The organism is Bifidobacterium asteroides (assembly GCF_048001765.1).
Classification (GTDB): domain Bacteria; phylum Actinomycetota; class Actinomycetes; order Actinomycetales; family Bifidobacteriaceae; genus Bombiscardovia; species Bombiscardovia asteroides_K.
The window spans coordinates 403,701-519,043 of record NZ_CP181447.1; the positions used below are offsets into that span (position 1 = coordinate 403,701).

The window sequence follows — 115,343 nt, forward strand, 5'->3', positions numbered from 1 at the left end:
GGCCATGAGTCCAGCATGTCCTCCATGACGGCCAGCATGTCAGTATCCAGGTCGTTGCCTGGCTCGTCCATGATCAGCACGTTGGGTTCGTCCAGCAGGATGAGCAGGAGCTGCATGCGGCGCTTCTGTCCGCCAGACAGGTCGCTGATCCTGGTCATCAGCTGGGAGCTTTCAAAGCCCAAGCGCTCCATCAATTGGCTCGGGGACACCTCTTTGCCCTCCACCAGATAGGTGGGCCTGTAACGGCTTAGGACCTCCTTGATCCGATAGCGGCCCAGTTTCTCCAGTTCATCCAGACGCTGGGTCAGCACCGCAAAGCGGACCGTCTTGCCGACCTTGACGTGGCCTGCCGTGGGAGCCACGCTGCCGTCAATCAGACCCAGCAGAGTGGACTTGCCCGCTCCGTTGGCGCCTACGATGCCGAACCGGTCGCCAGGGCCGATCAGCCAGGTCACGTCGTCCAGGACTTTATGTCCGCTGATGGTAAGGGTGCCGGCCGCCGCAGTGCCTGGACGCTCCTTGTCGGGATCAGCGGCCACGGTCACCGAGCCCATCAGGGGGCGTTCGGCATGAGGGGAGGGGACCCGGTCGTTCTTGTTTTCATCGTCATCGGAGTCGGCCCCTGGATAGATCTTGGTCACGTCGACCAGGTCCACCACCTGTTTGCCCAGGCGTGAGGTGGCCATCCGCTTGAGTTCCAGGCTGTTGCGCATGGGTGGCACGTCCGCGATCAGCTCCTGGGCGGCCTTGACATGGAACTTCTGCTTGGTCGAGCGGGCCCGGGCGCCTCGGGTCAGCCAGGCCAGTTCCTTGCGGGCCAGGTTGCGGCGCTTGGTCTCGGCCAGATCCGCCTGGCGCTCGCGCTCCACCCGCTGGAGCATATAGGCGCTGTAGCCGCCCTCGAAGGGGTCGATGGTTCCGTCATGTACCTCCCACATGGAGGTGCAGACCTCGTCCAGGAACCAGCGGTCGTGGGTGACCAGCAGGAGGGCTCCGGAGTTTTTGGCCCAGCGGTTCTTCAGATGCTCGGCCAGCCAGTGAATGGTGAGCAGATCCAGATGATTGGTCGGCTCATCCAGGGCCAGGATGTCCCAATCACGGAGCAGCAGCCGGGCCAGGTCCACCCTGCGGCGCTGGCCGCCGGACAGGGTGCCCACCTTGGCCTCCAGCTCCATGCCGCCCAGAAGGGATTCAACGATTTCACGCGATCTGGGGTCGGCAGCCCACTCGTAGTCTTGTCGATTCTCCAAGGCTGCCTTACGGACCGTGTCCTCGTCCTTCAGGGGATCACGTTGGTCCAGCATGCCGAAGGTGAGTCCATTGCGCATGGTCACCCGGCCCTGATCGGGTTCCTGGGTGCCTTTCAGCAGATGCAGCAGTGTGGACTTGCCGTCGCCGTTTCGGCCAACGATGCCGATCCGGTCACCCTCGAAGATGCCCTGCGTCACATCCGTAAAGATGGTTTTGGTGGCGAAGGATAGAGCGACGTGTTCCAGACCGAGATCATAGATGGGCATGATTCCCCAATCTACCGCCAGCCTTGGATGGAATGAGCTGTGGGCTTTTCAGAGGGAGGGGGATTATTGGTCCTGGTCGTTCTCCTGGTCACGCTGATGAATTCTGTCCAGGTAACCGGTTTTGTCCGCATCGGTGATAGGCCGCAGGACAGTGCAGGGGTTGCCGACCGCAATTACCTGATCCGGTATGTCATGGGTGACGACAGACCCCGCTCCGATGACGGCTCCACGGCCAATCCGTACACGGCCCAGGACAACCACGTGACCGCCCAGCCAGGCACCCTGGCAGATTTCGATGGGTCGGGCCTGGCAGGCGCCAGCCTTCCGTTCCTCATAGTCCAAGGCATGGTTGGTGCAGAAGAGCCCTGCGTCGGGGCCTATCCACACATTCCTGCCTATGGTGATCGGAGCGTTGTCCAACATTACGGCCCCGTAATTGATCAGCGTCTGACTGCCGATCCGTATGTTGCAGCCCACCTCGCATCTGAAGTCCGGATTGATGACGACATCCTGTCCCACCTGACCGAGCAGGTCTTCCAGAATCCTTCGTCGTTCCTGCTTCTGCCCAGGACCGGTCCGGTTGTATTCCAGGAAGAGGGTCTCGGCCCGCTCCCTTTGGCGATCGATGTCGGGGTGGGTGTCCTGATAGACCTGACCGGATACCATCCGCTCCCATTCGATTCGGCCCGTCCAGCTCATTCCTGCAGTCACATCGTCAGTCATGGGCACCACCTTCCAGGATTACAGGACCAGTTAGCGGCCGGTGATCTGGGAACCCAGCACCTTCTCGCTTAGGGCCCGGGGACCTCGGGTAACGGCTACAGCGCCCGAACGAACCAGCTCGATGATGCCGAAGGGCCGCAACAGCCGCAGCAGGGCCTCCAGTTTGCCTTCGGCTCCGGTGGCTTCGATGGTCAGGGACTCGGGGTGGACGTCGACCACGCGCACACGGAAGAGTTTGACGATTTCCAGCACGTCGGAGCGGTTGCGCTCGTTGGCCTTGACCTTGATCATGACCAGCTCGCGTTCCACGGCCTCGTCGCCCTTGAGCTCGACGATCTTGAGCACGTGAAGGAGCTTGTTGAGCTGCTTGATGATCTGCTCCAGGGGGACGGCCTCCACGTCTGCCGTGACCGTAATCCGGGAAATATCGTCCCGCTCCGTGGATGAGACCGACAGGGAGTTGATGTTGAAGGCGCGCCGGGCGAACAAACCGGCCACCCTGGCCAGGACGCCGGGACGGTTCTCGACCAGGACGGAAAGGGTGTGCCGTTCGGAACCGGGCTTGGATGCTGGATAATTGGCCATGTGGTGCCCCTCTCCTACTTGTTCATGCGACCGGCGGCGTCGCTGGCCATGGCTGCCCGGTCGGCTCCGGTCTGCTCGCGTGGTTCGGCCTGCTCCTGCTCCGGACGGATACCGGCCAGGGGCTGCACGCCCGGCTTGTAGATGATGGTGTCATTGGAGGCGCCTGCCGGGACCATGGGCCAGACCATGGCATCCTTCCAGACGCGGAAGTCAATGAGGACCGGCCGGTCGGTCACCGCGTTGGCCTTATCAATGGCCTCCAGGGCCTGTTCCTGGGTAAAGGCCCGCAGTCCCAGGCAGCCATAGGCCTCGGCCAGCTTGACGAAGTCGGGGATGCCGTTGCCGTCTGTGGGCTTGGCGCCGCCGTCCTCCAGATTGGTCTGGGAGTAGTGGCTGCCGTAGAAGAGGGTCTGCCACTGGCGGACCATGCCGTAGACCGAGTTGTTGAGTATGGCGATGCGGATGGGCAGTCCCGCCTGCCCGGCTGTGGCCAGTTCCTCGGAGGTCATCTGGAAGGAGCCGTCCCCGTCGATCAGCCAGACGGGCCTCGGATCATCCTCTTCTCGGGTACCGATTGCCGTGCCTATTGCGGCGGGCAGACCGTAGCCCATGGTCCCCAGTCCGCAGGAGGAGACCCAGGAGCGGGTGCGCTCGAAGTCGATGAACTGGCTGGCCCACATCTGGTGCTGACCTACACCGGATACCCAGATGGTATTGGGATCGGCCTTGTTGCTCAGGGTCTGGACCACCCACTGAGGGGCCAGGGTGCCATCCGGGCTGGGTTCAAAGGTTGTGGGGTAGTCGTGCCGCCATCCGTCGATAAGCCGCCACCAGGGCTTGAGGTCGGGCTTGCCCCAGGTGCGCTGGGCGGCCTTGAGCGCCGGGATCAGGTCGTCCAGCACCTGACCCACGTCTCCAACGATGGGTACGTCCGCCTGCCTGTTCTTGCCGATCTCGGCTGGGTCGATGTCGATGTGGATGACCCGGGCCACCGGGGCGAAGTCCTCCAGGCTGCCGGTCACCCGGTCGTCGAAGCGTGTGCCCACAGCCACCAGCAGGTCGGAATGCTGGATGGCCCCGTTGGCCGCCACCGTGCCGTGCATGCCGGGCATCCCCAGAACTGCTGGATCAGAGTCGGGCACGATGCCTCGCGCAGGCAGGGTGGTGACCATGGGGGCACCGGTGGCTCGTACAAGTTCCTGGACCTGCCGACGGGCGTCTGACCGGACTGCGCCGCCGCCCACATAGAGAACCGGTCTGTGCGACTGGACCAGGAGCCGGGCGGCATCGTCCAGGACGTGTCCGTGGGCACGCGTCACCGGGTTATAGCCGGGCAGAATCATCTCCTGGGGCCAGGAGTAGAGCATTTTGCCGTTCTGAGCCGTCTTGCTCAGATCCACCACTACCGGGCCCGGCCTTCCAGAACGGGCGATGTGGTAGGCCTCGGTCATGACCCGGGGGATGTCCTGGGCCTTGGTCACCAGATAGGAGTGTTTGGCCACCGGGTAGGTGATACCCACGATGTCAGCCTCCTGGAAGGCGTCGGTGCCGATGGAGTCCACGCCCACCTGGCCGGTCACCACCACCAGGGGAACCGAATCCATCATGGCATCGGCTATGGGGGTGACCATGTTGGTGGCTCCGGGTCCGGAGGTCACCAGGCAGACCCCCACCTTGCCCGTGGAGACGGCGTAGCCCTCGGCTGCGTGGCCGGCTGCCTGCTCATGGCGGGTCAGTGTGAAGTTGAAGCGCACCTGATCGTCGATGGCGTCATAGGCGGGCAGAATGGCACCTCCTGGAACGCCGAAGACCTGGGTGACCCCCAGATCCTCCAGGGACCGAATCAGTGCCTGGGCTCCCGTCATGGGCTCGCCCTGGGCAGGGACATCCTTGTCGTCATGGTCCCAGTTCTTGGGTACCGAGCTGAACGCTTGCAGAGGTGTCGGCAGACTCATGTTTCCTCTCGACCTCCAGACTGCGCGCCGACCTGCGGCCGTGCATGTCGAAATACGAACCTGTCGGAGCGTCGGCGGGGTGGGCGGACGAATCCCGATCAGGAGGAGGTACCTGTGCCGTTCGTGACGGCGTGCCTCCGGGGTTATGCCCATAGTCTAAACAGGGGTCTGGTCGGGGCGTGGCGGCAGTACCGCATGCCGGAATTCCGACAGGAACTTCAGGCTGATTGCTCGGTGCGTAGGGTTGCAAGCAGATTCTGATCGTCCAGCCGCTTCCACCCCTGGGCGGCCGCAGCCAGTTGGGCCTTCCGCTTGCTGCTGGCCCTGCCCTTGCCGATCACGGTCCCGCCGTCCTCCAGTCGCAGCTCGGCGGTGAAGACCTGGGCGTATTCCGGCCCGGAGACCGCCATGGTGTACCGGGGCTCGCCCAAGCCGAGCTTGTGGGCCTTGACGGTGACCGAGGTCTTCCAATCCAGTGCAGGCCCCTCGGTGGCCACCTCGGCCAGGGTGTCGTCAAGAAGGGTATGGACGGTGGTCCTGGCACCCTCGATGCCGTGCTCCACAAAGACCGACCCGATCAGCGATTCGACGGTGTCGCAGAGTATGGAGTCCTTGTCGGCCCCGCCGTTCTCGCTCTCGCCCCGGCCCAGAAGAATATACTGCCCCAGATGCAGCTTCTCCCGGGCGATGGCCGACAGGGCCTCCTCTGAGACCGCCTTGGCCCGCATCTTGGCCAGCTGGCCCTCGGTCATGTCCGGATGAACCTTGTATAGGGTCTCGGTGGCCACCAGTTCCAGAACCGCATCGCCCAGGAACTCCAGCCGTTCATTGTTGGGCATGCCTGGGTGCTCATGGGCGAAGGAGCGATGGGTCAGGGCGTGTACCAGCAGCTCCGGGCTGATCCTGCCGCCCAGGGCCTGGAAGAGTTCCTCAGCCGCCTGGTTGCCGGGATCCACCTGCTCCTGTTCCTCCTGCTGCATATGGTCTTCCTGATCCTTTCCGGAGTGCCCTTCCTGCATGGCCATTCTCGCTTTCTCGGCCCTTTCGCCTGATGATATGGAAAAACCCCTGCCACCCGTCGATGGCCGGGGTTCTCTCATTGCGTTCTGATCGCCAGTCGGCTCACTTGCTGAACTGCGAACGGATGGCGTCGCGGTAGACGCGCCCGCGGTACATGCCGCAGCTGGGGCATGCCATGTGCGGCAGCGTAGGAGCTCCGCAGTTGGGGCAGGTCACCGTAGCGGCGGCCTGGGTCTTCCAGTTGGCGCGCCGGGAATGGGTGTTGGCGCGCGAGGTCTTGTACTTTGGCAGTGCCATATTGTCCTCTATTTCGATCGAATACTTCGAGCTTAAGCGTAGAGCAGTTTACCGCAACCTCCGGTCATTCGCCAGCCTGGCCGGCGCTGCCGGGATTCTCCTCTTGCTCCAGACGCTGTTTGAGTCCCTCAAGGGCCGCCCAGCGGTCATCGATTATCTCGTGGTGGTGATCGGGATGATCATTCAAATCCATGCCGCACTGGGGGCACAGGCCCCGGCAGTCGGGCCGGCACAGGGGCTGCAGGGGGAGGGCCTCCACCAGAGTGTCGCGCAGCAGGGCCTCCAGATCCATGAAGGCGCCTCCGCTGACCAGAGGATAGGTCTGGCCGCCAGCCTCTTCCTCCTGCTCGGCCAGGATCTCCTCCTTGCCACGGGTCGGCTCCGGTTCGGGCTCCTTGTAGGGGAAGAAGACCACCGGGTCGTCCTTGATGCTGGTATTGACGGGCCTCAGGCAGCGGGTGCATTCAGTCTTCAGGGGCACGCTGATATGGGCCTGCAACAGGAGTCCGTCCACCAGGGAGTCGATGTCGCCCTCCACATGCACGGGCGTTCCTGCCGGGATGCCCACTACCTGGTCGCCGATGCCCTCCGGGGCTGGAAAATCACGGTCCACCCGGGTGCTCTGCCCTGCCCGCGTCGACACCTGGGCCACTGAAACCGCCCAGGGGGAATCCTCCGGTCTGCTCATCCCTGTGCCTCCTCTCCCTGGTCCGAGACTGACGCGTTCATGCTACGCGCCGCCTCCTGCTCACGCTGATGGAGAACCTCCAGGCCGGCACGCACATCCTGGCTCATCTTGCCCAGCTGGGTGTCAAGCTCGCCCATGACCTGGGCGGCATACCCATCAGCTCCCTGGACCAGACGGTCTGCCTGGGACTGGGCCGTGTCGATGATGGTCTGGGCCTTCTGCCGGGCTATGGCCACTACATTCTCTTGACCAGCCAGGAAGCGGGCCTGCTCGCCGGCCTCCTTGACGATGTCCGCAGCCCGACTCTGGGCATCGGATATGGTGGCGTTGGCCTGGGTCTGAGCCGTGTTCAGCCGACGCTCCGCCTCCCTCATGAGCGCCGAGGCCCGCTCCAGTTGCACTGGCAGCATTTTCTTGAGCTCGTTGAGGTCATCGGCCAGCTCGTCTCGGTCCACCTTGACCAGTCCCGGACTGAAAATTGGGGCCTTGGCCTCGTCCAGCATGGCCTGAATCCGGTCGATGATGTCATAGACGGTGGTGAATTCCGATCGGGGGTTCCCGCTCTTGCTCCGATCCTCCTGCAGGTCGGGCAGGTCCTTCATGTCGACTGCGGGCTTGGGAGCGCTCGCTCTGGTCGAGTCGTCGATAGGCTCGCCATCGTCCCTTTCCTGGGTCTGCTCGTTCATCATTGGCTCTTTTCCGTGTGCGGTGTGTCCCTGTGCAATGTGCCTATCAGCGCGTCCACGACGCTGTCGGGGACCATGCCGGTGATGTCCCCTCCATGCCTTGCCACGTCCTTGACGATGGTGCTGGAGATGTGCTCCCTCACCGGATCGGCTGGCAGGAAGAGCGTTTCCACCCCGGACAGCTTGCGATTGACCAGGGCCATGCCCAGCTCGGCCTCATAGTCCCCGTTCTGCCTCAGTCCTTTGACGATGACCGAGGCGCCCACCTTACGGCAGTAGTCGGTGATCAGGCCATCAGTAGAGGCTACGGTGATGTTCGGGTACCCGTCCTCGTCCAGGGCCCGGCGGATCATGGCCACCCGCTCCTGTTCGCTGAACATGGGGGTCTTGGCGGCGTTGACGGCCACAACCACGTGGACCGTCTCAAAGAAGCAGGCGCAGCGTTCGATCACGTCCATGTGGCCGGAGGTGACCGGATCGTATGAGCCAGGGCATACAGCGATAGTCATGATTCTCAGCGTAGCGCGTCATAGGGAGCGAACGTGTAGCTCGTCGCCGTACCATGGTGTCATGACTGCAAGCAAGAGCATTCGCATGGAAGATCCGGAGCGAGAGCAGAACCCCGACCAGGGTACTGGCACGGCCGTGCTGGACCGTCCGGACACCGAGACCGCCGAGAAAACCCGGCTGAACGACCAGGGCGATGCCGACAGGTTCGCCCACTACGTCTCCCGTGAGCGCATCGCCGAGTCCAAGCTGACCGGTCGGCCTGTCGTGGCACTCTGTGGCAAGGTCTGGGTGCCCAAGCATGACCCCTCCCAGTACCCGGTCTGCCCGGACTGCAAGCGCATCTATGAGCAGATGACCGGCGGCAGCCACTGAGCGCTGCTGAGCGGCCCAGATTGCCTCAGGACTATCTGCCCAAGGCGATTCGGTCGATTGTCTCCAGCTCCTCCTGGCTGAAGTCGGCCGACTGAACGGCCTTGAGATTGTCCAGGATCTGCTCGGGCTTGGAGGCGCCGATGAGCACCGAGGTGACAGCCGGGTCCCTGAGCAGCCAGGCCAGGGCCATCTCTGCCAGACTCTGGCCGCGTTGGCCGGCCAGCTCGTTCAGGTCCTGAATCTGCTTCAGCAGCTGTGGGGTCAGGGCGGACTCCTTGAGGAAGCGGCCGTCGGCCCGAATCCGGCTGTCTTCGGGAATCCCGTGCAGGTAGCGGTCGGTCAGCAGTCCCTGGGCCAGCGGGCTAAAGGTGATCAGTCCCTTTTTCTCTTTCATTACTGCCTGTTTGAGACCGTTGTCCTCTATGGTTCTGTCGAAGATCGAATAGCGGTTCTGATTGATGACGAAGGGGACGTGCATCTCGGTCAGGATGGCCGAGGCCCGTGCCATGGTCGGCCCGTCGTAGTTGGACAGTCCCAGGTAGAGGGCCTTGCCGCTGGTGACCGCCTGGGCCAGGGCGCCCATGGTTTCTTCAAGAGGCGTGTCCGGGTCAGGGCGGTGGTGGTAGAAGATGTCCACATAGTCAAGTCCCAGCCGTTTCAGACTCTGGTCCAGTCCGGACAGCAGATGCTTGCGTGAGCCGAAGTCCCCATAAGGGCCAGGCCACATTTCATAACCGGCCTTGGTGGAGATGACCAGCTCCTGTCGGTGGTGGCTGAAGCACCGCCGCAGGATGATTCCCATGTTGCGCTCGGCGGCGCCTGGTCCGGGTCCGTAGTTGTCGGCCAGATCGAAGTGGGTGATGCCGTGGTCGAAGGCCGTCGTGCACAGCTCCTGCATACGGTCCAGGGGCGTTGTGTCGCCGAAGTTGTGCCAGCAGCCCAGGCAGATGGGTGGCAGTTTCAGGCCGCTGTCACCGCAGCGCCGGTAGGCTGTGGAATCGTATCGGTTCGGGTCGGGCTGATAGGTTTCGGACTGCGGGCTCATCAGATGCTCCTGACCAAAGTAGGTAGGACCGGCTCGCCCTTCATCAGGCTCAGGGCGTTGATGGGCATCTCCTCAAGGGCCTTGGCCCGGTGCTCCCGGGCATCCAGGACGGCCTGCCCGCCCTGGAACTCCGGCCTGCTCTGGCCATGATCCACGTAGGTGACCAGCAGATCCCGCCAGTCCTGCTCAGGCGTATAGGCCGCCAGCGCCTGTTCGGCGCCCGAGATGACGTGCTCGGCATCGGCCACCCCGTTGTGGTAGGAGCGGTAGGCCAGCTTGCGTCCCGGTACCGAGGCCTTGCCCACCGACTTCTTGGCTACAGCCTCCATGTCCCCCTTGGAGTTCTCGCGCTCGGTCAGCTTGTAGACCATGGCGCAGGTAGGCGCCCCCGAACCGGTGACCAGCATGGTGCCCACCCCGTAGGAGTCCACCGGGGCATCCTGCAGGGAGGCGATGGCGTACTCGTCCAGATCGTTGGTGACGGTGATTGTGGCCTTGGTGGCTCCCAGGGAGTCCAGCTGGGCGCGGACCTGCTGTGCCAGCGATCCCAGGTCTCCGGAGTCGATACGAACCCCGCCCAGCTCGGGTCCGGCAACCTCGACGGCTGTCCTGACAGCCTCCTCGATGGAGTAGGTGTCGGTCAGCAGGGTGGTCCCCTTGCCTAGGGCCTGAATCTGTCCTTGGAAGGCCTCACGTTCATTGTCGTGAAGGAGGGTGAATGAGTGGGCTGCGGTTCCGATGGCCTTAAAGCCGTATCGCTTGGCTGCCAGCAGGTTTGATGTCCCCTGGAATCCGCCGACTATGGCCGCTCTGGCCGCTGCCACGGCTGCATATTCGTTGGCACGGCGCGCACCCATATCCATACAGGGCCGGCCCTTGGCTGCGGTGACCATGCGGGAGGCGGCCGAGGCCACAGCCGAGTCATAGTTGAGTATGGAAAGGATCAGGGTCTCCAGGAGGGTGCACTCGCCGAAACTGCCTTCGACCTGCAGAATGGGGGAGTCGGGGAAGAATATCTCGCCCTCCCGATAGCCGCGGATGGTTCCGGTGAAGTGGAAGTGCTCCAGCCAGTCGATGGTGGTCTGGCTAACGATGTGGCGGTCGGACAGGAAGCGCAGCTCCTCCTCGCTGGGGTGGAAATCCGCCAAGGTATCCAGAATCCGTCCGGTGCCTGCTACCACTCCGTAGCGGCGTCCTGTAGGCAGGTGTCGGGTGTAGACCTCGAAGACGGATTGGCGTCCGGCCGTACCGTCCTGCAGGGCGGCATCCAGCATGGTGTATTCGTACATATCGGTCATCAGAGCCGTAGAGGTTCCGGTGTCCTTACTATTGTTTTCAGCGTTCATATCTTCCCCTTTGTGGGTGGAAAAGCCCTTGGTTGGCACCCAGTCTAATCCTCTGACCACTTGGCTCGCCCTGCCCTCCCAAGGTCGGGCTAAGCTGGTCCGCATGAGATTCGTCGTGGGCATCTACCGATTGCTGATCGCCTTTTTCTGCCTGGGCGGCACCTACGAGGCCTGGCTGCTGGGGATCGGCAACAAGTGGGTCTATTTTACCTTCCAGACCAATATCGCCCTAGGCCTGGTCATGCTCTGGGCCGGAGCGGCCACCTTGCTCAAGGGCATCCAGCCTCCCGCCTGGCTCAAAGGCTGCCTGACGCTCTACATCGTCATCACCGGGCTGGTGGCCATCCTGGTTCTGGGGCTGAACAGCACGGACTACAAGCTGGTCCTGGGCATCCGGACCACATGGATGATCCACGTCATCAGCCCTATCCTGGCATCGGTGGACTTCCTCTTGTTCGACCCTCATCGTCGTTTCCACTGGCACAACGTGCTGACCTGGCTGATCTATTTCCCCCTCTACGTAGCTTTTGTACTGATCAGGGCTGCCATCTGGCCTCATTCTGGACCGCAGCCGGGCGGTAATCCCTACCCCTATGCCTTCTTGGACCTCGGACGCTTAGGATGGGCCCAGCTGATAGTCAACTTGGCTGAGTACCTGGTCGTCTTCTTCGCCTTGTCGCTGGTCATTTTCCTGATCGATCGCATCCTGCCGGCCAAGACACCGCTGACCATTGATCGGTAGACGGCAGACGGAATAATAATAATAGGGACCAGACCAGGGGAGCCTGGGCGGAACAGGAAAGGATCATCACTGATGGTTGCTATCAAGGACATGCTCCAGGAGGGTGCCGTGCTGCGGCCTGACGGCAGGGCGGCTGATGAGTTGCGGCCGGTCGTCATCACTAGGCATTGGACGGAGGCTCCCGAAGGATCGGTGCTGATCGAGTGCGGCAAGACCAGGGTCATGTGCACGGCTTCTTTCACGCCGACGCTGCCCCGTTGGCGTAAGGATTCCGGACTGGGCTGGGTCACGGCCGAGTACGCCATGCTTCCCAGGGCCACCAGCGACCGGACTGCACGTGAATCGGTCCGGGGAAAGGTCGGTGGCCGCACCCAGGAGATCAGCCGCCTGATAGGCCGTTGCCTGCGTGGTGTGGTGGATATGAAGGCCTTGGGTGAGAATCAGATCCAGCTTGACTGCGACGTGCTTCAGGCCGACGGCGGCACCCGTACAGCCTCAGTCACCGGCGCCTATGTGGCCATGGTCGATGCCCTCAGATGGGCCCAGGACCACCATCACATCCGTAGCGCCGACAAGGTGACCAAGGATTGCGTCTCGGCCGTCTCGGTGGGCATCATTGATGGCAAGCCCATGCTTGACCTTCCCTATCTGGAGGACAGTCGGGCCATGACCGATATGAACGTGTCAATGACCGGCTCCGGCGATTTCATCGAGATACAGGGAACGGCGGAGCATCGCCCCTTCAGCCGTCAGGAGCTTGGCCTCTTGCTGGACCTGGCGTCCAAGGGAAACAAGGAGCTTCAGGCTGCTCAGCGCAAGGCTCTGGCATCTGACTGACATCCGGGGTAGGCATTTCAGCGGGGAGGATCAGTATGGGGCAGGCCAGAAAAGTGGTTGTGGCCACGCACAACGAAGGCAAACTAGGTGAGCTTCGTCGCATACTCGACGGTTTTCTGGCCGATGAAGGGCAGAGAATAGAGCTGGTTTCGGCGGGGCAGCTGGGCCTGTCCGATCCGGTAGAGACCGGCACCACTTTTCAGGAGAACGCCCTTCTTAAGGCTGGGCAGGCTGCTCGTGAGTCCGGTCTACCTGCGTTGGCGGACGACTCGGGGCTGGTCGTTGATGTAATGGGTGCCGCCCCGGGGATTCTTTCAGCAAGGTGGAGTGGCCGCCATGGCGACGATCAAGCGAACTTGGAGCTCTTGCTGAACCAGTTGAAGGACATTCCCGACGATCACAGGGGAGGGCGGTTTGTCTGTGCTGCCGCCCTGGTCGTTCCTGATGTGCCGGGGTACGCCGTCCGGGAGTCTCAGGTGACCAGGATCGGCGAGATGCCCGGTAGCATTATCCGTCAAGCACGAGGAGAAAACGGGTTCGGCTACGATCCGATCTTCGTGCCACGCGATCAGCCTCGGCGCGCCAGCGACCTGCAGCCGTTGACCTCGGCGGAAATGACCTCGGATGAAAAGAATACCATTTCGCACAGGGGCAAGGCCCTGGCGGCCATCATGCCGATTCTCGTCAGCTGGGTGCTGGGCGACGGTCATATTAGAGGCTGATAAATCCTTATAGATTCCGTACGGTGAACGGTCGTGAAGCATCGACGATCATGCTCTGAGTACCGTTAGCACTTGAAGTATGCGAGGAAACGCGAAGGTGCGATTTTTTTATCTCTATGATACAGTCGGCGGTATTGGGGACAACTTAAAACAAAGCTGATCTGTTCTAGCAGATGATTCCATCGGGATTTGGGGGTTTCGTATTGAAGCGATTGCAAGAACGGAACAATAAGGGATCGCTGCGCATGAACCGTTCGATCATCGCCGTTTTGGTAACCCTTCTGGCGACTCTGGCCATGGTTGTCCCGCTAGGGCTGAGTGCTCTGTCGGCCAGTCAGGCCAATGCCGTTGATGGACAGGACGAGACGGCGAGCAGGAAGCCTCTGCTCTATAGAATGATGGCCTTCAACGACAGGATCGATACCTATCAGGATGAGCTGCGCATGGACTTCATCCTGCGCGTGAAACACAACGAGTTCAAGCCGGATTGCGTCGACCTTGGTAAGGCAGACACCGGTGGTAAGTCAAATTGCAATTTATCTTTTGTATATCAGTATGTTGGTTCTGATAACCCTGCAGATTATCATCGTGTAAAGTATATAAACACTATAACTCCAGATGATTATCTTGAAAATAACAAAACTGGGTATGCATATGATGGAGCTACAGCGTGGGCTGATAATCATCTGCAGCGCTTTACTGTTCATAAGGTAATCAATTCGGGTTTATACGACTACTTGACCATATCCATCGAAGGCGACATGAACATTGCGGATAAGTCTAAAGATCCCGCAAAGTTCGTGGCAGGTGGTCACCCTGAGCCCTTGAATGTCTTTGCTATCGTTGGTGATCAGAATACCGCCCTGTCTTGCGGTAGTTCTTCGTGGGCATGGGGTACCGAAACCTGCTCAACTTTCGATCCAGCCTCCATGAGTGATTTACAGGCTCAGGATAGATATTCAAATATCACCGCGAGTTTATCGAAGGATAAACAGATGAAAGTGTATATGGGTGACTGCTTGGGTAGCGGAGGAGACGACCTGCAATGCAGCGGCCCATATTCCTGGGTTGGGTGGGACAGCAACCCATATCTCTATCGAAACCATCAGGCTAATTGGGGTATGGTGACCGATTATGGTTTTCCGGCTTATAGCGATGGTACGGTTGGAAATATAAATGCCACAGCCCCGGGCACGGCTCCGGCACGGTCTTTCTTTGTGTATTGGATGAACTTGCGTGGTCCAGGCAACAAAACCAATGGCATATGTTCTGAGACCAGTTCCTATTACTATCAGTGGGTGGCTCTTAAGGACAGCCAGTGGGTGCCTGTTAAGGAACTGACTCCTGAGCCGGTCCTGGTGACAGGCCAGCAGCCGAGTCCCAACACTTTGACTACCACCTACGGACTGCAGGGCATGGTCAATACCAATGGCGCTTATAACGTCAATCCGACCGACCCAAAGTATGCGAATACCACCAACGTGCTTTTTGCGACTGATAAGGATGGCAATCCTATGCCTGCTCAGAAGGCTGATGGCGGGATTGATTTCAAGGAGGCCAAGGAGAAGCAGGATCTTGACGGCTATTTCAAGCTGGTGACCTGGCCTGACACCAGGAATTCTGATGGCACGGAATGTACAGCCGTCAGCCCTGAGGTGTACAGCCCCAAGAGCGCTGGTCTTGTGGGGATTGACGACAACATGTCCGCCGCGCAAAAGGATACGAATCTCTCTGCGGGTTGGACGATTGATACTGCTTTTTATAAGTATAATGTGCCGCGTCCCGATGATCCGACGATCACGAAGATCGAGAATGATGCGGATGCCGGCTTGGATGCTTCTGGGAGCGTGTATACGTCGAAGCTTGACCCGATAATCAGTGGTGAGTGCACGCCTTCCAAGGATGAGAAGCATCCTAATACGGTTGTTCTGTATGGCGAGGATCCCAACAATCCGATTGCGGACGGGCAGGGCACAAATGGCGATGACCTGTTGAAAAGCTCGGACACGTGGGGGTTCAGGTTGGGCGAGGCTACTTGTGAGGCCGACACTGGCAGTAAGCAGGGAGGGTCCTGGCGAATTCAGGACACCAATAAGCTGTATCCGTCGCCGGATCCGGGCAACAAGTACAACGGCTACAGGCGTTATCACGCCTGGGAGATCGAGTCCGCGTCAGGGTTCGGTCTGACCTCGTACTTCTCGAACATAGGAACAGCCTATTTCGTCTCGGGGGAGAATGTCCCGGATGCGACCAGGTTCTCGGTCACTGTGCCCCATACGGTCAATGGGAGCCTGCCGACGGGTTCGGTGGTCACGTTCAAGGGTGTGGCATCTCCTGTGTATACGGCCTGGTCGTCGGGGAAGCTGGGGATGACCGATTCCAGGATGGCTGTTTCCATGAAGCAGAATGCTGCCTCGGATTGGACGGCCTTGCTGACCACCCCGGCCAACACTTTCCAGCGGGATGCGGCGGTTGGCACTGCGTCTTCCGTCACGGATTCCGCGACGGGCCTTACGCTGGCCTTGACCAAGACGGGGGCTTCCACCTGGTCCTGGACGCTGAACATACCTGCTGATAGGTTCGCCGGTTATGACGGCAGCGACGAGACGCAGACCTATACCTTCCAGGTAGAGATGATCAACCCGATGAACGTCCGCTCGGGCCCAGCATCAATTGAGCGGAAGGTCGACATGACGCCCACGGCGTTGACTTTGGAGCGGTATGACGTCTTCCAAGTGGCGGGCAAAGCCTACAAATATGTGGACGGGGACAGGAAAGTTCCTGAGACCAAGGGGACTGTGGTGCATGTGACCTGGCCCGGCAATAGCGGCATGGATGTTGTTGTGGGGGATCAGGGTTCGTGGCAGGCGGTTCCTCCTGAGGGCATCAACCAGGGTGAGTTCTCTGCTCAGGTGCTTTCCGATGATGCTGAGGGTGCTGACGCGCAGGGCCGGTTCCAGGGCGGGAATCAGTCGGCTTCGGTGTCGCATGAGTTGGAGTTCCGTCCTTCCAATTCGGCTTTGCCTTTGACCGGCGGATGGCCGCTTTCGGTGCTCAGGATTCTGCTGTTGATGGCCCTTGGCCTGGTCGGCTTCGTGGCCTGCCTGAGGAACAAGCAGGAAAGCCGGCACTGACCCTCGCGGCATAAGACAGGATCCGCCCCCACCTCATGAAATTGAGAGGATGGGTGGGGAGGGGGTTCTGCCGTTGTCCAACCGACCCATCCCCAATGCAGACTGTGATTAGTCAAGACTCTGGACGGTCGCGAAACACCCTTGTCTGAATCCCAGATCACGCTTTCAGTCTCGGTACTCTTAAAGCATGTAAAGGGAAAAAGAAGATGCCATAAGTGAAGATGCAGTACTTGTGCTCTAGGGTTTCGTGGCCTGCACTGGGGTCAAATCAAGGGTGCAGTCCATCTGATTCTGGAGATGGTCGCATAGTGGTGTGGGGGGGTAGCGCGTTGAACCGATTGCATGAAAGGGGCAATAAGGGTCTACGGCATGTGGATCGCCCTATAGTCGCTGTTTTGATTACTCTTCTGGCGACCCTGGCCATGGTTGTTCCGCTAGGGCTGAGCGCTTTTTCGGCCAGTCAGGCCAATGCCATTGATGGGCAAGGCCAGACGGCTAGCAGGAAGCCTCTGCTCTATAAGATGTTGGCCTACAATGACAAGATTGATTCATACCAGGATGAGCTGCGGATGGATTTTATCCTGCGCGTGAGACATAACGATTTCAATCCGCAATGCGTACCGATGCGTGATACTTCTCCTTATGATTCAGTAAAGTGCAATTTGTCTTTCGCATATCAGTTTGAAGGAGCGCAAAATCCGTCTCACTATCGCAGGATACGGTATCTGAATACTATTTCGACAAACCCTAACGACCCTACTGGCGGTGCTGAGCAATGGGCGGAAAACGAGGCCGAGTTCTTTACGGTTCATAAAGTAATCAACTCTGGTTTATATGACTTCCTCGCTGTATCCATAGAGGGTGATTTGTCCTATATGGATACTTCCAAGGATCCGAAATATTATGTCACCGGCGGTTATCCGGAACCTTTGAACGTCTACGCAATTGTTGGTCAGCAAAACAATACGCTGTCGTGTGGAAGTTCTCCATGGACTTCTCCATGGGACTACACTACGAATGACTGCACCTTCGATCCCAGCACTATCAGCAGTAACGTCCAAGACAGGGTTGCAAATATCACTGCAGACCAGGGCAGGGGCATCAAGCTGTATATGGGCAACTGCCTAGGTGATAGTCCCCATCCTAAGTGCAGCGGACCCGGTTCTTGGGTTGGCTGGGACGGTAATCCCCCTCTTTATGGCAGTCACCAGGCCAATTGGGGCATGGTAACGGATTATGGATTCCCTATAGGAGATAAGCCGGTTCCAGGAGTGGCACCCCCCAAATCCTTCTTTGTATACTGGTTCAATTTGCGTGGAAATAACAGCGCTGGTGGAATATGTTCCACGACCAACTCCTATTACTACCAATGGGTGGCGCAGAAGAATAGCCAATGGGTGCCTGTAGATGCGCTGACGCCTAAACCGGTGCTAGTAACAGGTCAGAAGCCAGCCGTGAATGGCTTGACCAGTTCCTGGGGTCTTCAATATCAGGTCAATGACAACACTGCGTACAATCTGCAGACAAGTCCGGGCAATTCGAACGAATTGTATGCAACTGATAAGAATGGGAACCTCATGCCCGCCCAGTTGCGTGACGGTTCAATCGACTTCAAGAAAGCTCAAGAGTATCAGCAGCTCGATGGTTATTTCAAATTAGTTACTTGGCCAGTCACCACTAATAGCGATGGCACCCAGTGCAAGCCGACGGCAAGCACTCCTGAAGTCACCACTAAAATATACGACCCGCAACAGGATGGTCTTGTTGGGATAACAGACGACATGCCTGCAGCTCAGAAAAATACGAATTTGGACGCAGGATGGGTTATCGATACTGCATTCTATAAGTATGATGTGCCTCGTCCTGATGATCCGACGATCACCAACATCCAGAATGATACTGACGGTTCCTTGAATGCCTCAGGAAGCGTCTATACCGGCAAGCTTGATCCGGTGGTCAGCGGTGAGTGCACTCCCTCCAAAGACGATATGCATCCCAACACGGTTACTCTATTCGGAGAGGATACCGGCAATCCTTTCAAGGAGGAGCAGAGCAAGAGCAGCGACGATCTGGTCAAAAGCTCGGACTCTTGGGGGTTCAAGCTGGGGGATGCTGTCTGTAAGGTCGATCCCAAGAGCAAACAGGGAGGGTCCTGGCAGATACAGGACACAAATAAGCAATATCCGTCGCCGGACCCAGGCAACAAATACAACGGCTACAGGCGCTATCACGCCTGGGTGACTGAGTCCGCTTCCGGGTTCGGCTTAACCTCCTTCTTCTCGAACATAGGAACAGCCTATTTCGTCTCCAACGAGAATGCTCCGGATGGCAAGCTTTCTGTCACAGTGCCCCATACGAAAAACGGTATTCTACCGGCAAACTCGGTCGTCACCTTCAAAGGGACTGTTTCACCTATATATACAGCTTGGTCCTCGGGAGGGCTGGGAATGATTGATTCCAAGATGTCCATTTCCATGAAGCAGAACACCGCCTCGGATTGGACACCCTTGCTGACCACTCCGGTCAACACCTTCCAGAGGGATGCGGCGGTCGGCACCACGTCTTCCGCCACGGATTCCGCGACGGGTCTCACGCTGGCCTTGACCAAGACGGCGGCTTCCACCTGGTCCTGGTCGTTGAATATCCCTACCGGCAGGTTCGCCGGTTATGACGGCAGCGACGAGACGCAGACCTATACCTTCCAGGTCAGGATGGTCAACCCTCTGAATGTCACTTCGGATCCGGAGTCCATCGATCGGAAGGTCGATATGACGCCGACTACGTTGGCCTTGGAGCGGTATGACGTCTTCCAAGTGGCGGGCAAGGCTTATAAGTATGTCAATGGGAACATTAGGGTTCCTGAGACCAAGGGCACTCTGGTCCATATAACCTGGCCCGGCAATAGCGGCACGGATGTCGTTGTGGGGGACCAGGGTTCATGGCAGGTGGTTCCGCCTGAGGGCATCAATCAGGGAAAATTCACCGCTCAGGTTGCCTCCGATGATGCTGAAAGCAGTGATCCTCAAAGTGGCAACTTCCAGGGCGGGAACCAGTCGGCTTCGGTGTCTCACTCGCTGGAGTTCCGGCCATCAAATTCTGCCCTGCCTTTCGCTGGAGGATGGCCGCTTTCCGTGCTCAAAATCCTGTTGATGCTGACACTTGGTCTGGCTGGCTTTGTCGCCTGTCTAAGGAATAGGCAGGAGATTCGATACTGATTTTGGCGGCATAAGGCAGGGCCTGTGCTCACCCCCAGAAAATTTGGGAGATGAGGGCGGGCCCTGCTTGTGTTTCCTATACGCGAGACGGGATTTGAGCTCGGACGTCTGAAGGGTAGTTGATGGAAGAGCCGTTTGACAGGATCGAATTGTTAATGAGTGAGACGCTCTGCCAACTGAACTAAAGTGGCCTCCACCCCCAACGCAGATCAGCCGGATGAAGACTGTAAACGTTCACGAAATACCGGTCGCGAAATACCTGTCGTGAAACAGGCTATATAAACCCCAGATAATGCTTGCAATTTCAGTGTTCGTAAATCGTGTAAGGAAAAAGCGAAGATGCTATTTTTTTATCTCTATGATAGAGTCAAAACAGTTGGGGACAAATTAAAAGCAAAGTAGAGCTGCTCTAAAGGATAATTGTATCTTGATTTGGGGGTATTGTATTGAAGCGATTGCAAGAACGGGGCGTCAAGGGTCCGCAGCATGTCAGCCGTCAGATCATCGCCGTTCTGGTAACCCTTCTGGCGACGTTGGTCATGGTTGTTCCGCTTGGGCTCAGCGCCCTTTCGGCTAATCACGCCAATGCCATTGATGAACAGGACGAAACGGCCAGCAGGAAACCGAAGCTCTATAGGATGATGGCCTTCAACGACAGGATCGATGCCTACCAGGATGAGCTGCGCATGGACTTCATCCTGCGCGTAAAGCACAATGAATTTAAGCCGGATTGCGTCGGTGTTGGTGGGACTGACACCAAAAATCCGTCACAATGCAATCTATCCTTCATATATCAATTTGTTGGTTCTGACAATCCTGACTATTACAGACGGGTACGGTATATGAACACTAAACTCCAGATGATTACGTAGACAGCAATAAAAATGCTTACGCTTATGATGGGGCCTTAGCCTGGGCAAGGAATCAGGATGAGTTCTTCACCGTTCATAAGATAATCAATTCTGGTTTGTATGACTACCTGACTATATCCATTGAGGGTGACATGAATATTGCGGATTCCTCTTCTGATCCTGCAAAATTTGCGGTTGGTGGTCACCCTGAGCCCTTGAATGTCTTTGCCATCGTTGGTGACCAGAATAAGGCCCTGTCTTGCGGTAGTTCTTCGTGGTCCTGGACTACCAATAACTGCACAAATTTTGATCCGGCTTCCATGAGTGATTTACAGGCTCAAGATAGATATTCAAATATCACGGCAAGCCTGTCCAAGGACAAACAGATGAAAGTGTATATGGGTTACTGCTTGGACAGCAAAGCAGATATGAAGTGCAGCGGCCCGTATTCTTGGGTCGGTTGGGATGCCAACCCAAATCTCTATCAAAACAATCAGGCTAATTGGGGCATGGTGACGGATTATGGTTTTCCTGAATATAGGAACACTTCCACTACTGGGCTAATCAATGCCACTGCTCCGGGCACAGCCCCGGCACGGTCTTTCTCCGTGTACTGGCTGAATCCGCGTGGCAGTACAAATTGATAATCCTGATGGCATATGTTCTGAGACCAATTCGTATTATTACCAGTGGGTGGCTCTGAAGGATAGCGATTGGGTGCCTGTCAATGAGCTGACCCCTGAGCCGATCCTGGTGACAGGCCAGCAGCCGTCTCCCAATTCGGCAACTACCACGACTAGCAAGGCAGCCCAAGTCAGCAGGTATTCGGCTTTCAACGTGAGCCCAAAGGACCCGAGGTATCTTAACAACCCCAACGTGCTTTTTGCCACTGATAAGGATGGCAATCTCATGCCTGCTCAGAAGGCTGATGGCGGGATTGATTTCAAGGAGGCCAAGGAGAAGCAGGATCTTGATGGTTATTTCAAGATGGTCACCTGGCCTGTTACTACGAATCGGGACGGCAGCGCTTGTACCGTCAGCCCTGAAGTGTACAACCCCAAGAGCGCTGGTCTTGTGGGAATTGATGATAGCATGTCCGCCGTGCAGAGGGATACGAATCTCTCTGCGGGTTGGACAATCAACAGTGCCTTTTATAAGTATGATGTGCCTCGTCCCAATGATCCGACCATCACGAAGATTGAGAACGATGCTGATGCTGGTTTGGATGCTTCGGGTAGCGTGTATACGACCAAGCTTGATCCGGTGGTCAGTGGTGAGTGCACGCCTTCCAAGGATGCTGCGCGTCCCAACAAGGTTACTCTCTACGGCGAGGATCCCAGCAATCCCATTGTGGAGGGGCAGGGTGCAAATGGCGATGACCTGTTGAAAAGCTCGGATACGTGGGGATTCAGGCTGGGCGAGGCTGCCTGCGAGGTCGACACTAGCAGCAAACAGGGGGGGGGGGTTCCTGGCGCATACAGGACACGAACAAGCTGTATTCGTCGCCGGATCCTGGCAACAAGTACAGTGGCTACAGGCGCTATCATGCCTGGGTAACTGAGTCTATCTCCGGGTTCGGCCTGACCTCGTTCTTCTTGAATATTGCCACGGCTTATTTCGTCTCGGGCGAGAACGTGCCGGATACAAGCAAGTTCTCAGTTACGGTGCCTCATACGGTAAACGGGAGCCTGCCGGCGGATTCGGTCGTTGTGCTCAAGGGCGAAGTGTCTCCTATATATACAGCCTGGTCTTCGGGGGGTCTAGGGATGGCTGATTCGAGGATGGTCGTTTCGATAAAGCAGAAGACCGCGTCGGATTGGACGCCTTTGCTGACCACTCCGGCCAACACCTTCCAGAGGGATGCGGCTGTCGGCACTGTTTCTTCCGCTGAAGATTCCGCGACAGGTCTCACGCTGGGCCTGAACAAGACAACGGCATCCACCTGGTCCTGGTCGCTGAATATCCCAGCAGATAAGTTCACAGGCTACACAGGCGGTGACGAGACGCAGACGTACGCCTTCCAGGTTGAGATGATCAACCCGATGAACATCCGCTCGGACCCGGCCTCCCTTGAGCGGAAGGTCGACATGACGCCGACTACTTTGGCCTTGGAGCGGTATGACGTCTTCCAGGTGGCAGGGAAAGCCTATAAGTATGTGGACGGGGATACGAAGGTTCCCGAGACCAAGGGCACCCTGGTCCATATAACCTGGCCCGGCGGTAGCGGCACGGATGTTGTCGTTGGAGACAATGGTTCATGGCAGGCGGTTCCTCCCGAGGGAATCAACCAGGGTGAGTTTACCGCTCAGGTGCATTCCGATGATGCTGAGGGTGCTGACGCGCAGGGCAGGTTCCAGGGCGGGAATCAGTCGGCTTCGGTGTCGCATGAGTTGGAGTTCCGTCCTTCCAACTCGGCTTTGCCTTTGACCGGCGGATGGCCGCTTTCGGTGCTCAGGATTCTGCTGCTGATGGCCCTTGGCCTGGTCGGCTTCGTGGCCTGCCTGAGGAACAGGCAGGAAAGTCGACACTGACAGCGGAAGTATAAGGCAGGGCCAGTTCTTGCAGGCCCTGTTCTTAATCCCGGTGCGCGAGATGGGACTCGAACCCACACGTCCGAAGACACAGGAACCTAAATCCTGCGCGGCTACCATTACGCCACTCGCGCGTACGACATACCCTGCCGTTGAAAGGGCAGTTGGTGGAAGAGCCACTTGACAGAATCGAACTGTCGACCTTCTCATTACGAGTGAGACGCTCTGCCAACTGAGCTAAAGTGGCCTTCGCCTCCCGTCCGGACCTGCCGGAAGAAGACAACATGCTACATCATACTGGATGCGCGCGATAAAAACGCTTTGGGTTTCGGGCTAAGGGTGTACAAGCTTCTTGACACAATGGAGGCATGGATCTCAATGATTTCTATGCCGTCATTCCGGCCGGTGGCGTGGGTACCCGGCTCTGGCCATTGAGCCGTCAGGACCGGCCCAAGTTTCTCTATGATCTGTTGGGGTCAGGCAGAACCATGATCCAGGGTACTTTTGACCGGCTGGCTGGCATCTGCGGGGCCGATCATGTGGTCGTCTCCACTGGCCAGCGGCATGTGGACCAGGTGCGCCAGCAGCTTCCGGATCTGGCTGAGGATGCGCTCTTCGCTGAGCCTGTTCCCCGCGATTCCACGGCGGCTATAGCCCTGGCGACTGCCGTGCTGGCCCAGCGGCACGGCGGAGAAATCATCGTGGGCTCCTTCGCCGCCGACCACGTTATCCGGGACGACAAAGCGTTCGCGGCCTCAGTAGGGCAGGCAGTGGCAGCGGCCCGAGCCGGTTATGTGACCACCATCGGCATCGCCGCCTCTCGTCCCTCCACCGCCTTCGGCTACATCCACCAGGGTCCCTCCCTGGCCGATCGCATTCCCGGGGCCCCGGATGCCCGCCTGGTCAGCGAATTCGTCGAGAAGCCGGATGCCTCTACAGCCCAGGCCTACCTGTCCACAGGGGAGTACCGATGGAACGCCGGCATGTTCGTCATGCAAGCCCAGGTGCTCCTGGACTGCCTGCGTCGTTACAAGCCTGAGCTCCACGCCGCGGTCATGGCCATCGCCCAGGTCTGGGACCAGGGCGGGCAGGCCCGCAGCCAGGCTATGGAGGAGCACTGGCCGGGCATCGAGAAGATCGCCTTTGACTATGCCGTAGCCGAGCCCCTATCGGCGGCCGGCGGCGTGGCGGTTGTTCCCGGGGGTTTCGATTGGGATGACATCGGCGACTTCAATTCAGTGGCGGGTCTGCTGCCGTCCTCCAACAGGCGCAACATCAAGATTCTTGGGGATGCCGACCGGGTCATGTATCTGGATTCCGCTGGAGACATGGTCGTGCCAGGCTCCGAACGCACGGTCGCCCTTCTCGGTGTGGATGACATGATCGTCGTCGACACTCCCGACGCGCTCCTGGTGGCCCCCCGGGCCCGCAGTCAGGAAGTCAAGGACATGGTGGCCAAGCTGGCCCAGTACGGCTGTGACGACATACTCTGAGAGCAATCCGGATCGGCTAAGAAGATTGACCGATTTTGTTGTCTTCTGTCTGCTTTTGTGAGTAGTTTGGGGTACAGAACCGGGTGCTCGTCAGACCGGGCATCACCTCATGAAAGGACCCGAACAACCATGGCCATCAATCCTCCAGTGGACGCTACCAGCACCAAGGCCTGGGCGGCCTTGCACCAGCACTTCGACGACATGCAGCGCCAGGGGATCGATCTGCGCGCATGGTTCGCCAAGGACCCCCAGCGCACCGAAAAGCTCAGCTTCGAGCTGGGTGATCTCTATATTGACCTGTCCAAGAACCTGATTCAGCCCGAGACCCTGTCCCTGCTGGCCCAGCTGGGCCGCGAGGTCGGCCTCGAGGAGCGGATCGAGGCCATGTTCAACGGCGAGCACATCAACAACACCGAGGACAGGGCCGTCCTGCACACAGCGCTGCGCCGCCCCGAGGAGGACCGCGGCCGGCTGATGGTGGACGGCCAGGATGTGGTGGGTGACGTCCGCGACACACTCAAGCGCATCTACGCCTTTGCCGATCAGGTTCGCTCGGGCAGCTGGACCGGTCTGACCGGCAAGCGGATCACCACCGTGGTCAACATCGGCATCGGCGGCTCCGACCTTGGCCCGGTCATGGCCTATGAGGCTCTCAAGCCTTATGCGGATGCCGGCATCAGCGCCCGCTACATCTCCAACATCGACCCCAACGATCTGGCCGAGAAGACGCGCGATCTGGATCCGGAGACCACGCTCTTCATCATCGTCTCCAAGACCTTCACCACCCTGGAGACACTGACCAATGCCCGCCAGGCCCGCGCCTGGCTCCTGAAGAGCCTGGGGGAGCGTGGACTGCTGTCCAAGGATGGCGAGGACCTGTCGGCCGAGGCCATCCGTCGGCACTTCATCGCCGTCTCGACCGCCCTGGACAAGGTGCGCGACTTCGGCATCGATCCTGACAACGTCTTCGGCTTCTGGAACTGGGTCGGCGGCCGGTACTCGGTGGATTCCGCCGTAGGTACCTCCCTGGCCATCACCATCGGGCCCGAGCGCTTCGAGGAGTTCCTCAAGGGCTTCAACACCGTCGACCGCTACTTCCGCGACACCCCTCTGGACCGGAACGTGGTGGCCCTGATGGGTCTGCTCAACGTCTGGTATGTCAACTTCTTCGGCGCCCACTCGCACGCCGTGCTGCCCTATGACCAGTATCTGCACCGCTTCCCGGCCTACCTGCAGCAGCTGACCATGGAGTCCAACGGCAAGTCCGTGCGCTGGGATGGCACCCCGGTAACCAGTCTGACCGGCGAAATCTTCTGGGGGGAGCCCGGCACCAACGGCCAGCACGCCTTCTACCAGCTGATCCACCAGGGCACCCGTCTGATCCCTGCCGACTTCATCGCCTTCGCCAACACTCCCAACCCGGCCAAGGACGGCGACCAGGACGTGCACGAGCTCTTCCTGGCCAACTTCCTGGCGCAGACCAAGGCATTGGCCTTCGGTAAGACCGCCGACGAGGTCCGAGCCGAGGGCACTCCGGAGGCCATCGTCCCTGCCCGGGTCTTCACCGGCAACCGGCCCACCACTTCCATCTTCGGTGATGCGCTGACCCCGGCCGCCCTGGGCGAGCTGATCGCCCTCTATGAGCACATCACGCTGACCGAGGGCACGGTCTGGGGCATTGATTCCTTTGACCAGTGGGGTGTTGAGCTGGGTAAGAAGCTGGCCCGCGAAATCACCCCGGCCATCTCCCGGGATGACCAGGCGCTGGCCGAGCAGGACCAGTCCACCAAATCCCTGATCGCCTTCTACAGGGCCCACCGCCGCTGATGTCCGGCCGGGCCCTTGCAGGTCCGGCTCGTGGTATATTATTGGACAGTTGTTTGCCGGAAGGGTAGCTGCCGCATGGGCTCCCTTCCTTTCAGGTCCAGCCGGATGCTCCGGCGGATCGGCACCCCCGACGGCAGACCGTCGGGTTCCGTCCAGGATCGCCTCCTTTGGTGGTTGCGGTCCATGTCATGGGTCGATGTGCGGCGGCCATGGAGGAACAGTATGAACGCGATTCAGGAATTTGACGCCAGCCACATGAAGCCTGCGGAGCAGATCCCCGACTTCCGCCCCGGCGATACCGTCGAGGTCAACGTCAACATCACTGAGGGCAACAACTCCCGTATCCAGGCTTTCACTGGCGTGGTGATCGCCCGTCAGGGTTCTGGTGTGCGTGAGACCATCCTGGTGCGCAAGGTCAGCTTCGGTGTGGGTGTCGAGCGTCGCTTCCCTCTGCACTCCCCGCAGATTGACTCCATCAAGGTGCTGCGCCACGGCCGTGTCCGCCGCGCCAAGCTCTACTACCTGCGTGGTCTGCACGGCAAGGCCGCCCGCATTGTCGAGCGTCGTGACAACAAGGCCGAGTCCAACAAGTAGGTTTCGACCAGAGCGACCCAGCCCAGGCCTGGCCGCTAACACCCGGGATGCAATTCTCCCGGGTTTTTCCATGCTTGGGTGTGTACGCTATGAGGCATGCGGAACCTGTTTGCGTGAAGGTTCCGGCGGATGACAAGGAGTGGATATGGCCTTTCGGGATGAGGGAGCGACCTCGTCGGGACGCTGGTACCCGGACGGCAGACAGGCCACCTCAGCCCCGGTGCCGCCCCGTCATGCCTTGGACCGCCCCGGTGGGCGCGGTTCCACCAAGGGCAGCCACCCGCGGCTGGGTGAACGCGGTTTCCTGCCCGAGTTTCTGTTCGAGCTGGTTGCCCTCTTGGCCGTCGTCGCCGTCCTGCGCATATTTTTGTTCAGCATTTACGTCATTCCCTCCGGCTCCATGGAGAATACCCTTGGCATCGGGGACAGAATCCTGACCACTCACCGGCTGACCAGATCCATAGTGACCCCCCGCCGAGGGGATGTGGTGGTCTTCACCGACCCTGCCAACTGGCTAGGTGAAGAGTCCGGGCCCAGCTTCCGTGGCAGTCACCTGGTCAAGCGTCTGATTGGCATGCCCGGCGACACAGTGGCCTGCAAGGGACATGGCGCCCCGGTCACCGTGAACGGTGTCGCCCTGGACGAGAGCTCCTACCTGCGCCCAGGAGTGGAGCCTAGCTCCTTTGCCTTCAATGTCAAGGTGGACCCTGGTTACGTCTTCGTCATGGGTGACAACCGTTCCAATTCCGCCGATTCCCGCCTGCACAAGGACGACGGCCACAATGGCCTGGTCCCCATGGACAACATCAAGGGCACCGCGTTGCTGACCTATTACCCGGTGGGCAGCTGGAAGCTGCTCAACAACCAGCACAAGGTCTTCGATTCCGTGCCCGAGCCGACGAAGGACTGAATCGGCTGTGAGGCGGATTCTGCCGACCTTGGCCACCGAGGCCGCCTTGGCTGACCGGGGAGCTGAGTACGTGCTGGGCCTGGATGAGGTCGGCCGCGGAGCCCTGGCAGGTCCGGCCATGGTTGGCGTGGTGGCGGTCCGATCCGCTGACCTGTCCCATTTAAAGGTCCCTGACGGGGTGGCGGATTCCAAGATGCTGACCCCTGCGCGCCGGCTGGCCATGTATCGCGACCTGGAGGACTGGGCTGCCGGCTGGGCAGTGGGTGCCTGCTCCAACCATGAGATCGATCAGTGGGGCATCGTCCACGCCCTGGGCATCGCCGCCCTGCGTGCGCTGGCCGATTTGGAGCATGGGATGGATCTGGGACCTGACCGCCGTCTGGCTGCCATCCTTGACGGCCCCAATGACTACATCACACCGGCCGCTGATAGCTTTGACGCCCCCGACCTCCCGGTTCTACCCAAGGTGTCCACCCAGGTCAAGGGCGACGCCCACTGTGCCAGTGTGGCCTGTGCAGCGGTCATCGCCAAGGTCACCCGTGACCAGCTTATGGTCCGGCTGGCCGCCTCCGATACCGCCTTTGCCCCATACCAGTGGGAGCACAACAAGGGCTATGGGTCGCCCGCACACCTGGAGGCCATACGTCGTCTGGGGCCCAGCTATCTGCACCGGGTCAGCTGGCATTTGCCCTCGTCCGGTCCCGGGAGGGGCTAATATCGGAACGGTCGACACGGCTATCGGAAGAAGGTCACATGCCCGCAGGCAGCGGGGGCAGGTCACGGTCCAAGCGCCCCTCAATGTTCGAGGTTGCCCGGCTGGCCGGGGTCTCCCATCAGACTGTGTCCAGGGTCATCAACAATTCCAAGGACGTTTCTCCGGCCACCCGGATCAAGGTCCAGCAGGCCATCAGGAAGCTGGGTTACCGACCCAGTAACTCTGCGCGGGCCCTTGCATCCAGTCGCAGCAGGACCATAGGACTGGTGGCTGGCGGTGTCAGTCTCTTCGGGCCTGTCTCATCGATTACGGCCATCGAGACCGTGGCCCGTTCCCATGGACTGTTTATGTCGGTCATGATGGTGGACGAATCCACCTGCACGCTTGCCGAATTTCAGGAGCTCTGCGGCACCTTCCTGGAGCAGAACGTGGACGCTTTCATCTTTCTGACGCCCACCGATACCATGTTCCAGGCCGCCTGTCAGGTGGAGGTGAGCCAGCCCCGGGTCATCGTCACCTCTACGCATGGCATCACCAGCGTCGAAGAGGCCCTGAGCCGCCGGCGGGGCGACGGCAGAATTGCCCTGACCGGAATCGACCAGTGGGGCGCCGTGCAACGACTGGCCCGGCTGCTGGTCTCCCGGGGCCATAGGCGGGTGCTCTATATGGCCGGCCCTGCACAGTGGCGGGATGCCGCCACGAGACTGGCCTCCTGGAAGGTTGCCTGCGCCCGCTGCCGCATACGAACGGCCGTGGTCCACGCCCGCAGTTGGGAGGCGGGGGAGTCCTACACGCTGATGAACCACCTGATCGATCAACGGGGCATGAGTGGCACCTCCCTGCCTTCGGCCGTGGTTACCGCCAACGACAACCAGGCTGTGGGCGTGGCCCGATCCCTGCAGGAGCACGGTATCCGCATTCCCAGCGATATCAGTCTGGTGGGCTTCGACGACGTTCCCACGGTAGACAACATGTTCCCGCCACTGGCCACGGTTCGTCCCCGCTTTGAGGATCTGGGGGTGGCCACCATGCGGCAGGTCCTGGCCCTGCTTCACCAGGGGCAGCCGGTGGACTTCCCGGTCAGCCATCACGGTGTGGGACTGATTCAGGCGGATGTGATTCAGCGTCGGTCCCTGGGCTACGCCGTCAAGCGCCTCTGACCGCTGTTGGCCAGCACCCGCTGGCTTGCCTGATGCTCTGGTCTCAGATACAATTGGAACCATACTATGTGAGCGTTAACATATAAGGCAAAGGAGCGGACATGGTTGTTGGCGAGCAAGGCGTCATCGTAAGCGAACTGAAGGAGGGTGCGACCAGTCTGGGCATCGAATTCGGCTCCACCCGCATCAAGGCCGTACTGATTGACCACGACTACCGGACGCTGGCCACCGGGGACGTCGAGTGGGAGAACCGGCTGGAGGACGGCCTATGGACCTACTCCATGGACCAGATCCATCAGGGTCTGCAGGCGGCCTATGCGGCCCTGGCCGAGGACGTCCGTCGTCAGTACGGGGTGACGCTGACCAAGATTGGCGCCATGGGGATTTCGGCCATGATGCACGGCTACCTGGCCTTCGACAAGGATGGCCAGCTGCTGGTGCCCTTCCGCACCTGGCGCAACACCAACACCCGTCAGGCCCACGAGGAGCTGTCGCAGGCCTTCAAGATCAATATTCCCGAGCGCTGGTCCATCGCCCACCTCTACCAGGCCATTCTGAACGGAGAAGAGCATGTGCCCAAGGTGGCCTACATCACCACCCTGGCAGGCTACATGCACTGGAGGCTCTCCGGCCGCAAGGTCATCGGCATCGGCGACGCCTCGGGCATGTTCCCCATCGACTCCGCTCGCAAGGAGTTCGACCGGGGCCTGCTGGACATCTTCTCCCGACTGCCCCAGGTTCAGGACCAGCCCTGGGACATCCACGACCTGCTGCCTGAGCCGTTGACCGCCGGCAGTGATGCTGGGGCACTGACCGCAGAAGGGGCCGCCCTGCTCGATCCCAGTGGTCAGCTGCAGCCCGGCGTGCCCATGGCCCCGCCCGAGGGCGACGCGGGAACCGGTATGGTGGCGACCAACGCGGTTCGTCCCCGCACCGGCAACGTGTCTGCGGGCACATCCATCTTCGCCATGGTGGTTTTGGAGCATCCACTGCGCGACTTCCATCCCGAGGTGGATCCGGTCACCACACCGGCTGGGGACCCGGCCGGCATGAGTCATGCCAACAACTTCACCTCGGACCTGAACGCCTGGGTGGGGCTGTTCGGGGACTTCGCCAAGGCTGCCGGTCTGGACCTCAAGGGGGATGCGCTCTACGCCACCCTGTTCAACCAAGCGCTCCTTGGAGACAAGGATGCAGGCGGGCTGATCAACTACTGCTTCTATTCCGGGGAGTTCCTGGCTGGCCTGGAGGAGGGCCGACCCGTCTTTGCCCGCGGCCCCGAAGGACGGATGACCCTGGCCAACTTCATGCGCGCCCAACTCTTCTCTGCCTTCTCGCCGGTCACCATCGGCATGGATGTGATGACCCGCCAGGAGCATGTCCAGGTGGATACCATGGTCGGCCACGGTGGCATCTTCGCAACCCCCAAGGTGGCCCAGCGGATCCTGGCAGCCGCCTTCAATGCGCCCATCAAGGTCATGTCCACCGCTGTGGAGGGGGGCGCCTGGGGCATGGCCGTCCTTGCCGACTACCTGGGTCATGCCGACCAGACCCTGGCTGATTACCTGGATGCCAATGTCTTTGCAGGTGTCCAGTCCACAACGGAGCAGCCGGACCCGGCTGATGTGAAGGGCTTCAGAACCTTCTTCGACCGCTTCACCAAGGGCCTGCCAATCGAGCAGGCGGCTGTGAAGACCATTCCCCTGCAGGGATAAGGCGGGGAGCTGAAAACGTCAAGCGGCTGGATCAGTGTGATCGGGCCGGGAAAAGGAGTTACTGATGGTGTCCTTGGCTGATTATTCACCCGAGGTGCGCGACGAGGTGAAACTGGTGCGTGAGCAGGTGGCCACCTTGCATGCGCAGCTGACCAGATGGAATCTGGTGGTTTGGACGGCGGGCAACGTCTCGCAGCGTTTGCGCTCTGCTGATTTGATGGTCATCAAGCCCTCGGGGGTGCGCTATGAGCATCTGACCCCGGGATCCATGGTGGTCACCGATCTGGACGGCAATGTGGTTGACGGCGCTGAGGCTCCCTCCTCGGATACGCTATCCCATGCTTATATCTACCGGCATATGCCCGATGTCTATGGCGTGGTCCACACCCATTCCACCTATGCCACCGCCTGGGCGGCCACCGGCAGGGACATTCCCTGCGTGTTGACCATGATGGGCGACGAGTTCGGCGGCCCCGTGCCGGTGGGTCCCTTTGAGCTGATTGGCTCCGAGGCCATCGGCAAGGGCGTGGTCGACACCCTCAAGGATCACCCCGGCTGCCCGGCCGTGCTCATGCGCAACCATGGGCCCTTCACCGTGGGAGCCGATGCCGAGGCAGCGGTCAAGGCGGCTGCCATGACCGAGGAGGTGGCCCACACGGTCTGGGCAGCTGAGCAGATCGGCACGCCCAAGCCCATCGATCCGGCCGACATAGCCAAGCTCAACGACCGGTACCAGCACGTCTACGGCCAGCACTGAGCTGGAACATAAGCAAAGGAGCAAGAAGTATGAGCATGAAAAATCCCTTCGAGGGCAAGGAACTCTGGTTCGCCGTTGGTTCGCAGGACCTCTACGGCGAGGAGACCCTGCGCCAGGTGGGCGTCCAGGCTGCGGACATCGCCAAGTCCCTCAATGATTCGGGTCGGATCCCGGTCAAGCTGGTTCTGAAGCCCACGCTGAAGGATTCGGATTCCATCCTGAACTTCATGGTCGATGCCTCGTCGAACCCGGCCTGCATCGGGGTGGTGGCCTGGATGCACACCTTCAGCCCGGCCAAGATGTGGATCAGGGGTCTGGAGAAGCTGCGCAAGCCGCTGCTGCAGCTGAACACGCAGCACCATGTGGAGATCCCATGGGACACCATCGACATGGACTTCATGAATCTGAACCAGTCGGCCCATGGCGATCGTGAGTTCGGCTACATCCTGACCAGGCTGGGAATCCCGCGCAAGATTGTGGTCGGCCACTACACCGACCCCGAGGTTGCCGACAAGATCGGCGTCTGGGCGCGTGCATGCGCAGGCTGGGATGCCGCCAACAACATGAAGGTCTGCCGCTGGGGCGACAACATGCGCGACGTCGCCGTCACCGAGGGCGACAAGACCGAGGCTGAGAGGGTCTTCGGCGTCTCCGTCAACACCTGGCCGGTCAACGAGCTGGTGGACCATGTGAACGCCGTCACCGACGACCAGGTCAAGGATCTGATCGATGACTACAAGCGCAGCTATGAGGTGGCTCCCGAACTTCTGGACTCCCGGTACGACTCCCTGGTGGTGGCCGCACGCGAAGAGCTCGGCATGCGGGCCATGATGGAAGAGGTGGGCGCCACCGCCGCCGTGGACAACTTCCAGGATCTGGGAGGCCTGCGTCAGCTGCCCGGCGTGGGGGCCCAGCGGTTGATGGCCGACGGGTACGGATTCTCGGCAGAGGGCGACTGGAAGACCTCGGTTCTGATCCGGATCGGCAACGTCATGGGCTACGGTCTCAAGGGCGGTTGCTCGCTCATGGAGGACTACTCCTACAACTTCGTGCCCGGCCACGAGGAGATCATGGGCGCCCACATGCTGGAGGTCTCGCCCACGCTGCTGACTGAGGGACGGCCCCGCCTGGAAATCCACCCCCTGTCCATCGGCGACAGGGAGGACCCGGTGCGTCTGGTCTTCACGGCCACCCCCTGCACTGATGCTGTGGTCGTCTCCCTGGCGGATGTACGCGAACGCTTCCGCCTGGTTATGAACGTGGTGGATGTGGTCGAGCCCGGCGGGTCCCTGGCCAAGCTGCCTGTGGCACGCGCCCTCTGGAAGCCCCGGCCCTCGCTCAAGGTCTCGGCTGAGTGCTGGCTGCGCGCCGGCGCAGCCCACCATACCTGCATGACCACCACCGTTGGTCGCGAGGCCTGGGAGGACTTCGCCCGGATGGCCGGCGTGGAGCTCGCCGTCATCGACGAGAACACCGAACCGCGTCGTTTTGAGGCCGATCTACGTGCAGCCGAGCTCTACCACCGGCTGGACAACCGGCACTGATCGCCTGTCTTAGGACAGATTGCAAGGCCCTGCCACAACACATGTGGTGGGGCTTTTTATATTCGGCTTGTCGGTTTGCGTTGTCCCAATTTTGTCGGTACAGTGATAAATAGGCAATGGGAACAGTGGCATGTCCCAAAGTTGACATATTGCCCACCCCCCTGAGTCGGGGAAGTGATCGGTTGGGGAGGCGAAGATGTGCCTGGCCATCCTGTGCCTATTAACAAAGAAGGGAATGCGTGCATGCACATGCAACGAGATAATGAAGGGATAAGGCTCCCTAAGCTTTTAGGCTTGGCGGTTGCCGGAGCGACGCTCCTGGCGGGCATGGTCGTTTTGCCAGCCACCCAGGCTTCGGCCGCTGACGCCTATGGATTTGCCGCTGAAGATGACTTCGTAGCAGGCGATTTGGACACTGCCAAGGTGCCTCAGTTAACTGTCACCAAGTATCTGTCACTGAATGACGGCTATGCACCTACTGGCTCAGCCAATGATGCTGTTCAGCTGAACTCAAATCACGATCTGGCTCCTGCCAAAGACATTCTGTTTAACGTGAGGGAAGTACAGCCGGCAGACGGCAAGAGTCTGGCTGATATCAATGCTAATGAACCAACTTCCTATACATATAAGAACAATACGATATATGCTGGTGTGACCAACGGTCAAGGTGTCATCAACGATTGGTACCAAGGTGACACATCAGGAAAGCCAACTGATACAAAGCTGACTTTCCCCGCAGGTCCCAATCATTACTATATTCTGAGTGAGAATACAGCTGGTTCTTACGCTTTCGATCCCTCGAATCCAAACGGAATTGATCAGACCAAGTATAAGACTGCCGTTAACTCATTCTTTGGTCTGCCTTATGCAACTAATGGATCGGATGCACAGCAGACTCGCGGTTTCATCTATCACCTGCACCTGTATCCAAAGAACGTCAACGCTCAATCTTTCGCCAAGACAGTGCAAAGTGTGAAGGATGCCGACGGGAATGTCAAGGATCAAACCACTGCGACCGCTGGTGACACAGTCACCTATAAGCTGTCTCAGAAGATTTACAATGAAGGTACTGCTGCTAGCAACGACGGAAAGCTCGATGTCAAGGAATTGAAGGGTCAAGGGACCGATGTAAGGCTTGCTGATCGTATGTCTAGTTCCCTGCGGGGCAATCCAGCCACCATCAAGGCAGACATTCGGGATAGCAATGGTAATAAATTAGTAGATTTGGCAAAAACTGATGACTATACTCAGGATTTAGCCACTAATGCAAATCCCGCTCGGCTGAACGATACATCTAAGAAGATGTTTGCAGATGCGCCTTCTGATGATGTGACTTACTGGGTATTCGACTTCTTCACCACCGCTGGCGCTTCAAAAGTACAGACGAATGCCGCAACCTCTGTGATGGAGCTTGAGGTCACCTATGATGCTTTGGTCACCGGCAATGGTGATTCTACAGGTACCGGTGGTGTAGTTAATGATGCGGCATCTGACTTTAGCGAGAACAAGGGTTCTGACGGCAAGGGCAAGGATCCTGTGCCATCTCATACAAACGTTACCAATGCAGCATTAGCTTTTGGTTCTGTGCAGAGCAAGAAGCTGGGTTACCCTGCGTTGCCCGATACGGAATATCGTTTGGTCAAGGACGCTGATTCCACGGACAAGTACCTGGCTTCCGATGGTAAGTTCTACGGTTCGAAGGATACCGTTCCTAGCAATGTTCAGGTTTACAAGGCTACGGCCAACAAGAAAGGTCTGGTCGTCTTTGCCGCCCTGCCTATCTTCGGAACAGGAGAAAGCAAGGCAGCTGACAAGACTGTCCAAAATACAAGCTGGATGTTGGTTGAGACTAAGACCCCACAGGGCTGGCGTAACCCCGGCATCCCCTTCGGAAAAGTAACTTATGGGGATGTAGGTATGACCGAGGAAGGCATTGTACAGAAGTACGGCCGTAACGCTACTTTGCAGCCGAACTACGATGCTCTGAACTTTGGCAACTTTGACGCGCCTGTAGGTGAGATTGGTACCGAAACGAAGTTGATGTTCAACAACGTGGCAGTCTCCAAGTATCTGGCCCACTATAAGACCACTGATGGTGATTCTCCATTGGCTTTGCCTCTGACTGGTGGTCGTGGCATCCTGTTGCTGCTGGTTGTCGGTGCCCTGATCATGGGTGGTGCCCTCTATGCCCGCAATCGGCGCAATAACGCCGTCCGGGCCTGATGATCACGGTCACATCAAGAATCATGTGAGGTGACCCGATGGCGGACGGTTCCTCCGTGAATCGTCCGCCATTTTCATACGGACCGTTGAACTTCTGCGGTCCGCACATGTCGGGACGCTGGTCTGGGTTTTACTCAGCCAGCGAATCTGACGCAACCACGTCGTCGAAAGGCGGCCTTGGAAGGGAAGGTTTATGAAGGGAATTGCCTTGCCGAAATGCCTCACCCACCGGGTCCTGCCCTGTCTGATTGCAGCCTTGGCCTGTTTAGGTCTGACTGCTTTCGATATGACGCCGGCGGCAGAGGCGACGACGGTCAACCCGACCCTGACGGTGCAACTCAAGAGAGGGCATTCAGGTCAAGGAGGTCAGAATGACATCCTGCCGAGTGCTCCTGTATCGGCAGGAGCAGGGTATGTCTTTCGTGCCCTGAGACTGGATGCCGGTACTCTGAAGAGCCGGGTGGAGGCACTTGACCATAATCCTGGCGCTGATAAGGCGCAAGCGGCCATCAGTAACGAGGTGGCGGCCAACCCGGATGCTTTCAAGGACAAGACGCAACCCGCTGAATACTACGGTGTGTCTGATCAAGATGGCACTATAACCAACGCATCAGAAGCCAAATCACAAGGTGTCTGGCTTACAGGAGCCAATCTTGATTTAGACGCATCCAGCCTGACCGGAGGCAGTCCCGCAGTTTTTGATGGTGACTACTTCCATGCTTCATACTGGTTGGTCACCCTGGTAGCTACACCTAAGAACGCAAAGGTAAAAACCGATCCTGTGGTCGTACAGTTGCCGCTCTACCGCGAGCAGGGTGAAGTTCATCCACTTTATGATGTGACTATAAGTCCCAAGCTTGTGGACATACCTCAGGTCGTCCCAGTCGTGCGATCTGGAGGTCATGGCAAGCTGGCAGCTACCGGTGTCTCCATGGTAGCGCCTGGTATTCTGCTTATGATCCTGGCCATAATGGGCCTCTACTTGGCGGTAGTCGCACGATCCTGGAACAGGGATGAGCGCTAGGTATTCTCATGGCAATGTCGGTGTGATGCCATCAAAGGGCATCACAGGCATCTGTGAGGATGTGTAAAGACCGGCGGTATCATACAGGTGCCGCCGGTCTTTGTATGTCAAGAACTAACAATCGGACTATTTGAAGTGGGCACGAGAAAGGCTATAGATGGACCAGTACACTGACTCGGCTACTATGAGCCCATCCCAGACGACCGGAAACGGTGAAGTTTCCTATGCGTCCATGCCGGCTGAGTCAGCATCGTCAGACATGCCTGTTGAGCAAGGGGACATGCCACCTGCATATGCTCCTAGTTCCGAGGTGCTGCCCTCCTATCCGCCTTCGGCAACACCTAAGGATCGCGGAGCTTCAGAGTCAGATGATTCAGATGCAATAGGAGCTCCAGTGACAGTTCCAGGCCACGCTACAACGTCTGCTCCGATAGTTGTCGTTTCAGGAAATCATTCCCAGGACACAGATCAACAAGGTAAAGCAGGTCAGGAAGCTGCGACTGCATCCAAACAGGCCAAGAACGGTGGCAGGGCTGGCAAGTCAGGGCGGGGGTTCGGCCTCCTGGAAACCTTGGCATTTCTGATTGGTCTGGCAATCTTCCTCTATCCCCTGCTGGCAGCCTATGTGAACTATTCCAAGGACTCTGCCGCAGTAGACAACTACGATCAGATCGTGGATGCACTCTCGCCTGCACAGCGCAGGGCAATGTGGCGTGATGCCAAGAAGTATGACGAGGAATTGGGCAAGCCTACGCTGAGGGACCCCTTCAAGTACAAGGAAGTGAAGGAACCACTGGGTCGCTACTACAAAATCCTCAATGTGGATGGTAAGGGCATGATGGCCTATGTGGAGATCCCCAAGATCAACGTCAAGCTGCCCGTCCGGCACGGTACCAGCGATGAGGTGCTCAAGGACGGCACAGGGCACATCGCCACAACCCACGTGCCTACAGACAACCGAACAATCCATTCCGTCATTACCGGACACACCGGCGAAGTCGGCTACATGCTTTTTGACAACCTGACGCAGTTGCGCAAGGGGGACGTCTTCCAGATACGAGTGCTCAAACGGCATATGAGCTACAAGGTTGATCAGATCAAGATCATCCTGCCTACTGATGTGAGCGCACTGCAGCCAGTCCAGAATTCCAACTATGTGACCCTACTGACCTGCTACCCCTATGGTGTCAATTCCCACCGTCTGATTGTGCGTGGGCACTATATCGGCGATGACGTACCTCCCACCCAACCTGAAGGGGCGCCCATTTACATGGTCTGGGTGCTTCTGGCCCTGTTTTTGGCCTGCCTGGTGGGCTGGTACCTGCTCTCACGTCGTCGGCGCAACTGCCGCCACGAACTGGAGCAGATGGAACATCTGGAATCCCGCGCGACAGGACCGGGGGCCATGGGGGAGCCGCTGGCCACGATCATGGTCAGCCATGAGCAGGAGACCCGTTCAGAAGCCACCCGCCGCCGTCGGTTGATCAAAACCAGACGGATTTGCAGCGCGCTCATGTGGCTGTTGGCTGTGCTCGGCCTCTTCTTCGCCTGGGGTACGGTCGGCATGATGATGAGAATCAGTCTGCTGCCCGTATTCGACCTCGGCTACCACTGGTTCGACACCCACGTGCTGTACTTCTTCGGCATTAGCAAATTCTAAGCTGGTGTATGAGCGCACGTTTGACCACATGCGCCTGTTCTGCCGTAATCGGGCTTTTGCCTGGTTCTAGAATGGAGCGAGCATGGCCCGGCAGACTGCTGGGCTGCATCCTGGGAAGGTGTGGACCATGACAGCAGTTCCTGACATCTTATTGTCTGACGGCAATCGCATTCCGCAGGTGGGCCTGGGTGTGCTCAGGATCGACGACGATCAAACCGCTGGAGTAGTGCAATCCGCCCTGGAGCTGGGTTATCGCCACATCGATACGGCAGCGGGCTACCGCAACGAAGGCGGCGTGGGCCGTGGCCTCAAGGCATTCGGTTGCCAGAGCGGTCCTGGGCGTACCAAGCTCTGGCTGACTACCAAGCTGCGTGACTCAGAGCAGGGGTATGAAAGCGCCCTGCGGGCCTTCGACCGCCAGCTGGCACTGCTGGGCACTGACTATGTCGACATGTATATGATCCACTGGCCAACACCGTTCGATTGGCGGGCCGACCAGGTTTGGCGCGCATTCCATCGGCTGCGTGATGAGGGGCGGGTGCGGACCCTGGGGGTCTGCAACTTCCTGCCGGAACATCTGGAACGGCTGCACCAGGAGACGGGGGAGTACCCTGCCGTGGATCAGATTGAATTGCACCCCAGCTGGCAGCAGCGCGCGGTGACCGCCTTCTGCAAGGAGCATGGCATAGCCGTCCAGGCATACTCTCCATTGGCGCGAGGCGCAGACCTGAGAGCTGGTGGCGGCAAGCTGAAGGAAATAGCCCAGGCCCACAGGGTCACGCCGGCCCAGGTGGTGCTGCGTTGGCACATCGAAAACGGGACCATCATCATCCCCAAGTCTGTCCACCGCGAAAGGCAGGCGGAGAACCTGGACCTGTTCGGCTTCAGCCTGACCCCTGAGGAGCATGCCGCCATCGATGCCATGGATTCCCCGGTGCGCGCAGGACACGACCCGATGACCTATGCCTACGCCTGACCGCTATGATGGATAATTCATGCAAGCAGTCGACATAGGAGGTATCGGCGGTAGATGACCGGTCCGAGACGCAGAAGATATCGGTATCGTGGCCGCAGTCGGTATGGTTCGGTTTGGAGGAATCCCGCCCCGGCCCGTTTCCGCCGCGAATCACTCACGGAACGGGTGCTGATCCTTCTGGTAGTGGCTGTGGTTCTGGGCATCACCATCGGTCTGATACTGCCAAGGGTCAATGGTGGAGTCGGGCGGCTGACCGGACGATATACGGCAACTGGCGACGCGGCTCAGACCCTGAAGAGTCTGACGGTAGATGATCATGCACGCCCTGGCCGTCAGTACCGGCGTGAGGCCTTCGGCTTCAAGGAGACCGATGAGGACGGCAACGGCTGCAACGTGCGCGAGGATGTGCTGATCCGCGATCTGACTGATCTGCGTACCACCACTCCCGGCGGGTGCAAGGTGGCCAGCGGTCGTCTGCAGGATCCTTATACAGGGCGGACCATCGAATTCGTCAGAGGCCCTAAAACCAGCTCGGCCGTGCAGATTGACCATGTGGTCGCCCTGGAGAACGCCTGGCGGTCAGGAGCCAGCAAGTGGGATACAGCCCGCCGCTACCGCTTTGGCAACGACCCATTCAATCTTCTAGCCGTGGACGGCCCCGCCAACCAGGCCAAGGGGAGTGCCTCGGCCGACTACTGGCTGCCCGAGAACAAGGATTATCAGTGCTCCTATGTAGCTCGTCAGATAGCGGTCAAGGACAAGTACTCCCTGAGCGTCACCAGCTCGGAAAAGCAGGCCATGCTGGCCGTTCTGCACACCTGCCCGGGCCAGCCCCTTCCGCAGGATCGTTGATCCTGAGCCTATGGGAAATCGATGCTTCCACCGAAAGAACTAGCTGACAACTGGCATCTTTCAATCGATGTCTGGTATTTACCAGTCTGTCTATCCTGCACCTTGCGATGAATCCGGCCGAATCCAGCAGGTGCCGGAGAAAGACTCTCGGCAATCAGTCCTGAGTTTTGGTATCAGTGGTGGCGGCAGTGACGGCGGGGGCGTCGGTGTGGATGATATGCATGTGGCGCAGGAGCATCCGGGTCATCTGACGGCCGGAGCCAGCGCCGTTTCCACGGACGCCGAAGTAGACTAGAAGGACCATGCCTAGGCAGATCAGTGCCGAGATGCGTAGGGCCCACTGCACGCCGAAGATGTTGGCTGCGATCTGGGTGGAGTGGCCACCGCCCAAGGCGTTGTGGCGCAGGGCGGTGATGGACTCCATGAGGATGACCAGGATGGGTGCGCCGACAGCGCCGGCGATTTGCCGGGCCGTGTTGGTGACGGCAGAACCGGCGGAAACATCCTTGGGAGCCAGGTTGTTCAGGGACCAGGTGGTCAAGGGCATCAGTGTGAAGCCCATGCCGATCTGGCGGATGAACTGGCAGATGGAGACCAGGCCGATCCAGGTGTTGGCACCGATCATGCTCATGGCGATGGTGCCCAGCAGCAGGACCGAGCAGCCGGTCATGGCTACAGGACGGGCTCCCCAGCGGTCCAGCAGCCTGCCTCCGAAGAACTGGGCGATGGCGGTGCCGATGGCCCCTGGCAGCATGACCAGGCCGCTCATGGTGGCCGAGAAGCCGCGATCCGTCTGGATGTACATGGGCAGGATGACGGTGACCGAGCTGAAAGCGAAGAAAGACATGGAGGCGATGATGGTGCCCACGGTGAAGTTCCTGATCCGCAACACATGCAGGTCCAGCAGGGGCTTGTCATGATGAAGCTGGCGAAGAACGAACCAGATGATTCCGATCAGGCCGACCAGCATGAAAGGCCAGGTCATGATGGATGTGATGGGGAAGTTCTCGATGTTGGTGAAGCCGAACATGAGTCCGCCGAATCCGAAGATGGACAGGGCCACCGAAAAGAAGTCCGCCTTGACACTGGTGTCGCGTTGGCCGAAGTTGCGCAGGCCGAAGATGGACAGGAGCAGCGCCACAGCCCCGCAGATGCTCAGCGTCAGGAAGATGGAACGCCAGCCGTTGGCATCGGTCTGCCAGCCGCCCAGGGTGGGGCCGATGGCCGGGGCCACGCTCATGGCCAGGCCCACGGTGCCCATGGCCATGCCGCGCTTGGCCAGAGGGTAGATAGAGAAGACGGTGATCTGTAGGACGGGCCACATGGTTCCCGTGCCTATGGCCTCAAGGATGCGGCCCAGCAGGACCAGGGCGAAGGTCTGCGACTGCCAGCTCAATAGAGACCCCAGGGTGAAGACGGCCATGGAGGTGATGACGATCTGTCTGGTGGAGAAGCGCTTGGTCAGAAAGCCGGTCAACGGCACCATGACGCCCATGACAAGCTGAAATACCGAGGTCAGCCACTGGCCGGTGGTCAGGGTGATGTGGAACTCGTCCACAATGGTGGGCAGGGCCGAAGCCAGCTGTAGCTGGGTGAAGTTGCCCAGGAAGGTGATGACGGTCAGGATGGCTAGCGACAGGAAGGCTTCATGGGTGAGCTTTCCGTTGACGAAGGCTCCATCCTTGCTGAGGGTCCGCCCTTGCTTGGCGAGCTCCTGCTTCCTCATGCACCACCACTTCCTTTGGGTTCAGTTTTCGCTGCGCATACCACTCCCTGCGGTGCCGTCTTAGAAAGCAAATCCGGGCATACCGATACCGGTGACACTAAGAAAAGAACAAGAGAGCTAAGCGTCTGACAATGACCTTATAATATACCCGGCTGTGGATTGTGATTGGGTTTTTCCACATGGCTGACGCGGATGTGGTGAGCTTGTCCGGCGGTCAGCGTTTCCAGTATGCTGTGTAAGGCGGGCTTCGCTAATGTGAATACGGGAAGGTCCAACACGGGCTGATAAGGACGGACGTTTGAAATGAAACGGCGGTCAAGGTAGGTAGCATGCACGCACATGGTCATGGTCGTGGTAGATTCACGGCCCTCCTCATGTCCCTGGCAATGATGATTTCCCTGGCGGCCTGCGGTGACAATGTCCCCGGCGATGGCGGCGGAACAGGTAATACCGCAGATCAAGCCCTCTTCCAAGGCGAGTTCGCCGGATCTGGCGCATCCTCCCAGCAGAGTGCCGACGAGGCCTGGATAGCCGGCTTCCGCAAGCAGCATCCGGGTGCGCGTATCTCCTATGACCCGGCAGGTTCCGGTGCTGGGGTCAACGCCTTCCTGTCCGGTTCGACCATTTGGGCCGGCACTGATGCGCCGCTGACCAGCGATCAGCTTGAGCGCTCGCGTAAGGTCTGCGGTTCCGGTACGGCCTTTGACCTGCCCGTTTACGCCACTCCGATTGCTGTGGCCTACAATCTGCCTGATTTGTGGTCCAAGGGTTCAGATGGCCATCTGCGGATGGACCCGGCTCTGATTGCCATGATCTTCTCTGGAAAGGTCACCAACTGGCGGGACCCGCGCATTGCAGCCCTCAACCCGGAGGCCAATCTGCCTGATCTGGACATCACCGTGATTCATCGTTCGGACAAGTCAGGCACCACGAAAAGTTTCCTCTCCTACCTGCACGACTCGGCCGGGTCCGCCTGGCCGTATCCAGTGGGTGAGAATTGGCCCAACGACCTGGGGCAGGGCGCCAAGGGCACTGCCGGGGTGGTCATGACCATGAACCAGGCACAGGGCACCTTTGGCTATGCGGACGCGGCCCAGACCACCGGGCTGGGCACCGTGGCCGTCCAGGTGGGAAAGACCTGGCAGCCGCCTACAGCCAAGACAGTGGCCAACCTGCTGGATGCGTCCCAGCGGGATTCTCAGGCCAGTCAGCCTGGCAGGGTGGTCCTGACTGTGAACCACCGCACCACCCGGGAGCACACCTATCCCATTGTCCTGGTCTCCTACGACGTGGTCTGTACCGCTTATCGAGACGATCGGGACGGATCCAAGGCCCAGTTTGCCAAGGCCTGGCTGACCTATCTGCTGAGCGAGCAGGGCCAGCGCATGGCTGCGGCCAATGCGGGCAGCGCTGAGCTGGGGCAGGGGCTGCGTAGTCAGGCCATGGCTTCGGTGGAGACCATCGGGGGGAAGTCATGAGCGACAAACCTGACGAGACCGCGACCCTGAACAAGGCTAAACGGGTGGATCGGATCTTCAAGGCCTGCGCTACTGGGGCGGGCATCCTGATCCTGCTGGCCCTGGCTGCGGTAACCCTCTTTCTGATTCTGCGCGCTTTTCCGGCCTTCACCGGGGATTCGGATTCCCGCACCCAGGCCATACTCTCCCTGAGCGGTGGGCGCGCGAGCAGTTTCCTGGGCTATGTGGGTCCGCTGGTTTTCGGCACCATTCTGATTGCCGGTCTGGCTTTGCTCTTGGCTTTCCCCGTCTCCCTGGGCATCGCCCTCTTCATCGGCTACTACGCCCCCAACCGCCTGTCCACGCTGCTCAGCACGGTGATCGACCTGCTGGCAGCCGTGCCCTCGGTGATCTACGGGCTCTGGGGGGCTCTGGTCCTGGTTCCCAATATCACCGGCTTCTGGCGCTGGGTATCGGTTCATCTTGGCTGGATTCCATTGTTTACCGGACCAGCTGCGGCACCGGCCCGATCCGTGGCCACGGTGGCCTTGGTGCTGGCGGTCATGATTCTGCCCATCATCACCTCGGTCACCCGTGACATCCTGATCCAGGCCCCTCGACTGCAGCAGGAGGCCGCCTTGGCCCTGGGTGCCACCAAGTGGGAGATGATCAGGCTTGCGGTCCTGCCTTTCGGCCGCTCGGGCATCATTTCGGCCTCCATGCTGGGGCTGGGTCGCGCCCTGGGCGAGACCATGGCGGTGCTGATGATTCTCTCGCCAGGCTTCAGCTACTCCCTGCGGCTGCTGCAGGCTTCGAAAAGCCAGACCATCGCCGCCAACATCGCCGCCCAGTTCCCCGAGGCGGACTCCCAGGGCGTGGCCCTCCTGGTGGCCACCGGTCTGGTTCTCTTCATCATCACCTTCATCGTCAACTACCTGGCGCGCAGGATTACAGCAAAGGCGGGTGCATGATGGCAAGCCGAACTGATCGCGGACCGGTCATCGATTTTGACCGCTACAGGCCAACCAGGTCTTCCATCCGGGCACGCAAGCGCAAGGACCGGCTGATGACCGTCCTGATCGGGCTCTCCTTCCTGGTTGCCCTGATCCCGCTGGTCTCGGTGCTCTGGGTCAGCCTGTCCAAGGGGGTGCAACGGCTGACACCGGACTTCCTCACCCACAACATGAGCGGGGTGGCGGGCGGCAACCCCACGCCGTCCGGAGGCTACGGCGGCATCCTGCACGCAGTAATCGGAACCCTGGAGATCACCTTTGGGTCCATGGTCATATCCATTCCGGTGGGTGTCATGTGCGCGGTCTACCTGGTCGAATATGCCCATGGAGGCCGCCTGGCCAAGGCCATCGGTCTCATGGTGGACGTGATGAGCGGGATTCCCTCCATCGTGGCCGGTCTCTTCGCCTTTTCCATGTTCGCCCTGGTTGTCGGGCCGGGAACTGTCAACGGCCTGGCCGGTTCAGTGGCCCTCTCCCTGCTCATGCTGCCCACGGTGGTCAAGACCTCCGAGGATATGCTGGCCGTGGTACCCAACGACCTGCGGGAGGCCGCCTATGCTCTGGGAGTGACCAAACAGCGGACCATCACCAGCATCGTTCTGCGCACGGCTCTGCCTGGCATTGTCTCGGGCACTATTTTGGCCGTGGCACGGGTCATCGGGGAGACAGCACCCCTGCTGATAGCCTCGGGCTTCATCGCCACCACCAACCCCAACCTCTTCTCCGGGAGGATGACCACCCTGCCGGTCTTCGTCTACAACGAATATTCCCAGGGTCTGGCCGTCTGCGGGCCAGGCGCCGACCCGGGATGCCTGACCGATGTCCACATGCAGCGGGCCTGGGCTGCGGCCCTGGTGCTGATTCTTATCGTCCTGCTGCTCAACCTGCTGGGGCGGCTGGTCTCGCGCATCTTTGCTGTTGGGCGGACCCGTTGAGCGCCGCCATGAGAGAAACGGAGGCCGGAACATGGGCCAACGCATAGACATCAACCACCTCAACGTCTACTACGGCGACTTTCTGGCCGTCCAGGACGTGAACATGCGCATCCAGGCCAACAAGGTCACCGCCTTCATCGGTCCCTCCGGCTGTGGCAAGTCCACGGTCCTGCGCACCCTGGACCGCATGCACGAGATCACTCCAGGGGCTTATGTGAGCGGACAGGTGCTGCTGGAGGGGCGTGACCTCTACGGTCCGGACGTGGACCCGGTCGAGGTGCGGCGGGACGTGGGCATGGTCTTCCAGAGGGCCAATCCCTTCCCGACCATGTCCATTCGGGAGAACGTCCTGGCCGGCATACGGCTCAACAAGAAGCACATCGCCAAGTCTGACGCGGATGACCTGGTGGAGTGGGCCCTGCGTGGGGCCAATCTTTGGAACGAGGTCAAGGACCGTCTGGACAAGCCGGGCATCGGGCTTTCGGGCGGTCAGCAGCAGCGGCTCTGCATCGCCCGTGCTGTGGCCGTACACCCCCAGGTCCTGCTCATGGACGAACCCTGCTCGGCCCTGGATCCTATCTCCACCCTGGCTGTGGAGGATCTGATCAACGAGCTCAAGCGGGACTACACCATCGTCATCGTCACCCATAACATGCAGCAGGCGGCCAGGGTCTCGGACTATACAGCCTTCTTCAACCTCAAGGCCGTGGGTCAGCCCGGTCACCTGGTGGAGATGGACGACACCACCACCATCTTCTCCAATCCACACGAGCAGGACACTGAGCGCTACATCTCAGGTCGTTTCGGCTGAGACGGAACCGGTCCGCGCGCCCGCCCGGCAGGTATCATGGTTCCGGCATCCACGGAAGGAGCGAGGGCATGGGAGTATTGCTGGAACCGGCAACCCTCTTGGGCATCATCCTGGTGGGGTACCTGTTCAAGCGTTTTGGGCTCTTTCGCCCCCTGGACTACCGGGTGCTGCAGACCATTGTGTTCGACCTGGTTCTGCCCGGAGCCATCATCTACTCCTTTGCCACCAACCCCCACGATCCAAGCATGCTTCTGGTCTCGGCCTTTGCCTTCGTGGCCTCACTGATTCCACCACTGGCCATCTTCCTGACCAGCAGGCATCGTCCTACGGCTCAGCGGGCTTTTCTTATGCTCAACGGATCGGGTTTCAACATCGGATGCTTCTGCTTCCCCATGCTTCAGTCGCTGCTGGGCACGGCAGCCCTGGTGCCCGCAGCCATGTTCGACATCGGCAACTCGGTCATGGTCTCTGCAGGGACCAACGTCATGACCCAGGGGCTGCTGCATATTCGACCGGGCCAGTCTTTGGATCCCGATGCGGGGGAGCCGGTCAGGCTGGATGACCCCGATGCGCGCAAACTCCATCGCAAGGCCACAGCTATCTCCATAGCCAAGGGCTTTCTGAGTTCGCCCTCCTTCGACACCTACATGGTCATGGTGGTCTTCATGCTGACCGGAGCTTCGCTTCCGGAATGGTCAGCTCAAATAACCCGACCCTTTTCGGTGGCGAACGCTTTCTGCTCCATGCTTATGGTCGGCATGCTCATGGAGTTGCCCGGCGGACGGGATGATGTCAAGTCCGTATTGCAGATTCTGGCCTGGCGTCTGCCCTTTGGCATCTTGTTCGCTGTGGCCGCATGGTATCTGCTGCCCTTCGATCCTCTGGTCCGTCAGGCGGTGGCCCTGTGTTGCCTGGCTCCGACGGCGGTTTTCGCCACCATGTTCACCGATAAGGTTCTTGGCAACGCACGTCTGGCGGGGTTCACCCTGGCCCTGACTGCGGTGATTGGAGCCGTGCTCATGGTCTTGGCACACCTGCTGATGGGTGCCCTATGAGGATTCAGACTTTCTTATTATCTTTCTTATCGTCTTTGCCCTGGTCGCGATGCTCCTGCTCCTGACGCAGGGTGCGGCCCTCGCGGGTGCGTTGCTTGTTGACCGTGGCTGCTGCAATTCGCTCGGCGGCGCGCTCATCCTGTCCACGATCGACTTCGCTGTCGTGCACGTGCTGATATTGCTTCTGATCGTCCGGATCCCAGTGATTATCCCTGGCCATATGCCTCTCCTAGAAAGCGCCGTGCCCATCTGCTCAGCCCCATGTGGGACGGCTTCAGGGCCGTGCCGGTATGCCGATTATAGGTGAGCGGAAACTTATATAGCGGTATTGGAGCTCAATAGGGGGACCCCGTAACAGAAAAAGCCGAGTGCTCGTGATATTCTTTCCTTGTCTCATCGCCAAATAAGACAATAAGGAATCGAATATGCATAAGCTATTTCGGCTTTCGGATAATAATACCACAGTCTCTACGGAAGTGGTAGCAGGCATCACCACCTTCTTCGCCATGGCTTACATCATTGTGGTGAATCCCTCGGTGCTCTCGTCGGCAGGTATGCCTTGGGGTGCCGTCTTTCTTGCCACCCTGATTGCTGCCATCATCGGCACCCTGATCATGGGGCTGGTAGCCAACGTGCCCTACGGCGTGGCGCCAGGAGTCGGGTTGGATGCCTTCTTCACCTTCACTGTGGTCAAGGGGCTGGGCTTCACCTGGCAGCAGACCATGTGCATGGTCTTCCTGTGCGGCCTGATCAACATTCTGGTCACGGCCACCAAGCTGCGAAAGATGATCATTCAGGCCATTCCGCCCCTGCTTCAGCACGCCATCGGCGGCGGCATCGGCGTTTTCATCGCCTATGTGGGTCTGCTCAATGTGGGTATCATCAAGTTCTCTCCTGACAAGACTTCGGCGGCAGGAGCCAACCCCGGGCTGACCACCTTCAACACCCCCGGTGTCATCCTCTTCGTCATCGGCTTGTTGCTGACCATCTTCCTTCTGATCTTTAAGTTCAAGGGCCACTTGGCCTTCATCAACAAGGGAGCCTTCGTCATCGCCATCATCGTGGTCACATTGCTGGGCATCCCCATGGGGGTCACCAGCATGGCCAAGTCGGTCGATCTGGGCCAGGCCTGGTCACAGCTGCCGCAGACCTTCCTGGCCATTTTCAGTCAGGATGGATTCCCCGCACTCTTCTCCGACCCGGCCAAGCTGCCAGTGGTTCTGGTGACCATCTTCGCCTTCTCGCTGTCGGACACCTTCGACACCATCGGCACCTTTGTGGGTACCGGTCGGCGTTCAGGCATCTTCTCCGCCGAGGATGAGCAGGCTCTGGAGAACGGCCGCGGCTTCAGCTCCAAGATGGACAAGGCCCTGTTCGCCGATGCCACAGCAACTTCCATCGGAGCCCTCTTCGGCACTTCCAACACCACCACCTATGTGGAGTCCGCAGCGGGCATCGCAGCTGGTGGCCGGACCGGGCTGACCTCGGTGGTCATCGCCATCTGCTTCGCGCTCAGCGCCGTCTTCGCTCCGCTGATCTCAGCTGTACCATCGGCGGCCACTGCGCCCGTCCTGGTCATTGTGGGTTGCATGATGATGAGCTCCTTCGCCGAGATTGAGTGGGGCGATCTGTCTGAGGCCATTCCGGCCTTCTTCACGGCCATCTTCATGGGCTTTGCCTACTCCATCTCCTACGGTGTGGCTGCCGGTTTCATCACTTACTGCCTGACCATGGTATGCAAGCGCAAGGGTAAGGAGGTCCACCCCATCATCTGGGCGGTCTCGGCACTCTTTGTCCTGGACTTCGTGCTTCAGGCTGTGCTCTAAGCCCGGTTTCGTAGACACAAGCTATCATCCATAAGCAGCATTCGTCAGAACCATTGCTCAGCTGTGCGGGTAGTCGTCATGCTGTTGTCAGGTTGACCTGACTGTTTGAGGGTGTGCATAGAGTAAATCAGGCACAGAGACCGCAAAGGGGCCCCGTCACTACATGGGTGGCGGGGTCCCTCTCGTTTGTGCCCGTCAGTGCTTGTGCCGAGCGGCAGTCTTTCCATTTTGTCCGCTTTGCGTTTCAAGGCGCTGCCGTTTGGCGGCCAGTCCGCCGACTGCAGCCAGCGAGCCGACCATGAGGATGACTAGGATGCCTGCCTCTCCGGTCAGGGGGAGTACACCATAGTGGATGAAACGGAAGGCATTGGTCTCATCGTTGGGCTGTGGAACTCCATTGAGCGTCCAGGCGATGCTGACAGTCGTGTCGCCGGCCTGATGGTTTGGTGTCAGCACGGTCCAGGCGCCATCCGGCTGCCCCGTGAAGCTCAGGCTGGTTCCACTGACACCTCCGAACTGCACTGTGGACGGGGTGCCCAGTCTGAAGGGGAAGAGCACGTTGACAGGGGAGTAGACCGTTTGCGTCGCATTGTTCCCCAACCTTCCTTGGCCATCGTCTCCCCACCCCAAGGTGCTGCCGGTGGAGGCTATGGCCAAGGTGTGGCCAGTCCCGGCGCTGATCTTGACGAAGTGGTCGATGCCTGACGGATTGCCCATTCTGGTTGGCTTGTTCAGGCTGCCTGTGCCTCCGGTCCCCAACATGCCTGATGAGTTTTGGCCCCAGCCCCAGATGTTTCCGTTCTGGTCCAGCGCCAGTGAATTGCCGCTGACCCTGCTGCCTGTCAGCTGAGTGAAGGTGCTGACGTTTGCAGGCATGGCTACCAGGGATGGAGCAGTCCTCGTGGTGGTGTCGCCCAGACCGAGCTCTCCATTGCTGTTCCCGCCCCAGGACCACAGGCGTCCCAGATCATCGAGGGCGGAGGAGTGGCCGCTGCCCGCGATGATCTGAACAGGCCTGAATCCGCCTGTCGGGTTGGTGCCGGGTTTGGCCTGGACGGGTGTGGAGGTGTAGCCGTTGAGTGCTACATCGCTCGTGTTGCCCAGATCACCGTTCTGGTTCGATCCCCAGCCCCAGGCACGGCCCCGGGTGTCAGTCGCCAGGGAATGCGACCCGCCCGCACTGACCTGTGCGTAGCGGAATCCCGTCGTCTCGCCTTGCGGAGTTGCGACCTGGACGGGTTTGGTGGTGATCCTCGTCGTCGCCACAGTGCTTGAAGGAACGCCCAGTTTGCCGAACTCATTGGATCCCCAGCCCCAGGCTCTGCCCTGCCCGTCTACGGCCAGGACATGAGTGATTCCTGCGCTGACACCAGTGAGAGCGAAGTTAGTTGCCGTCATCCCGCTAGGGGCTTGCACGCGAATCGGGTTGGAGCTGTATGCAGCTGAGCCATTGGTGGCAACGGCATTGCTGCCAAGCTGTCCGGAGCTGTTAAGCCCCCACGCCCACACGTGGCCCTGGCTATCCAAGGCCACTGAGAAGGCCCTTCCTGCACTGACCTGTATGAATCGGTTCACGTCTGTCGGCTTTGGAATCTGAACCGGGGTCAAGCAGTCCGTTGTGGTTCCATCGCCGAGCTGTCCGTATTTATTGGCACCCCAAGCATAGATGTTTCCATCCGATCCGAGAGCCAGTGAATGATCATCGCCGGCGCTGACTTGGCTGAACCTAATGCCCCGAGCTGCAGGAGGGACCAGGGTCACCTTGGTCTGACCGCTGTCGGGACCCTGCTTGGGAGAGGTGGTCCATTGCCCGGTACCTGCAGTCCAGTGGGCTGTCAGCTTCAGGGGACCCTTGACGGGGGAAGTAAAGTCATAGGCCACATCGCCGTTGAACCAGCCGTCGAAGAGGAAGCCAGGTCGGGTCGGGTCTTGATTCGGTCTGGAAGCCGTCTGGTCTTCGACGACCGACTGACTGATGGGCTGGCTGCCGTCGACCTTGTCAAAAGTGACGGTATAGGAGGGCGGGTCATAGGTGAAATCCAGGATGTCATCGGGTTGCGTACCATAGAGATTCCAGGTGATGGTCGTATCCACTCGACCCTTCCTATGGGCTGGCGTCACCACCTGCCAGTTCGTACCTGCTTTTTTCAGGTTGCTGCCCAGTGTTTGGTCGAATTTGACCGCAGTAAGATCCGGTGTAAGCGGGAAGGCCGCCAAACCAGGCGTCAGCCTCATTGCCTTGCTGTTGTCATAACCCGTGGGGATGGTCGGATCACCCAGTTGGCCCCCGCAGTTCCACCCCCAGGTATATAGGTTCCCATCTGACCCCAAGGCTAAGGATTGCTCCCAGCCAGCATAGAGCCGAACCCAGCTGGTTTCCTGTCCAGCCACGGATGGTTTAGGCTTTTGCACAGGCCGGGGTCTGGTGATGTAGCTGGTTTGGCCGGTAGGGACGTCTGGCAAGCCCAAATCGCCGTACCAGTTGACGCCCCAGGTATAAAGATTGCCATCTGAACCGATACCCATGCCATGATAGTCCCTGCCCATGACCTGCTTCCAGGTGAATCCTGCAGGTGTCCCATTCGGACGAGGTATGAGAGTCGGCACATGCCTGTCTGTTGTGGTGCCGTCTCCCAGACGCCCGCTGTCGTTCCACCCCCAGCCGTAAAGATCCCCGTTCGTAGTGATGGCGAAACTGTAATCGGCTCCTACATTGAATTGCGAGAAGGTGACCCCATTGGGCTGAAGGACTTGGGTGGGTGTCAAACGATCTGTTGTGGTACCGTCTCCTAGGCGACCATAACTGTTCCATCCCCAGGCATAGAGTTTTCCGTCGGATCCCATGGCCATGGAACTGTACCGTCCCGTGGCCGGCTGGGTGAAGGTGATTCCCGTCGGCTTGCTTACGGGGACGGGTTTAGCGCTGTATGCAGCTGGATTGTTGGGACCTCTCGGAACGCTGGTATTGCCGAGTTGCCCATATGCGTTGAGTCCCCATGCATAGAGATTGCCATCTGAGCCCAAGGCCACAGTATGGTCCCACCGGGTTTCTGCCTGCTTCCAGGTAAATCCTGGCGCGGCTCCATCCGGCTTTTTCACCGGGGCAGGTCTGCTGCGGTTCTCGGTGGTTCCATCGCCCAGCTGTCCAGAAGCATTGAATCCCCAAGTGTAGAGGTTGCCATCCGAACCCATGGCCAGGGCGGAATGATCGCCAGCGTCCACCTTCGTGAAAATGAATCCTTTTGGCACATTGGCTGGCTTAGAAACTTTTATTGGGGATTGCCGATCGATGTTTGTACCGTCGCCTTGCTGACCATAAGCGTTTTTGCCCCAGGAATAGATGTTGCCGTCCGAGCCAAGAGCCAACGACTGGGTGGACCCTGACGTGATTTGTGAAAATTTGATGCCCCGGGTCGCTGGTGGAGCTACCGTCACAGTGGTGCCACCTGATATGGCTCCATGTGCAGGTGCCAAGGACCAATGGCCGTCGCCGGCTGTCCAGTTTGCGGTCAGCTTCAGGTTGTTGGTGACAGGCTGGTTGAAGTCGTAAGCTACCTGGCCGATAAACCAGCCGTCGAAGAGGTATCCCTGCCTGGTGGGATCGGTCGGTCGTTTCGCAAGACCTCCCGAAAGGACAATCTGAGAGTCAGGGGTTGCTGTGTCGGCTTGGACGGTATCAAAGGTGACCGAACATTGATTATTTGGGCAGGGGGTTGTCGATCGGGTGGAAGGGGTAGGGATTGCCGAGCCTAGTGAAGTGGGGGATGGAAAGGTGGGAGAGGGTGTTGTTTGGATAGGGGAATCCAGCTTTTGAGTTTCTGTTGGCAAGGAAGCAATAGAAGGAGTTTGGGTTGAGCTAGGTATACCAGGGGTCACCCCTTCGCCTTGGTTTTCCACGCTTTGCGATGCTGTCGGGGATGCGGTCGCATCCGCCTGTGCCAGGTCAATTCCTGAGAGATTTGCTAATGTGAGCCCTGAGGCGATAATGGCTGCAAGAGAAGCTATGCAGCATGCACGACTCCTGGATGACGATTGCATACGGTCCTCCTCGAAAGCAACGGCGCATGCAAGGTGGCACCTGCATCCCCAGCTCAATCCCCATGGCCAACGTGCATGACGTTCAATTGAAATCAGTTTATATCATGTGGTTCTGGAATACCAAGTTCTCATTGAGGCCTGTCTTTTGCCTTGGTGGTCGGATTTGCGGCAGGAAATTGGGATTGGTTGTTTCGTGGATATAGAAAGAACTTCCGGCAAGCCGAACCAGCCTGCAGGAAGTTCCTGATTGAGTTGTATGAAAAGGGATCAGTACCAGTTGGTCGCCTGGGATTGGGCCCATGCACCGCAGGGGTTCCCGTAACGGCCCTGGATATATCCCAGTCCCCAAACAATCTGGGTATGGGCGTCGGTCTGCCAGTTGGGACCGGCCGAGGCCATCTTGCTACCGGGCAATGCCTGAGGGATGCCGTAGGCACCCGATGGGTTGGAGGCGTTGGTCCGCCAGCCGGACTCCTTGTTCCACAGCTGTACCAGGCAGGTGAACTGGTCTTCGCCCCAGCCACGGGAGGTGACCAGATCGTGGGCGATGCTTTGGGCTGTACCCACGGGGACCGTGGTGGTGGTCGAACCGGACTTTGCGGGAGTGCCGCCGCCGGTGCCCACCAGGACCACCTTGTCCACAGGGACCGTTTTGACGAAGGAGGCGAAGATATTGCTGGTCAGGTGCTTATTGCCGGCTGCGGTGACCAGGCTGGTGGTCTCCATGACGCCGTTCTGTCCCTCCGTCTTGACCTTGGTGGTGCCTGCTGGGAGGGAGCTGGTCTTCTCCTCGATGGTGTTGAAGGGAATGGGAGAATCTTCCGTCTTGACCTGGGCGTCGGCCCGGTCGATGCGGATGACGGTCTTCTCAGTGACGCGAGTGGTCAGGGACGGGGTGATCTGGTCCCCCGGCTGCAGGGTGATGTCCCCGGCCTCCAGCACGGATTTGACATCGGTGAAGCCCGTTCCCAGGACCACCTTGTTCTTCCCGTTGATCTGAACATTTACATAGGAGGTGTTCGCATTAGCGCCGCCCGCACCGTTGCGGATGGCCTGCCTGGTGCTGCCACGGGACACTGTGTCCACATCTTGGGTGGCTGAATAGGATGTTACGCCTGACTTGGCTGAGCTCTCAGTGGATGTGTAGAAGTCGCGCGAGACGAAGCCTGCGCCAACGACCATGCCGAGAACAGTGACACCGGCAGCCAACCGCAGCCACTGACGCTTGGTCAGGGCCTTGACCGCACTCATCCGTCCTCTACGGTGGTTCGCCATTACTCTCCTCTGTTGAACCGACAGATCCTCAGTGATCAGTCGACGTAACGCTTCCTATCGACCACATGCTTCCGGTAGCGCCGAAAGGGTCACTGGACAAACACAGCAATACTTTAGTGCAAATTGGTCTTGGAGCCAACTCGACTGTCTCAGGCCCGCGCAGGGGTTGACAAATCGGCCTTACGAGCCTGATCAATAAGATCGTCCAGGTCCGAAGACCTGAGAGCGCCGGCCTGCTTGAAGATGATCTGCCCTTGCTTGGTGATCATCAGTGTAGGCACCGCCTGGATGTCGGCGGCCGCGGCCAGATCCTGGTTCTGGTCGATGTCCACCTTGCCGAAGACGATGTCGGTGTTGGCCTGCGAAGCCTTCTCGAAAATGGGGCCAAAGGCCTTGCAGGGTCCGCACCAGGTGGCCCAGAAGTCAATCAGCACCAGGTCGTTGTCCTTGATGGTTTGCTCGAAGTTCTCCGAAGTAATAGTCGTGGTGGCCATGATAACGCTCCTTGAAGTAGTTTGACTGTCGCGCGGGAAGCTCCCGTGCTTAGCAACCGCTTTCAATCATCAGCATTCCATCAAGGCTGGAGAAACCGCCCGAATATGCTCTGGGTGGAGATGTCCGCCGGGGTCACGTGGGCGGTCAAGACTGGTACGGATAATGGAGCCATGCCAGTGCTGAACGACGAGATTCCCGATGATGACGACTTCGATGCCGATCGCGACCGTGGTGCCTTCTCACACATCACCCCGGAGGACTTCAACCGGGGTTTTTCGGGCTCGAATCCCCCTGGGTGGCTGGACCGTGACGCCATCGACCGTGCCCGGCGTTGCCTGCCCATGCCCTATGTTGAGGTAGTGCCGGTTCGCGTGGATGACATGAGTGCCGTCACCCAGGTCGGCACCCTTCTGCGCGTGGACGATCAGGGCAATATAGAGCGCACCCTGATCACCGGAAGGATTCTCTACCACGAAACCATCAGGGAGGCCCTGGCCAGAAACATCGCCAAGGATCTTGGCCAGCTGGCCCTGCCCATGCTGCCTGCCAGCCCCCAGCCCTTCACCGTGGCCGAGTTCTTCCCCACGCCGGGGGTCTCGGAGTACTACGACCCGCGTCAGCATGCCATCGCTCTGTGCTACCTGGTGCCGGTGGCCGGGGACTGCAAGCCCCAGGACGAGACCTTGGATGTGGAATGGATCGATCCCAAGGGGGACATGCTGGAGTCCTTCATGAGCCAGATGCCTGGCGGACACGGGAAGGTACTGATGAGCGCCCTGACCTGGGCTGGTGCACTATGAGACGCGAACCCTTGGAGGCGGGCATGAGCATTGCCAATACCGAATATCGCCAGGGGAAGGGTCTGCCCTTGGTGTTGGTACATGCCTTTCCAGTGGACCACCACATGTGGGATCGGTGCGCGGCCTCATTGATTGCTCAGGCGGATCGTGCGGGTATGAACCCCTTCCCGGTCTATGCCCCGGATATGCCTGGAGCAGGCGATTGCCCCCTGCCCGGGCCGGCATCCTGCGGCCCGGCAGACTCTGATGGCGCCCTGCCTGGTGCCTTGGATGCTATGGCTCGTGCCTTTGTGGACATGATCGCCGCCACGGGGGCACAGAAGGCCATCTGGGTCGGTCTTTCCATGGGAGGCTACCTGGTTGAGGCCGTAGCCAGGCTTTATCCGCAGATGGTTGCAGGGCTGGCCCTGTGCGACACCACCATGATGGCTGACCGTCCGGCCTCCCGGGCCAAGCGGCTGCAGATCGCCCGAACCTGCGAGGAGGAGGGGACGCTCAATCCGGTCATGCACTTCGCCAGGCCCCAGGAGGGCGATTCCATGGTCAAGCGTTCGCCCGCCTTCGTACAGACCATGACCGAATGGATACAGTCTCAGGACCCCCGGGGCATCGCCTGGCGGGAGCGGATGGCTGCGGGCCGTCCGGATCAGAGTGATCTGGTCGGTCGCATCAGGGTTCCCGTGGCCCTGGTCAGCGGCCGCTGTGATCCCTCCAGCCCTCCACGCACCATGGAGCCTATGGCTCAGGCCATGCGTCAGGCCGGAACGGACGTTACCTTCACCGCCATTGACGACTGCGGCCACTTCAGCGCCGTTGAGCATCCGAATCAGGTGGCTGCTGCCCTGCTGGATCTGGTTCGTCGTGTAGGGAGGCTCTCATGAGCGATTCTGAGACGGTCTTCTCCCCGCTTGCTCTTACCGAACCCCTGCCCTTCCTACCCCTGGCTCAGGGGGATATAGACTACGACACGGTGTCGCGGCAACAGCCCGGTCTGCTTGACCAATTGCTGGAGCAGGACGGCACGGGGGTCATCCTGGTGCGGGGCGAGAAGGTGGCCGTGCCCAAGGGCAAGGGGGCACTGGCTGGCCGCACAGGAGCCAGTATCCGTCTGGCCACCTTGCCTGCTGCATACTTGCGTGGTCCTCTGACTGGCTCGACAGATCAACTCGAGCCGCCCTGCTACTACCTGGGCAGGGCCGACCAGCAAGCCTGGCTGGCCCTGGATCTGAATCTTGCCTGCGCCGGTCGGACCGTCCAGGACCCTCTTCGTGATCTTGCCCAGGCTGCGGATCAGCGCTTCGACTGGCTTGGTCTGCGCGAGTATGCCCCTCATGGACGTCCGCGTCAGGTGGGTCTGGCAACTTGTGCGGTCGCCCTGTCCGTATGGCATGGACGTCAGGCCTTCTGCCCCCACTGCGGCGCACCGGTCCATCCTTGTCAAGCCGGATGGGCTCAGATCTGCCAGGGGGATACATCAGGGGACCAACACACGCTCTTTCCCCGCATCGAACCCGCAGTGATCATGGCCGTGGTGGATGGCCGTGATCGGCTTCTGCTTCAGCACAACCAGAAGTGGCCTCCCGGCTTTCGTTCGGTCACTGCTGGATTCGTCGAGGCGGGGGAGAATCTGGAGCATGCAGTCCGGCGGGAGACCATGGAAGAGGTGGGGCTGAACCTGGGGGAGATGCGGTACCTAGGCTCTCAGCCTTGGCCCTTCCCAGCCTCCCTGATGGTGGCTTTCAGAGCCAGATCACTGAATACGGACATCCAGGTGGATGGTCAGGAGACCGCTGAGGCCAACTGGTTCACACGGGAGGAGTTCAGTGCCGCTCTGGCCTCGGGCCGGTTGCGCATACCTCAGGCGGCCAGTGTGGCCAGGCATATGATCGAGCAATGGTACGGCAGTGAGATCTGACTCATCCGAACGGTGTTGCACCCCAGGACCTGGTCTCGTCGTAAGATATTTCAAGGAACTGTCAGCAGCGAAAGGTGTGTTATGGCCATGGAGGGGCAAGAAGAGCCTCGTATCTCGGATGTCGACCAGGCCGAAACAGTGACCATGCCGCCGACGACCGGGGAGGGACCTGACCCTGTGGACCTGTTCGCCGACGAAGAAGCGGATCGGGCTTTCGGCGCTGGTGCTGCCCATAAGGCTCCTTCCAGCAGCCATCGCGGACGCACCGTCCTGGCCCTGCTGCTTCTGGCTGTGCTGATTCTGGTGGGTTGCTGGTTTGGCGTCCGTGCCTTCTTCCGCGATCGGGTGGCCCCCGGCGTCACCCTGGGTGGGCAGGTCATGATGGGTCGGACCAAGGACCAGGTCAGGCAGATCGTTGATAAGCAGATTCGTGACTCCCAGGTGGAACTCAAGGGTGAAGGCACCTCTGCCCGGGCAGGACTGAAGGATCTGGGTGTCAGTGTGGATTCGGATGCCACGGTCACCAAGATCATGAACGCCAAGGGCTCTGCAGGCGTATCCCGGCTGAATCCTTTCCATAGCGAGGCGGTGCCGCTGGTGGCCGAGCGGGATCAGCTGGCCATGGACAGGTATCTGACTGAACGGTTCATTCCCCGCCATGACCGCTCTGTTCCCTCTACCATCGTTTTTGATCAAGGCGCACATGCCTTCCGGGCCCAGGAGGGTCGCGGCGGCAAGGCGCCTGAGCTGGGCCGCGTGCAGGATGCCGTCTCATCCTTGATAGACAAGCCTGGCAGGCGTCTGGCCGTGGGGGTGGTCTACAAGGACGTGACCATGCCCATCAGCCTGGACACCGCCAATCAGGTGGCCTCCCAGGCCAACCAACGACTGGCCAAGGATCTGGTCATCAAGGGTGCTGATGATGACCTCATGACCGTCCCGGCCGCTACAGTGGCCACCTGGGTCAAGCCGGTCACCGATCTGGACAAGGGGACCATGGAGCTGGGCTTTGACCGGCAGGCCATCAAGCAGTATCTGGACCAGGAGCTGGCACGGCAACTGAATCGGGATATGGTCACCGCCGTCAACGTCAAGAACACCAAGGGTGATGTGGTGGCCGAGACCACCAAGGGAGTGGATGGTGTCCGGGTCACGGATGTGTCTGCCACGGCAGACCTGGTCGCCAAGGCATTAGAACAGGGTGACACGAACCCAGTTCAGGCGAGCGCCGAGATCACTCCCCACAAGGAGCAGACCCGGGTGGCCCGCTACGACGTGCCCGACGGCGACATCTGGATTCAGGTCAACCTCAGCGATCAGACCGCCACCGCCTACCACGGCACCACCCAGGTCAAGACCTTCCCCATATGCTCAGGCAAGCCTCATGACGGCAGATGGTCCGACACCGGCACCTTCTTCATCAATGTGCGCTACGCGGTCCAGACCATGCGCGGGGAGGGCTACGTCACACCCAATGTCAAATGGATCTCCTACTACAACGGCAGTGAAGGCTTTCACACGGCCAGCTGGAACTCTGCCGGCATTGCCAAGGGCGACCCCATCAACTACGGATCCCATGGCTGCATCAACATGTACGAGCAGGATGCCAAGTGGATCTTTGACAACGCCCCCATCGGGACCATGGTCAAGGTGGAAGGGCAGGTTCCATCGGGTCCGGCCCGGTAGGAGCACCTGCCCCGGCAGACGGTCGAGTAGGCTGGAACCATGAGCGATGAACACAGTGATGGAACTTCCCGCCTGGATGTGCCCGAACACCTGCAATATTCACAGGATCATGTCTGGATCGACCCCAGCCAATCCCCGGCGCCCATGGGCGTGACTGAGTATGCGGCGGACCAACTGGGAGATCTGGTTTTTCTGGACCTGCCCGAGACCGGCACCCACGTCGATGCGGGCGATGAGGTCATCGAGCTGGAGTCCTCCAAGGCAGTTGAGCCGGTGGTCTGCCCGGTGGCAGGCACCATCGCCTACGTCAACAGGGCGGCCTCGGACGATCCGGAGGTCATCAACTCCGACCCCTATGGGGAAGGCTGGATAGCCAAGATCGACTTGGAGGACGATGAGCCTGATCTGATGAGCGCCGAGGAGTACGGTCAGCTGCTGAAGAGCCTGAACTGACGGTTCGGTCATGACCAGGCGATCCGGCCGCAATGAGGGACCCCTACGGGTCCGATCGGTCAGCACCACCTTCGATTCGGCCGCGCCTGGGGAGGGCATCGAGAGCAGACCGGCCCCGGTGCGCCTGCTGCGGCGCCTGATTACCGGTGGCTTTGACTTATGGGTGGGACTGTCCATCAATATGACCGGCCGCCTGGGCTGGTCGGCCGACGTTCAACCCTATGTGGGTTACGGTACCGAGTCATACTCTCGGTTGATCTGCCGCACTATTCTGACCGACGGTCGCAGACGCGAGGATCCTGCCATTCGGGGTATTCGCGGCCTGCTGACCGTACCCGCGCCCAGGACAAGGGTCAGGCTGGCCATCGACAGCACGGCCATCGGGAGGGTCCAGGTGGGAGACTCCTCGGTCTACGATGCCGTCGACCCCAACCGCAGCCTGAGTGCGGATGCGGTCTTCTCCGACCGATCGGGCTACCTGGATCTGGTGGCTGAGCATCGTCTGACCCCAGGTGTACACCGGGTCTCCTACCAGGTGCGGGGTCGCCGACCCGTCGATGCGCCTTTATACATCGTGCCCGGTCAGACTCCTGTCGGCGTCATATCCGACGTGGACGACACCATCATGATCAGCCAGGTGCCCAATCATTGGAAGGCTGCCTGGAACCTGCTCCTGTCAGACCCACACCGCCGGGCCTCTGTGCCTGGCATGGCCGTGCTCTACAACCGCATCCGCGACCTGGACCCCCGGATTCCCTTCTTCTATCTGTCGGCCTCGCCCTGGAATGTAGAGGGATCCATACGCGGCTTCATCCGCGACCATGGCTTTCCGGCCGGCCCCCTGCTGCTGCGGGATCTGGATCCCAGGCCCAAGACCTTCGTGCCCTCCATCGTGCAGCACAAGATGGAGTTCATCCGCCAGCTCATGGCCGACTTTCCCAAGATGCGATTCGTGCTCATGGGCGACGACGGCCAGAGCGACCCATCCACCTTCGCCCAGGTGGTACGGCAATATCCGGGCCGGGTCCTGGCCATCGGCATCCGTCAGTTGAGCCCACAGGAGACCGGGCTGGGAACCTTGGTCAAACGCACTGCCACACAGCCTGTGCCGGTGACGGAGGTGCCGGTCTTCTACGGGACCACGGGCGCCAACCTGATGCGAACCCTGCTGCCCTATCTGCGTCGTTGTACCCGAATATAATCGCCCCATGAGTTTTTCGGCCGTCAATTCCGCGCCTCCTCGTGCACAACGCCGTCCTACTGATCGATGCTTCCATGGGGATTGCTTCGAGGATCCCTACGAGTGGATGCGCAACCGGGAGGATCCTGCCACCAAGGCCTACGTGCGTGACCAGAATCGCTACTGCCAGGAACGGCTTGCCGGTCAGGAGGGTTTGCGGGCCACCCTGCTCAAGGAGTTCACCGACCGGGTACAGCAGACCGACATGTCGGTGCCCACCCGGATGCACGGATACTGGTACTTCTCTCGGACGCTCAAGGGCCAGGAGTATGGGGTGCAGTGCCGCCTGCCGGTGCGCGACCAGGATGACTGGGACCCCCCTGCTGTTAAGACCGATGCGGGGCCTGGATCCATGCCGGGCGAGGAGGTCATCTTCGACGCCAACGCCGAGGCCAAGGGGCACGACTTTTTCTCTCTGGGATGCCTGGACCTGAGCGCCGACGGCCGGTGGATGCTCTATGGACTGGATACCCGGGGCAATGAGCGCTATGACTTGCGTATCCGGGATCTGGAAGACGGCCGAGACCTGCCTGATCGTATCGATCAGGTCTCCTCCGGGGCAGTGCTGACGCCCGATGGCCGCTGGGTCTTCTATACCGGGCTGGACAAGGCCTGGCGTCCGGACACGGTCTGGCGGCATAAGGTCGGCACTTCAGCCGATCAGGATGTCATGGTCTACAAGGAGGACGATGAGCGCTTCTGGGTGGGACTGGGCCTCAGCTACGACGAATCCGCCATGCTGATTGCCACCGGGTCCAAGACCACCAGCGAGGTGCTCATGCTGGACTTGAAGGATCCGCAGGGGGAGTTTGTGCCCTTGATCCCCCGCAAGGAGGGGGTCGAGTACGACATCAGCCTGGCCCGGTTTGAAGATGCCGGTCCGGCGGGGGAGGACCTGCCGGTGGCCGTGGTCTACCACAATGTGAACAACCCCAACTTCGAGGTGGACCTGATTGATCTGCGCAGCCACCGTCCGCCCTTCCGCCTGGGAGAAGGGGTTCGGCTGGCCCAGGGCAGTCCCTACGGCTGCGAGCGCTCCGGAGACCTGGCCTCCTTGCCGCCCGAGAAGCCCTATCGGGATCCGGGCAATCCCGCCATCCTCCAGGGCGCTCGTGGGTTGGGCATAGAGGGGCTGGGCATCCACCGCAGCTTCGTGGTCCTGACCTACCGGGCCGACAGCCTGCCCCACATGGCCGTCATCGCCAAGGATCAGGCATTGGAGGATCTGCGGGCGGGCCGACCCTGGCGCTTCCGCGAGGTCCTGCCTGAGCAAGGGAAGGATGGCATTGACCGTCTCTACAGCATCGGTCCCACAGACAACCCCTCCTACCAGGCCCCTGGGCTGCGCTACATCCGGGGTAGCTATGGAACCCCGGCTGAGCTGCGGGAGCTGGATCCGGTCAGGGGCGTGGACCGATTGCTCAAGCGGGCCCGCGTTCTGGGCGACTTTAGACCCGAACACTACGCCGAGCGTCGAATTCTGGTCCGCGTCAGGGATGGGGCCCTGGTACCGGTCTCCCTGGTTTGGCGGCGGGGCATGCATCCGGCGCTGGATTCCTGCGGGAGGACCGGGTCCGATGATATGGTCATCCAGGCGCCCGACCATCCCGAGCGCCGTCCCTGGCTGGACCAGGATCCGGACAGGCCTGCTCCCATGTTCATCACCGGGTATGGAGCCTACGAGATAAGCCAGGACCCCGGTTTCTCCACAGGTCGGCTCAGCCTGCTTGACCGGGGCGTGCTCTACGCGGTCCCCCATGTGCGCGGCGGCGGGGAGATGGGCCGTGCCTGGTACGAGCAGGGCCGTCGGCTGCACAAGGTCAATACCTTCCTGGATTTCATTGACGTGACTGCAGCTCTGCAGGCTCAGGGCTGGGCGGATCCACGTCATACCGTGGCCAACGGCGGGTCGGCCGGCGGGCTGTTGATGGGGGCCGTGGCCAATATGGCCCCACAGCTCTATGCCGGCATCGAGGCGGACGTGCCCTTCGTGGACGCGCTGACCAGCATCCTGGATCCTGATCTGCCGCTGACCGTGACTGAATGGGACGAGTGGGGAGACCCCCTGCATGACCAACAGGTCTACCGATATATGCGTTCTTACTCGCCCTACGAGAACGTTCCTGATGCTGATCGTCGGCGCCGGCTCTTCGGCGGCGACCATTTCCCTGCCATCCTGGTGACCACCTCCATGAACGACACCCGCGTGCTCTACGTGGAACCGCTCAAGTGGGTGGCCAGGCTGCAGGAGCCGCAGGTGGGGGCCGATGCCCTGATCAGGATCGAGGTCCAGGCAGGACACGGGGGCATCAGCGGACGTTACCGGCAGTGGGAGGAACTGGCCTTCGAGAACGCCTGGTGCCTGTCCATCATGGTCCCCGAAAGCCGCTGATCCGGTCCTGTCCGGGATTCGGTCGGGGTCGTGAAAGGGGCTTGGCTGGCTCGTTATGCTCGGGGTATGACAAATAGCAAGCAGAAAACATATCACATTGCGGTCATTGCCGGTGACGGCATCGGCAAGGAGATCGTTCCCCAGGCTCAGGCTGTGCTGGAGAAGGTGACCCATGGCAAGGCTGACATTCGCTACGAGGACTTCGACCTGGGCGCTGAGCGCTACCTGCGTGATGGAGCCGTTCTGCCCGACGAGGATCTGGACCGGCTCAAGCAGCAGGATGCCATCCTCCTGGGGGCCATCGGCGACCCCCGTATCAAGGCCGGCATCCTGGAGCGGGGACTGCTGCTCAAAATGCGTTTCGAGCTGGACCAGTATGTCAATCTGAGGCCTTCCAAGCTCTACAAGGGCGTGGTGTCGCCCCTGGCCAATCCGGGCGACATCGACTTCGTGGTCGTGCGGGAGGGCACCGAGGGGCTCTATGCCGGGGCCGGCGGCTCCATTCGCCGGGGCACCCCCCAGGAGGTGGCCACCGAGGTTTCCATCAACACGGCCTACGGGGCGGAACGGGTCATCCGCTACGCCTTCCAGCTGGCCATGAAGCGTCGCCGCCGCCTGACCCTGGTCCACAAGAAGAACGTGCTGACCAATGCGGGAGACATGTGGCAGCGGCTGGTCGACCAGGTGGGCCAGGAGTATCCCGATGTGGAGCGTGAGTACCTGCACATCGATGCCTCCACCATATTCATGGTGACCGAGCCCAGTCGCTTCGATGTGATCGTCACCGACAACCTCTTCGGTGACATCCTCACGGACGAGGCGGGAGCTGTGGTCGGAGGCGTGGGCTACTCGGCCTCCGGCTGCATCAACGCCTCGGGTACCTACCCGTCCATGTTCGAGCCCATCCATGGATCCGCTCCTGACATCGCCGGCAAGGGGATTGCCAACCCCACGGCGGCCATTCTCTCGGCAGGTATGCTCCTGGACCATCTGGGCTTTGAGGACGAGGCGGCCAGCATTGAGCGGGCCGTGGAGGATGACATCGAGCGCTCCGGCTCCACCCAGAGGAGCACGGAGCAGATCGGCAGGGATATTCTGGCCCGTCTGTGATCGGGCCGGTTGGCGGCTAGACTGGAGGGCATGACTATGGATGATGCCCCCCAGCCGGACGACCGGCAGTCCAGCGATGCGCCGACAGGAAATCCTGGTTTCGGCCCCTTCCCGTCCCCACAGGTGCCTCCCGAACATCGGGGGCCGGCCGGTGGGGATGCTCCTGCCGGAGCAGCTGACGGACAGCGACAGGCTCCGGGCTATCCCGCTGGCCATGATGCTGGCTTCGGAAATCAGAATCCGTACCAGACCGGTCAATATCCCAGCAGCCGGTATCCCCAAGATGGGTACCCGACGGGGCAGAGGTCCAATGCCGGATATCCGTTCGCCCCTCAGAACGGCGGCCAATATCCTGGGGCCTACCAGGCAGGGCCTTACCGGCCTGGTCAGTATCCGACCGCAGGGTATCCAGCCGGCCAGCAATATCCTGCTGGACAATATGCCGGTGGCCAATATACAGGCGGTCAGAATCCTCAAAGGCCCTATCAGCCGGGACTGGGCTATCCCGGCCAATACCCATCTGGTCGGTATCCGTCTGGCCAATACCCGCCAAGCGGGTACCCGGGCAATCAGTACTCGACAGGCCAGTATCCCGGTAATCAGTATCCCGGCGGGCAGTATCCGCCGCAGACCTCCATGCCCTGGCCCTACCCGAGTATGCCCCAGGGCGGGTACCCCGGAGCCATGCCCAACGGCAGAAGCCCCTATCCCATATTACCTACCCCGCACAGCAAGCTGGCAGCCGGTCTGCTCAGCATCTTCCTGGGCTGCTTCGGCGTGGGCAACTTCTACCTGGGCAGGACCGGCCGTGGCGTGGCTCAGCTCATGCTCACCCTGATTGGCTTCCTCTTCTTCTTCATTGGGCCGACCATAGCCATGATCTGGGGGCTGATCGAAGGCATCCTGATTCTGACATCCTCGACCGGCTCCTTCTGGCATCGTGACGCTCGCGGATGGGAGCTGACGGATTGAATCCGGCCCGTCTGCGCGGCGTCGGCAAGCAGATGGGCGGCAAGCTGGCGGCCGTGACCCTGACCCTGGGCCAGGGATCCGACTCCTGTCCGTTCATCGCCTCATGCAGGATTGACGGCGATTTCTTCACGGAGCCAGCCCCGGCAGCCTCTCAGGAATCCGAGGGAGATCATGGGCCGGTATACCGGCTGGAATCCGCAATCTGTGGCCTCCCGTTGCCCTTGGACCCTGGTCTGGCCCTGGAAAGGCTGGACAGGGTCATGGCAGAAGGGGATGGCCAACGGATAGTCGGCGTGTCCCCATGGACCCTGGTGACCGCGTTGAAGCGTGCCCTGCCGGATGGGCTGGTCATCCACAGGCAAGGGGAATCCGACCAACTGTCGTCAGCGCCTGACCAGACATTTTCCAGGCAGTCGCAGCCGGACGAGGTCGAATGCCGCCGCCGTTGGTCTGGCCTGAAACTGGACCTGATCAGGGACAGTCCACGTCAGCCGGTCATGCAGATGGCCATGGATCAGACTCTCAATGATGCCGTGGCCCAGGGCCAGTTGCCGCCCACCCTGCGCATCTGGAACTGGGCTGCGCCGGCGGTGATCCTGGGGCGTTTCCAGTCCCTGAGCCGGGAGGTCCACGTCGATCGGGCACGCAATCTGGGCTTTATTCTCGTCCGCCGCTGCACGGGCGGTGGCACCATGGTCATTCAGCCCGATCGGGCCATCACGTACTCCCTCTATCTGCCCCTGGAATTCGTCAAGGGGGCGGACCTGATCGACTCCTACCGGATCTGCGACTATTGGCTGGTCCGTGGCCTGCGCATGCAGGGGATTCAGGCTGGCTGGCAGGGCATGAATGACATCGCCTCCCCGCAGGGCAAGATGGGGGGAGCCGCCCAGCGCAGGTTGCCAGCAGGCGCTCGTGGACCGGGCGGATTGCTCCACCACACCACGCTTTCTTATTCGGTGGATGCCGATCTGATGGCCCAGGTGCTCAATGTGGACCAGGAGAAATTCCATGACAAGGCAGTGACCTCGGTCAGAAGCCGGGTGGATCCCATCGACAGGCAGACCAGTCTGTCCCGTCAATCCTTGATCGATGCCCTTCTGGATACCCTGCCCTCCCTGGTGGCGGATCTGCACATATCCAGTCCGGCGCCCGAGGTTGAGCAACGGGCCCGTACTCTGGTCCGGCAGCGCTACGGCCGTGAGGAGTGGACCGCCCAGATCGCCTGACCGGGAAAGGGGGGTTGATGTGTGTGGGTATAATCGTGCTCAGTCGCGTCGAACCCGGCGTGAGGTCATCAACCATGCGTGAGTCGGTGCAGACCCGCCAGACATGGCGAAAAGGAGTGCGGAGTATGGCGGTTCACAAGCCCAATGAGATTCCCGATGACGGGAACGCCCTCAGGCAGACCGCCCTATTCAAACAGGTGCCCAGACAGGACGCCGACCAGCTTTTGGACACCATGCACGAGTCCATTTACGCCAAGGGGTCCACGGTCTTTCGACAGGGGGACACCGATCACCGCATGTATCTGTTGGAGGAGGGCCGGGTCAAGCTGGTCCGCCAGTCGCCCGACCGCCGCATCCAGCTGCTCAGCATCCACGGGCGCGGTGAGATTCTGGGCGAGATTCCAGTCTTCGATCCCTCCGGCGGGCCGCGGACCGCCTCGGCTGTGGTCATGGTCAACAAGACCAAGGTGGCTGCCCTGGATCACGATACCCTCTTCGACTGGCTCAACCAGCATCCCAAGGTGGCTGTGGACATGCTTCAGGTGCTGGCCCACCGTCTGCGGACCGACAACGAGCGCATCTCCGACCTGGTCTTCCTGGATGTGCCGGCCCGCCTGGCCAAGACCCTGCTGGATCTGGCCACACGCTTCGGCGAACCCTTCGAGCAGGGGCTGATGGTTCCTTATGACCTGACTCAGGAGGAACTGGCCCAACTGGTCGGTGCCTCACGCGAGACCGTCAACAAGGCCCTGATGGACTTCTCCAACCGGGGATGGATCTCTCGCAAGGGCCGCACCATCATCATTTTCCAGCCCGGACCGCTGATCCGACGCTCGCGCATGTGAACGCCACTGTTCGGTAGAGCCGACGGCCTAGGATGGAGACCATGCCCGAACAAAAGAAATCCATGTCGGTCAGGCGCTTCTTCACGCTGCTGCTGGCTTACCTCATCTTCTGCGTCGCAGGTGGCGTGGTTGTCTCTGGTTTCCTGTTTCCCGCTGTCTTCGGTATCAACGCCGCCTCCAGGAATCTGATGCCTGCCCTGAAGACGGACAACATCGACTTCAACGTCAACGATCTGCCCCAGCAGTCCCGCCTCTACGCCTCCGACGGGCATACGGTCATCGCCACCTTCTATGCGCAGAACAGGATCGTGGTGCCCATCAAGGACGTCTCCGACTACATGCAGAAGGCCGTGGTGGCCCGTGAGGACCGTCGCTTCTTCGAGCATGCCGGCGTGGACACCCAGGGCGTGCTCAGGGCCTTTATCCAGACCTACATCAAGCAGGGTGACACCCAGGGCGGTTCCTCCCTGACCCAGCAGTATGTCAAGAACGTGCTCATGAGCCAGGCTGAGGAAAACAACGACCCCATCGCCGAGTACCATGCCCAGGAGGAGACCATAGCCCGCAAGATGCGGGAGATGCTGATTGCGGTCCAGATGGAGAAGAAGTACTCCAAGGCCGAGATTCTCCAAGGCTATTTGAATATTGCCCAGTTCGGCACCAACGTCTATGGGGTTGAGTCGGCAGCCAGGCGCTACTTCAGCAAGTCGGCCAAGGACCTGGATCCGGGCGAGGCCGCCACCATCGCCGCCGTGACCAAGAATCCCGCCCGCTTCGATCCAACCGTCAACGTCAAGGCCTCCCAGGAGCAGCGGGACATCGTCCTGGATCTGATGCGCCAGGAGAGCTACATCACCCAGCGCCAGTATGACGAGAACAAGGCCAAGCCCCTGGATCAGATGCTGCACGTGCAGTCGGTCGATGCCGGCTGCCAGGCGGCCGGAGACGCAGCCTTCTTCTGCGATTATGTGACCAAGCAGATCCTCAATTCCAAGGAGTTCGGCAAGAGCCAGGAGGAGCGCAACAAGCTCCTCAAAGAGGGCGGCCTGGACATCTACACCACCATGGACGTCAACGCCAACGCAGCAGCCATGAAGGCGGCCCGGGACACCATACCCGTGGATGATCGAAGCGGCTTCGAGGTCACGATAGCCGCCATCCGCCCGGGCACCGGCGAGGTCCTGGGCTTCGGTATCAACCGCATCTACGATGCCACCCAGAACTCGGGCGGGGGCACACGCACGGCCATCAACTATGCCGTGGATCAGATCGACGGCGGCGGCTGGGGCTTCCCTGTGGGGTCCACCTGGAAGCCCATCAACCTGGTGTCCTGGATGAAGGCCGGAAAATCCATCAACCAGTCCCTGCGCACCTCCACCAGCTATCCGCAGACTTCCTTCGCCTGCAAGATGGCGGACGGCACCCCCTACGGGTTCGGCACCGGCAGCTGGCATGTGGAGAACTCGGGCGGCGGCACCACGTCACCGGAGTCCCCCCTGCAGGGTCTGGTGCGCTCGCACAACACTACCCAGGCCTCCATGGCCCAGCAGATCGGTCTGTGCACCATAGCCGATACGGCCAAGGAAATGGGCTACCACAATTCACCCAAGGATCAGATGGACATCCACTCGGTCAACACCTTCCAGCCGCCTATGGTCATCGGCGCGGTCCAGGCCTCCCCGCTGACCATGGCCAACGTCTACGCCACCATCGCTGCCAAGGGCGTGGCCTGCAGCCCCATAGCCATGACCAAGGTGATCGACAAGAACGGCAAGTCCGTCAAGGTGCCCAAGGCCAACTGCCATCAGGCCATCGATCCGGGCATCGCCGAGACCGCCGCCTATGCACTCAACCAGGGCGTTGTCCAGCCCGGAGGCGAGGCGTCCACGACCCAGCTGGACGGTGGACGCAAGACCTTCGCCAAGACCGGCACCCACGAGGACAAGTACATGCTGACCGGCGGATTCGTGCCCCAGGTGGCTGCCTTCGTCACCGTGGGCAATGCGGAGGGTCAGGTTTCCTTCACCAACAGGACCATCAACGGAAGGTCCATGCACACCTGGTACGGCATGTATATCGCCACCCCGGCCTGGAAGGACTTCATGAACACCTACCTGGCCGCAGCCAATATCCAACCGGACAACTCCTACGGCAATCCCGATCCCCGGTTCACCGGCGGGGTCCAGCAGCCGCGGCCGTCTCAGCAGTCCCAGCAACGGTCCTCGGGCAGACAGCGGCAGACCTACCGTCACAGCCAGGGGGGACAACAGGGCAACCAGGAGACCAGTCAGGACCAGTCGCAGACAGTGGATTCGCCGGAGGACTAGGGCCTGTGCCTACAATGGAGACCATGAGGGATTCGTCAACGGGCGGACCACGAGGGGTGCGACCGCCCGCCGGGAGAGGCAGGAACTGATGGTCCAAGAATATTCAGAGCTGGATGACAAGGCCCCTCGGGCCGACGGCCGGGTCAAGGAAGATCAGGCGATGCCGGGGCCGGTGAGCGGCTCTGGCAGGCTGGATGTCTCCAAGCCGATCTGGCCCTTTGAGTCGGGTGCCGCCGACGGAAAGAAAAAGGCTGGCAAGGCTGCCAAGGGGGTCAAATCGGCCAAGAAGGGCAAGAAGGACAAAAGAGTCAAAAAAACCGGGAAATCAAAATCAGGCAGAAGGCGGGAGATGGCCCTGCCTGCGCTCTTCCAGCCCATGGAACTGCGTGACCAGCATATCCGCAACAGGATCTGGATGCCGCCCATGGACACTTATTCGACCCTGCGGCATGACGGGGTTCCTACCAACTTCCACTACCAGCACTATGTGTCCCGGGCTCTGGGCGGCTTCGGAGTCGTCATTGGCGAGGCCACGGCCGTGAATCCCCAGGGGCGGATCTCGCCCTGCGATGTGGGACTGTGGAACGACGAGCAGACCAGGGCATGGCAGGGCATCGTCCGGGACGTCAAGGCCGCTGGTGCAGTGCCCATCGTCCAGCTCAACCACTCGGGGCGCAAGGGCTCCTCCGGGTGCTCCTCCATGGGCTACATCAACGCTACCGTGCCCGTGGCCGAGGGCGGATGGCAGCCTGTAGGCCCCAGCCCCATCGCCTTTGGCAGGATGGCGGTCCCGGTCCAGCTCTCGCGGGCTCAGATAGCCTCCATCGTGGCCGACTTCCGCTCCGCTGCTGTGCGAGCCGTTCAGGCTGGCTTCCTGGGGGTGGAGTTGCATGCCGCCCATGGCTACCTGCTCTCCCAATTCCTTGATCCCCTGATCAACCGAAGAAACGACGAGTACGGGGGCGACCTGTCAGGCAGAATGCGCCTGCTGGTCCAGGTGACCGATGCCGTGCGCGAGGTCATTCCCTCGGGCATGCCCCTGCTGGTGCGCATGTCCGCCACTGACTGGGCCACTGGCGGTTGGGGTCTGGACGAGACCATCCGTACAGCCAAGGTGCTCAAGTTGCATGGGGTGGACCTGATTGACGTTTCCACCGGGGGTCTGGTGCCAGGCGTGAAGATTCCGGCCGCTCCCAACTACCAGGTGCCCTTCTCCTACCAGGTGCGCAGCCAGGTGCTGATTCCCACCACGGCGGTGGGGCTGATCACCAAGCCCAGGCAGGCTGAGCGGATTGTTCGCAAGGGCCTGGCCGATGCGGTCGAGATCGGTCGAGCCAGCCTACGCGACCCCTACTGGCCGCTCAGGGCCGCCTACAAGCTGGGGCTGTCCACTCAGCAGGCCCCCTACCCTGAGCCTTACCGGCGCGGGGCCTACGGCATCGCACGCTGAGAGCGGCCATGGACGTTGTTCGTGGCGGAGCAGGGACCATTGTGGTCATGCCCACTTATCAGGAGGCCGACAACATCGGGGTGACCCTACCTCAGCTCTTGGACTGCTGCCCCGAAGTCGATGTCCTGGTCGTCGATGACAACTCACCGGACGGCACCGGCGCTCTGGCCGAGGACATGGCCAGCCGCAACCCTCGTGTGCACGTCATCCATCGGCATGCCCGCCGCGGGTTGGGTCCAGCCTACGTGCAGGGGTTCCGCTGGTCGCTGGAACACGGCTATGACCTGATCTGCGAGATGGACATGGATGGCTCCCATCGACCCCAGGATCTGGCCAGGATGCTGGCTGTGGCCCGAGGTCATGCACATCCGGGCCTGGTCATCGGTTCGCGTCGGGTGCGCGGAGGCCGCACTCAACATTGGCCCTGGTATCGGGATTTGATTTCGCGTGCGGGATCCTGGTATGCCCGCACCGCCCTGGGGTCCTCGGTAAGGGACATGACCGCTGGCCTGCGGGTCTATCGAGCGGACGTGCTCAGGCGGATTGATCTAGGGAGGGTTCGATCCAGCGGCTACGTCTTCCAAGTGGATATGTTGCGCCGAGCACAGGCTATGGGCGTAAGCGTAGTCGAAGTGCCTATAGTCTTCGTCGAGCGGGTTCGCGGTAGCTCGAAGATGGATGCCGGAATCGTTCTGGAGGCCATGGCCCAGGTGACCCTGTGGGGACTTGAACGGTTGACCCGTCGAAACTGACATTGGCTCACATTCGTGTTCGCTTTCATAAGCGACCCTGCAGGTCTTATTTGAGCCTTGAAAAATAAATTACGCCTTGATGAATAGATTCCTGCAAGAGCTCCGGCAGGCCTCGGATGTATGGAAGAATGATTCCAGCACAGGAGAAATGTCAATTTTTCGTTCCCGTTTTGTGACGGCGACCGCAGTCCGATAGCCAGCTTGCCAATTTGGGCGAATGTGTGCGATAATGTTCGAATGATATCGTCACAACGCCAACACCTGATATTGAACCGGTTGCGTACTCGTGGCGCAGTCCGTATCACCGCTCTCTCCAAGGAGCTGGGCGTCTCCGCCATGACCATCCGCCGTGACATTGCCGACCTGGCGGACAAGGGTCTGCTCAAGAGGGTCCACGGAGGGGCCGTCACCACCAGCTCGCTTCTGGCTGAGCCGCTCTTCTCGGTCAAGTCGCAGATGGACATGGGCCTCAAGGACACCATCGCCCGTCGCGCCATCGACTACGTCTCCCCGGGCGACGTCATCGCCATCGGAGGAGGGACCACGGCCTATGTCTTTGCCCAGCACCTGCTGGAGAGCCGTCAGTGCGCAGGCGTGACCCTGCTGACCAATTCCATTCCCGTGGCCGAACTGGTCCAGGCAATGGAGAGCAAGGATGTGGAGGTCATCGTCACCGGCGGTGTCATCACCCGATCCAACTCCCTGGTAGGTCCCATTGCAGACAAGGTCATCGCCTCGCTGCGGGTCAACACGGTCTTTCTGGGGACCCACTCTGTCTCCATACCACGCGGCTTCCTGATGCCTAACTCCCTGGAGGCGGCTACCGATATGGCCCTGATGGACATCGCCGACCGGACCATCATCCTGACCGACCACACCAAGTGGAGCTGCACCTCCCTGTCCTTGTTCGCCTCCTTCGACCAGGTTGACACCGTCATCACCGACGATCAGCTGGACCAGGAGTCGGCCGAGGCCACCCGGTCCCTGGTCAAGCGGCTTGTTCTGGTGCCGGTCAACCCCGAGGAAGGTCAGGCTCGTGACGGGTCCTCCGACGGACCGGAGGCCCAGGTTCAATGACCAACCAGTCGCTCAAGGGTGAGCAGGTTGGCATAGCGGGTTGCCATGGATTGTCAATCATCACGGACGATGAAGGAGCAGCATGAAGTCAGAGCAGTATGTCCCCCAACGGTATGTTCCAGGCGACTATGCCAGGGAGCACATCCGCATCACCCCCACCAGGCTGGCCGACGGGCGCCGGTTCTTCTACCTGGACGATGATCCCGAGTATGTCTCCGGTCGCAGGACCAGGCGTCTGGACGATCCCCGTCCGCTGGCCGACCGGTTCGCACCGCATCAGGATCAGGAGGGCAGGACGGTGCCCTTCCGGCCGCCGCAGATGCGCCGGGACCCTCTGACCGGAGACTGGATCCCCATGGCCACAGCCCGGATGAACCGGCCGATCACCGCCGGTCCGCAGGCCACCGCCAAGGGCAACCCTCTGGCAGCCAGAAAGCCCGGAGACCCCTACCAGGATGGGGAGATCCCCGATGTGGACTACAACGTGGCGGTCTTCGAGAACCGTTTCCCCTCCATGATGCAGGTGCCCAATACGCAGGCGGCCGATCAGCCCTCCCTGGTGGATGGCAATCCCCTCTGGCCGGTGCGCGAGGCCAACGGACGCTGTGAGGTGGTCTGCTTCGACCCTGACGAGCACGCGCTCCCTGCCGATCTGCCGGTCTCCCGTCTGCGAACGGTGGTGGAGGCCTGGGCCTTCCGGACGGCAGAAATCTCGACCATGGAGGGCATCGAACAGATCTTCCCCTTCGAGAACCACGGCCAGGAGATCGGCGTCTCCCTGGCCCACCCCCATGGACAGATCTACTGCTACCCCTTCATCGCCCCCCGGATGGAGCAGGAGTTAAGGCAGTGCGCCGACTACAAGGAACGCACCGGCGACAACCTTCTGGCGGACATCCTCAAGGCCGAGCTGGACTCCGGTCGACGTGTCGTCTTCCGCAACGCCACCTGGGTGGCCTATGTGCCCGCCGCCGCCCGCTGGCCCCTGGAGGTCCACATGGCCCCCGTCCGCGACGGGATCCTGAGCCTGGACCAGTTGAACGACCAGGAGCGCTGGGATCTGGCCGTCATGTATTCCACCCTGCTCAAGCGGGGCAACGCCTTCTTCGACAAGGGCGACGGCAAGGGGATGGATCTGCCCTACATCGCCGCCTGGCACCAGGCTCCGCTGCACGATCCGCGGCGGGAGGACTACAGGCTCAACCTGCAGTTCTTCTCCTTCCGTCGTGCCGTGGACAAAATCAAGTATCTTGCAGGGTCCGAGTCAGGCATGGCTGCCTGGGTTTCGGACACCACCCCCGAACGAATCGCTGACCGATTCCGCCAACTGGGACCCCTGGACCTGGAGAATGGAGAGAATCAATGACGACGACAGTGGAATTCATACAGCCTTGGACCCAGGGTGCCGACGGCCAAGGGGCCACCAAGGCCCGCGAGCTTTTCCAAAAGGTCTATGGCGACGACCCCCAGGGCGTGTGGAGTGCCCCCGGCCGGGTCAATCTGATTGGCGAGCATACGGATTACAACGCCGGGCTCTGCCTGCCTATCGCCCTGCCCAATCGCACCTATGTGGCCGCCAGTCCCAGGATGGACAGCCGGGTCCGCCTGGTCTCCACCATGGATCCGGAGCATCCGGTCCAGGCTGACCTGGATGGTCTCCAGGCTCGGGGGGTAGGCGGCTGGGCGGCCTACCCGGTCGGGGTGGCCTGGGCCCTGCAGCGGGATGGATTCCCCCAGGTTCTAGGGTTCGACCTGGCCCTGGCCTCCTGCGTGCCCGTGGGGTCCGGGTTGAGCTCCTCGGCGGCCATGACCTGTGCCGTGGCCCTGGCTCTGGATGATCTGTTCGGTCTGGGGCTGGGCGGTGACGAGGCTGGTCGGGTCAGGCTGATCCAGGCCGCCATCACAGCTGAGAACGATATGGCCGGCGCCTCCACCGGCGGCATGGATCAGAGCGCCGCCATGCGGTGTCGATCCGGCTGCGCCCTGCGACTGGACTGCCGGCCGGAACTGGATGCTATGAGCAACGTGCGCCAGGTTCCCTTCGACCTGCAGGCTGCGGGCCTGGAGCTGCTGGTAGTCGACACCAGGGCCCAGCACCAGCTCAACGATGGTCAATATGATAAGCGGCGGGCCACATGCGAGCAGGCCGCACACCTGCTGGGGGTGGCCAACCTGCGCCAGGTGGCAGATCAGGTCAATGGGGCCGATGATCCTCCATCCGCCCTGGCTGCCCTGCTGGAGCAGCTGCCTGATAAGACCATGCGTCGGCGGGTCCGCCATGTCATCAGCGAGATAGGACGGGTGGACCGCTTCATCGAGGCCTTCGGCAGGGGCGATTATGTCCTGGCCGGCCGCCTGTTCAACGCCTCCCATGATTCCCTGAGGGACGACTACGAGGTCACCTGCCCGGAGTTGGATGAGGCCGTTGAGGCGGCACGTCAGGGTGGAGCTTATGGGGCTCGCATGACCGGCGGCGGGTTCGGCGGGTCCATCATCGCCATGGCTGACGCCGGCAAGGGCTCCGATCTTGCCCGTGACATTGCCGACCGATTCGCCTCCAAGGGATTCGAGGCCCCAAGGGCTCTGATTGCCCTGCCCTCCTCTGCGGCCACGCGCGAATCCTGAATCAGGCTGCAGACCTCTACGACCCCGCTTCTCCCGGCGCTCCTCTAAGCTGGGGAAGCGGGGTCCCGGTTTTCAGGGGGACCGGTCAAGGGTGAGGTGGATGAGGAGGACGGCCATGGACAAGGCGATCATCACGGTGGTGGGCAAGGATGCCATAGGCATCATCGGCAAGGTCTGCACAGACCTCTCCCAGCAGGGGGTCAATGTGCTGGATATTTCGCAGACGATTCTGGACGGCTTCTTCACCATGATGATGATCGTGGACTGCACCGCCTGCAGGGATGATTTCGATGCGCTGAGCCAGAGGATGGAATCTTTGGGAGAGGATATCGGAGTCTCCATCCGCTGCCAGCGCGAGGAGATTTTCACCAGGATGCACCGGGTCTGAGGAGGCAGCCATGATCACACGCGACGAGGTCCTTGAGACCAACGACATGATCGACCGGGAGCGCCTGGACGTGCGCACCATCACCATGGGCATCAGCCTTCTGGATTGTGTGAGCGGGGATGTGGACATGCTTTGCCGGAACATCCATCGCAAGATCGTCTCCCTGGCCGGCGACCTGGTGTCCACTGGGGACTCAATCGCCCGCGAGTACGGCATTCCCATCGTCAACAAGCGCATCACCGTCACACCCATCTCCTTGGTGGCCGCCGGAGCCTGCCACACCGTGGAAGACTATGTGGCTGTGGCCAAGGTCCTGGACCGCTCGGCCCAGGAGGTCGGGGTCAACCTGATCGGCGGCTATTCGGCCCTGGTCGGCAAGGGCATGACCCCGGCCGAGCGGCTCTTGATCAAGTCCTTGCCCAGGGCACTGAGCCAGACGGAACGGGTCTGTGCCAGCGTCAACGTGGGCTCCACCAGAACGGGCATCGACATGGACGCTGTAGCCCTGATGGGCCGGGTCGTCAAGGCCACTGCCGAGAGCACCGCCGACTCGGACAGCTCCGGCTGCACCAAGCTGGTGGTCTTCTGCAACGCTCCGGACGACAACCCCTTCATGGCCGGCGGTTTCCATGGGGTCAGCCAGGGGTCGGCCGTCATCAACGTGGGGGTCTCCGGACCCGGCGTGGTCAAGACCGCCTTGGAATCAGCCAAGGGAGCCGACTTCGGGCAGCTCTGCGAGACCATCAAGCGCACGGCCTTCAAGATCACCCGGGTGGGGCAGCTGGTGGCCCAGGAGGCCAGCCGTCGCCTGGAGGTGCCCTTCGGGATCATCGACCTGTCCCTGGCACCCACCCCGGCGGTGGGGGACTCAGTGGGCGAGGTCCTGCAGACCATGGGCCTGGAGCAGGTGGGCGCACCGGGGACGACTGCGGCCCTGGCCATCCTCAACGATCAGGTCAAGAAGGGCGGCATCATGGCTTCCAGCTCGGTGGGCGGGCTGTCCGGGGCCTTTATTCCCGTATCTGAGGACGCCGCCATGATCCAGGCTGCGCAAGAGGGGAGCCTGACCCTGGAGAAGCTTGAGGCCATGACCTGCGTCTGCTCGGTGGGGCTGGACATGATTCCCGTCCCCGGGGACACTTCTGCGGAATCTATCTCCGGCCTTATCGCCGACGAGGCGGCCATCGGCATGATCAATCAGAAGACCACCGCCGTCCGAGTCATTCCTGTCATCGGCAAGCAGGTGGGCGAATGGGCCGAGTTCGGCGGGCTCATGGGCGGTGGGCCGGTCGTGCCCGTCAATACCCGCTCCTGTGCGGCGTTCGTCAACCGGGGTGGACATATCCCAGCCCCCATTCACAGCTTCAAGAACTGAGCGCGCTCGCGGGGTTCAGCGGCCGCCTTGGAATCCCAGCTGCCGCCAAGCCTCGTAGATGGCGATGGAGGCGCAGTTGGTCAGGTTCAGGCTGCGCAGGCTGGGTCGCATGGGTAGCCTGACCTGTTCAGCCACATGAGGGCCGGCCATGATGTCCATGGGGTCGGGGATGTCGCCGGGCTCAGGGCCGAACAGAAGGATGTCGTCCGGTCGATAGTCGACTTCGGTGTAGAGCTTGTCTGCGTGAGCGGTGAAGGCGATGATCCGGCTGTCGGGCATGGAGCGGACCAGGTCATCGAAGTCCGGGTGCAGGACCACGTGGGCCATGTCGTGGTAGTCCAGGCCAGCCCGGCGCAGCTTGGTGTCCTTGAGGTTGAAGCCCAGGGGCTCTATCAGATGCAGGATGGTGCCGGTCACGGCGCACAGGCGGATGGCCGAACCCGTGTTGCCGGGGATTCGCGGCGAGTAGTAGCACAGGTGGGGTGTGGAGGTCTTCACCCGGCTGGCCTGATCGGCCTTCATCATGGCGTCCACTACCGAAATGGGGTTGCCGTGGGCGTCGGTGACCAGCTCATCGGGACCATAGTTCGATTTACGGTATCCGTACTCGTACATGCTTTCGACGGCCTTCGATGGATCGCCGGACCGTTCCTGCTCCTGCCTGTTCATGAGGCCAACCTACCGTCGCCAAACGACAGACAAGGCGGGGCTGGTCGGCACCGTCGGGCAGAATACGGCGGTTGAATGAGGCAGAATCGGATGGTGAAGGGCGGTGTGACCATGGAGAAGGCGGAGACGGCTTTGGCGGAGACTGAACCCATCCGCCAGCGGCTGTTCGACTGGTGGAGCCGATACGCCCGCGACCTGCCCTGGCGCTTTGGGCGGACCACGCCCTGGGGGGTCCTGGTCTCCGAGGTCATGAGCCAGCAGACCCAGATGAGCCGAGTGGTGCCCTACTGGATGGCCTGGATGAAGGTCTGGCCGGATGCAGCCTCCCTGGCTGCTGCGCCCAAGGCCGAGGTCATCACGTCCTGGGGTCGGCTGGGCTACCCGCGCCGAGCCCTGCGACTGCAGGAGTGCGCACAGCAGGTGGCCGGCCGGTATGCAGACCGGCTGCCCCAGGATTACGACCAGCTGGTGGCCCTGCCTGGCATCGGCGACTACACGGCCAGCGCTGTCATGAGTTTTGCATACGGCGAGAGGATAGCCGTCATCGACACCAATATCCGCAGGGTGCTCTCCAGGGTCTTTTTGGGGCGTGAATCCACCGGGGGCGCCGCCAGTCGAGAGGAGCGCCAACTGGCCTGGCAGGTCCTGCCTGAGGACGAGGGGCAGGAGGGTGTTAGCGCCGAAGACGGAGGACGGGAGGATATCGGTGCCCAGAATAGCGGTGCCCAGGAAGATGGTGGCCGTTTGGGACTGGCTGATCCGAAGGTCAGGTCGGCAGCCTGGCGGGAGCCGCCTTCGGCCCGATGGAACCAGGCCGTCATGGAGCTGGGCGCCACGGTCTGCATCGCTCGCAAGCCGGCCTGCGACATCTGCCCCCTGGCTGGCCACTGTCGCTTTCTCAAGGCTGGACTGCCGGGTTTGGGCGCAGGCAGGACAAGGCCCCGGCAGCGCTTCGCAGGTACCGATCGGCAGGTCCGCGGTGCCATTCTTCAGGCCCTGCGGCAGGCTTCGGGCGCGCCCGTCGCCAGGAAGGACCTGAAACCCCTGTGCGACGATGGAATCCGACTTGATCGGTGCATCGCTTCACTGGACGAGGACGGTCTTCTGGAGATCGGCCAGGACGGCAGCCTGAGTCTGCCGCAGTAAAGGCCGCCCTGGCGATTAGACTGGAGAAGTATGGCCAAGCGACGCATGAGCGAGAAGAAGCGGCGGATGTACCGTCGTCGGAGGATCGCAGCCGCCCTGCTGGCGGTGCTCTTCCTGCTGGTCTGTGCTGGCCTGGTCTGGGGCGTGGGGGCCGGCATCAGGGCACTGCGCGGAGGCGATGGGGGCCAGGGAGCCTCGACTAGCGCCCAGCAGTCCGCAAAGACCAAATCCAAAGACAGGGACAAGCAGGGCAAGGATAAGAAGAAGGATGCCGGCAAGAAGCGTTCCTCAGGAGCTCCTGACTGCGACAAGGGGGATCTGGCTCTGGAGCTGGCTGCGCCCGATCCCAGCACTGGGGTCGGTGGGTCCATCGACTTTACTGCGACCATCAGGCATAAGGGAACAGGCTCATGCTTGGTGGACGGCTCCGACGGTGGCCGGGTACTGGTCATCACCAGCGGCCAGGACACCGTCTGGCGCTCTGATGCCTGTCCGGTGGGGGCTCGCACCCTGCTCATGGCCACCGGCGACAAGGACGTACAGACCATCACCTGGCATGCCGACAGGAGCCAGGAGAGCTGCCAGCCCGACCAGAAGCTGCCCCGGGTCAAAGCCGGCTCCTACCAGGCCAAGCTGATGCTCAAGGCCGATTCGCACGTGGTCTCCCAGCCAGTGCCGGTCATGGTCCAATAGCAGCTTTTCCAAGACGACACGCCCATTGCGTCCATGGTTCTTGTCTGCTATAGTTTTGTCTTTGCATGAGGTGTGTCATATAGCGGGCATGCATCATCGAGGAGGTGCCCGCGAATAGGCATATGGCGGCCATTCGGCATCTCCCTGGGGTAACAGGAATGATCGAGTACGGCGAGCGATAAGGAACGTCCATTTTGGCTGCCAATAAAGCTGTAAGTAGTACCACCGCCACGCAGGCACGCGCTGACGAACACGACATCAAACTGCACAAGGCCACCGATCGTGTCAACTTCGGATCCATCCGCGAACCCATCGAGGTGCCCTACCTCCTGGGTGTGCAGACCGATAGCTTCGACTGGCTGGTCGGCAACGACCGCTGGAAGAAGCGGGTCGAGGAGGATCAGGTCAACGGAACCCATACCGTGGCCCCCGTCTCCGGCCTGGATGAGGTCTTCCAGGAGATCTCTCCCATTGAGAACTTCGCCCAGACCATGAGCCTGACCTTCTCGGATCCCTACTTCGAGGAGCCCCGGCACACGGTCCAGGAGTGCAAGGAGAAGGACTACACCTACTCCGCCCCCCTGTACGTGAACGCCGAGTTCGAGAACGGGGACACCGGCGAGATCAAGTCGCAGACCGTCTTCATGGGTGACTTCCCGCTGCAGACCCCCCATGGCACCTTCATCATCGGTGGTTCGGAGCGCGTCATCGTCTCCCAGCTGGTCCGCTCTCCCGGCGTCTACTTCGACCGCACCCAGGACCGCAACTCCGACAAGGAGGTCTTCGGGGCCAAGATCATCCCCAGCCGGGGCGCCTGGCTGGAGTTCGAGATCGACAAGCGCGATGTGCTGGGCGTGCGCGTGGACCGGAAGCGCAAGCAGTCCGCCATCGTCTTCCTCATGGCCATCGGCATGACCAAGCCACAGATCCGCAAGGCCTTCAAGGGCTACCCGCTGGTGCTGGACGCCCTGGAGAAGGAGACCATCGAGACCCAGGACGAGGCCCTGACCGACCTCTACCGCAAGATCCGTCCTGCCGACACCGCCTCGCCCGAGGCCGGCCGCAACCTGCTGGATTCCTTCTACTTCAACACCAAGCGCTACGACCTTGCCCGGGTCGGCCGCTACAAGATCAACCGCAAGCTGGGACTTGAAGCCGACTTCAACGACCGCAGCCTGCATCCCGAGGACATCATCGCCACCCTGAAGTACCTGGTGACCCTGCATGCCGGCGGACAGACCTTCCCCGGCCGCCGCGACGGCCAGGACATCGAGCTGCGGGTGGACGTGGACGACATCGACCACTTCGGCAACCGCCGCATCCGTCAGGTGGGCGAGCTGATCCAGAACCAGCTGCGCACCGGTCTGAGCCGTATGGAGCGCGTGGTCCGTGAGAGGATGACCACCCAGGACGCGGAGGCCATCACCCCGCAGTCCCTGATCAACATCCGCCCGGTCAATGCCACCATCAAGGAGTTCTTCGGAACCTCCCAGCTGAGCCAGTTCATGGATCAGAACAACCCGCTGGCCGGCGTGACCAACAAGCGTCGTCTCTCGGCCCTGGGCCCCGGCGGCCTGTCCCGCGACCGTGCCTCCATGGAGGTGCGCGATGTGCACCCCTCCCACTACGGACGCATGTGCCCCATCGAGTCCCCTGAAGGCCCCAACATCGGCCTGATCGGCTCCCTGGCGACCTTCGCCCGGGTCAACCCCTTCGGCTTCATCGAGACCCCCTACCGAAAGGTCATTGATGGCCAGGTGACCGATGACGTGGTCTATATGACCGCCGACCAGGAGTCCGAGCACACCATCGCCCAGGCCAACCAGGAGATCGACGAGACCGGACACTTCGTCGAGGACGAGGCCCTGGTACGTGACGCCGAGGCCGAGGCCAAGGATGTGCCCGTCTCCCAGGTGGACCTGATGGATGTCTCCCCCCGGCAGATGGTTTCGGTGGGCGCCTCCCTGATCCCCTTCCTGGAGCACGACGAGGGCCACCGAGCACTGATGGGCACCAACATGCAGCGTCAGGCCGTCCCCCTGGTCAAGTCCGAGCGTCCCTTGGTGGGCACCGGCTCCGAGTGGCGTTCCGCCATCGATTCGGGCGATGTCATCCTGGCCGAGAAGCCGGGTGTGGTCACCTACGTCTCCGCCGACATCATCCGCGTCATGAATGACGACGGCACCCAGTCCTCCTACAAGCTGGCCAAGTTCCAACGGTCCAACCAGACCACCTGCTACAACCAGGTCCCCCTGATCAAAGACGGGGAGCGGGTCGAGGCCGGCACGGTCCTGGCTGACGGCCCCGCCACCGAGAAGGGCGAGATGGCCCTGGGCAAGAACGTCCTGGTGGCCTTCATGCCTTGGAACGGCTACAACTACGAGGACGCCGTTATCATCTCCCAGCGGCTGGTCCAGGACGACACCCTGAGCTCCATCCACATCGAGGAGTACGAGACCGACGCCCGCGAGACCAAGCTGGGCGCCGAGGAGATCACCCGGGACCTGCCCAACGTGGGCGAGGACGCTGTGGCCAACCTGGACGAACGCGGCATCATCCGCATCGGTGCCGAGGTTGAGGCCGGCGACATCCTGGTCGGCAAGGTCACCCCCAAGGGCGAGACCGAGCTGACCCCCGAGGAGCGGCTCCTGCGGGCCATCTTCGGCGAGAAGAGCCGCGAGGTGCGCGACACCAGCCTGCGGGTGCCACACGGCGAGACCGGCACGGTCATTGAGGTCAAGGAGGTCACCCGCGAGGATGCCGAGGAGGACGGCGACGAGCTGCCCAACGGCGTCAACCGGATGATCCGGGTCTACATCGCCCAGCACCGCAAGATCACCCAGGGCGACAAGCTCTCGGGACGCCACGGCAACAAGGGCGTCATCTCGAGGATCCTGCCCGAGGAGGATATGCCCTTCATGGCCGATGGCACCCCCATCGACATCATGCTCAATCCCTTGGGCGTGCCCTCCCGTATGAATCTGGGCCAGGTCCTGGAGCTCCATCTGGGGTGGATCGCCCACTCCGGCTGGGACATCAGCCTGGATCCCGACCTGGAGGCCGAGTGGAAGAAGCACATCCCGGCAGGCGCTGAGAAGGCCGAACCCGGCACCGCCGTGGCCACTCCGGTCTTCGACGGCGTGCGTCAGGATGCCCTGAACGGTCTGCTCAAGACCACCCTGCCCAACCGTGACGGCGAGCGCCTGGTGGGCGACGACGGCAAGGCCGTGCTCTACGACGGCCGCACCGGCGAGCCCTTCACCAAGCCCATCTCCGTGGGCTACATGTACATGCTCAAGCTCCACCACCTGGTCGACGACAAGATCCACGCCCGGTCCACCGGCCCCTACTCGATGATCACCCAGCAGCCCCTGGGCGGCAAGGCCCAGTTCGGTGGCCAGCGCTTCGGCGAGATGGAGGTCTGGGCCCTGGAGGCCTACGGTGCCGCCTACACCCTGCACGAGATGATGACCACCAAGTCCGACGACGTGGACGGCCGCGTCCGGGCTTACGGAGCCATCGTGCGCGGGGAGAACCTGCCGGCGGCCGGCATCCCCGAATCCTTCAAGGTGCTGCTCAAGGAGATGCAGTCGCTCTCCTTGAACGTGGAGGTGCTCAACGCGGAAGGCAACGTGATCGAGATGAAGGACGAGGACGACGACCCGAGCGCCGCCTCCGACGACCTGGGCTTCAACATCGGCGCCCGCCCGGACGCCGCCGCCAAGGCCGACCAGTCCGCTCCCGAACCGGAGTACCGCTGAACCACCAGTCACAGGGATGCCCGCCTGAAGGGCATCCCGCCAAGAGGCAAACTTCAGAGCAGTTACAAGATCAGAGACAGGACACAGAGTGCTGGACGTCAATGCATTTGACAAACTGAGAATCGGACTGGCCACGGCCGACGACATACGCGGCTGGAGCTATGGCGAGGTCAAGAAGCCCGAAACCATCAACTACCGTACCTTGAAGCCCGAGAAGGACGGTCTGTTCGGCGAGCAGATCTTCGGACCTACCCGCGACTGGGAATGCGCCTGCGGCAAGTACAAGCGCGTACGCTTCAAGGGCATCGTCTGCGAGCGTTGCGGTGTGGAGGTCACCCGCTCCCGCGTCCGCCGCGAGCGCATGGGCCACATTGAGCTGGCCGCCCCCGTCACCCACATCTGGTTCTTCAAGGGTGTGCCCTCCCGGCTGGGATACCTGCTGGACATCGCGCCCAAGGACCTGGAGAAGGTCATCTACTTCGCGGCCTACATGGTCACCAAGGTGGATGAGGAGCAGCGCCACAAGGACCTGCCCGATTTGCAGGACGAGTTCGACAACGAGATCAACCAGCTGGAGAAGAAGCGCGACCTGGAGATCGACAAGCGCGCCAAGAAGCTGGAAGAGGACCTGGCCGAGCTGGAGAAGACCGACGAGGTCAAGGGCTCCATGAAGGCCCGTCTGCGCAACGGTGCCGAGCGTGACATGACCGCCATCCGCAAGCGCTACGACGACCAGATCCAGAGGATCACCGCCGTCTTCGACCGCTTCAAGACCCTGAAGCCCGGCGACATGGAGGGCGATGTGGATCTGTGGCGGGAGATGCAGGACCGCTACGGTGACTACTTCGAGGGCTGCATGGGTGCCGAGGCCATCAAGAAGCGCCTGCAGGACTTCGACCTGGAGGGTGCCGCCAAGGAGCTCCGTCACGAAATCGACACCGGCTCCGGCCAGCGCAAGGCCCGTGCCCTGAAGCGGCTCAAGGTGGTCTCCGCCTTCCTGAACACCGGCAACAAGCCCGAGGCCATGGTCCTGGACGTTGTCCCGGTCATTCCTCCCGACCTGCGCCCCATGGTGCAGCTGGACGGCGGCCGCTTCGCCACCTCCGACCTGAACGACCTCTACCGGCGCGTCATCAACCGCAACAACAGGCTCAAGCGCCTGATCGAGTTGGGTGCCCCCGAGATCATGCTCAACAACGAGAAGCGCATGCTCCAGGAGGCTGTGGACTCCCTCTTCGACAACGGCCGCCGTGGCCGCCCCGTCACCGGAGCCTCCAACCGTCCCCTGAAGTCCCTGGCAGACATGCTCAAGGGCAAGCAGGGCCGCTTCCGTCAAAACCTGCTGGGCAAGCGTGTGGACTACTCCGGCCGTTCCGTGATCGTGGTCGGGCCCTCCCTGCGTATGCATCAGTGCGGCCTGCCCAAGCCCATGGCCCTGGAGCTCTTCAAGCCCTTCGTCATCAAGCGGTTGGTGGACCTCAACTACGCGCAGAACATGAAGAGCGCCAAGCGTCTGGTCGACCGCGGCGATCCCGAGGTCTGGGGCGTGCTGGAGGAGGTCATCTCCGAGCACCCCGTCCTGCTCAACCGTGCGCCTACGCTGCACCGTCTGGGTATCCAGGCCTTCGAGCCCATCCTGGTCGAGGGCAAGGCCATCCACCTGCCCCCACTGGCATGTGCGGCCTTCAATGCCGACTTCGACGGCGACCAGATGGCAGTCCATCTGCCCCTGTCGGCCGAGGCCCAGGCTGAGGCCCGTTCGCTCATGCTGGCCTCCGACAACATCCTCAAGCCCGCCGACGGCCACACGGTCACCATGCCCTCCCAGGACATGATTCTGGGTCTGTACTACCTGACCACCGTGGTTGACGGAGCCAAGGGCCAGGGCCGGATCTTCTCCAGCCTGGCCGAGGCCCGGATGGCCCTGGACCTGGGCGAGATCGACATGCAGGCCAAGATCCTGCTGCGGGTCCCTGCCGACTTCGTCATGCCCAAGGACTGGGAGCCCGGTGACCTCAGGGTCGTCGACCCCGAGCCCGGCAGCCCTGACGTGGTCAAGGAAGAGGTCTTCAAGGACGGCTCCAGGCTCTTCGCCACCAACTACGGGCGGGTCCTGTTCAATCGGACGCTGCCTGTGGACTACCCCTTCATCAACGAGCAGGTGCCCAAGGGCAAGCTGTCCGGCATCGTTGACGACATCGCCACCCGGTACTCGACCGCACAGGTCGCGGCAACCCTGGATGCCCTGAAGGATCTGGGCTTCACCCGGGCCCAGTGGTCCGGCGTGACCATGGCCTTCTCCGACATCGTGGTGCCGCCCGAGCGCGAAAAGATCGTCAACGAGTACCAGGGGCAGGCCGCCAAGGTCAACTCCCAGTACGACATGGGTCTGCTGACCGACGAGGAGCGCCGTCAGGAGCTGATCAACCTGTGGACCGAATGCACCGACAAGGTGGCTGACGCCATGCAGGAGCACTTCACTCCGGACAACAACGTGAACATCATGGTCCAGTCCGGGGCACGAGGCAACTGGATGCAGATCCGCCAGATCGCCGGTATGCGAGGCCTGGTGGCCAACCCCAAGGGCGAGATCATTCCTCGACCGGTCAAGTCCAACTACCACGACGGCCTGTCGGTGCTGGAGTACTTCATCTCCCAGCACGGCGCCCGCAAGGGTCTGGCCGACACCGCACTGCGTACCGCCGAGTCGGGCTACCTGACCCGTCGTCTGGTCGACGTCTCCCAGGACGTGATCGTGCGCGAGGAGGACTGCGGCACCATGCGTGGTCTGACCATGAAGGTGGCCGAACGCGATGAGCAAGGCAACCTGGTCCTGGTCAAGGCAGCCGACGGCGGACCCTACTCCAGGCTCCTGGCAGCCGACGTCATCGACCCCAAGGATGGCAAGACCGTGCTCTACAAGCGCGGCGACGCCCTGTCCATGGACGTGCTGCGTGACATGGTCGCCCACGGTGTGGAGGAGGTCAAGGCCCGCTCGGTCCTGACCTGCGAGTCCACCCGCGGGGTGTGCGCCAAGTGCTACGGCTGGTCTCTGGCCACCAACAAGCTGGTGGACGTCGGCGAGGCCGTGGGCATTGTGGCCGCCCAGTCCATCGGCGAGCCCGGTACCCAGCTGACGCTGCGTTCCTTCCACTCCGGCGGCGTGGCTTCGGCCTCCGACATCACCCAGGGTCTTCCCCGTGTCACCGAGCTCTTCGAGGCCCGTACCCCCAAGGGCGAGGCTCCCATCGCGGAGTTCCCCGGCACCGTCAAGGTGGAGGATACCGACCGCGGCCGTCAGGTGACCCTGACCCCCGACGACACCTCCGTGGAGGCGCTGACCTACCCGGTCACCCGCCGTGCGCCCATGATGGTCAAGGATGGACAGCACGTCGAGGCCGGCACCCAGCTGATCGAGGGCTCCGTGGATCCCAAGAAGATCCTGCGCATCCTCGGCCCGCGCGCCGCCCAGGTGAACATCGTCAACGAGGTGCACACGGTCTACCGCTCCCAGGGCGTGGACATCCACGACAAGCACATCGAGGTCATCGTCCACCAGATGCTCCGCCGCGTGACGGTCATCGACTCGGGCGACACCGACCTGCTGCCTGGTGAGCTGGTCGACCAGGCCAAGTTCAAGGCCGCCAACATGAAGGCCGTCAAGGCCGGAGGCAAGCCGGCCGCCGGACGTCCCGAGCTCATGGGCATCACCAAGGCCTCCCTGGCCACCGACTCCTGGTTGTCGGCCGCCTCCTTCCAGGAGACGACCCGCGTGCTCACCGAGGCCGCCCTGAACCAGAAGGTCGATGACCTGAAGGGCCTCAAGGAGAACGTGATCATCGGCAAGCTGATCCCCGCAGGCACCGGTCTGGCCAGGTACCGCAACGCCACCGTGGAGCCCGACAAGGCCATCCGCGACACCATCTACCCCAACTTCGGTCTGGGTGGCGGCGATGTGGATCTGAGCGACGCCGACCTGAACGATGTGGACTTCTCCAACATCGACTTCGGAGATCTGAAGCTGGGCGACGACTTCAACCCGGACGACTTCCTCAACGACCAGGGCGGCCAGAGCCATCTGGACACCCCCAATGTGCAGGATCCGTCGGCTGAGGCCGGCGATCAGACGGCTGCCACGGGCACGGGATCCTCGAATGCCGCCACTGGCAGTGACTCCGATCAGAAGCCGTCCCAGCAGCCTGGTTCTGCCACCTTCTCCTCCTCGGAGGACCAGCATTCCAACCAGTGAGTGTATGCACGACCAGTAGCCGCAGATCCGCTTGGACCGGATAACCCGGCCCGGCGGATTCGGCCGCAGGATATGTGATAAAGAATGAGGGCCCATGCGATCTTAGTGATTGCACGGGCCCTCATTTTGTTTTCCCGCTGTCCGGGTTCTCGGCGGACGGGTCAGCGCAGGTGCCTAAGGGAAAGCAGGGTGCGCCAACGTCGGGTTCGCGGCAGGGATGTCAGGATGGCGGATCGAAGCTTGTCCACCAGTTGCCAGCAATCCTCGGCCTCCTGCTCATCTGAAGGGTTCTGGTCGAACGAGGCCTGATCCGCCATACTGCGCAGTCGATCCAGATCCCCGCGCAGTCCGGACGACGAGGACCCTGGGGGGTCGGTCAGCAGGGTCTGGGCGATTAGAGCCGCCTGTTCGCTGCGGGTGCCATCCATAGACAAGCCGGTCTGTCTGCCCAGGTTGCCGATCTGTCGCCAGCCGGCACGGATACGGGTCTTCGGATCGCCGTTCGACCGGGCCCGTCGACGCAGCCAGGACTTGATGGTCAGCAGGAGCAAAACCAGCAGAGCAGGCAGCCAGAGTGGCACTGTCCAGAGCGTCGCTTTGGCTACCAAGGGTCCGTACCGCTTCCAGAAGGAGGGTAAAGACTGCCGCGATGCCTCCTGGCCGCCAACGGTGGTTCTGCCTTGGGTAGCTCTGTCGTCACGAGGAGGATCGACCAGCGGGGGCGGTGGCTGGCGGACCAGGGTCTGCGGATCGGGCGGTGTGGAGTCCAGGGACTTGTCCGGGGTCTTGGTCTCCGGTGGCGTGGGGTAGAAGGGGACCCACCCGAGTCCCTTGAGATTGATCTCCACCCAGGCTTGGGCATCGCGTCCTGTGAAGTCGATTCGGGTGCTCCCGTCCGCCTGAGTCCTGGTCCGTGCCCGGCTGATGGAGCCGTCACGATTCTTGGGCAGGAATCCCAGGACCACCCGGGATGGCAGACCCATCTGCCTGGCCAGGAGGGCCATGGCCGAGGCGTATTGTTCGCTGTCGCCCACCATGGCCTGGCCCTGCAGGAGCTGATTGATTCGATAGTCGCCATGACCGGAGGGCGAGGGATAGTCGCCGGCCAGACCATGGGAGAACCATCCTTCCTGATGCAGCCGTTCCTCGATGGCCAGCGCCCTGGCGCCGCCGCGCGCCTGCATGGAGGTCATGGAGGCAGCCGCCTTGGGCAGGCTCTCGGGCGCATCCGCCAGGGGAGGCACCTGTGCATCTCCCGGATCGCTGTCGGCTATGCGACGGGCTGCGGGTCGGTCTTCGGCCACGCCGTGCACCGTATATCTGGCTCCGGCCTGCAGGGCCTGATTGGTCAGTACGGTGTCTGTGGCCTTGTTGAAGTAGAGGTCCTTCCGTTGCAGGCCCCGATCCGTATCGATGCCGTTGACCTGTCCGGCGGAAGGCAGCCAGGCGTGGTCGAATCCCTCCCGAATCAGAAAGGTTGCGGTAAAAGGCTGTCCGGTCTGTTCACCGTTTTTGGCCTTGCTCTGCTGGGTTTCTGTGCGGATCTGGGCACCGATGCGCCGGTAGTCGGCGGCTCCAGCGCCTGATGAGTCGGACAGATTCCAGACCTTGCCGTCATAACGGTCCATGACGGCCATTCGGACCGGCATGCCGGCGGGCAGGTTGCGGACCGTGACCAGGGTATCGTCGCGATGGCGTTTGATATAGGCGCGGTAATCGCTCAAGGGGCTGGTGAACTGGTAAGGGTCCATGGGGGGCTGATAGTGGTCTCGGATGATCAGCCGGGTCGGGGCAGGCAGCAGTCCAGCGGAGAAAATCAGTCCGGCTGTCAATGCCAGGGTCAGAAGCGTGGATGCAAGTCCTTGCAGGCGCAGCAGACCCAGTCCGCTGGCGCACCAGATTAGCAGGAGCAGCCACAGGATGCCGCCCGTCAATGCCGGGTGGAGGCCTTTGCTGGTGCCCAGGACGGCTGACACAGCCATGGTGGCCAGGATGGGCAGGGTGGCTGCCAGGACGGCCACCGGGTGCGCCGGCCGTCCCAGGTTGCGACCCAGGCCATGGCGGGCCAGCAACACGGCCAGATAAGAGGTCCAGAGCATCAGCGTCCACAGGGCCATCAGTCCGCCGGCTTCCTGACCAAGTGGCGGGTCGATGGCTGCCAGGGTCTTGAACGCGCCGAAGGTGGCGGACCACCCTTGTGTCAGGGTTGCCCAGGTGGGCAGGACGTGTGCCAGAGTGGTCCCGTTCAGGGCGAAGATGGGACCCAGCAGGAATTGGGCCGCAATCAGCAGCAGAGGTTGCAGGAGGGCTGTGGCAATACCACGGCGGGGGAGCAAGGCAATCATCAGTCCGACCAGGCAGGCTACGGCCCCCACTGTCAGCCAGAGGGGCAGGCTGCCGTAGACCGGAAGCAACTGCAGTCCGGCCAGCAGATTGAGGGGGGCAAGTGCGGCGACCAGAATGATAGGGGAGCGGCGCCCGGTGGGGTCGACAGTGGATTGCAGACCTGCCCGGTCAATCAGGCGTATGGGCTCCCTCTGGACTTGGTCCATCCATGATGCAGATGTGCTCATGGCTGGTTCTCCAAGAGGATGGGAAGGTCCTGCAGGCTGCCCAGAACGGCGTTGGCCAGGCCTGGCTGCGTCTGCAGACTTGGATTGGCATCCAGGTCAGCAGCCAGCAGCATGACCGGGGAGGAGCTCTGGGCAGATTCACCCGCCAGGGCTGAGGCCTGGTGGTCGCCCAGCGAACCGGTTATCAGAATGGTCAGGCTGGTTCGTTCGGGAGCGTCAGACAGGTCTGGCTTGTCGTAGCTGTCCTGGCTGGGGCGGATGGCACTGCAGGCATCCAGAAAGTTTCTGGGATCCTCCGTGGGCAGGATGGTTCCATGGGCGTTGGAATCGTCGGGTTCCGGGGCCACCGCTTGCAGCCGACGGCCATCAAGCAGGCATCGGCAGCCCAGGGAGGCGTAGATTTCAACTGCCAGCTCGAACTCATCAGCATTCCGGTATGAGGTGGCCTTGCCGTCCAGAATCAGTTCGGTCCTGGTGCGCAGGGTGGGCTCGTACTGGCGGACCATCAGGGTGCCGGTCCTGGCAGTGGACAGCCAGTGGACCCGTTTCATATCGTCGCCCGGAGCATAGGGGCGCAGGGCATGGAATTCCAGGTCGTCGTCGACAATGCCCGGGCCGGGATCCCCCTCCAGGTCGCGTTCCAGTCCGACTTTAAGTGGCGGCAGGGCCACCGTGCGGGGATGGATGTAGAGTTTTCGGGCGCCAGTCAGGATTCGGCGGCGGCGGATGAGTCCCAGCGGGTCACCTGCCTCCATGGTCACCGGGCCCAGGTCAATCACGCCACGGGACCTGGCTTCCATCTTCAAGCGGATCTGGTGACTCTGGCCGGGAGCCAGGGCTGGCAGTGGTGTCATGATGGTTCCCTGGCCCAGGGTCAGACCGATTCGGCCGCGGCGGGTGGAGCGGCTGCCCGGATTGGTCAGAACCAGGACCAGCTCAGCCTGGCCGCCCACCTCCAGACGGCCCTGGTCCAGACTCGTTTCAGCGCTACAGGACAGGTTGCCCATGCTCATCAGCAACCCCAGCAGCAGCATGCCTGCACCAAGCAAAGCGCCCGCCAGCAGTTCACGCCAACCAGTCGGGACGAAGGCCAGAGCACAAATGAGCGCGGCCAAGGCCATAGCCCGACCCAGGGCAGTGACCGACTGCCAGAGATCAGCGGTCTGGGATCGCAGGCCCTGTCTGGATCCTGTCGAGGATGTCGATCTTGCCTCCGGGGCAGGTCGGCGGGCGAAGGCGGTCATGGGTCACTGCTCTCCTGTGGGGACTGGGACCTTGGCCAGGGCTTCGGCCAGCGCCTGGTGTTCATCCATGTCCGCCAGCCTGCTCTTGGCCGTCAGAATCAGCCGGTGGGCCAGGATGGGGTCGACCAGTTGTTTGACATCGTCGGGGATCACGTAGTCGCGGCCCTGGGCGCAGGCCCGGATCCTGGCGCAACGGACCAGAGCCAGTCCGCCTCTGATGGAGGAGCCGACCCGGATGGCGGGGCTGTGCCGCGTGGCTTCGATGATGTGGATGACGTATTCCATGATGGAGGAATCACAGAAGACCTTGGAGGCGCAGGCGGCCATGGCCTCCACCTGGCTGGCATCGACCACCGGTTTGACCAGGCCGGCCCGGTCACGGATGTCGGCTTCTTGAAGGATGCGCATACTGGCATCATGCCCCGGTGCCCCAAGCGAGGTGCGGATCAGAAAGCGGTCCATCTGAGCCTCGGGCAGGGCATAGGTGCCTAGCTGCTCGATAGGATTCTGGGTGGCCATAACCATGAATGGCCGGGGTAGGCGGTAGGTGCGCCCATCCACGGTCACCTGGCCTTCCTCCATGACCTCCAGCAGGGCCGACTGGGTCTTGGGGGAGGCTCTGTTGATCTCGTCAGCCAGAACCAGAGAGGCGAAGACCGGACCGGGCCGGAAGGAGAATCGTCCTTGAGCCTGGTCGTAGAAGGTCACGCCCAGCAGATCGGAGGGCAGCAGGTCGGGGGTGAACTGGATCCGCTTGCAGTCCACAGCAATGGAGGCGGCCAGTGCTCGTGACAGCTGGGTCTTGCCGGTGCCCGGATTGTCCTCTAGGAGCACATGGCCTCCCGCGATCAGTGCAGTGACACAGAGAGCAATGGTCTCCTCCTTACCCAGCACCGCCTGGCCGACGTTGTCGACGATGGAGCGGAAGAGACTGGCGAAAGTCGACACATCCACGGCGGCTTGGCTGCGGCTTACTGCCTGTCTGTTGCCTGCGGCCTGGTCTTCTGATTCGGCGGCGGACCGCCGGTCCTGTCCGTTCTGTTCTGCCTGCCTGGGCTCGTCGGTCCTGACTTCGTATCCGGGAGCCGAGGTCCGCTCCAGCTGGGGGTGACGGGACTGATCGGTCACATCGACCAGGTCAGGCCTTGCAGAAGCTGGCGAGGACCGGTCGAACAGGTCACGGGCCGGCTGACGGACGGGGATGGTCCCGTCTTCCACCATGGTGCGGTCCGATGGGACGGATTCTGCCCCGGTCTTCTGAGTTCTTCCTTGCCCGGCAGCCACAGGGATGCGGCCGGGCCGGGTCCGATCGTCGTTCGCCGCCAAGGAGGATTCCTGCTGACCCAAACCTGCCATGAGGGCCTGACGCTGTCGCTTCAGTACGTCCAGTCGGTCAGCGGGGATCCGTCGGCCTCCGCTGCCTGCCTCACGGATGGCCTTGGGTGCACTCCTCCTGGTCGCGTCATCCGGGATGGTGCCGTCCTGCTGGATGGGTTCCTGTGCGTTTCGTTCATCCATGGTCATTCATCCTTGTCAGCTGATGGGACCCCTGACGGGTTAAGAGTCTTGTCGCTTGGCTTGTCGTCTTCCTTGGGCAGGGTCAGCTCCTTGGTGGCGGCGGGCGAATGGCCTTCGGACCCCACCCCACGGATGCGGGCGACAGCACGGAAGTTCAGCGTGGCGCCCGGCTTGGCGGATCCAGCGGGCAGGGTGATGACTTCACTGACCTCGGGCTGGTTGCAGGACAGTGTCCAGGAGGCCTTGTCGGGGTCGAGGCCATCGATGCTCACCTGGATGTCTGCGCAGGGTCGGCCGTGTTCGGCCCCGGAGTTCAAGACCAGCTTGACTTGGTCCTTGCCCTGGTACTCCAGAGTCTGGAACGCAGGCGGATCCGGATGAGACCAGGTGGCTCCGGAGGCCGAGGCCACAGGACCCGATCCGGCCATATTGGCGGGAGTCACGCTCACTGTGCAGGTGCCTCCTGCCTCGTCATGGGCCACGTCGAAGACCGCCTTGGTGGAGGTGGCCGACCGCCATCGTGGCGAACCGCAGCCGGAACCATCGGCGTGGACCGTATAGCCCTTGATGGGTGAGCCATGATTCTCCGGTGGACGCCATGTGACGGTCAGGGTTTCCTTGCTGCCGCCGTCCACGGTCAGTGCCTGCACGCCTCCGGGAAGCGCGTCAGGTCGGGCCGCTGCCGGCGAGGAATCGGGGGACCAGCCGACCTGGTTGTGGGCTTGGACTGTGAAGGAGTAGTCATGGCCGTTGGCCAGCCCGTCGATCCTGCAGGTGACGGCATTGCCGCAGGAGCGTTGTCCCGAGCCTGCCGATGAAGTGTAAGTGACCCGGTACTCGTCCACGGGACTGCCGTTGACTGCACCCGGCTCCCAGGCCAGGAGCACCGTTCCGTCGCCCGCCTGGGCGGCCCCCACCAGCATCCTGGGGGCCTGCGGGCGGTCGATGATCCCCACCGTGATGGTGGCGCTGACCCGGCGGCCCGGATCCCGACTGCCATCCTCGATCGTGGCCAGAATGGTGTTCGTGGAGGCGCCGATGTCGCGATCGGCTTTGATGGCGATCTTCCCGTCGCCCAGGTTGGTGGCTGTCAGTCGTGAGGTGTCGTCACTGACCAGGCCGACCAGGCGCAGCGGGGTGTCGGGGAAGGGGTTGAGGGCGCCGTCGAACAGGTCCAGCTCCAGACTCTGCCCGGCCTTGAGCCCCACCTGACGCGAGGGGACCGAAGCCAGAGGGCGGGTGGTGGCGACGATGCGGAAGGCCAGGTCTGTATGCACATCGCCGGATGGGTTGGTGATGGTCACCGGCAGGGTGGCCTTGGTGCCGGGTGTCGCGGTCTTGTCGGCGGCCACGTTCAGTTGGCCCCGAGGACTCAGCTTGGCATGGATCGGCCCCTGAGGGTCCCCTGAGGAGAAGGTGCTGTCGGCCGGATCGTTTCCCTGGGGCCAGCGGGTCATGGCGGACAGGGAGATGGTCTGTGCCGGTTCCCCGGCCACCAGATCGATGACCGGTGCCGAAAGGACCGGCGGGGAGGCTCTGCCGCCTACGACGGTGATGGGCAGGGTCAGTACCGACTCGTTGACGATGGCCTGGCCGCCTGGATCCCCGTCGCGGACGGCAAAGGTCAGTGAGGCTGGACCGGCATAGTCCCTGGCGGCGGTGAATTTCAGGGTGTGCTCGTCCACATAGGGATCGGATCCGTCTGACTTGGTGGCTGAAACGGACTGGCGGGAGGCGATCCGTGCGGTCTTGCCTGCACCCACTCTGACCTGATCGGCGATGTCGATGGTGATGCTCTGCCCAGCCCGCACTTTGAGGGCCGGAGCGCGAGGTCTCAGGACCGGGGGGAATACCCCATAGGCGGGGACCTTCACAAAAGCCATTGAAGTGATCTTGTACCGGGTGTTGGTCACGGTGTAGGGCACGGCCCTTGCCTGGTCGGTCAGATCAATGACCAGCTTGGTGGAGCCGGCTTCGCCTACGATCCTGGCATGGGCGCGGGCGCTGGGATGAATCCCAAGGTGCAGGTCATCGAGGGTGCCGGATGGATTGCTGATGGAGTCGGCCAGATTGACTTCCACGCTGCGCTTGTCCACTGTGTCCTCGGGAGCCACCTGGTAATCCTGGGCTATGGGAGGCTGGATGGGGGCTTGGGGGTCAGAGACCACAGTCAGGGTGGCCTGGTCAGTCAGCCCTGCCCGGTTGCGTGCCTGATAGACCAGATAGGAGGTGCCTGACTGCGAAGGAGCAGTCAGACGGATCATGTCGTCCTCTACGCTGGCCTGGTCCAGGCCCTGGCGCTCCAGGTTGGGGTCCAGACTCAGGGGATCGTCGTCCCCGGAAATGTCGTTGAGCAGGACCGGCACGTCGGCGACGGTCCCAGGCCGCAGCCTGACCTTGTCGTCCCGGGCGAAGACTCCGGTCACTGATGAGTCGGGGAAGACGCCGATGCGGACGCGCGCCTGGGCACGCTGCCCCACCCAGTCCTCCACGGCGTAGGTGAACTCGTCGGTGCCGTGCGAGTCGGGATAGGCCTCATAGATCAGGTAGTCGGCCCCGGCTTTGACGATCCTGCCCAGCCTGGGTGCCTGGTTGCCCAAGCCTGACAGGGTGTCGCAGTCTCCGTCCGGGTCGATGCCGGTCAGCGGGACGGGGATGCGCACCTTGGTCCCGGCAGCCACCTGGGCTCGTAGGTCCTTGGGGGTGGGTGCGGGCTTGCTGGCAGGGTCGGAGGCATGCACGCGGAAGGTGATGGTGCCAGAGGCTGCGTTGCCCAGATCGTCCCTGACCGTATAGGTGGCAGGGAAGTCCCCGGTGCGCTCGCTGGCCTGATACCTGACCGTATCCCCGGATACGAAGGCCAGGCCCGCAAAGTTCTGCTGATCCGTAGTCAGCTGCTGGTCCAGGGTGACGCTGGTTCCGTCAGCGTGGGTGACCTTGTCCATGACCGAAACCGTGACCAGACCCGATGAGCGGACACCTACCGTCAGATTCGGGGCCTTGGGCGCCGAGGCTGCCCTGCTTAAGGAAGGGGGCTGCAGGACGATGGTCCCTTGAGTACTGCCTTCGGCGTTGGCGACCGTGTAGGCGATGCTCAGCGGGCGTGTAGGGATTTTTCTTGCTGACAGGTAGACCCGGCGGTGGTCTACGATGCCGACCTTGATGCCGGAGTCCGGATCCACGCGCACATCGGTCAGGGCCAGCACTCCGCCCAGGGGATCCAGGTCGTTGTCGAGTGGATCGACGATGGCGGTCTGGTCGGTCCCCAGCAGGGCCACGTCGTTGACAGGAACCGGCGGCGCGGATCCGCCCTGGTCATGTTCCACCTCCAGCCTGACCAACCCCTGGGTCTCCTGGTCACCCTGGGCCACCCGGTAGGGCACATAATAGGTGCCCGGGTTGGCGGCAGTGGCTGTGAAGGAAAGGCTCTCGGCGTTGACCTCCACCTGGATTCCATCAGTCTTGTCGACCCGGACCAGGCGGATGGGTTGAGCGGCATTGGCATGTACGCTCCTGCTCAGGTCCACGGTGACCTCTCGGCCAGGAGTGGCCTGGCGGATGACCGGATCGACCAGCGGAGCCAGGGTGTTGATGGGTCTGACGGTGAAGTAGATGAGTCCCTGACCGCTCATGAGCCCGTCCGAAACGATGACTTTGACGGCCAGCCGACCGGAGGTGGCCGACCCGGCGCTCATGGTCAACTGTCCATCAGCTCTGGTGGACAGGGATATCCGATCAGAGTTGATCGGTTCGGCGCCGACCAGGGTCAGCGGATCCCCATCGGGATCTTCGAACCCGGCCAAGGCGTTGACGGTGGTCGTAGCGCCCTGCTCCACTTCGTACTCAGGCGGGGTATCGTTCTGGACCGGTGCCTGGTTGCCTCGGTCCATCTTGACCGGGGCGATGTTGAGGTCGATGCCAGCCGAGGAGACCTGGCCGCGTCCATCGGTGATGGAGTAGTTGATTCTGGCCCGACCGGCGGGTGCGTCGCTGGCATCCACCTGCAGGTAGCGGCCGTTCATGACCGGGGTCAGGCGCAGATTCCCCTGCGAACTGCGCGCATCCTCGATTCGTAGAACCGAGCAGTCGGTCTGGCGGTCGTTGCGCAAGGGGTCCAGCAGAGCTCTGGATCCGGCCCGAATGCCCAGACTGTCGTCTTCGGCCTGGATGGGTTGGGATCCTGATCGACAGGTGGCCGCGAACCGCTGGCGGTTGTCGGCCGAGTCCTGACGCTGATCGTTGCTGTCAGTGTGCTTGACTTCCATGGTCTGCCACTGCAGCCGGATTACCTTGGTGGAGGATTGTGGGTTCCAGACATCGCCAGTCAGCACATCGTTGAGGATGACCCTCCGGTGGTTGGCCCGGAAGACCAGGTCTGAGGTGGGGCTGATGGCTTCCAAGGTGGTGGGACTCGGCTGGTTTGACTGGACTTTGGGCATGGCTGTTCCTGTTGCACACAGTCGCAGGAAATTCCGTCCCGAGGAGGCCCAGGCCGTCCATAGGCATCCGCCGGAGGAGACCGGCTGGGCGGGTTGGCCGCTGCCACCGGTGCGTAGTGTCTCGACCTGATTCTGGGGGTGGTCCAGATCAATCAGGTGGACGCTTTCCTGATCGGTCAGACCCACCCAGGGTCCCTGGCGGTCCATATCCACTGGAGTGGACTGGAGTTGCAGGTCTCCCCGGTGCGGTATCCGGATGGATCCCTGCGGCCAGTAAAGCCGATCTCCCGCCAGGAGGACAGGTCTTCCGCCAATGACGCTGAAGGCAGTGGCCCGGACGGGAGCGTGATCCGTCAGTGAGTCCATCTCACGGTGGGCCCGGGAGTCAGGTCCGTCGATCCTTAACACGACCCCGTCCGAGGGCCGGTAGGCGTAGACGGCCCCGGAGGCATCCACGGTGACGGCAGCCCCGGAGCCCAGGGTCAGCACAGGGTCTCGGCGCTGCGGGTCCAAATCCCCAGGCGAAGCGGCCTGGCCCACCCAGATCTTGCCGGTCCGTGCCTGGAAGAGGATCAAAGTGGGCCCGTTGACCGTCCTCTGCACCCTGGCATCCGACCGGGTGGTGTCCCCCAGGGTGGCGGTGGAGGCCGCTATGGGAGCCATGCCTCCCTCACGGCCCAGGATGACCGCGTATCCGCTCTGGGCCAGGTCGAAGTGGTCCGTGCCCGTCGACAGGGCCACGTCCGCCTCGCCGATGTCGGGCTTGAACCGGGCGACCTTGCGCTCGTTCTCGGAGGCGATCCAGATGCTGCCATCGTCCACCTGAACGGCACGGCGGTCCACCCCATGAACGAACAAGGCGCCCAGGATGAGCAGGACCAGCGCCGTCAGCGTGACGGTCAGGATGGCAGCAGGGTTTTTAGCGCGGACGGCCAGAGCATGCCGCAGACGCAGCCCGGCCCGGCGCATCCGCAGGAAGCGTCCCTGCAAGTCCATAATCCCCTGGGTTCCTTTCCTGTCCTGCAGCACAGACCAGGATGCCTGACCCATGCCTTTGTCTTTTAATTAATCCCGGACCGCCGTCGACGCCCTCTCTGACGACTGATTTTAGCTGGTTTGCCCGGTCTTGGCGGTCTGTGAAAGTCGGGGTGGTCGAATGTGAAAATTCATCCACCGAAGGTTCACTGCACCGCGCAGATGATGGTCGGTTCCTGGGACATGCTCCGGTCGGCGCGCACCAGGGTGACGCTGATGCAGGTTTGGCCCCCCTGCGGACTGTCGATGCGGGCGGTCGGCTGTCGGGTCTGTACGCTGCGGCCACGGTCTCCGGTGCCGCCTTGGTCCAGGGGATGCCAGACATAGGTGTCTCCCGGCTTGGGGTCGGGATTGGCCCAGGTGAACACAGCCGCGGTGCCCTGGTAGCGGCCCTGACCCTGGGTGGGCGAGGGAACCGGACCTTCCTGCAGATCCTGGAGGTCGCTCGAATCGTTCGGATCAGGGGAGGGCGCCTGTTGGGATTGGGTCTGGGAGGAACCTGAAGCAGTCGGCTGCGAACCACGTTCGGAACTGTTCGGCAGACCGATAACCAGGGTACAGACCAGGACTATGGCCAGGACGGCAGCGAGGATCAGTGCCAGCAGGATCACACGACGGCGACCACCGGGAAACCGCTTGGCCTGGCTGCCTTCATGGTCAGCGGACGCCTCCCTGCCTGGTCGCAGACGTGACTGCGGGCTGGTCCCTGCCCCGGTCCAGGAGTGGCCGGACCCCTTATTCTCTTGTCGGCCTGCAATGGGTCGGTCGGCAATGCCTCCGGTCCGGGAGTGTGAGCGTACATCCGCTGTGGGGTAGGGATCGATTCCCTCGCCGATGAAGGGCGTTGCGTGGCCGTAGAGCTCCTGCTGGACCTTCTGGAGGGCACGACCGAATTCCAGCGCCGAGTAGTAGCGGTCGTCCCGGTCATGGGCCATGGCCTTCTCCAGGACGGCGGCCAGCATAGGGGAGGCCTCGCCCATGTGCAGAACCGGGGTTTCCGCTGTCAGAATCAGCTGGGCCAGGTGATCCTCATCACGGGCCCGGTAGGCGTACTCGTAGGGGGAGCGGCCGGCCAGCATGCCGAAGAGCGAGGCCCCCAGGGAGTAGATGTCGCTCGCCTCGGACCCTCCCGAGCGGCTTGCCAGGACCTCTGGGGCGGCCCAGGGTATGGAAAGTCCGCCGGCCCGTTCGCTTCCATAGATGCCCGAGGAGATGCCGAAGTCGGCCAGGACGGGCAGTCCCTGGTCGGTGATCAGGAAGTTGCTGGGCTTGACGTCCCGGTGCAGGATTCCCCGTTCATGGGCGCAGTAGAGGGCCGAGGCCATGCGCACCCCCAGGTCCAGCACGCCTTCCTGGTCCATGCCCCCCTTGAGCATGATGGTCTTGCAACTGCCGCCAGGAGCGTATTCGAGCACCAGGCAATCCCGTCCGTCACCGCTGACCAGGGCCTGGTGGATGCTCAGGATGCAGGGGTGGGTGGAGAGCTTGGCCAGGTTCTTGGCCTCGCGCAGAAAGAGCTGATGGGTCTGCCGGTCCATGCTGCCTTGGAGGGCCACCTTGACCGCCACAGGTCGGTTGAGCCCCTCCTGCTCATAGAGGTAGACGGCGGCGGTGCCTCCCAGGTCCAGGGGGCGCATAAGCCGCAGTCCGGGCAGTGCTGGAGCCTGGTCCATGGATGGAACCGCACCTGGGCGCCGGGCCTGGGAACCATTCTGCTGCAAGGGGTATCACCTCCTAAGGAATGCCTGAGAACTGCTATCCACGATAACAGCATGCCGCTCCCGATCAGATATCCTTTAAGTGGCCGTCGGACCGCTCGGACCAGCGGGTTCCGGGGCCTGCAGATGGACCATGCCGGACCCTATTCTTGTAGCTATGAACAAGCAGCCACCGGTGGATCCGCAAGAGGCCATGGGACCGGTCCGCGCCCTTATCGGTGATCGGCTCCGGAACGAGGAGGGTCGGCCCACCCGGGCCCTGGTGGTGGCTGGTTCTCCTCGCAGTGGCAAGACCAGGTTGGCCACTCAGGCTCTGCTGGCTGGCATGGAACAGTTCGGTGACGGCGCCAGCATGGCTGTGTCAGGTAGGACCGCGGCCGACCAGGTCAGCCGCCAGGTCATTCTGGAGCGGGGCAGGTCCGACCGCACCCGGCCTGTGGGCACCCTGCAGGCCTTGGCCTTTCGTCTGCTGACGCGGTCTCGGCTGTCCCAGGGAGGCCACGATCCGCTCCTGCCCAGGCTGCTCAACGGCGCCGAGGAGGATGCCCTGCTCAGGCAGGTCATGACCGTCCATTTGGAGCATGTCCAGGCCGGGGACGACTGCGCGGTCTGCCGACTCCTGGAGCGCTACTTCCGCAACGGGGCGGGCTGGTCGGCCGTTCTGGTCGGCGACGGACAGGGACGGGTCGTAGGGGTCGCCGACAGGTTCATCGCCCAGCTTCGAGACATGTTTGCCCGCATGACGGAATTGGGCCTGGATAGGGGTGACCGGGACCAGCTTCTGGATGCCCTGGCCGTCCAGCCCATGGACCCCGACCGCCGCGACCGCCTGGGCCTGCAGTGGCGGCTTGCCTTCGCCTTGGAAGATGAATACCGCCAAAGCATCACCGAGAGCTATCCGGACGAATTCCGTCTGGACCCCTCCATGCTTATGGTCGAAGCCTCCCGCGGCCTGGACGTGCTGGCTGATGATGACCTGCCCGACCTGCTGGTCGTGGACGACTGGCAGGACATCACCCTGGCCGGGATGGGCCTGCTGCAGGGTTTGAGCCAGGCCGGCTGCCGACTCCTTCTGGTGGGCAATCCCGACCAGTCGGTCCAGTCCTTCCGCGGCTCCTACCCGGAATTTCTGGCCACTCGCCTGACAGCCCTGTCCAAGCCCATGCAAGGTGCCGCCGCCCCCCTTCTGGCCCAGGACTTCGCCTGTCTGGACGCCGCCACAGTGACCCTGAAACCCCTGAGGATGGTGGTTCCGGAAGCAACCGCAGAGCATACCGAAGGCGGCCAGGGTTCCCATTCGGCAACTCCGAGGTCCTACGCCGATCTGGTGGCTGCCAGGGTCAGCCTGGGTATTGCCGGGGTTGAGGAGAACGATACCCCTCTGCCCGACAGACCCGGCAAGTTGCCCGCCTGGCCCGGAGCCGGTCCGGTGGCGCCTCTGACCGACGGCGACAGTCTCATCCGCGACGGCAGCGTGCAGGCCAGGCTCTTCCACACCCCCGACCAGGAGGACGACGATTTGGTCTGGCAAATCAAGCATGAGTTCCTGGCCGAGAAGCGTGACTGGAACGACATGGCCGTCATCGCCCACGACAACATGACCCTGCGCACCCTGGGCCGCAAGTTGCGTGTGCAGGGCGTTCCGGTGCGCTTCTCATCGGTGACCCGTCCGCTCAGCCAGGAGCCTGCCATCCAGGGTCTCTTTGCCCTGGTCGAGCTAGCCCAGTCGGTACTGGATCCCACCACAGCTGGAAGCGACCCGGACGACCCTGCCCAGGTGGCTGCCTGGATCCGTTCACGTCTGCGCACCCTGATGGTCGGCCCCCTCTTCCGGGTCCCCGCCACCGCCGCTCGTGCAGAGCGTCCCGTCAGGATGGAACACCTGGAGTCCATCATGGAGACCATGGCCGCCTTGGCCCCCCTGTCCGGCCAGCAGGGGAGTGATCCGGACACATCAGACACTTTGAATGATTTGCCGTTCCTGGGACAGGCCTGGCAGACCTGGGTTAAGGACCTGGCCGAGCGGCGGGCTCAGCGGGTTCGTTTATCCGGCATCAACGTTGACGACTCCCTGTTGACCGGGCACGATTCCCCCGAGCCAGGGGGCGGGTCTGGTCCCTTCTCCACTGCCTCGGCCCCCGATCAACCGGTGGATCTGGGCGACCGGGATGCTCAACGGCCAGCCATTCTTTCTGTCCAAGCCCTGGAGACCCTGCTGGTTCTGGACCCGGATGACCGATCCTCGGGAATCATCCTGGAGGCCATGACCGCCATCGCCGGAGGCCGCCGGGAGGATTCCGACGTTCAGGTCCTGGACAAGGCCCTGCAGGTTCTGCGTCTGACAGCCAGCCGCATCAGCGTCCTTGAGGACCGTCAGCCCCAATACGTGCTCTGGGAGGCCTGGCGGAGTCTGGACCTTGCCGACAACTGGCAGCGGAGGGCCCTGATGGCCACCCAGGAGGGGGAGGAGGCCAACGACCGTCTGGACGCGCTCATGCGGCTCTTCCAGTACGCGGCCGGCTCCCGTCGTTTTCCCACGGTCGAGGCCTTCATGGACCAGGTGCGCACCATGCAGATTGAGGCCGACTCCCTGGCGCGGATCGGGCCCATCGAGCACGCCGTCACCCTGACCACACCCGCCGGCGCTGCAGCCCTGGCCACCGACTGGCCCCTGGTCTGGCTACCCGCCGTCCAGGACGGTGTCTGGCCCAATCTGATTCCCCGCGACACCATGTTCGGAGCCGAGGAGCTGGCCGACCTGGTTCTGCACGACCGCATCGGTGACCCCCTGGCGGACACACTCAGCCACGATCCTGCCCTGCGCTCCATCCTCTATGCCGAAAAAAAGGGTTTTCTGGAGGCACTGACCCGGGCCCGAACCCAGGTGCGCATCAGTGCGGTCTGGAACGATGATCTGGTTCCTTCGGACTTTCTCTACGGCTACCTGCCCGAACGCTATCCACGCAACGCCGATATGAGTCAGGCCGAGTTCAGCATGGTCGGCGCTGGCTCAGGCGGCAGTGAGCGCTATGGGGGACTGGAGGTGTCTCCCAGGGGTCTGACTGCAGCCGCCCGATCCATCCTGGCTGTCCAGGCGTTGCTTCCGCATGACCAGGTCGACCGTGAGCGAGTGGACGATGCCGTGCAAACCTTGCGGTTGCTGGCCGACCAGGGCCAGGATTCGGCTGATCCACGGCATTGGCCTTTCCTCTACAACAATGATGAGGAGGGTGCCGCCGAGTCGACATTGAATCAGCATGTCCCAGACGGGCAGTCCACGGTTGGGCCGAACTCGGACCGGCATACCCCAGATGAACAGTCCGCAGTTGGCCAAGTCCCGGATGAAGAGGTTCCGACTGGACAGGCTGCCGGGTCAAGGTTTGCAGCCGCTGCCGCGGGTGTGGCATCGGTTACTGAAAGAGACCATGCCTCCCGGCCTGCGCCTGCTTCCGTCAATCAAGCCGGACAGGCAGATCGAATACAAAATCGTGACCGGGGTCATGAGCGCCGCCATGAACACCGATCAGACCGCCAGGTGGTTCTGCTTTCGCCCTCGGCGGTCGATGCCATATGGAACTGCCCCCTGGAGTGGGCCTTGGGCGATCAGTTCTCCGGCCCATCCCCATCCAGGGTGCCCACGGAGTTCGGCTCACTGATACACAAGGTGGCCAGCGAGGGCACAGCCCAGGGTCTGGACCGTCCCGGCCAAGGCGATCCGGACGCCCGCCAGCAGCAGGTGCGGGATGCACTTCTGGACATCTACCAGGAACTGGCCCCTCAGGAACAGCGCCTGCGGGACCCCGACGAACTCTATGACCAGCGCGGTCGCAGCAGTCGGGTGGAGCCCATCCTGGACAACCTGGCCTCTTATTTTGTCCGCTCCTCGGATTCCGAATACGGCCTGGGGGGCAAGAGCCCGGTCCCGGTCGGCGACCTGCTCGGAGTGCAGAGCGAGCGCTCATTTGATGTCAGCCTGTCCGTGGAGGACCTGGTCCCTCTTTGGAAGGCCACCTTCCCTGACAGGCCCCTGGATGCCGATGGGCTCTTCGCCCTGATGTCCGGCCTGGTCGACGGCTTCCCTTCAGCCCTGGATGCCAGGACCACGGTCAGGCTGACCGGTCGTATCGACCGTCTGGAGGTCCGGTCCCTGCCCGAGGGTATCCGTCTGCGGCTGGTGGACTACAAGACCGGCAGAGTCCCCTACACCCAAGGTCAGCTCTTCAACGACCTGCAGCTGGTCTGCTATCAGCTGGGCCTGGCCTTCCCACCCACGCCCGGCAGCAGCCCGGAGGTGGGGGCGGCCTGGAGCCTGCCCGAGGCCCCCGAGCTGGAAAGGACCGAGGGGATGAAGCTGAGTCAGTCCCTGCTTCTGCAGTTGCAGGCCCCGCCCAAGGATGCTCAAATGGGGCTGCGCCGGGAGGAGATGGCCTACCAGCCGCCACTGTTCGAGCGCAACAGGCTGGTCACTGTCGCTCAGCCCAGAACCGGCATGCCCTCTCCGCTCAAATCAAAGGCCGAGCCTGCGGACCTGCCTGAGCAGGTGCCGCCTGGGGTGGATGCGGACCTGTGGGACATGGTCCGAGCCGCCCGGGTCTCCTCCCAGGCTGTATGGGGGCTGACCATGATAGCCAGGGTCTTCTTCGCTGCCGGGGTCAAGCTGACGGCTGGCCGGGATGATGCGGTTTTCGACCCTACCCGTTGCCATCGGGCCAGCAATGGCCAGGAATGTCAGGCATGGCAACTGGTGGCGCCCAATCTACTGGAGGATCAAGAATGAAGCAGACTGCCGAACAGTCCGCCATTGTCGATGCGGATGTGAACGAGGATCTTCTGGTGGTGGCCGGTGCAGGCTCGGGCAAGACCATGACCATGACCAGCCGGATCATCACCTTGATCCGCCGGGGAGTGCCCTCCGAGCAGATTCTTGGACTGACCTTTACCCGCAAGGCTGCCTCTGAACTCCAGTCAAGGGTTGGGGCGGCGGTCATTCGACGCGACCAGGGCAGAGGCGCCTCGGCAGTGGATCCCGAACGCAACTTCCTCAAGCCGACAGTGTCTACCTATGATGCCTTCTTCCAGTCCATCGTGCGCCAGTACGGCCTACTGGTGGGCATGGATCAGGACACCCGTCCCCTGAGTTCGGCGGGAGCCTACCAGTTGGCCTCCCAGGTGGTCGCCGACCATCTGGATCTGATCTTTCCTGCCGGTGCCTCAGCGCAGGATGGCGACTCCGACGACCTGGGCTCCGCGACCTTCTCGACCACGGTCAACCGGGTTCTGGGGCTGACCGGGGCGGTGACCACCTCCATGATCAGCAGCGACTGCCCGGATTTCGACCAGGCTGTGGAGCGGATCCGCGCCTGGGACCGCGCCTTTGTGGATCGTGCGGACCAGCTCATCGGCGACCAGCCCGTGCCGGCCACCGAGCCCACAGTCAGCACCTCACCGCCCAAGCGAAGCAAGAAGGAGACAGACGAGCACTATCAGGGTAAAATCAAGGGCTTCCGAGACAAGCGGCAGAGCATTCGCCTCTACCGGGTGGATGCCATGCGACGGGCCGTCCTGACACGCGAGAAGCTGCTGACCCTGGTCCAGGACTACCAGCAGGCCAAGCGCCAGGCCAACATGGCCGAGTTCGGCGACTTCACCCTGGCCGCCTTCCAGCTGGTCGAGCGTTTCCCCTCCATCAGCGCCCAGCTGAGACGCCGCTACAGCCACGTTTTTCTGGATGAATACCAGGACACTTCCACCACCCAGGCCCTGCTTCTGGCGGCTATCTTCCACCCGCAGAATCGGCAGGAGGATCAGGGGAGTGCGGACCAGGCTCCCGGCAGGTCGGCCGTGACCGCCGTGGGCGACCCCTTCCAGTCCATCTATGCCTGGCGCGGGGCCAGTCCCGGGGCCTTCCGCACCTTCCAGGCCCAGTTCGGCATGTTGGCCGACCGACCCGACTCCGGCAACGGTCCTCTGTCTGGCGTGACAGCCTTTGGGCGCTCGCAGGACCAGGACCCGCTGACCCTGTCGCGCACCTTCCGCAACTCCAGCTGGGTGCTCAAGGCCGCCAACCAGCTGACAGTCCCCCTGCGACATCGGGGCCAGGAGAGCCGGTCCGAAGCGGAACTACGCGAGGTGGACGTGGCCAGGCTCCGTCCCCGTGAGGACGCCGACCCAGGCACCGTGGGCCTCTTGGGCTACAGCACCGGTGGCCAGGAGATCGATGGCGTGGTCAGGTTCGCCCTCAGAGCCCGCGAGCTCTATGGCAACCAAGGTGACGCGCCGCACGTGGCTGTCCTCTTCCGCTCCAAGGCCGCCCTGCCCAGGTACCGCCAGGCCATGGAGGCTGCAGGACTGAGTTGCCAGGTCGTCGGGTACTCCTCTCTCTTCGACCGGCCCGAGGTCATGGATTTGCGGGCCCTGCTCTCCCTGATATGCGACCACACCGACAGCGATTCCCTGATGCGCCTGCTGGCCTCGGCCCGGTTCGGCATGGACGCGGCTGATCTGAGTGCTCTGGCCTCCCTGGCCGCCAAGGTCAACGAGGACAGCCAGTACCGGGCCCTGGTCCGGGCCGGCCTGGTCGAGTCCGACCCCGACCCGCGCCGCCGTCGCGAGGATCTGCACCGTTACCGTGACCAGGTTCCCAACGACGTCTTCCTGGTGGACCTGCTTCTGCGTGATGACCTGCCAGACCTCTTGAAGAACTCCGGGCTCTCTGCCAGGGGACGGATTCTGGCCGCCGAAGCCGCCCGGGTCATCTGCCAGGTCCAGGCCGAGTCCTCGGCCCCCCTGCGCCAGGTGGTCATCGCCGCCATCCGTGCCCTGGACCTGGACGTTGACCTTGTGCTGGCTCGTTCCCTGGCCGATCCTGAACGTCCTCTGGAGCCCAGCCAGGCCAAGGCAGGCATTCAGGCTCTGCTGGACCAGGTGGATGTCTACCTGTCCGAGCTGCCCCAGGGCCTGGGGCCCAGCCTGCGCGGGTTCGTCTCCTGGCTGTCCTCCCTGGATCAGAGTCCCGAAATGCCAACTGACGGGGACGACCGACAGGCCGACGTGGCCCTGATGACCGTCCACCAGGCCAAGGGTCTGGAGTGGGATGCCGTGGCGGTGGTCGGGCTGAAGCGCGGAGCCTTCCCCAGCAGCCAGGGCGACCGACTCACGGTCAAGCCAGCCTTGGACCAACCGGTTGTCCAATCCCCGGATGGCCCGGTCTACCAGTACAACTGCACGGCCCGTACCTGGCTGGTCGATCCCCAGTCCGTGCCGGTGCCGGTCCGTGCCGATGCCATGATCCTGCCCCGCTTTCCCCACGACGCCCCCCTGGGAGCTGACCCCGAGGACCTGTTGGGTCGGTTGGACCTGGAGAGCCTGGAGGAGGAGGCCATGGGCCTGTCCCGGGAGAGCGGACTGGACGACCAGGCCCGCCCGATCCAGGCCGATGCCATTGCCGCCTCTCAGCGCGAACAATATGGCCGTCGGCTGCTGGACGACGAGCGACGGCTCATCTACGTGGCTGCTACCAGGGCCCGGCATGACCTGCTGCTGACCTTCAGCCAGGATTCCCAGGCTGAGTCTGCGGCCCTGAACACGCCGGCACCTGACCCGGATAAGGCCTCCAACTTCTGGACCGAACTGGTGGAGCTCTTCCAGGAAGAGCCCTATGCGGTCAAGCTGGAGCAAGTAGAGGATGCCCAGGAGGGTCTGCCAACGCCGCCCTTGGGGCTCTTTGTCGGTGAGAACGCCCAGTCCTACCGCCAGGCCATCGTCGACCGTGCCCTTGAAGAGGTGGACCAGGTCGCCGCCCGAGACGGCGAGCGTGATCAGGCGCTCTGGCCTCCGGTTCTGAATGCACGCACACGCGAAGCCCTGAATCGCTCGGCTGCCTGGGTGCGCGCCGGGGAACCAGGCGGCCACGAGATCCCTGAGGAGGGCGATGACGGGCTCTACGCCAATGCAGTCCGCGTCCTGCAGGTCAGCACGGGTCGCCTGGGGGTATCTGACGACCAGCTGCTGACAGATCTTGATCTGCTGCGGCGCACCGGCCGTCGGATCCTGGGGCACGGGGCTAGCAGCGTCACCGCCATCCAGGCCGGCTCGGCAGGGGGCGATCCCAAGATGGAGAGGGATTACTGGCAGGGGCTGGTCAGACCCATACCCCAGGTGGCCTCCCCACAGGCCGAGGCAGGCACCCGCTTCCACGACTGGGCCAGGCGCTTCATCCTGCCCGAGATTTCCGCCCCCCAAGGACTGGTGGACCTGCCCGATCGGGCGGAAGCACCGAATCTGCTCGATGGGCCGCTGGGTCCTGGTGCCATGGCTGAGAGGGCCCGCATGCTGGTCGGGCTTGAACAGGAGCGGGAGTCCTTGGATTCCAAGGCCGATCCCGTTAAGGCCCGTCTGCTGACCTGGGAGCGGCGGCTGGCTGAGTCTGACTGGGTCCAGCGCACCCCCGTCTGGGTGGAACGGCCCATCGTGGCGGTGCTGTCGGGCCAGATTGTCAAGGGCAAGCTGGATGCGGTCTTCGCAGGCGGACTGGACCCAGATCGCCCGGATCTGCGCTACACGATTGTGGACTGGAAGACCGGAGCCCGACCCCGTGGAGAGGAGTCGACCAACCGCCGTCTGGTCCAGCTGGACTTCTACCGGCTGCTCCTGTCACGCTTGGAGGGTATCGGCCTGTCGACCATCGACGCCTGCCTTTATTATGTAAGCGAAGACCGGCCCCAGGATCGACTCATCAGGGCCCGTGCCAGGACCGAAGAAGAAATTCTCGCATCCCTGGCCGAGGGCATCCCCGAGCAGTCGGACGAGGACTGAGTCTGCGGCAGACCCCGCCGGACAAGGGCGATGGGTGCCGCGCATCAGCAATCATGAACAGCAGGCGATCGGCGGACGGCCCAGGGCCGTCGTGGGGCCGGGCACGCCCGAATGGAGCAATGAGACAGATGACAACGTCCAGTAGTCACGACCAGGCCTCCCGGAGGAGGGGGAGCATGCAAATAAGACCCATGGTCTGGGCGGATATGCCCGACCTGGTAGGCACCTTTGATGCCACCTGGAAGGTGCAGGAGGATCCCGAGGGGACTGTGTCCCGGCTGAGCGCCGCGCATTTTATCCTGCATTATCTGATGGGTGCCACCAGGGCCCGGATAGCCGTCGATGGGCAGGACTTTCTGGGGGTGACCCTGCTGGCCGAGGGGCGCGGTGAACTGTGCTTCCCCCAGGCTCAAGAGGAGCTGGAGCGAGTGGACCAGCAGCTGTCCGCCACGACCTTGGGCGCTCAGACCCTGGACCGGGCCCGCCAGTGGCAGCTGACCGAGGTCAAGCTGGAAGAGAAGTGCGGTTTGTCCGTCCCGCCTCAGGCCGAGTTGAGGCTCTTCCTGGTTTCCAGCCGTGCCCGGGGACGCGGCGTGGGCGGCGCCCTCTGGCGTGACACCCTGGAGCATCTGGACCGGGCGGGCATCGAGCGCTTCTACCTGCATACGGACTCCTCCTGCGACGTGGGCTTCTACGATCACAAGGGCATGGAGCGGCTGGCCGAGCTCAAGGGGCGGGACCACGCGGCATTCGCCGGGCGCGACCCCTCCGACGACCCTCAGTTCTTCGAGGGGATCGACGACATCTTCATCTACGGCGGCCGTGTGAGCGACCAGTTGGGCAAGGACGGTGATCATGGCGGCCGCTAAATCCCCCTTCCTGCGCCTGTTCACCTACCCGGGCGCCGCCGGCTTCTGCCTGTCGGCCGTTCTGGCCCGCCTGCCCCTGGGCATGATGGGTCTGGGCATCGTGTTGGCCTTGAATCACATCTATGACAACTGGACTTCGGCCGGTCTGATGAGCGCCGTCTACACGCTCTGTGCGGCCCTGGTCACCCCCTTCTACGCCCGTCTGTTCGACCGGTTCGGCCAGCGTCGGGTCGGCGTGACCGCCCTGATCGTGCAGGCTCTGGCCATCCTGGGATTTGCCGTGGGTGCCATGCGCCGGGTTCCCCTGGGGGTGCTCTTTGTGCTGGCGGCCTTGATGGGCCTGACCCAGTTCGCCTTCGGAGCCCTGGTGCGCACCCGCTGGGCCTGGGTGCTGCGCGACGACAAGACCAATCTGCTCAACACCGCCTACGCCTTGGAGTCTGGCCTGGACGAGTGCGTCTTCATCCTGGGACCCATCCTCTCCGCCTACCTGGCCACCTCGGTCAGCCCGGTCTCCCAGCTCTACCTGCCTGCCCTGGCCCTGCTGGTCGGCGGACTGACCTTCTTCGCCATGCGTTCCACCGAGCCTCCGGCCGTCGTTCGCATGGAGGCCGTCAACCAGTCGGCAGCGGATCATTCGCCGGTGGACACCCATGGGGACGTCCTGCCAAGCGATACTGAAGGTCATCAAGGTTCGCGCTCGGCGCTGGTCTACCCGGGCATCCTCCTGCTGGTGGTGATCTTCGTCGTCTTCAACATGAGCTTTTCGGCGGTGGACGTCTCGGTGACCGCCTTGACCAAGTCCATGGGCCGTGAGGGCACGGTGGGTCTGCAGTTGGCCCTGTTCGCCCTGGGCTCCCTGTGTGGGGCGCTGATCTTCGGATCGGTCAGGCTCAGAGGATCCCGCTGGCGCTATCTGACGACCTTCCTGGTGCTGCTGACCCTGGGCTACGTGGTCTTCCGCCTGGTCATGGACAACCTGGTCCTGCTGGGTCTGGCCGAGGTGCTGACCGGCCTGTGCGTCTCGCCCATCTTCGCCACCGGCAACCTGATCGTGCGCGAGAACGTGGATGCCAGGGCCCTGACCGAGGGGCTCTCCTGGCTGTCCACCGGTGGCTCCATCGGCACCTCCCTGGGATCCACCCTGGCCGGAATCGCCCTGGATCAGTTCGGGCCCCACGGCGGCATGACCATCCCGGCGGTGGTCACCTGCTGCGCTGTCCCTCTGGCCCTGCTGGGCTGGGCCAAAAGCCGCAGGAGGGGTATGGTCGTGAAAAAAACCGAAAATGCACAGTGAAATGAAATGAACAGTCGAGAAGGAGGCAACCGATGATTCGCGTATCGGTGCTGGGCGCAGGCGGACGCATGGGAACCGAGGTGGTACGTGCTCTGAAGGACGCACAGGATATGCAGACGGCCCTGCTGCTGGGCCCGGACGATGATCCGGCTGCCATCAATCCGAGCAACACGGATGTGGCGGTCGATTTCACCAGTCCCGATGCCGTCCTGGGCAACACCCTGACTCTGATAGGGCAGGGGGTCCACTCCGTCATCGGCACTACCGGTTGGACCAAGGAGCGCCTGGACCAGGTCAGGCAGGCCCTGGACGGACATCCTGGGCTCAGCGTTTTCATCGCTCCAAACTTCGCCATCTCCGCAGTCCTGGCTGACCGATTCGCAGCCATGGCAGCCCGTTACTTCGAGTCGGCCGAGGTGGTCGAGATGCACCATCCCGACAAGGTCGACGCCCCCTCCGGCACGGCTCTGGGTACTGCTTCCGCCATCGCCGAAGCCCGCCGTCAGGCTGGCATGGGTCCCATGCCCGACGCGACCCAGCAGGCTGATGCTTCCAGGGGCCGGGTGGTTGACGGTGTTCATGTCCATGCCGTCCGGCTGCGAGGGCTGAACGCGCACGAGGAGATCCTCATGGGCAACCCCGGCGAGCAGCTGACCATCCGCGCAGACAGCTTCGAGCGCGTTTCCTTCATGCCCGGAGTCCTCCTGGCCGTGCGCCGTGCTGGGAGCATTCCCGGACTGACTGTAGGCCTGGACCATTATCTGTTCTGATATCCGCAAGAGCATCCCCGTCTGCAAGGAGCGTGAAGATATGACTGAGACCGTTGCCCATCTGCTTCCTCCTGCCCCATTTGGCCGGGTGATCCCCGCCATGGTCACGCCTATGAACAAAGACGGATCCGTGAATTACGAGGCTGCCGCCAATCTGGCCCGCACCCTGGTGGCCGATGGGGCCGACGGCATCCTGGTCAACGGCACCACAGGCGAGTCTCCCGTCACCCACATGGAGGAGAAGGTCAACCTGGTCAGGGCTGTCAAGGATGCCGTCGATGTGCCGGTCATTTCGGGTGCGGGCTCCAATGACACGGCGCACACGGTACGCATGGCCGAGATGACCCAGGAGGCCGGGGCGGATGCCCTGTTGGTGGTCATGCCCTACTATTCGCGGCCTTCCCAGGATGGTGTGGTGGCCCACTTCCGTTCGGTCTGCCAGTCGGCTCAGCGGCCGATTATTCTCTACGATGTGCCAGGAAGGACCGGACTGCACGTCGAGTTGGACACCTACCGGAGTCTGGCCGAGCTGGACGCGATTACGGCCGTCAAGGATGCCACGGGCGACCTGGCTTCCATGCCCCGCAAACGCCAGGAGACCGGCCTGACCTGGTATTCAGGCGATGACGGGCTCTATCTGCCTTTCCTGGCCCTGGGTGCGGTCGGCGTCATCTCGGTGATTGCCCATGTGGCGTCCGGACCCATGAAGCGTCTGGCCGACGACTTCGATGCCGGCGACTTGGATGGTGCAAGGGATCTGGCCGTGCGTCTGGATCCGTTGGTCCAGGCTCTGAACGGCCAGGGACAGCAGGCCGTCATGGCCAAGGCTGCCCTGAAGGCGGCCGGCAGACTGGATCAGACCGCCATGAGGCTGCCCAATCTGGGTCCCGATGAGGATCAGGTGGCTCTTGCTCGAAAGGGCATGAAGGCTGCCGGGCTGATCTGAGTCAGTCATGAAAGCAACGGCGCCGTTGCCTGTGACAGGGCACTCAGGCCGGGCAGTATTTGGTGGCGCCTCTCCAAGTATCGCAAGGGCTCCATGCGTATCGTTCCGCTTGGGGGTCTGGGCGAGATCGGCCGCAATACGAATGTGATCGAGTACAACGGCCACATCCTGCTGACCGACTGCCGCGTGCTATTCCCGGAGGATGAGCAGCCGGGCGTGGACCTGTTCATGGTCGATTCCACCAATGCCGAGGTCACCGGCCTGGAGGGTGACAAGACGGGGATCCCGACGGTTTCGAAGTGGGCGGAGGGAGCCAAATCCTTGGCTGCGGCTTCACCCAAGCGTACGGGCATGCCCCTGTTGTGGATGAAGGGATTCGGGCGCGGAGTGTGGTCATCTGCAAAAGCTGTCGGTCTGTATACATATGCGAAGTTCGACAACGAGGTGTTGAAATTCGTTTCCCATGATCCGGGAAAACCCTCTGTACGGGACCGTTACCCGCGGAACCCGTTCCGTGGCCAAAGACGGTGTAAATGTCTTGAAGTGTCGGGACTATAATCAGAATAAAGGCGGTGTCGGGCGGAAGACGTCGGTGTCTGAGGGCCGTGGTTATTTGAAGCCTTTCTCGCCTATGGCCGGGTTTTGGGTCCCGTGCTAGCGAAGGTAAAGGGCGAAGGGTGAGTGGTGGTGATGTCAGAGCCGAGCGGCGGGGGTGCTGATGCCGGTGAGGTGTCGGATGAGGTAATCGATTGGATTGATAAGGTTGATAAGTTTGCCCTGTCGTGGTTCTTGTCGAGCATGCTCGAGAGAGTCCCGCATGCGCGGCTTGGCGACGTTGAGTTCTCCCTGGGCGGGGTCCTGTGGAAGACGGTGCTGTACGGGCTGGCCTATGTGGCCGGGTTCGCCTGCGGCTGGCACTACCTGTTTGACCAGGACCAGGATTGGGTGCGCACCTGGATAGTTTGCCTTATTTTGCTTGCTTTCTTTGTCGGATTTGCTGTTCGGAACCTGTTGGGGCGGTATGAGTATGGAAAGGAGCGTCCGGGGCCTTGGTTCGTGGTCTTGTCTTTCTCGTTTGTTCCGGTGATCGGCGTCGTACTCGGGGCTGCCAGTTCTACCTCGGGTGGCGTGTTCCGGTGGGTTCCGGTGTCGGTGACTGTGTTGGTGGTTGTTGGGGTGTTGGTGTTTCCGGTGGTGATGCGGCTGGTGCGCAACAGGTTTGCGTCGTGGGCGGTGATGGTGGTGTTGTGTGTGGTGCCGTCCTGGATGCTGCTCAAGCCGACGGGGTCGGCTGGCGCGTCCTTATTCTGGTGCTGCCTGGTGGGCGTCGTCGGCGCCTTGTGGTTCGTGCTGGACATGTTGGGGATCGAGAAGTGCGCGAGCATGCATCGTGACGCGACTTTCGAGTGGCTGGCGGCCTGGGCGCTGGCGTTCGATCTGACCCTGACGATCGCCTCCATTATTGGAAACTCCAATTCTTATATGGGAGTCTACAAAGATGACGATGATACCGGCCGGTGATGCCGGACGGCGGGTTGTGCCATGGGTGTGCCTGCGTTGATGCCGATATCGGATGTTCAGCCCCGACGGACCGTCGGGACGGGTTTATGAAGAAAGGAAAGGTGAGGATTATGGCCAGTGCCCTGTTCTCGAAGAGGCCGCGTCGCGTGGATGTGATGAAGGGGTACGAGCCCATGTATGATGCGACCTTGCAGGAGTGCCTGCAACGGCCCTTCTACCTGTACGCTAGGGGGAAGGGGCGTTCCTGCCGCAAGGAGATGTGGGTTTTCTCCCTGTTTGTCTCGTTCATGGACACCTGCGTGACCCGCGTGTTCTCTTCTGGTCCCCTGGTCGTCATACCGGTGCTGTTCTCTCTGGCGATGCTGGTGCCTATGTATGCCCTGACGGTGCGGCGTCTGCATGACCTGGGCCTGTCGGGGTGGCTGGCGCTTGTCCTCTACCTGCTGATTGTGGTGGGCTTTGGCCTGGTTGTCGGTTCGATGGTGTCGGATGCCTTGGAAGGGCTGGATCCGTCCGCCCCTTCGCCTCTGGGGATCATCATCCTCCTTTTGGCCGTGGTCATCCGGCTGGTCATCATGTGCGTCCCCT

At 61.8% G+C, this 115,343-nt stretch carries 83 protein-coding genes, 2 tRNA genes and 1 pseudogene (2 of these 86 cut by a window edge); 62 read left to right on the plus strand and 24 right to left on the minus strand.

The window, feature by feature from the left end:
- The 9 genes from ACNAOV_RS01515 to coaD all read right to left on the minus strand — a co-directional run.
- Positions 1 to 1,517, minus strand: the 5' portion of a protein-coding gene (locus ACNAOV_RS01515) for an ATP-binding cassette domain-containing protein (protein ID WP_416517672.1). 430 nt of this gene lie to the left of the window's left edge; 1,517 of the gene's 1,947 nt are visible here — the first part of the coding sequence; it begins with the start codon at positions 1,515 to 1,517; its stop codon lies beyond the left edge, outside the window.
- Positions 1,518 to 1,580: 63 nt separating this feature from the next.
- Entirely contained in the window at positions 1,581 to 2,240 is a 660-nt protein-coding gene (locus tag ACNAOV_RS01520; protein ID WP_416517673.1) for a sugar O-acetyltransferase, read from the minus strand.
- A 30-nt stretch (positions 2,241 to 2,270) separates the two neighbouring features.
- Positions 2,271 to 2,825 carry an acetolactate synthase small subunit gene (ilvN, locus tag ACNAOV_RS01525; RefSeq protein WP_015021375.1) on the minus strand — a complete coding sequence of 185 codons (555 nt, stop codon included), beginning with the start codon at positions 2,823 to 2,825 and terminating at the stop codon, positions 2,271 to 2,273.
- A 14-nt stretch (positions 2,826 to 2,839) separates the two neighbouring features.
- Complete coding sequence (locus tag ACNAOV_RS01530; protein WP_339347028.1) at positions 2,840 to 4,780, minus strand: acetolactate synthase large subunit; 1,941 nt, start codon at positions 4,778 to 4,780, stop codon at positions 2,840 to 2,842.
- A 218-nt stretch (positions 4,781 to 4,998) separates the two neighbouring features.
- Positions 4,999 to 5,760 (minus strand): ribonuclease III, encoded by a 762-nt coding sequence (rnc, locus tag ACNAOV_RS01535; protein ID WP_416517674.1) that lies wholly within the window; start codon positions 5,758 to 5,760, stop codon positions 4,999 to 5,001.
- Positions 5,761 to 5,902: 142 nt separating this feature from the next.
- On the minus strand, positions 5,903 to 6,097 hold the full coding sequence (rpmF, locus tag ACNAOV_RS01540) for a 50S ribosomal protein L32 (RefSeq protein ID WP_029677727.1): 195 nt from the start codon (positions 6,095 to 6,097) through the stop codon (positions 5,903 to 5,905).
- Between the two features lie 64 nt (positions 6,098 to 6,161).
- Positions 6,162 to 6,785 carry a YceD family protein gene (locus ACNAOV_RS01545; RefSeq protein WP_416517675.1) on the minus strand — a complete coding sequence of 208 codons (624 nt, stop codon included), beginning with the start codon at positions 6,783 to 6,785 and terminating at the stop codon, positions 6,162 to 6,164.
- Positions 6,782 to 7,474: a cell division protein gene (locus ACNAOV_RS01550; RefSeq protein ID WP_416517676.1), complete on the minus strand. Its 693-nt coding sequence runs from the start codon at positions 7,472 to 7,474 to the stop codon at positions 6,782 to 6,784. The genes ACNAOV_RS01545 and ACNAOV_RS01550 overlap by 4 nt, the downstream gene beginning before the upstream one ends.
- Complete coding sequence (gene coaD, locus ACNAOV_RS01555) at positions 7,471 to 7,980, minus strand: pantetheine-phosphate adenylyltransferase (RefSeq protein ID WP_029677731.1); 510 nt, start codon at positions 7,978 to 7,980, stop codon at positions 7,471 to 7,473. Before coaD ends, ACNAOV_RS01550 begins: the two co-directional genes overlap by 4 nt.
- A gap of 61 nt (positions 7,981 to 8,041) precedes the next feature.
- Between coaD and ACNAOV_RS01560 the strand changes: the two genes are divergently transcribed.
- Positions 8,042 to 8,353 carry a DUF3039 domain-containing protein gene (locus tag ACNAOV_RS01560; RefSeq protein ID WP_024627652.1) on the plus strand — a complete coding sequence of 104 codons (312 nt, stop codon included), beginning with the start codon at positions 8,042 to 8,044 and terminating at the stop codon, positions 8,351 to 8,353.
- A gap of 31 nt (positions 8,354 to 8,384) precedes the next feature.
- Here the strand turns inward: ACNAOV_RS01560 and ACNAOV_RS01565 are convergent, their stop codons facing one another.
- Positions 8,385 to 9,398 carry an aldo/keto reductase gene (locus ACNAOV_RS01565; protein WP_416517677.1) on the minus strand — a complete coding sequence of 338 codons (1,014 nt, stop codon included), beginning with the start codon at positions 9,396 to 9,398 and terminating at the stop codon, positions 8,385 to 8,387.
- On the minus strand, positions 9,398 to 10,744 hold the full coding sequence (locus ACNAOV_RS01570) for a nicotinate phosphoribosyltransferase (protein WP_416517678.1): 1,347 nt from the start codon (positions 10,742 to 10,744) through the stop codon (positions 9,398 to 9,400). Before ACNAOV_RS01570 ends, ACNAOV_RS01565 begins: the two co-directional genes overlap by 1 nt.
- 103 nt (positions 10,745 to 10,847) lie before the next feature.
- On the opposite strand from ACNAOV_RS01570, the gene ACNAOV_RS01575 reads away from it, so the two are divergent.
- From ACNAOV_RS01575 to ACNAOV_RS01615, 9 genes are all read left to right on the plus strand, one after another.
- Positions 10,848 to 11,486: a Pr6Pr family membrane protein gene (locus ACNAOV_RS01575; RefSeq protein ID WP_416517679.1), complete on the plus strand. Its 639-nt coding sequence runs from the start codon at positions 10,848 to 10,850 to the stop codon at positions 11,484 to 11,486.
- Positions 11,487 to 11,558: 72 nt separating this feature from the next.
- On the plus strand, positions 11,559 to 12,323 hold the full coding sequence (gene rph / locus ACNAOV_RS01580) for a ribonuclease PH (protein WP_110424879.1): 765 nt from the start codon (positions 11,559 to 11,561) through the stop codon (positions 12,321 to 12,323).
- Positions 12,324 to 12,358: 35 nt separating this feature from the next.
- Positions 12,359 to 13,045: an RdgB/HAM1 family non-canonical purine NTP pyrophosphatase gene (gene rdgB / locus ACNAOV_RS01585; protein WP_416517680.1), complete on the plus strand. Its 687-nt coding sequence runs from the start codon at positions 12,359 to 12,361 to the stop codon at positions 13,043 to 13,045.
- A gap of 173 nt (positions 13,046 to 13,218) precedes the next feature.
- Positions 13,219 to 16,179, plus strand: coding sequence for a hypothetical protein (locus ACNAOV_RS01590; RefSeq protein WP_416517681.1), 2,961 nt, complete (start codon positions 13,219 to 13,221; stop codon positions 16,177 to 16,179).
- Positions 16,180 to 16,574: 395 nt separating this feature from the next.
- Positions 16,575 to 19,394 (plus strand): hypothetical protein, encoded by a 2,820-nt coding sequence (locus ACNAOV_RS01595; protein WP_416517682.1) that lies wholly within the window; start codon positions 16,575 to 16,577, stop codon positions 19,392 to 19,394.
- Between the two features lie 446 nt (positions 19,395 to 19,840).
- Positions 19,841 to 20,266: a hypothetical protein gene (locus ACNAOV_RS01600; RefSeq protein ID WP_416517683.1), complete on the plus strand. Its 426-nt coding sequence runs from the start codon at positions 19,841 to 19,843 to the stop codon at positions 20,264 to 20,266.
- Between the two features lie 131 nt (positions 20,267 to 20,397).
- Positions 20,398 to 20,889, plus strand: a complete 492-nt coding sequence (locus tag ACNAOV_RS01605) for a hypothetical protein (protein WP_416517684.1) — start codon at positions 20,398 to 20,400, stop codon at positions 20,887 to 20,889.
- Positions 20,890 to 20,938: 49 nt separating this feature from the next.
- Positions 20,939 to 21,802 (plus strand): hypothetical protein, encoded by an 864-nt coding sequence (locus ACNAOV_RS01610; protein ID WP_416517685.1) that lies wholly within the window; start codon positions 20,939 to 20,941, stop codon positions 21,800 to 21,802.
- Positions 21,803 to 22,011: 209 nt separating this feature from the next.
- The gene (locus tag ACNAOV_RS01615) at positions 22,012 to 22,776 is read left to right on the plus strand and encodes a hypothetical protein (protein ID WP_416517686.1); all 765 of its coding nucleotides are present in this window, start codon (positions 22,012 to 22,014) and stop codon (positions 22,774 to 22,776) included.
- Positions 22,777 to 22,829: 53 nt separating this feature from the next.
- On the opposite strand, the gene ACNAOV_RS01620 is transcribed toward ACNAOV_RS01615, so the two are convergent.
- Both ACNAOV_RS01620 and ACNAOV_RS01625 read right to left on the minus strand, forming a co-directional pair.
- A tRNA-Leu gene (locus ACNAOV_RS01620) sits at positions 22,830 to 22,910 on the minus strand.
- A 40-nt stretch (positions 22,911 to 22,950) separates the two neighbouring features.
- A tRNA-Thr gene (locus tag ACNAOV_RS01625) sits at positions 22,951 to 23,023 on the minus strand.
- Between the two features lie 121 nt (positions 23,024 to 23,144).
- Here ACNAOV_RS01625 and ACNAOV_RS01630 point away from each other — a divergent pair.
- The 14 genes from ACNAOV_RS01630 (at position 23,145) to ACNAOV_RS01695 (ending at position 40,226) form a co-directional block, all read left to right on the plus strand.
- Positions 23,145 to 24,269: a mannose-1-phosphate guanylyltransferase gene (locus ACNAOV_RS01630; RefSeq protein ID WP_416517687.1), complete on the plus strand. Its 1,125-nt coding sequence runs from the start codon at positions 23,145 to 23,147 to the stop codon at positions 24,267 to 24,269.
- Positions 24,270 to 24,398: 129 nt separating this feature from the next.
- Positions 24,399 to 26,096 carry a glucose-6-phosphate isomerase gene (pgi, locus tag ACNAOV_RS01635; protein WP_416517688.1) on the plus strand — a complete coding sequence of 566 codons (1,698 nt, stop codon included), beginning with the start codon at positions 24,399 to 24,401 and terminating at the stop codon, positions 26,094 to 26,096.
- Between the two features lie 222 nt (positions 26,097 to 26,318).
- Positions 26,319 to 26,690 carry a 50S ribosomal protein L19 gene (gene rplS / locus ACNAOV_RS01640; protein WP_024627419.1) on the plus strand — a complete coding sequence of 124 codons (372 nt, stop codon included), beginning with the start codon at positions 26,319 to 26,321 and terminating at the stop codon, positions 26,688 to 26,690.
- Between the two features lie 145 nt (positions 26,691 to 26,835).
- On the plus strand, positions 26,836 to 27,600 hold the full coding sequence (gene lepB, locus ACNAOV_RS01645; RefSeq protein WP_416517689.1) for a signal peptidase I: 765 nt from the start codon (positions 26,836 to 26,838) through the stop codon (positions 27,598 to 27,600).
- Positions 27,601 to 27,607: 7 nt separating this feature from the next.
- Positions 27,608 to 28,315, plus strand: coding sequence for a ribonuclease HII (locus tag ACNAOV_RS01650; protein ID WP_416517690.1), 708 nt, complete (start codon positions 27,608 to 27,610; stop codon positions 28,313 to 28,315).
- 38 nt (positions 28,316 to 28,353) lie between these two features.
- Positions 28,354 to 29,475, plus strand: a complete 1,122-nt coding sequence (locus tag ACNAOV_RS01655) for a LacI family DNA-binding transcriptional regulator (RefSeq protein WP_416517691.1) — start codon at positions 28,354 to 28,356, stop codon at positions 29,473 to 29,475.
- A gap of 101 nt (positions 29,476 to 29,576) precedes the next feature.
- The gene (locus tag ACNAOV_RS01660) at positions 29,577 to 31,190 is read left to right on the plus strand and encodes a xylulokinase (RefSeq protein WP_416517692.1); all 1,614 of its coding nucleotides are present in this window, start codon (positions 29,577 to 29,579) and stop codon (positions 31,188 to 31,190) included.
- Between the two features lie 64 nt (positions 31,191 to 31,254).
- On the plus strand, positions 31,255 to 31,947 hold the full coding sequence (locus tag ACNAOV_RS01665) for an L-ribulose-5-phosphate 4-epimerase (protein WP_029677749.1): 693 nt from the start codon (positions 31,255 to 31,257) through the stop codon (positions 31,945 to 31,947).
- A gap of 29 nt (positions 31,948 to 31,976) precedes the next feature.
- Positions 31,977 to 33,491 carry an L-arabinose isomerase gene (araA, locus tag ACNAOV_RS01670; RefSeq protein ID WP_416517693.1) on the plus strand — a complete coding sequence of 505 codons (1,515 nt, stop codon included), beginning with the start codon at positions 31,977 to 31,979 and terminating at the stop codon, positions 33,489 to 33,491.
- A gap of 243 nt (positions 33,492 to 33,734) precedes the next feature.
- Entirely contained in the window at positions 33,735 to 35,714 is a 1,980-nt protein-coding gene (locus tag ACNAOV_RS01675; protein ID WP_416517694.1) for an LPXTG cell wall anchor domain-containing protein, read from the plus strand.
- A gap of 193 nt (positions 35,715 to 35,907) precedes the next feature.
- Entirely contained in the window at positions 35,908 to 36,738 is an 831-nt protein-coding gene (locus tag ACNAOV_RS01680; protein WP_416517695.1) for a hypothetical protein, read from the plus strand.
- Between the two features lie 571 nt (positions 36,739 to 37,309).
- Complete coding sequence (locus tag ACNAOV_RS01685; RefSeq protein WP_416517696.1) at positions 37,310 to 38,398, plus strand: class C sortase; 1,089 nt, start codon at positions 37,310 to 37,312, stop codon at positions 38,396 to 38,398.
- A gap of 127 nt (positions 38,399 to 38,525) precedes the next feature.
- A complete protein-coding gene (locus ACNAOV_RS01690) occupies positions 38,526 to 39,374 on the plus strand; it encodes an aldo/keto reductase (protein WP_416517697.1) in 849 nt (282 codons plus the stop codon).
- Positions 39,375 to 39,428: 54 nt separating this feature from the next.
- Positions 39,429 to 40,226, plus strand: a complete 798-nt coding sequence (locus ACNAOV_RS01695; protein ID WP_416517698.1) for an HNH endonuclease family protein — start codon at positions 39,429 to 39,431, stop codon at positions 40,224 to 40,226.
- Positions 40,227 to 40,380: 154 nt separating this feature from the next.
- On the opposite strand, the gene ACNAOV_RS01700 is transcribed toward ACNAOV_RS01695, so the two are convergent.
- Entirely contained in the window at positions 40,381 to 41,952 is a 1,572-nt protein-coding gene (locus ACNAOV_RS01700) for an MDR family MFS transporter (protein ID WP_416517699.1), read from the minus strand.
- A 329-nt stretch (positions 41,953 to 42,281) separates the two neighbouring features.
- On the opposite strand from ACNAOV_RS01700, the gene ACNAOV_RS01705 reads away from it, so the two are divergent.
- The 5 genes from ACNAOV_RS01705 to ACNAOV_RS01725 all read left to right on the plus strand — a co-directional run bounded on the left by ACNAOV_RS01705 (position 42,282) and on the right by ACNAOV_RS01725 (position 47,223).
- On the plus strand, positions 42,282 to 43,430 hold the full coding sequence (locus ACNAOV_RS01705) for a phosphate ABC transporter substrate-binding protein PstS (RefSeq protein WP_416517700.1): 1,149 nt from the start codon (positions 42,282 to 42,284) through the stop codon (positions 43,428 to 43,430).
- On the plus strand, positions 43,427 to 44,380 hold the full coding sequence (gene pstC / locus ACNAOV_RS01710) for a phosphate ABC transporter permease subunit PstC (protein WP_416517701.1): 954 nt from the start codon (positions 43,427 to 43,429) through the stop codon (positions 44,378 to 44,380). Before ACNAOV_RS01705 ends, pstC begins: the two co-directional genes overlap by 4 nt.
- Entirely contained in the window at positions 44,377 to 45,357 is a 981-nt protein-coding gene (gene pstA, locus ACNAOV_RS01715) for a phosphate ABC transporter permease PstA (RefSeq protein ID WP_416517702.1), read from the plus strand. Before pstC ends, pstA begins: the two co-directional genes overlap by 4 nt.
- A gap of 31 nt (positions 45,358 to 45,388) precedes the next feature.
- Positions 45,389 to 46,168, plus strand: coding sequence for a phosphate ABC transporter ATP-binding protein PstB (gene pstB / locus ACNAOV_RS01720; protein ID WP_416517703.1), 780 nt, complete (start codon positions 45,389 to 45,391; stop codon positions 46,166 to 46,168).
- Between the two features lie 68 nt (positions 46,169 to 46,236).
- Positions 46,237 to 47,223 (plus strand): AEC family transporter, encoded by a 987-nt coding sequence (locus ACNAOV_RS01725; protein ID WP_416517704.1) that lies wholly within the window; start codon positions 46,237 to 46,239, stop codon positions 47,221 to 47,223.
- A gap of 4 nt (positions 47,224 to 47,227) precedes the next feature.
- Here ACNAOV_RS01725 and ACNAOV_RS01730 read toward each other — a convergent pair whose 3' ends face one another.
- Positions 47,228 to 47,443 (minus strand): hypothetical protein, encoded by a 216-nt coding sequence (locus ACNAOV_RS01730; RefSeq protein ID WP_416517705.1) that lies wholly within the window; start codon positions 47,441 to 47,443, stop codon positions 47,228 to 47,230.
- 205 nt (positions 47,444 to 47,648) lie between these two features.
- Between ACNAOV_RS01730 and ACNAOV_RS01735 the strand changes: the two genes are divergently transcribed.
- Positions 47,649 to 49,049, plus strand: a complete 1,401-nt coding sequence (locus ACNAOV_RS01735) for an NCS2 family permease (protein WP_416517706.1) — start codon at positions 47,649 to 47,651, stop codon at positions 49,047 to 49,049.
- A gap of 195 nt (positions 49,050 to 49,244) precedes the next feature.
- Here the strand turns inward: ACNAOV_RS01735 and ACNAOV_RS01740 are convergent, their stop codons facing one another.
- The 3 genes from ACNAOV_RS01740 to trxA form a co-directional block, all read right to left on the minus strand.
- Entirely contained in the window at positions 49,245 to 53,087 is a 3,843-nt protein-coding gene (locus tag ACNAOV_RS01740; protein WP_416517707.1) for an InlB B-repeat-containing protein, read from the minus strand.
- 267 nt (positions 53,088 to 53,354) lie between these two features.
- The gene (locus ACNAOV_RS01745; protein WP_416517708.1) at positions 53,355 to 54,362 is read right to left on the minus strand and encodes a G5 domain-containing protein; all 1,008 of its coding nucleotides are present in this window, start codon (positions 54,360 to 54,362) and stop codon (positions 53,355 to 53,357) included.
- Positions 54,363 to 54,511: 149 nt separating this feature from the next.
- Positions 54,512 to 54,856, minus strand: a complete 345-nt coding sequence (gene trxA, locus ACNAOV_RS01750; protein WP_416517709.1) for a thioredoxin — start codon at positions 54,854 to 54,856, stop codon at positions 54,512 to 54,514.
- 171 nt (positions 54,857 to 55,027) lie between these two features.
- On the opposite strand from trxA, the gene ACNAOV_RS01755 reads away from it, so the two are divergent.
- From ACNAOV_RS01755 to ACNAOV_RS01845, 19 genes are all read left to right on the plus strand, one after another.
- Positions 55,028 to 55,657, plus strand: coding sequence for an NUDIX hydrolase family protein (locus ACNAOV_RS01755; protein ID WP_033511568.1), 630 nt, complete (start codon positions 55,028 to 55,030; stop codon positions 55,655 to 55,657).
- Positions 55,658 to 55,680: 23 nt separating this feature from the next.
- Positions 55,681 to 56,538, plus strand: coding sequence for an alpha/beta fold hydrolase (locus ACNAOV_RS01760; RefSeq protein WP_416517710.1), 858 nt, complete (start codon positions 55,681 to 55,683; stop codon positions 56,536 to 56,538).
- The gene (nudC, locus tag ACNAOV_RS01765) at positions 56,535 to 57,572 is read left to right on the plus strand and encodes an NAD(+) diphosphatase (RefSeq protein WP_416517711.1); all 1,038 of its coding nucleotides are present in this window, start codon (positions 56,535 to 56,537) and stop codon (positions 57,570 to 57,572) included. The genes ACNAOV_RS01760 and nudC overlap by 4 nt, the downstream gene beginning before the upstream one ends.
- 81 nt (positions 57,573 to 57,653) lie before the next feature.
- Complete coding sequence (locus ACNAOV_RS01770; protein ID WP_416517712.1) at positions 57,654 to 59,258, plus strand: L,D-transpeptidase family protein; 1,605 nt, start codon at positions 57,654 to 57,656, stop codon at positions 59,256 to 59,258.
- Between the two features lie 39 nt (positions 59,259 to 59,297).
- Entirely contained in the window at positions 59,298 to 59,711 is a 414-nt protein-coding gene (gene gcvH, locus ACNAOV_RS01775; RefSeq protein ID WP_416517713.1) for a glycine cleavage system protein GcvH, read from the plus strand.
- A 10-nt stretch (positions 59,712 to 59,721) separates the two neighbouring features.
- On the plus strand, positions 59,722 to 60,912 hold the full coding sequence (locus tag ACNAOV_RS01780; RefSeq protein ID WP_416517714.1) for an App1 family protein: 1,191 nt from the start codon (positions 59,722 to 59,724) through the stop codon (positions 60,910 to 60,912).
- A 7-nt stretch (positions 60,913 to 60,919) separates the two neighbouring features.
- Positions 60,920 to 63,343 carry a S9 family peptidase gene (locus ACNAOV_RS01785; protein ID WP_416517715.1) on the plus strand — a complete coding sequence of 808 codons (2,424 nt, stop codon included), beginning with the start codon at positions 60,920 to 60,922 and terminating at the stop codon, positions 63,341 to 63,343.
- Positions 63,344 to 63,409: 66 nt separating this feature from the next.
- Entirely contained in the window at positions 63,410 to 64,453 is a 1,044-nt protein-coding gene (locus ACNAOV_RS01790; RefSeq protein WP_416517716.1) for a 3-isopropylmalate dehydrogenase, read from the plus strand.
- Positions 64,454 to 64,483: 30 nt separating this feature from the next.
- The gene (locus ACNAOV_RS01795) at positions 64,484 to 65,425 is read left to right on the plus strand and encodes an NINE protein (protein ID WP_416517717.1); all 942 of its coding nucleotides are present in this window, start codon (positions 64,484 to 64,486) and stop codon (positions 65,423 to 65,425) included.
- Complete coding sequence (locus tag ACNAOV_RS01800) at positions 65,407 to 66,654, plus strand: lipoate--protein ligase family protein (RefSeq protein ID WP_416517718.1); 1,248 nt, start codon at positions 65,407 to 65,409, stop codon at positions 66,652 to 66,654. The genes ACNAOV_RS01795 and ACNAOV_RS01800 overlap by 19 nt, the downstream gene beginning before the upstream one ends.
- Before the next feature lie 125 nt (positions 66,655 to 66,779).
- Positions 66,780 to 67,499 (plus strand): Crp/Fnr family transcriptional regulator, encoded by a 720-nt coding sequence (locus ACNAOV_RS01805; protein WP_416517719.1) that lies wholly within the window; start codon positions 66,780 to 66,782, stop codon positions 67,497 to 67,499.
- Between the two features lie 41 nt (positions 67,500 to 67,540).
- Entirely contained in the window at positions 67,541 to 69,826 is a 2,286-nt protein-coding gene (locus tag ACNAOV_RS01810; RefSeq protein ID WP_416517720.1) for a transglycosylase domain-containing protein, read from the plus strand.
- A gap of 88 nt (positions 69,827 to 69,914) precedes the next feature.
- Positions 69,915 to 71,276 (plus strand): NADH:flavin oxidoreductase/NADH oxidase, encoded by a 1,362-nt coding sequence (locus tag ACNAOV_RS01815; RefSeq protein ID WP_416517721.1) that lies wholly within the window; start codon positions 69,915 to 69,917, stop codon positions 71,274 to 71,276.
- 8 nt (positions 71,277 to 71,284) lie between these two features.
- On the plus strand, positions 71,285 to 72,028 hold the full coding sequence (locus ACNAOV_RS01820) for a polyprenol monophosphomannose synthase (RefSeq protein ID WP_416517722.1): 744 nt from the start codon (positions 71,285 to 71,287) through the stop codon (positions 72,026 to 72,028).
- Positions 72,029 to 72,247: 219 nt separating this feature from the next.
- Positions 72,248 to 73,105 (plus strand): DeoR/GlpR family DNA-binding transcription regulator, encoded by an 858-nt coding sequence (locus tag ACNAOV_RS01825; RefSeq protein WP_416517723.1) that lies wholly within the window; start codon positions 72,248 to 72,250, stop codon positions 73,103 to 73,105.
- A gap of 82 nt (positions 73,106 to 73,187) precedes the next feature.
- Positions 73,188 to 74,471 (plus strand): galactose-1-phosphate uridylyltransferase, encoded by a 1,284-nt coding sequence (galT, locus tag ACNAOV_RS01830; protein ID WP_416517724.1) that lies wholly within the window; start codon positions 73,188 to 73,190, stop codon positions 74,469 to 74,471.
- Positions 74,468 to 75,730, plus strand: coding sequence for a galactokinase (gene galK / locus ACNAOV_RS01835; protein WP_416517725.1), 1,263 nt, complete (start codon positions 74,468 to 74,470; stop codon positions 75,728 to 75,730). The genes galT and galK overlap by 4 nt, the downstream gene beginning before the upstream one ends.
- Positions 75,731 to 75,845: 115 nt before the next feature.
- The gene (locus ACNAOV_RS01840; RefSeq protein ID WP_015021435.1) at positions 75,846 to 76,118 is read left to right on the plus strand and encodes an ACT domain-containing protein; all 273 of its coding nucleotides are present in this window, start codon (positions 75,846 to 75,848) and stop codon (positions 76,116 to 76,118) included.
- 10 nt (positions 76,119 to 76,128) lie between these two features.
- A complete protein-coding gene (locus tag ACNAOV_RS01845; RefSeq protein ID WP_416517726.1) occupies positions 76,129 to 77,493 on the plus strand; it encodes a PFL family protein in 1,365 nt (454 codons plus the stop codon).
- 15 nt (positions 77,494 to 77,508) lie between these two features.
- On the opposite strand, the gene ACNAOV_RS01850 is transcribed toward ACNAOV_RS01845, so the two are convergent.
- Positions 77,509 to 78,162 (minus strand): tRNA (cytidine(34)-2'-O)-methyltransferase, encoded by a 654-nt coding sequence (locus ACNAOV_RS01850; RefSeq protein WP_154313128.1) that lies wholly within the window; start codon positions 78,160 to 78,162, stop codon positions 77,509 to 77,511.
- 90 nt (positions 78,163 to 78,252) lie between these two features.
- Here ACNAOV_RS01850 and ACNAOV_RS01855 point away from each other — a divergent pair, with 90 nt between their 5' ends.
- From ACNAOV_RS01855 to ACNAOV_RS01870, 4 genes are all read left to right on the plus strand, one after another.
- Positions 78,253 to 79,308 (plus strand): A/G-specific adenine glycosylase, encoded by a 1,056-nt coding sequence (locus tag ACNAOV_RS01855; RefSeq protein WP_416517727.1) that lies wholly within the window; start codon positions 78,253 to 78,255, stop codon positions 79,306 to 79,308.
- A gap of 30 nt (positions 79,309 to 79,338) precedes the next feature.
- The gene (locus ACNAOV_RS01860; RefSeq protein WP_416517728.1) at positions 79,339 to 80,001 is read left to right on the plus strand and encodes a hypothetical protein; all 663 of its coding nucleotides are present in this window, start codon (positions 79,339 to 79,341) and stop codon (positions 79,999 to 80,001) included.
- Positions 80,002 to 80,195: 194 nt separating this feature from the next.
- Entirely contained in the window at positions 80,196 to 83,762 is a 3,567-nt protein-coding gene (rpoB, locus tag ACNAOV_RS01865) for a DNA-directed RNA polymerase subunit beta (protein WP_416517729.1), read from the plus strand.
- Between the two features lie 88 nt (positions 83,763 to 83,850).
- The gene (locus tag ACNAOV_RS01870; protein WP_416517730.1) at positions 83,851 to 88,011 is read left to right on the plus strand and encodes a DNA-directed RNA polymerase subunit beta'; all 4,161 of its coding nucleotides are present in this window, start codon (positions 83,851 to 83,853) and stop codon (positions 88,009 to 88,011) included.
- 161 nt (positions 88,012 to 88,172) lie between these two features.
- On the opposite strand, the gene ACNAOV_RS01875 is transcribed toward ACNAOV_RS01870, so the two are convergent.
- From ACNAOV_RS01875 to ACNAOV_RS01895, 5 genes are all read right to left on the minus strand, one after another.
- The gene (locus ACNAOV_RS01875; protein WP_416517731.1) at positions 88,173 to 90,584 is read right to left on the minus strand and encodes a transglutaminase-like domain-containing protein; all 2,412 of its coding nucleotides are present in this window, start codon (positions 90,582 to 90,584) and stop codon (positions 88,173 to 88,175) included.
- Positions 90,581 to 91,828: a DUF58 domain-containing protein gene (locus ACNAOV_RS01880; RefSeq protein WP_416517732.1), complete on the minus strand. Its 1,248-nt coding sequence runs from the start codon at positions 91,826 to 91,828 to the stop codon at positions 90,581 to 90,583. The genes ACNAOV_RS01875 and ACNAOV_RS01880 overlap by 4 nt, the downstream gene beginning before the upstream one ends.
- A gap of 3 nt (positions 91,829 to 91,831) precedes the next feature.
- Positions 91,832 to 93,346: an AAA family ATPase gene (locus ACNAOV_RS01885; RefSeq protein WP_416517733.1), complete on the minus strand. Its 1,515-nt coding sequence runs from the start codon at positions 93,344 to 93,346 to the stop codon at positions 91,832 to 91,834.
- A 2-nt stretch (positions 93,347 to 93,348) separates the two neighbouring features.
- Positions 93,349 to 98,835, minus strand: coding sequence for an Ig-like domain-containing protein (locus ACNAOV_RS01890; protein WP_416517734.1), 5,487 nt, complete (start codon positions 98,833 to 98,835; stop codon positions 93,349 to 93,351).
- 131 nt (positions 98,836 to 98,966) lie between these two features.
- Positions 98,967 to 100,541: a serine/threonine-protein kinase gene (locus ACNAOV_RS01895; protein WP_416517735.1), complete on the minus strand. Its 1,575-nt coding sequence runs from the start codon at positions 100,539 to 100,541 to the stop codon at positions 98,967 to 98,969.
- A gap of 154 nt (positions 100,542 to 100,695) precedes the next feature.
- Between ACNAOV_RS01895 and ACNAOV_RS01900 the strand changes: the two genes are divergently transcribed.
- The 9 genes and pseudogenes from ACNAOV_RS01900 to ACNAOV_RS01940 all read left to right on the plus strand — a co-directional run.
- Positions 100,696 to 105,315, plus strand: coding sequence for a PD-(D/E)XK nuclease family protein (locus tag ACNAOV_RS01900; RefSeq protein WP_416517736.1), 4,620 nt, complete (start codon positions 100,696 to 100,698; stop codon positions 105,313 to 105,315).
- Entirely contained in the window at positions 105,312 to 109,352 is a 4,041-nt protein-coding gene (locus tag ACNAOV_RS01905) for a UvrD-helicase domain-containing protein (RefSeq protein ID WP_416517737.1), read from the plus strand. The genes ACNAOV_RS01900 and ACNAOV_RS01905 overlap by 4 nt, the downstream gene beginning before the upstream one ends.
- 176 nt (positions 109,353 to 109,528) lie before the next feature.
- Positions 109,529 to 110,221, plus strand: a complete 693-nt coding sequence (locus ACNAOV_RS01910) for a GNAT family N-acetyltransferase (protein ID WP_416517738.1) — start codon at positions 109,529 to 109,531, stop codon at positions 110,219 to 110,221.
- Complete coding sequence (locus ACNAOV_RS01915) at positions 110,208 to 111,518, plus strand: MFS transporter (protein ID WP_416517739.1); 1,311 nt, start codon at positions 110,208 to 110,210, stop codon at positions 111,516 to 111,518. Before ACNAOV_RS01910 ends, ACNAOV_RS01915 begins: the two co-directional genes overlap by 14 nt.
- A 32-nt stretch (positions 111,519 to 111,550) precedes the next feature.
- Entirely contained in the window at positions 111,551 to 112,288 is a 738-nt protein-coding gene (gene dapB / locus ACNAOV_RS01920) for a 4-hydroxy-tetrahydrodipicolinate reductase (protein ID WP_416517740.1), read from the plus strand.
- Between the two features lie 40 nt (positions 112,289 to 112,328).
- Positions 112,329 to 113,234: a 4-hydroxy-tetrahydrodipicolinate synthase gene (gene dapA, locus ACNAOV_RS01925; RefSeq protein WP_416517741.1), complete on the plus strand. Its 906-nt coding sequence runs from the start codon at positions 112,329 to 112,331 to the stop codon at positions 113,232 to 113,234.
- Between the two features lie 57 nt (positions 113,235 to 113,291).
- Positions 113,292 to 113,471, plus strand: a pseudogene (locus tag ACNAOV_RS01930) (Zn-dependent hydrolase); the annotation flags it as partial.
- Positions 113,472 to 113,924: 453 nt separating this feature from the next.
- Positions 113,925 to 114,755 (plus strand): hypothetical protein, encoded by an 831-nt coding sequence (locus ACNAOV_RS01935; protein WP_416517742.1) that lies wholly within the window; start codon positions 113,925 to 113,927, stop codon positions 114,753 to 114,755.
- A 110-nt stretch (positions 114,756 to 114,865) separates the two neighbouring features.
- Positions 114,866 to 115,343 carry the 5' portion of a DUF805 domain-containing protein gene (locus ACNAOV_RS01940; RefSeq protein ID WP_416517743.1) on the plus strand. The gene runs 92 nt beyond the window's last position, so only the first 478 of its 570 coding nucleotides appear in the window; the start codon lies at positions 114,866 to 114,868; its stop codon lies off the right edge, out of view.

Coding starts and splice junctions, on each gene's coding strand:
- ACNAOV_RS01695 (WP_416517698.1), top strand. CDS start 39,429: ATGACCGGTCCGAGACGCAGAAGATATCGGTATCGTGGCCGCAGTCGG.
- ACNAOV_RS01550 (WP_416517676.1), bottom strand. CDS start 7,474: ATGATGAACGAGCAGACCCAGGAAAGGGACGATGGCGAGCCTATCGAC.
- ACNAOV_RS01565 (WP_416517677.1), bottom strand. CDS start 9,398: ATGAGCCCGCAGTCCGAAACCTATCAGCCCGACCCGAACCGATACGAT.
- ACNAOV_RS01875 (WP_416517731.1), bottom strand. CDS start 90,584: ATGAGCACATCTGCATCATGGATGGACCAAGTCCAGAGGGAGCCCATA.
- ACNAOV_RS01795 (WP_416517717.1), top strand. CDS start 64,484: ATGACTATGGATGATGCCCCCCAGCCGGACGACCGGCAGTCCAGCGAT.
- ACNAOV_RS01805 (WP_416517719.1), top strand. CDS start 66,780: ATGGCGGTTCACAAGCCCAATGAGATTCCCGATGACGGGAACGCCCTC.
- ACNAOV_RS01730 (WP_416517705.1), bottom strand. CDS start 47,443: ATGGCCAGGGATAATCACTGGGATCCGGACGATCAGAAGCAATATCAG.
- ACNAOV_RS01840 (WP_015021435.1), top strand. CDS start 75,846: ATGGACAAGGCGATCATCACGGTGGTGGGCAAGGATGCCATAGGCATC.
- ACNAOV_RS01665 (WP_029677749.1), top strand. CDS start 31,255: ATGGTGTCCTTGGCTGATTATTCACCCGAGGTGCGCGACGAGGTGAAA.
- gcvH (WP_416517713.1), top strand. CDS start 59,298: ATGAGCGATGAACACAGTGATGGAACTTCCCGCCTGGATGTGCCCGAA.
- ACNAOV_RS01770 (WP_416517712.1), top strand. CDS start 57,654: ATGGCCATGGAGGGGCAAGAAGAGCCTCGTATCTCGGATGTCGACCAG.
- ACNAOV_RS01880 (WP_416517732.1), bottom strand. CDS start 91,828: ATGACCGCCTTCGCCCGCCGACCTGCCCCGGAGGCAAGATCGACATCC.
- trxA (WP_416517709.1), bottom strand. CDS start 54,856: ATGGCCACCACGACTATTACTTCGGAGAACTTCGAGCAAACCATCAAG.
- ACNAOV_RS01810 (WP_416517720.1), top strand. CDS start 67,541: ATGCCCGAACAAAAGAAATCCATGTCGGTCAGGCGCTTCTTCACGCTG.
- ACNAOV_RS01905 (WP_416517737.1), top strand. CDS start 105,312: ATGAAGCAGACTGCCGAACAGTCCGCCATTGTCGATGCGGATGTGAAC.
- dapA (WP_416517741.1), top strand. CDS start 112,329: ATGACTGAGACCGTTGCCCATCTGCTTCCTCCTGCCCCATTTGGCCGG.
- ACNAOV_RS01820 (WP_416517722.1), top strand. CDS start 71,285: ATGGACGTTGTTCGTGGCGGAGCAGGGACCATTGTGGTCATGCCCACT.
- ACNAOV_RS01890 (WP_416517734.1), bottom strand. CDS start 98,835: ATGGGTCAGGCATCCTGGTCTGTGCTGCAGGACAGGAAAGGAACCCAG.
- ACNAOV_RS01935 (WP_416517742.1), top strand. CDS start 113,925: ATGTCAGAGCCGAGCGGCGGGGGTGCTGATGCCGGTGAGGTGTCGGAT.
- ACNAOV_RS01790 (WP_416517716.1), top strand. CDS start 63,410: ATGACAAATAGCAAGCAGAAAACATATCACATTGCGGTCATTGCCGGT.
- galK (WP_416517725.1), top strand. CDS start 74,468: ATGACGACGACAGTGGAATTCATACAGCCTTGGACCCAGGGTGCCGAC.
- ACNAOV_RS01725 (WP_416517704.1), top strand. CDS start 46,237: ATGGGAGTATTGCTGGAACCGGCAACCCTCTTGGGCATCATCCTGGTG.
- ilvN (WP_015021375.1), bottom strand. CDS start 2,825: ATGGCCAATTATCCAGCATCCAAGCCCGGTTCCGAACGGCACACCCTT.
- ACNAOV_RS01735 (WP_416517706.1), top strand. CDS start 47,649: ATGCATAAGCTATTTCGGCTTTCGGATAATAATACCACAGTCTCTACG.
- galT (WP_416517724.1), top strand. CDS start 73,188: ATGAAGTCAGAGCAGTATGTCCCCCAACGGTATGTTCCAGGCGACTAT.
- ACNAOV_RS01885 (WP_416517733.1), bottom strand. CDS start 93,346: ATGGATGAACGAAACGCACAGGAACCCATCCAGCAGGACGGCACCATC.
- ACNAOV_RS01545 (WP_416517675.1), bottom strand. CDS start 6,785: ATGAGCAGACCGGAGGATTCCCCCTGGGCGGTTTCAGTGGCCCAGGTG.
- ACNAOV_RS01800 (WP_416517718.1), top strand. CDS start 65,407: ATGGGAGCTGACGGATTGAATCCGGCCCGTCTGCGCGGCGTCGGCAAG.
- pstC (WP_416517701.1), top strand. CDS start 43,427: ATGAGCGACAAACCTGACGAGACCGCGACCCTGAACAAGGCTAAACGG.
- ACNAOV_RS01850 (WP_154313128.1), bottom strand. CDS start 78,162: ATGAACAGGCAGGAGCAGGAACGGTCCGGCGATCCATCGAAGGCCGTC.
- nudC (WP_416517711.1), top strand. CDS start 56,535: ATGAGCGATTCTGAGACGGTCTTCTCCCCGCTTGCTCTTACCGAACCC.
- ACNAOV_RS01660 (WP_416517692.1), top strand. CDS start 29,577: ATGGTTGTTGGCGAGCAAGGCGTCATCGTAAGCGAACTGAAGGAGGGT.
- ACNAOV_RS01590 (WP_416517681.1), top strand. CDS start 13,219: ATGATTCCATCGGGATTTGGGGGTTTCGTATTGAAGCGATTGCAAGAA.
- coaD (WP_029677731.1), bottom strand. CDS start 7,980: ATGACTATCGCTGTATGCCCTGGCTCATACGATCCGGTCACCTCCGGC.
- pgi (WP_416517688.1), top strand. CDS start 24,399: ATGGCCATCAATCCTCCAGTGGACGCTACCAGCACCAAGGCCTGGGCG.
- pstB (WP_416517703.1), top strand. CDS start 45,389: ATGGGCCAACGCATAGACATCAACCACCTCAACGTCTACTACGGCGAC.
- ACNAOV_RS01900 (WP_416517736.1), top strand. CDS start 100,696: ATGAACAAGCAGCCACCGGTGGATCCGCAAGAGGCCATGGGACCGGTC.
- ACNAOV_RS01570 (WP_416517678.1), bottom strand. CDS start 10,744: ATGAACGCTGAAAACAATAGTAAGGACACCGGAACCTCTACGGCTCTG.
- ACNAOV_RS01680 (WP_416517695.1), top strand. CDS start 35,908: ATGAAGGGAATTGCCTTGCCGAAATGCCTCACCCACCGGGTCCTGCCC.
- ACNAOV_RS01740 (WP_416517707.1), bottom strand. CDS start 53,087: ATGCAATCGTCATCCAGGAGTCGTGCATGCTGCATAGCTTCTCTTGCA.
- ACNAOV_RS01860 (WP_416517728.1), top strand. CDS start 79,339: ATGGCCAAGCGACGCATGAGCGAGAAGAAGCGGCGGATGTACCGTCGT.
- araA (WP_416517693.1), top strand. CDS start 31,977: ATGAGCATGAAAAATCCCTTCGAGGGCAAGGAACTCTGGTTCGCCGTT.
- rplS (WP_024627419.1), top strand. CDS start 26,319: ATGAACGCGATTCAGGAATTTGACGCCAGCCACATGAAGCCTGCGGAG.
- ACNAOV_RS01910 (WP_416517738.1), top strand. CDS start 109,529: ATGCAAATAAGACCCATGGTCTGGGCGGATATGCCCGACCTGGTAGGC.
- ACNAOV_RS01655 (WP_416517691.1), top strand. CDS start 28,354: ATGCCCGCAGGCAGCGGGGGCAGGTCACGGTCCAAGCGCCCCTCAATG.
- ACNAOV_RS01605 (WP_416517684.1), top strand. CDS start 20,398: ATGAATATTGCGGATTCCTCTTCTGATCCTGCAAAATTTGCGGTTGGT.
- ACNAOV_RS01705 (WP_416517700.1), top strand. CDS start 42,282: ATGCACGCACATGGTCATGGTCGTGGTAGATTCACGGCCCTCCTCATG.
- ACNAOV_RS01575 (WP_416517679.1), top strand. CDS start 10,848: ATGAGATTCGTCGTGGGCATCTACCGATTGCTGATCGCCTTTTTCTGC.
- dapB (WP_416517740.1), top strand. CDS start 111,551: ATGATTCGCGTATCGGTGCTGGGCGCAGGCGGACGCATGGGAACCGAG.
- ACNAOV_RS01815 (WP_416517721.1), top strand. CDS start 69,915: ATGGTCCAAGAATATTCAGAGCTGGATGACAAGGCCCCTCGGGCCGAC.
- pstA (WP_416517702.1), top strand. CDS start 44,377: ATGATGGCAAGCCGAACTGATCGCGGACCGGTCATCGATTTTGACCGC.
- rpmF (WP_029677727.1), bottom strand. CDS start 6,097: ATGGCACTGCCAAAGTACAAGACCTCGCGCGCCAACACCCATTCCCGG.
- ACNAOV_RS01855 (WP_416517727.1), top strand. CDS start 78,253: ATGGTGAAGGGCGGTGTGACCATGGAGAAGGCGGAGACGGCTTTGGCG.
- ACNAOV_RS01760 (WP_416517710.1), top strand. CDS start 55,681: ATGAGCATTGCCAATACCGAATATCGCCAGGGGAAGGGTCTGCCCTTG.
- ACNAOV_RS01700 (WP_416517699.1), bottom strand. CDS start 41,952: ATGAGGAAGCAGGAGCTCGCCAAGCAAGGGCGGACCCTCAGCAAGGAT.
- ACNAOV_RS01690 (WP_416517697.1), top strand. CDS start 38,526: ATGACAGCAGTTCCTGACATCTTATTGTCTGACGGCAATCGCATTCCG.
- ACNAOV_RS01520 (WP_416517673.1), bottom strand. CDS start 2,240: ATGACTGACGATGTGACTGCAGGAATGAGCTGGACGGGCCGAATCGAA.
- ACNAOV_RS01530 (WP_339347028.1), bottom strand. CDS start 4,780: ATGAGTCTGCCGACACCTCTGCAAGCGTTCAGCTCGGTACCCAAGAAC.
- ACNAOV_RS01845 (WP_416517726.1), top strand. CDS start 76,129: ATGATCACACGCGACGAGGTCCTTGAGACCAACGACATGATCGACCGG.
- ACNAOV_RS01560 (WP_024627652.1), top strand. CDS start 8,042: ATGACTGCAAGCAAGAGCATTCGCATGGAAGATCCGGAGCGAGAGCAG.
- rnc (WP_416517674.1), bottom strand. CDS start 5,760: ATGCAGCAGGAGGAACAGGAGCAGGTGGATCCCGGCAACCAGGCGGCT.
- rdgB (WP_416517680.1), top strand. CDS start 12,359: ATGGGGCAGGCCAGAAAAGTGGTTGTGGCCACGCACAACGAAGGCAAA.
- ACNAOV_RS01755 (WP_033511568.1), top strand. CDS start 55,028: ATGCCAGTGCTGAACGACGAGATTCCCGATGATGACGACTTCGATGCC.
- ACNAOV_RS01915 (WP_416517739.1), top strand. CDS start 110,208: ATGGCGGCCGCTAAATCCCCCTTCCTGCGCCTGTTCACCTACCCGGGC.
- rph (WP_110424879.1), top strand. CDS start 11,559: ATGGTTGCTATCAAGGACATGCTCCAGGAGGGTGCCGTGCTGCGGCCT.
- lepB (WP_416517689.1), top strand. CDS start 26,836: ATGGCCTTTCGGGATGAGGGAGCGACCTCGTCGGGACGCTGGTACCCG.
- ACNAOV_RS01675 (WP_416517694.1), top strand. CDS start 33,735: ATGCACATGCAACGAGATAATGAAGGGATAAGGCTCCCTAAGCTTTTA.
- ACNAOV_RS01780 (WP_416517714.1), top strand. CDS start 59,722: ATGACCAGGCGATCCGGCCGCAATGAGGGACCCCTACGGGTCCGATCG.
- ACNAOV_RS01630 (WP_416517687.1), top strand. CDS start 23,145: ATGGATCTCAATGATTTCTATGCCGTCATTCCGGCCGGTGGCGTGGGT.
- ACNAOV_RS01615 (WP_416517686.1), top strand. CDS start 22,012: ATGGCTGATTCGAGGATGGTCGTTTCGATAAAGCAGAAGACCGCGTCG.
- ACNAOV_RS01745 (WP_416517708.1), bottom strand. CDS start 54,362: ATGGCGAACCACCGTAGAGGACGGATGAGTGCGGTCAAGGCCCTGACC.
- ACNAOV_RS01785 (WP_416517715.1), top strand. CDS start 60,920: ATGAGTTTTTCGGCCGTCAATTCCGCGCCTCCTCGTGCACAACGCCGT.